We start from the raw sequence: 115,343 nt of genomic DNA, 5'->3' as shown, positions 1-115,343 counted from the left end.
AACCCCAGGCCGCTGGACGCGCCCGTGACGATAACAGTTCGTGCTGCTTTCATAGATGCTCCGCCTGTTGAGGCATTTAATGTGGACGAGGCTGCACTCTAAATGACAACCTGGCGTTGAAAAATGGTGTAGAAAGCATTTCAATTGATACTCCATGTAATGAATAAGAGTGCCATGAGCCGCTATTTCGATGACATCAACCTGGGCAGTATCGAGCTGTTCTGCCTGACCGCCGAAAGTGGCAGCTTCACGGCTGCATCCACCAAGGCAGGCGTGAGCCCGGCGGCAGTGAGCCGCTCGATCGCCCGGCTGGAGGCGCGCCTGGGCGTGGTGTTGTTTGTGCGCACCACGCGGCAAATGCGCCTGACAGAAGGCGGCCGCGCCTACTATGAGCAATGCCAGCAGGCATTGACCCAACTGATAGAGGCTGAACGGGAGATCACCGGTGCCCAGGATGCACCGTCGGGGCGGATACGCATCAGCGCCCCTACTCCCTATGCGCACTATCGGCTGCTGCCCCTGCTGCCGAGCTTCCGCCAGTGTTATCCCCACGTAAAAATCGACATTCATGTGAGCAATCGCAACATCGATTTCGTAGAGGAAGGTTTCGACCTCGCCATCAGAGGACGGCAACCGGACGACTCCGGCTTGATCGCCAGGCGTCTTGAAGACACGGAACTGTTGGTGGTTGCCACTCCCGATTACCTGAAACGCGCCGGTATACCGCAGACCCCGACAGACCTGAACGGCCATGAATGCATCCAGTTCGAAATGCCCAGCAGCGGGCGCAGGTCGCTATGGGCATTTAACATCAACGGCCAGAAGGTGGAATTGGAAACCTCGGGCAACTACACCTGCCAGAGCGACTTCCTCGCTACTGCAACCCTGGCCAAAAGCGGTGCGGGCCTGATGCAGGCGTACCGTTTTACGGTTCAGGACGAGTTGGACAGCGGCGCCCTGCAAGCGGTGCTGACCGAGTACGGCGGTACGACCAGGCCATTTTTTCTGATATTTCCGCAAAAAAGGCACCTGCCGCTGCGTGTCAGGGTGTTTATCGACTATTTGATGGAGCATCTGACGCGTTGAATATTACGTCAGGCAAGGCGGTTACTCTTCGTGCAGCCATGCTTCACACATAACTGCGATCGCTACTGAGTTCCCTATCACGATAAAACCTGGGAATGCGGCTATTAAGAGAGGGTAAATAGCTCCACTGATAATGACGATCAGACGAGGCTGGCTTGCGATGTAGCCATGCCGAAATCGCCTCGGAGGCGATCGTCAATGCAAGTTGCTGGCCTGGGCATTCATGTCTACCAGAGCCGAAGCTGAATTGGCGTCGATTAGTTCGTTTGAGCAAGAAGCTATCGGGGTCCGGGTTCGCAGAGGAATCCCTGTTCGCTGAAGCGAGTAACACTAGAACCGTATCACCCGCCTCCAAGAGGCTGCCCTCGATAGTGCATCGTTTCGCAACGAATCGCCGGGTGTTTTGCACGGGCGAGTCGTAGCGCGCGACCTCTTTCACCAGGTCTGCAACGAGCATCGGCGCAGCTTGCAAGTCTTCAAGCAGACCAGGGTTACGATTGAGCGCTACAAGGGTATTGCCGATCAGGCCCGCAGTGGCTTCGCAGGTCTGTGACAACAGGCCGATCAGGTTAGCGATCAATGCCTCATCATCTCTCCAGGCGGTGGCTTCGCAGCCGCTCCAGATATGGCTCAAGAAGCAGCTGCGTTGATCGTCCTTACTCAGCAGCGCGCTGAATAACTGGCTTAGCCCAGCGGCTGCGGAATTGGATTCACCGAGTTGAGTTTCATCGCTTAAGGGCGAAAAGCAGGCGACAAAGCTCCGTGTCAGTCGAGCTACTTCCTGAAGCCGGTTGGATGGGAGGCCTAACAAGGCCGCAACGACGCAAACCGGTAACGTGAACATCAACTCATCCGGGTCTTCGAGCGGCTTATCGAGCGTCTCGATCAAGCGTGACGCGATGGCTGCGATGCTTTGCGCCTCTACAGAGGCCAGGGCGGGTTCGATAGCCATCCTGGGGCACAGGTGCCGCGGGCCCTCGTTCATGCGCATCAACCGACCGAAAATCATGCCCGCCGCGCCCTGTGCAATGGCGGGCGGTACTGGCTCGTTCAGCGGGCGCACCCGACAGTCGGGGTGCTCCAGAATGGCTTCTACAGCGTTGGCGCTGCTAGCGATCCATAAACGCAAACCTGCATCGAATAACAGGCCTTTTTGTCGCCTGAGGCCCGAGTAATAAGCGTATGGATCAGCATGGGTCGCTGCGTCAAAAGGCGTCATTCCACAAATCCTGTTCACAAAGAACAGCTACTATCGAACATCCTTCATGGCGACGCTTCGCTCAGGAACGAAATATGGACGCTCAAAGCAATGACACCGCGATTTCTCGGGTAGCCGGCGCGATAGCCGAACCTGCGAGAACGAAAATGCTGTGTTCGTTGATGGACGGCCACGCCCGTACCAGTACCGAAATGGCCGTCATCGCCGACGTGAGTGCATCCACGGCGAGCGCGCATTTGGCAAGGCTAAAAGAGGATGGGTTGGTAAAGCTGCACACCCAAGGCAGGCATCGCTACTACAGCCTGGCTGACGCGCAAGTGGCCCAGGCTATTGAAGCTCTCATGGTGATCAGCCAAAACACAGCGACACAATATGTGTCCACGACCCCAACCCGATTGCAGTTCGCGCGCACCTGTTATGACCACATGGCAGGAACACTGGCGGTACAACTGCACGACCATTTCATGGCGTCAGGCTGGTTAACCGTTCCGGTTTCAGGTGAAGGCCTGTATCAGCTTACGACAAGCGGCGAAAAAGCCATGAGCGGTCTCGGTATCGGGATAGAAAAAGCAAGAGCCCAGCGACGCCGTTTCGCGTGCTCTTGCCTGGACTGGAGCATGCGCCGCCCACATCTTGCCGGGGCACTCGGAGCGGCTGTTCTACAGACGGCCATGAGCCGCAAGTGGGTTATCCAGGACCTCGATAGTCGAGCGCTGGCCGTGACATCCAAGGGCCGAAAGGAGCTGTCTGACCGATTCGGGATCATGCTGAGTTCGGCAAAAGGGTGCGAGTAACTCTGGGCGCTCCGCAATACCGTAGCTTGCAGCGCTGCTCATCATTTCGCAGACGCCGCCCTCTCGATCAAGCGAGCAACGGGCGCCGGGTTTGAAACCATCACCACATGGGAGGCGCCCTTCACCACTTCCACGGCTTTAGCCCCTGCTCGCTGGGCCATGAAGGCCAGTGCCTGGGGCGGAATGTTCTTGTCCTTGTCGCCGTAGATAGCCCAGCTTGGAATGTGCTTCCACGCCGGCGTGGTAAACGGCTCATTCAGCGCGGCTTCGGTGACCGGACGCTGGGTGGCGGCCATCACTGCCGCCTCAGCCGCGGGCACGTCAGCGGCGAATTGCGCGTGGAATTTGTCCTGCTGGATGTACAAATCCTTGCCACCCTCATTCAATGGCACCGGTGCCGCGAGGGTTGGCCCCAAGGTGCTGCCGGGAAACTTGCCGGCCAGGCCGGCGACGGTTTCGCCGGTGTCCGGGGCGAACGCACTCACGTAGACCAGCGCCTTGACGTTGGCCTGGTCATTAGCCGCTTCGCTGATGACGTTACCGCCGTAGGAATGCCCCACCAGCACAACGGGCGACTTGATGCTCGCGATCAGTGACGCAACGGATGCGGCATCACTTTTCACACTGCGCAGCGGGTTGGCCGCGGCGACAACGGTGTAGCCATCCTTTTCGAGGATCTTGACCACGCCGTTCCAGCTCGAGGCGTCGGCGAAGGCGCCGTGAACAAGCACGACTGTTGGCTTCTCAGTCCGCGCGAACGCGTCAGCACCGACCAACACAGAGGCAGCGACTGCCAGCGAGGCAATGATTTTCTTCATGGAGAACTCCTTGAACTTGGGGTTATGGGGCGTACCGGGTGAACACGAAATCATGGTTTTTGACGCGCGCTTGATGACAGGCAAAACACGTCTCGTGCTGAGCCTGGTCGACCGCTTTGCCGTTGATAAAACGCCCAAAGCCCCACCCACCGGTCGCCGCGTACTGCTTCGAATCCTTCACCATGACTTGAACCGTGGTGGCCGCACCGGGTATCGAGGCGGGCTCGAATTCCGGCGACTGGACGTGCTTCCACGCCAGTTTCACCAGCACCGTGCCATCGGGAAACGGCAGCGCTGAGTCCTGGTAGGCCTTGATTGCCAGATTATTGCCGACCACGGCGCGCAGTTCATCCAAGGGCGCGGCTTCCTGGGCTGGCGCGATCAGCGGCCACTGGCGATAGCCTTCGGGAATCTTCACGCCGTAGATCGGCGAAGCGTCACCGCCAGCGGAATCGCCCATTGCGACGCCCGTGAGGGTGAGCGCAAGCGCCGCAAAAGCCCCGGCCAGATGCATGAATTTCATGGTGACGCTCCCTGTCAGAGATGATCGGCGTCAATCACCGCCTGGGCGAACGCCTGCGGCGCTTCCTGAGGCAGGTTGTGGCCTATTCCACCGCTGATAAGGCGGTACTCATACTTGCCGGTGAAACGTTTTGCGTACGCTTCAGCCGGTGGATGAGGGGCGCCGTTCGCTTCGCCTTCCATCGTGATGGTCGGCACGCTGATGGAAGGGAATGCCGCCAGCTTCTTCTCGATCGCGTCGTACCTGGGCTCGCCTTTGATCAAGTCCAGGCGCCAGCGGTAATTGAACATCGACACGGCCACGTGATCCGGGTTTTGCAGGGATGCCGCGCTGCGGTCAAAGGTGGCGTCGTCGAAATTCCACTTTGGCGACGCCAGCTTCCAGATGAGCTTGGCGAAGTCATGGGTGTTTTTCTCGTAGCCCAGACGCCCGCGCTCGGTTGCGAAGTAGAACTGGTACCACCACTGCAACTCGGCGGCGGGTGGCAGTGGTGCTTTGCCCGCTTCCTGGCTGCCGATCAGGTAACCGCTGACCGCCACCAGGGCTTTCACGCGTTCCGGCCACAGTGCGGCAACGATATCGGCAGTGCGGGCGCCCCAGTCGAATCCACCCAGCACGGCTTTGTTGATCTTCAGCGCGTCCATGAAGTCGATCAGGTCGGTGGCCAGTGCAGCGGGTTGCCCATTGCGAACGGTCTTGGGCGAGAGAAAATGCGTGTCGCCATACCCACGGGCAGACGGGATCAACACCCGATAGCCCTTGCCCGCCAAAGCCGGCGCGACATCAGCGAAGGCGTTGATATCGTAGGGCCAGCCGTGCAGCAAAATAACCACCGGGCCGTCGGCGGGGCCGAGTTCCGCGTAGGAAACGTCCAGCAGACCCGCTTTCACATGCTTGAGGTCACCCAGCGAAGTGTGAGCGCCCGGCGTAATAGCGGCCACCGTGGAGGCCGGTACGTCAGCAGCGCTGGCCTGGGCAAACCCTGCCGCCACGGCGCCGAATTGCAGTACCGCTGCTGCCAGTAGCGAGGGGGCAACACCCCGCAGGCGGCCGGATTTATTCTGGTTGTTCAGCAAGGTCATCTCCATAATGTTTCTCCGTAGCGAGCCGCCGCATAACGGCCCGATGTATTGACGGGGGTTGGGTAAGTGTTACTGAGCGGTCTTCGTTACGCCGAGCTTGGCGCGCAGTGGCCGGAAGGCCTCACGCAATTCTTCGCTGAATAGTTGCGGTTGTTCCCAGGAAGCGAAGTGGCCGCCCTTGTTAACCTGGTTGTAGTAGGCCAGTGAGGGGTAAGCGCGTTGCGCCCAGCTTTTGGGGGCCTGATAGAGTTCGTGGGGGAAGACCGTGATCGCCACCGGCACCTTGATGCTTGTGGTTTTCTGCGCGGCGGCGCTGAAATTGTTGTTGTTGTTTTCCCAGTAGAAACGCGATGACGATGCGCCGACGTTCGTCAGCCAATACAGGCTGATGTCGTCCAGCATCTCGTCACGGGTTAGTACCCGTTCAGGCTGACCGTTGCTGTCGGTCCAGGCGGCGAATTTTTCGTACATCCACGCCGCCGTACCGGTGGGCGAATCGGCCAGCAGGTAGCCGATGGTCTGCGGGCGGGTCACCATCATTGCGCCGTATGCCGCGTTGCGGCCGAAGAAGGTACTCAGGGACTCAAACGCCTTGCGTTCAGGCTCGGTGAGCCCGACAGGTGCCGGGTCACCACTGTTGATCGGCTTGACCAGCTCGGGCGGAATGGTGGCCGGCATGTTCAAGTGAATGCCCAACAGACCCGGCGGATTCAGGCGACCCAGCGCATCCGATATCACCGAGCCGTGATCACCACCCTGGGAAACATAGTGGGAGTACCCGAGACGCTTCATGAGCACATCCCACGCCTTCGCGACGCGATCCGGCCCCCAGCCCAACTCAGTGGGCTTGCCGGAAAAGCCGTGTCCGGGGATCGAGGGGATGATCACGTCGAACGAATCTTCGACCTTACCGCCGTAAGCCACAGGGTCGGTCAGCGGGCCGATGGTCTTCAGGAACTCAAATTGCGAGCCCGGCCATCCGTGTGTCAGCAGCAGCGGCATTGCATTCGGGTTGCGCGAGCGGACGTGGATAAACTGAATATCCACGCCGTCGATGGTGGTGATGAATTCGGGCAGCGCATTGAGCTTCGCTTCGGCCTTGCGCCAGTCATAGCCGTTGCCCCAATACTTCACCAATGCCTGGACCTGGGCCAGCTGCACGCCTTGGGAGACGTCATTGACCGTCTCTTTGTCTGGCCAGCGGGTCGCGGCGATGCGCTGTTTCAGATCGGTCAGTTGAGCTTCATCGACATGAATTCGGTAAGGCCGAATTGATTCGGGTTGGGTCGCGGCCGAACTGGCAACTGACGCTTCGGCGGCCCAGGCACCGCCGCTGCCTGCGACCAGGGCCAAACCAAACACGCCCATCCTCAGGGGGTTTTTCCAAGGCATAACGAGATCTCCGAGCGTTAGATGAGCCATCAATTGAAGAGGGACTGCGCCTTCTCGATGGGTTCATTTAACGCCCCGCAGGTATCCGGTATGTGTCACCAACCGCCTTGAACGAATCACTGTGTATCGGGCCGGGGCACAGATACAAAACGATACAAACCCACCCAGGCGAGTCTGGTGCAAAAGTTTTACCAGCTGGAAAGCGTCACCTGGATATACTCGACGCCACCTTCTTCAACGCCGTTAAACAGGGATAAAGGTGAGTCAAGTGGAGCACGTAGATCACATCCTCATCGTCGACGATGACCGCGAGATCAGAGAGCTGGTGGGGAATTATCTTCAGAAGAATGGGCTGCGCACGACGGTAGTGGCGGACGGTCGCCAGATGCGTGCCTTTCTGGCGTCCACGCCGGTCGACTTGATTGTGATGGACATCATGATGCCCGGAGACGATGGGCTGGTGCTGTGTCGGGAACTGCGCGCAGGCAAGCACAAGGCCACGCCGATTCTGATGCTGACCGCGCGCAATGACGATACGGATCGAATCATCGGCCTGGAGATGGGCGCCGACGATTACCTGGTCAAGCCCTTTGTCGCCCGGGAGTTACTGGCGCGAATCAATGCCGTGCTCCGCCGCACCCGCATGTTGCCGCCCAACCTGATCGTCACCGAAGCAGGCCGGCTGCTCGCATTCGGCAAATGGCGGCTGGACACCACGGCTCGACACCTGCTGGACAGCGAAGGCACCATCGTGACGTTAAGTGGCGGCGAGTATCGCTTGCTGCGCGTCTTCCTCGATCACCCCCAGCGCGTGCTGAACCGCGATCAACTGCTCAATCTCACCCAGGGCCGCGACGCCGACCTCTTCGACCGTTCGATTGACTTGCTCGTCAGTCGGCTGCGCCACCGGCTGCAGGACGATGCCCGCGATCCCGCCTACATCAAGACTGTTCGCAGCGAGGGCTATGTCTTTACCTACGCGGTGCAAGTGTCAGGAGCACAGCCATGACCATGACGCGTTGGCCGCGCACGTTGGCCTCGCGGTTGACACTGATCTTCCTGGTGAGCCTGGCGGTGGCCCATGGATTGTCATTCGGGCTGCAGTTCTATGAGCGCTACCAAAGTGCCAAGATGTTGATGCTGGACAATTTCGAACAAGACCTGACCACCTCACTGGCGATACTGGAGCGGTTGCCGGCCAATGAGCGTGAGGCATGGTTGCCGCGCCTGGAACACCCCAACTACCGATACGAACTTGATGAGGGCCAGCCGGGCACGCCAATGGACATGACCAGCGCTCCCGTCTCCGTGCGCTCCATGCAAGCCACGCTGGGCCGGGACTACCCATTGAGCTTCAGCGATATTGCCGATGCGCGCCCTCATTATCAGGCCCACTTGCGCCTCAAGGACGGCAGCCCCCTGACGATTGATGTAAGACCCTTGGTGATGCCGCTATCACCGTGGTTACCGGCAGTTCTGGTTGCGCAACTGTTGCTGCTGTTCGTCTGCACCTGGCTCGCGGTACGCACGGTCATACGGCCACTGACGCGGCTTTCCCAGGCGGTAGACGGCCTGGATCCGAATGGCCAGGGCGAACCGCTCAAGGAGGAAGGGCCAATCGAAGTGGTCTACGCGGCCGTCGCCTTCAATACCCTGCAGGAGCGCATTGCGAATTACGTCAAGGAACGCATGCAGCTGTTGGCAGCGATTTCCCACGACCTGCAAACCCCGATCACACGGATGAAGCTTCGCGCGGAGTTCATGGACGATTCGATGGAAAAGGACAAGCTCTGCAACGACCTGGAGGAAATGCAGCACCTGGTCCAGGAAGGCGTGGCCTACGCGCGGAGCATGGCGGGTTCCGATGAGCCCAGCCGGCGGATTGATGTCGATTCCTTTCTGGAAAGCCTGGTCTTTGACTACCTCGATACCGGCAAGCAAGTGGCGTTAAAAGCTGACGGCGGCGCAGCCATCAATACCCGCCCCCACGCGCTTCGCAGAGTGTTGGTAAACCTCTTGGACAACGCTTTGAAGTTCGGATCAGAGGTGCAAATCATCGCGCAGCGCCAGCCGGGCGGTGGGCTGCTGATTCAAGTGCTGGACCGTGGTCCCGGCATACCTGACCACCAATTGCCCGAAGTGTTGAAACCGTTTTATCGCGTGGAGAATTCGCGAAACCGGGAAACCGGTGGTACAGGGCTGGGCCTGGCGATTTCGCAACAACTGGCACTTACCCTGCAAGGCGCCCTGCGCTTGGTTAACCGGGATGGCGGCGGTCTGTGTGTGGAGTTGACACTGCCACCGAGGCTCTCGGGTCAGCGCAATAAGTCAATACACGGTCGGCCCTAAGTAGGCGGGACGCCTCTGCATAACAGTCGGCCACGAATCCAACGTCGTCCAGTCGATGCCTTTTTCCAGTTCAAATCGACAGACAGGCCCGCGAATCAATAGCTGCGTCTGGATGGCCTGCTCAGCGGCGGCGGTATATCCCCATGGAACCGCATCCAAGTCCCGTAGTAGAGCTGCTAACAGGTCCTGATCAAGACGGTCGCCGAATCGAGCGACCAGAAAATGTTTAGCGCGGCGAAACCGAATTCCAGTGCCGACCAGTTGCTCAGCGAGGGCCGATGCACCTCGGCCCGCTACAGCAATTTCGGGGGCATGCCGCACGATCATCCCCAGCATTCCCGACAGCGTTGGCGATCTCGCCGCCACGATTTGCCGGAGGTCATCCGCCAGGTCCGAGCGTTTGAACAGGCAGGCCGCAATCAGGTCGTCGCCGATATTGAAGACGACCCGCCCAGCGAGCTCCGAAAGTGCTTTGCTTGGCCACTTGGCCGCCAGGAAAAGGCTGGCCTGCCGAAGCGACTCATAGCGTTCGTACCACCGCCCATCGTTCTTGGCCTCCACATTCAGCCAACGTGCATACCCGTCAATTAAGCCCAAGCAATAAGCGAACCCCCTGCGCTGACAACGTAAGAGCAGACCACGAACGACCCGGCTCTGCGCTATAGCGGCGACCGTCGACGACATCGGCAGGGCATGCAAGGCAACGTACTGTGACGCGTCCTCAAGTACCGCCCGATGCCGTATTAGGGTGGTGAATATCGCCTTCCATTCCAAACCGTCGAAATGTTCGGCGAAAGCGTCGACGGCTTCGTTGGCGACATACGAAAAATCGTAAGAGGCGTCGAATAGCAAACGCGTGGCGACCACAAAGCGCCATAAATGCTCGTAATCCCAGGGATCTGATCCTTGCGCATTGAGGCGGATGAACAGTGTCCAGGTGCCCAGCACTTGCTCACGCCGGATCGTCATTGCTGGGAACATCCAAGTGCGGAATCGATCCAGGAATATCTCAAACGCCAGGATCCGCGCGATTTCGCCATTGGGGCAATCAGGCGGCTCCGTCCACTCTACCGAGATCTGCCTCGGCGTGAACACGTAGCTCGCCTTGTGCGTTCCCATCGGAATCTGGATCTCGAGCAACTCTCGCTCGAAACGCAGAACCTTCGTCGAGCGACTACTAAACGTCGAGCAAAAGTGCTCGAGCGCTTGTACGCGTCTTGGTAGCCCCAGCGTATCAAGCCGTAGTCCCGCTAGAGCATATTGGTGGAGCAGATTGTGTAGAACGTGCGGATTTTCGTACCGCTGCGCGGTCTCGCGGGAAACCACAATGGCGTCAAACTCAAACTGCCAGTTACGGTCCTGTATCTCGAATGACTCAGGGATCGCCTCATCAGTCCACTGAAGCAGCCAAGTTTGAAAGCACTGAAGCACCACGACATCGCGTTCAGACCGCAATCCGATGCTCAGGAATTCGATCCAGCATTGCATCACGTTGAGGTAGCGGCGATAGCTGCTAGCGTCGCCCTCCTCCACCGCGCGCCCTAGTAGCCCTTTCAATGAGGCGTCGTACGTTTCGACCAGCGATCCTCTGATTTGCTCGGCGACGTTTTCCAGACCTGCCTCGTGCAGCGTGCCCCGGAGCGTCAAATAAGTATCGTTGAGTTGCTGAGGAAGCCTTGCCGTCGCATCGCCACCCGACACAATGCCTCTAAACAACGCTACTGACTGCCGGAATGCGTCCACCGGTTCAACGACAGTAGGATTATCGAGAGCCTGGCGCATAAGCAGGATTGCACTTGCGATCGGCAACTCCAATGAACGTGTGGATGTCATCGTGTCGGCAAACAAGCCGTCTTCAAGAGCGTGCGCTAATGCGTCGAGGTAAGAGACGGCGTCTTCCAGCACGTAAACCGGCAGTTGCGCGCACTCCGTCCTGACGAAGGATACGCTTTCAAGAACCAACACGGCGTTGTCGCGTCGAAGCGCCGTCAATTGCACAGTTGCCGAATCGAGCAGGCGGCACAACGTTTGCGGCGGTACCCAGGACGCCGCCACCTCACAGTCGAGCAGTGCCATGACGATTCGAAGGTCACCACTCGCGACCAACGTGCGTGTCACAGACGACAGCGCGTACAGTGTACGCAGTTCGCGCGGCGGCGCATCCTGTGACACTTGGACGGCACGTTGGTAGTCTCTCGCAAATTCAGTCAGTGCACAGCATTCGCCGACATACCCTGGGTGCTTTGACCGCCCGATTGCCGCGAGCAAAGAGGGTGACTCCACTACGCCATTGGCGCGGTGCATCCACCTCGCCGGCATCGGCTGTTCGCTACGTGCGAACAGCTGCTCCTTGACTTCACGCGCGACCGGCAGGCGACGCAATTGGGCGAGGACATCGATGCAGTCTCGCGTCAGCTCGCCGCCAGGTACCAGCACTTCATCGGTGAAGATAAGGGCACAGTCGTCAGGCAACACCAACTCTCGACGCAGCTCACTCTGAATTGATCGCAGCATCGTCCAGTCGCCGAGAATGCAGGCGCCGCGATCAAATACAACGCAGTCGGCTCCGGCTGGCATGCGTCGTGTGTCCATCCTGACGCAGGTAATTTCCTGCTGACGAAACATGATACCTGCGTGTTCCTCCGCACTGCCCTCGTCGACTATCACCACCGCGAGGTCGGCCTGCTCCCCTGGACCGAGCGCAAGATACCGGCGCCAAGCGCCCATAAGATCAGGTGCCACCAGTGCGCGGCCCGAGGATTGGGCACCCAGCGTTAACAAGCTTGCTTCCACGACATCGTAGCGCCCGATCAACGCTTCACGGCATACATCGGTCAACATATAACGATCGCGAAATGCATCGTCAGCATACGCCGGCCGCGCCTGCAGCAGATGCATCCGTAACACCGTCGTCTCGCGCAGATGGCGTCCGCGCCATAGCCTAAGGTCTGAGCAGGCCGGACGCAGGACCAAAGCCGTCGCCCGCGAGCCGGTATTCTGAGCGCTCGCAAAACCGAAACCAATCGTATGCGCGACGTTCATCAGTTGTGGATTTCTCGGCATGACGGTGGTCACGGATACAAAACCAAGCGTCGTCTCGAGGCCCCATTCGCAATCGATCGCTATGAAGTCAAACGTCTGCATCAGCTCGTTACAGACCGCTTCCATGTGATCAAGAACTGCCGTGTCCAGATACGGCGAATGATCGTGACCGACATCGCGGGAGACATCAATCTTCAGCAGCGGCTGCACAAAGCATGGAATTGCCCCGCCATGATCGTTACACCCCGAGAGCGCAAGCTGGCGTCGTGCATGCTCGGTCGATCCACTCATGGCCACAGCGGCAATGCACTGTATCAACGCTTGTGGCTCGGGACATATCAGGCTTTCGTAGCCGCCGGCATTGACGTGATTCGTCAGGTCCTCGTTACCTGCGCTACGCACGATCCAGGGCGCTGGGCCACAGACGTCCTCCACGCTCCGCATCAACTGCGGAAAAGCCTTCTCAAAAGCGGCCGCGTAAATCGATACCGCGTCATCCGCCTGTGCCAGGTTGCCCGGCACTGCGGTCGGCAATGGCGCGATCGGAAAGACGGGCAGGACAAGATTCCCCAGGGCTTCCATCCTCCGAATGCGCAGCAGTCGATCCATCTTGGGTGCGTGGATCGGTTCTTCTTGTGTAGGCATGGTTTAGTACTCAAAGAACATTTAAAACACTAGAGCCTTGAGGTCACTGTGCAGGCAATAGCTGGACACACTACATTGGATACCCAACCAACTAATGATTATGGTGCAAATATAAAGACTCCCACAAAAATATAGGAAATATATTACGCCGCCATCCTACATAAAATAAAACTTGCCATTCTCCAACTAGATCTCTCTGCCTAGTTAATTTAACTTTTACCAAATAGTGTTATTTTTCAAACCAAATATCATCATAAAGTGGCTACGCTCATGACTCCTTACTTCATTCGCCAACTCATCATTCACACGATCTGCAATGTTACCGGCGCGGCCCCTAAAGAGGTTACGGCCCTCGACTGGGTTGAATTGAATACACGCGACTGGGAGCAGGTCTTCAGTCGGCTCGAAGCAACGCTCGACATCCAGACCGGTATGTTGACCTCGATCGAACGATCGTTCTCCATCGAGAAGTTAATGCATATGCTGCACGCAAGGGTTACACATAACATCGTCATCTGACCGTCTTGCCATAGCACACCGCTCCGTCGCGTGCGCGGGCGCCCGGTGATCACCCCTTGTTCTTAGCCTCCGCCAGCAACTGCTGGATCACTTTTTCCTGAGTGTCATAGCCGCCTTCGCCGAAGTGGGTGTAACGGATCTTGCCTTCGGCGTCGACGAGGTAGTGTGCGGGCCAGTATTGATTGTCGAATGCGCGCCAGATCGCATAGTTATTGTCGATCGCGATCGGGTAGTTGAGGTCCAGCTTCGCTACGTTTTTGCGCACGTTGTCTATCACCCTTTCAAAGGGATACTCCGGGGTGTGCACGCCGATGACAACCAGCCCCTCCTTCTCGTATTTGCGTGCCCACTCGTTCACATACGGAATGCTGCGCTGGCAATTGATGCAGTCGAACGTCCAGAAGTCCACCAACACCACCTTGCCCCGCAAGGCCTCCTTGCTCAGTTCCGGTGAATTCAACCACTGGACGGCGCCCGACAGGGACGGCATTTCACCCTTAGCACTCAGGTCAGGTGTGGTCGCGGCCTTGACGCTGTCCACCAGGTAATCAGTGACTTTGGGCACACCGCTCAGCAGCGACTGCTCCAGCCTGGCAGCGCCCTGGGATGAAGTGCCGGCAAGCAGTTGGCTTTGTGAGCCATTGGCGATCACCCCCGCAACCACCAGCGCGGCCAGCCCTGTGCCGCGCCGCAGCCAGGCAATCACGGGCAGCGACAACTTCAACCGAGACACCAGGCCTCGGCCCGCGAAGATCAGCACGCCCAAGGAGACGGCACTGCCCAAGCCGTAGGCCAACAGCAGCAGGCTGGTGTGCGCATTCGGGCCTTGAAGCATTGCGCCGGTCAGGATGACCCCGAGGATGGGCCCCGCGCAGGGTGCCCAGAGCAAGCCGGTTGCGACCCCGATCAGCAGCGATGCGCCGGGCCCCGACAATCTGCGCGTGGCGGGATCGAGGCGATTACCCAGTGCCGTCAACGGGCGCATCAGCCCGCTGCCGACTTTGGCGGAGAGTAACGACAGGGCGAACACTACCAGCACCACCAGCGCGAGCTGGCGACCGATACCGTTGGCCGTCACCACCCAGTCACTGCTGACCACGGCGAGGCTGGACACGAGGGCAAAGGTCAGCGCCAGGCCAAGCAGTGTCCACACCACCGACGCTGGCGAGCGATTGGCACGGGCGAATAAAAACGGCACGACGGGAAGAATGCACGGGCTGAGTACCGTGACGATGCCGCCGAGAAAGGCGATCAAGAACATGGCGCTACCTGCTCAATTGGCCGAGGGGGTGTCCCTCGCTGGCGCCAATTGAATCGCCTGCAGGTATCGCGGATATGTCGGTAAAGCGGTCTATTGAATCCGCAAGTATCCGCAGGGCCTGTAGATACAGTGCGATACGGAACTGCTAGCGCCCACTCAGCACGCCATAGATCTCAGCAACCACCTGCGCCGTGGCGTCCTCGATCGATCCTTCGTTACGGCATAGCACCCAACCGTGATCGGCAACCGCTCGTTCGAAGCCCAGCGTGCAGGCCACCTGTTCTTCCAGGGAGTGCAGCACCGTACTGCCCAGCCCACGTGTTCGTGCCGCCGCCCTCGCCCATGACGTTTCAGCGTCGGTGACTACCCCTACATGCAGGTCTGGAATCTGCACACCACGCTCCATGTTCAGCTTTAGAATTTCTGCGAACGGCATCAGGCGCCGAAACGCCGCGTCAGACGGGTACCAGCGGTCAATCAGGATGATGCTGTCAGAAGGCTGTTTGGGCAGTACATGCCGGGAAATCCAGCCACGGCTGTCAGCAAACCGCTCACACACCGCCAGCTCCAGCGCCGGGCTGGGATTTCTGACGAGCTGGTTGACCAGCGCCATGGTTTCACCCCGATGGGGATCGCTCTTTTTTTCGCACAGTCGGATCACCTTTTTGCCGTCTGCCCTCAATGCTGACGTAACAGCCTCCAGCAGCGTGGTCTTGCCGGTGCCCTTGGGCCCGTCCAGCGAAATGAACAGCGGGCGAATCATTTGACCTGCTCCACGGCGGACATCGTGTTGGGGGAGTTGTTCGCGGGGCCAGTCAAGCCAGAAGGAATGCTTAACTTTTTCTGAATCACCGCGCCGTCCCATCATCAAACGAATAGCCCCTGCCCTAATGCCAGTCAGTTAAGGGCTTTTTGTAGGGAGCGAGCTTGCTCGCGAAGAACTCAGGCCCCCGCGTTTATCCAGAATGAACGCGTAGCCTGGACGTTTTTCGCGAGCAAGCTCGCTCCTACACGTAACTGACTGGCATCAGGCCTGCCCGGGTATCACTCTTAAGTGTAACGGAGGAACAGTCATGTTCGACAAACCGCACTACCTCGTCAGCTTCATCCTCGACAACCAGCCGCAGAGCCGCTCGCTCGAGTACGATGGCGATGAGCTGGACCCGCAACTGGCTCAGTCCCTGCTCAGGCAGCGCTTTGCAGAGCTCAAGGATGCGCGGTTGAGCGACGTGCAAGTGCAAAAACGCACTAAGCCGGCCGACGAAGGTCACGACATTCCGGGCCATTATCAGCAGCCGTAAATGGCCCCTGAACTCGCAGGATTCAATCGATCGGACCGATATTGATCGTGCGGTCAGCGCCCAGCCCCTCGACCTTGGCGAGGATTTCGCTGGGCGTGTCCGCGGAAAACGTCAGCACATAGCCCATGCCGCTGCCGTCTTCTTCCACCGAAGCCACCCACAACTCGACTTCATCGGCGGCCAGGCCTATGGCATTACCGATCGAACGGTTGCGCGCTTCTGAATCGGTGTCGCCCGCTGGGTAATCATTCATGGGTAAACCTCCTCGTGTCTGTGTGATCGTTGTTATCACCATAGACGCACGAGGCAGCGCAGGGTTCGTTTTCTTGTCTCACACACGCACACCCGCCGCTCGTCACCCCTACCCTGTTTTTTTTAAACTCTTGGATTTCGGCTTATCAAACTAGGTGTGGACGCTTCAACCATGACTGACAATTGGAGGACTCATGAACCACGCCACCCCGAATTTGCCATGCGCCTGCCCAGGCTGCAGTTGCCAGGTGACCGCTGCCGCACGCTATGAACGCGACGGTAAAGCCTTTTGCAGCCTGGCCTGCGCCGACCTGCACCCACGCGGTCAGGCATGCCCCAGTGCCGAATGCCATTGCGAGTCGCATGTAAAGGTGCAGGACCGCGCTGTCAGCGATAGCCAGCTTGACGAGGCCATCGAAGAAACCTTCCCGGCGAGCGATCCTATTTCACCCTGATCGTGCGATCCACATGGGGCGTTGCTTTATCAACTGAACCGAATATCCAACGCACGCAGGTAGGTTTGCAGCCCCGCGTCCTGGATCGGGATCAGGAACGCCTCGGTGTCGGATTCATTGAAGTGCGCATGCCAATACCCAGGCGGCGTCACGAACGCCAGGCCGGGCGACCAGTCGACCCTTACCGGATTGCGGATCTGCCCATCCGTGTCCAACTCGGTGCCGACCAGGGAGTAGCAGCCTGGCGGGCAGTCAATGATGAAATCCAAGGCAATCGACTGGTGCCGGTGGGGCTTTTGCACCGATCCGGCCGGCAGAATGCCGTACATCGCCCACAGTACGTGGGTAACGGTGCGCGTTTGGGGAAAGTTGCGATTGCCCAGCAGGATACTGATGCGGCTGCGGTCCTGGGCACGCGGGTCATCCGCCGCTTCGCGCAGCTTGGCGTTGGCCAGCGCTGCGGGGTACAGCGTTGGTGTGAAGCGATCTGCACTGGGTACCACCCCGAGGTAGCGCAGCAACGGTTCATCGTGCACGTAGTAAAGGCGCGCATCCGCGCTGGCACCGAAGTGCGCCGCCTGCAAACCCGGCAGCGCGATAAAGCAGCCTTCGGACCATTGGATCTCATGCTCGGCCTGCACCACGCTGCCCTCCCCGGCGATCACGTAGAACACCTGGGAGGTCGCGTTGGGTTGCACGGTCAGCGTGTCGCCACGGTTGAGTCGCATAAAGTTGGCGCACAATCCGGGACCTGTGGCCGGGCCTTCGCAGCCCAGGGCGTCGCTGAGGTCCAGCGGCACGACGCGTGAAGGGCCGCTGTCATACAGCGCGGCAGGAAAACTGTGGTAGGGAATGCGCGGTATGAGATTGGCACTGATGGGGTTGGCGGCCTTGCTGTACTCGAAGTACTCGGCGTCCACTTGGTGGGGATCGGACAATGCGCGGCTGAATTCACGGTTCATCAGGCTCACCTCAGTCTTCGGCTGGTTTGCACAGCGCCGTTGAGTGCGCTGTGGGGGTGAGTGAACTATAGGCATAGCACGCCGGCGGATGCATCCCTTGATCCGCACGGCAGTCAGGTCAAACGAGGGCAGCGGCTTAACGCCGCGCAAACTGCGAAATTTCCAGCCCCAGGCGCTCGCGTAACGTACTCCCTTCATACGCGGTCCGGTAAACACCGCGTTCCTGCAGCAACGGTATGACTTCTCGGGTAAAGCGAGTGAACTGCTCCGGGTGCCCGATGTAGATGTTGAAACCATCCACGGCGCGGGCGTGCAGCCAATCCGCCATTTTTTGCGCCACCGTGTCAGCCGTGCCGGTGAAGGCCCCTGGACGCAGTTGGCGGCCAAATTCTACGGCCTGGCGCAGGCTGAAACCCTTCTCGCGGGCCTGATCGGCGATGCGTTTGGCCGCAGTGAAAAAGCTGCTGCGCGCAGCCTCCAGGCTTTCTTGAGGAAATGGCGCATCCAGGTCGTACTGGCTGAAGTCGTGCCAGCCGAAATTACGCCCGAATTCTTTCAGCGCAAGCGCAAAACTATGGTCGACCTGATGATAATGCTGCTCGATTTCGCGGGCGTGGGCATCGGTGTCGCCCACATAGATTTCCGCGCCGGGCATGATCAATAACTGCTCCGGATCGCGCCCGCGTTGCAGCGCCCTGTCTTTGATATTCCGGTAAAACGCCTGGCCCTGCTCGATGCTGGCGGCATGGGTGAAGATGACGTCGGCGGTGGCGGCGCCCAGGTCGCGGCCTTGCTCGGAATCCCCGGCCTGGAAGATCACCGGCTGCCCCTGGGGTGAGCGCTGGATGTTCAGCGGGCCGACCACCGCAAAGTGCTCGCCTTGGTGATTCAGGCTATGCAGCTTGCTCGGATCGAGAAACTGGCCGGTGGCGCGGTCGCGCACGAAGGCGTCGTCCTCATAGGAGTTCCACAGCCCCTGCACCACCTGGACGTGTTCGGCGGCGCGGCTGTAGCGCGTGGTGTAGTCATAATGCTCATCAAGGCTGTAATTGCCGGCGGTACCGGCATCGCCGCTGGTCACCACGTTCCAGCCGGCGCGGCCTTTACTGATCAGGTCCAGGGAAGCCAGGCGCCGCGCAACGTTATACGGCGCGTTGTAGGAGGTGGTCAGCGTACCGACCAGGCCGATATGCCGCGTGCTCACGGCCAGCGCCGACAACAGCGTCAGCGGTTCCAGGCGATTGAGGTAATGGGAAGGCGAGCCTGGCGTGATGAATTGGCTGTCGACGATAAAGATCAAGTCGAACAACGCCGCCTCGGCCTGGCGCGCGATATCGATGTACCAGTCGATGTTCACGCTGGCGTCGGCCGGCAATTGCGGGTCGAGCCACAGGTTGTGGCGGCCTGGCCCACCGCAACCCATGGTCAAGGCGCCCAGTTTGAGCTGTCGTTGGGTCATGTCAGAGAGATTCCTTGGCGTATTCAGGGCTGTGCCTGGGCGACGGCGGGCTGCAAAGCCGCAGTGAATGACGGGTCGAACAGGCTGGCGGCCGGGTAAGCCTTGATCAGCCCTTCGCTGGCGAAGAAGTCCACGGTCTTTTGCGCCTCGACCGGTGCCTGGGCGGTGAGCGGTTCGACCGTGGTGCGTGCCCGGGCAAACCAGGCGCGGGCGATTTCAGCGTCGGCGCGGGTGCGTTTGGCCCATGCGTCAGCGTAGGCGTTGGTGTTGGCCGGGCTCTGGCGTGCCCAGTCACGGGCTTTTTTCAGGCGCTGGAGAAAGTCGTTGATGGGCGCGCGTTTTTCGTCGACCGCCTTGGCGTTGGCGGCGATAAAACTCTGGGCGGGAATCAACCCCTCGGCCGTCGCGAGTACCCGTGCACCTTGGCGTTCCTGCTGGGTCACATAAGGCTCCCAGGTGGCGATGACATCGACCGAGCCGCCTTCGAGCGCATGGGACGCATCCAGTGCGCTGAGGTAACGCAACTGCAGCGCGTCGCGGGCAACGCCGGCGTTATCCAGTGCGCTCAGCAGCAGTTGCTGGCTCCAGGAACCTTTCCAGATGGCTGCACGTTTGCCCGCCAGGTCCGCGAGGCTGTGGATCGGCGAATCCTGCTTGACCAGAATCGCCACGCCCGCCAGGTTTTGCCGGCTGATGGCAATCACCTTGATCGGCGCGCCCAATGCGCCCAGGAACAACACCGGCGCGTCGCCGAGCAGACCGATATCCAGGCTGCCGACGTTGAGCGCTTCGGCCACCGGCGATCCGGCCGTGAACTGCTTCCATTCAAGGGTGTAGGGAAGATCCTCAAGCACCCCCGCCGCTTCCATCGCGGCTTGGGCGTTATAGCTTTGATCGCCCACTACCAGCGTTTGCGCATGGGCGGTGAGGCAGATCAATGCGGCGGCCATGCCGGTCGCCAGTTTTGACAGGTAACGCACGTTCGTCTCCAGATGCCATGGGAGGCACGTCAAGTCGATCCGCGCGTGCGGTCTCGGCGATAGTCGTAAGGGGCATTACGATGAGGTTATAAGAAAGACATGTAAAATATTTATATTGCATAACGTAATTCACTAAAAATGCACATATTGCATTTTATTCGCGCATCGCCGCGCAAGACGCCTCTTGCGCATTCAAACGTCATCAACCCCTGCCCGTCTGCGTGGTAATCTCACGCCACCACGAATAGACATTGATCGTCACTTGACGATGACCAAAGCCAGGAAAGAACATGCCCAAGATTTCTCACTCAGCGCTGCGCCGTCACTTCCGCGAACTGCTTGCCACGCCCATTTGTGTTGAAACCGCCTCGGTTTTCGACCCCATGTCCGCCCGTATCGCGGCCGACCTGGGTTTTGAGGTGGGTATTCTCGGCGGCTCCGTCGCCTCCCTGCAGGTACTGGCGGCACCCGATTTCGCGTTGATTACCCTGAGTGAGTTCGTCGAACAGGCCACCCGCATCGGCCGCGTCGCACAGTTGCCGTTCATTGCAGACGCCGACCACGGCTACGGCAATGCCCTGAACGTGATGCGTACGGTTGAAGAGCTGGAACGCGCTGGCGTCGCGGCGCTGACCATTGAAGACACCCTGCTGCCTGCACAATTCGGGCGTAAATCCACGGACCTGATCTCCGTCGAAGAAGGCATCGGCAAGGTCAAGGCGGCTCTGGAGGCGCGTGTCGATCCTGAACTGTCGATCATCGCGCGCACCAACGCCGGCGTATTGCCCACCGAAGACGTGATTGCGCGCACCCAGGCCTATGAAAAGGCCGGCGCCGATGGCATCTGCATGGTCGGCGTCAAAGACTTCGACCACCTGGAGAAAATCGCCGAAAACCTCACAGTGCCGCTGATGCTGGTGACCTACGGCAACCCCCAACTGCACGACAGCGAGCGCCTGGCGAGCCTGGGCGTGCGCATCGTGGTGGCCGGGCATGGCGCCTACTTTGCCGCGATCAAGGCCACTTACGACAGCCTGCGCGCGCAACGGCAGTTGACCCACAGCACCTCGAACCTCAGTGCGACCGAACTGACCCACACCTATACATTGCCGGAAAGCTATGTGGCGTGGGCTGAGGAGTTCATGGACGTGAAAGAGTAAACCCCTGGTTTGCCCCTGGTGGTTTTTTCAGGGACCATGGCGCCTTTTCGTTCCTGCCAACATGAGGCGCCCATGGCCAACCACGACCTGACCTTCACACCCGACCCGGATGCCGATTCGATCTCTTCCGACGTGATCGGCTTCAACGGCATCCTGGTCTCCACCCAGATTCCAACCCGCGCCGACGGCAGCCTGGAGCTGGGCGATATCACGCTGCAAAGCGAATGCACCCTGCAAGCGCTGAAAGTCGCGCTGGAAAAAGCCGGCAGCTCCATGGACCGGGTGATGCACCTGACCATCTACCTGACCGACATGGCCGACCGCGCCGCGTTCAACGAAGTCTACAAACGCTTTTTCGCCAAGCCATGGCCGGTACGGGCGGCGGTGGGTGTTGCCGCGTTGGCTGTAGAAGGTATGCGTGTTGAAGTAATGGCAATGGCTGCCAAGGCCTGACTGGGTCAAAACTGTGGGAGGGGGCTTGCCCCCGATGAGGCCGTCTCAACAAATGCATGTGTGACTGACCCACCGCCATCAGCGGCAGGTCCATGAGCCCGACAGCCCTGTGGTAGATGCCGGTAAGACTTTTCGCAGCTACAATGCCCGCCTCGACCGTGACAAGCCTGACTAAAAAAACTATGTCCTTGCCCAAGCATCACCTGGAATTGCTCAGCCCTGCCCGCGATGTGGCCATCGCACGCGAGGCTATCCTGCATGGCGCCGACGCCATTTATATCGGCGGGCCGAGCTTCGGCGCCCGTCACAATGCCTGTAATGAGGTGAGTGATATCGCTCAACTGGTGGAATTCGCCCGCCGTTACCACGCTCGCGTCTTCACCACCATCAACACCATCCTGCATGACAACGAGCTGGAGCCGGCGCGCAAGTTGATCCACCAGCTCTACGACGCCGGTGTCGATGCCTTGATCGTGCAAGACCTGGGCGTGATGGAGCTGGATATTCCGCCCATCGAGCTGCACGCCAGCACCCAGACCGATATCCGCACCCTGGGCCGTGCCAAGTTTCTCGACCAGGCCGGTTTCTCCCAGTTGGTACTGGCGCGCGAGCTGAACCTGCAAGAGATCCGCGCCATCGCCGACGAGACCGATGCCGCCATCGAGTTCTTCATCCATGGCGCCTTATGCGTGGCGTTCTCCGGGCAGTGCAATATCTCCCACGCACAGAACGGCCGCAGCGCCAACCGTGGCGATTGCTCCCAGGCGTGTCGCCTGCCGTATACCCTCAAAGATGATCAGGGCCGCGTCGTCGCCTTTGAAAAGCACCTGCTGTCGATGAAAGACAATAACCAGAGCGCCAACATTCGCGCGTTGGTCGAAGCCGGCGTGCGTTCGTTCAAGATTGAAGGCCGCTACAAGGACATGGGCTACGTGAAGAACATCACCGCCTATTACCGCCAGCGCCTAGATGACGTGCTTGAAGACCGCCCGGACCTGGCCCGCGCGTCCAGCGGGCGTACCGCGCACTTCTTCCTGCCCGACCCGGAAAAAACCTTCCACCGTGGCAGTACCGACTACTTTGTCAGCGACCGCAAGATCGATATTGGCGCTTTCGACACCCCGACCTTCACCGGCCTGCCGGTGGGTGTGGTGGAAAAAGCCGGCAAGCGCGACTTGCAGGTGGTCACCCATGAGCCGCTGTCCAACGGCGACGGCCTCAATGTACTGGTCAAGCGTGAAGTGGTGGGGTTCCGCGCCAACATCGCCGAGCCCAAGGGCGAATTCGAGGAAGACGGCGAGAAGCGCTACCGCTACCGCGTCGAACCGAACGAAATGCCGGCGGGCCTGCACCAGCTGCGCCCGAATCACCCGTTGAACCGCAATCTGGACCATAACTGGCAACAGGCGCTGCTCAAGACCTCGGCCGAGCGTCGTATCGGCCTGGCTTGGGTGGCGCGCCTGCGTGAAGAACAGTTGCAAATCACCGCCACCAGCGAAGAAGGCATCAGCGCCAGCGTCACCCTGCCCGGCCCGTTTGGCGTGGCCAACAAGCCGGAACAGGCCCTGGACACCCTGCGCGACCTGCTGGGCCAGCTCGGTACTACCGAGTACCACGCCACCCGCATCGAGCTGGACGCGCCGCATGCGTTCTTCATTCCCAACTCGCAGCTCAAGGCGCTACGCCGTGAAGTGATCGAAGCCCTGACCGCCGCTCGCATCGCTGCGCATCCACGGGGCGCACGCAAGGCCGAGACCACGCCGCCGCCGGTGTACCCGGACGCGCACCTGTCGTTCCTGGCCAACGTCTACAACCAGAAGGCCCGCGACTTTTACCACCGTCACGGTGTGAAGCTGATCGATGCCGCCTTCGAGGCCCACGAAGAAACCGGCGAAGTACCGGTGATGATCACCAAGCACTGCCTGCGTTTCTCGTTCAACCTGTGCCCTAAACAGGCCAAGGGTGTGACGGGGGTGAAGACCAAGGTGGCGCCGATGCAGTTGATCCATGGCGATGAAGTGCTGACGCTGAAGTTCGACTGCAAACCGTGCGAAATGCACGTGGTCGGCAAGATCAAGGGGCATATCCTTGGCTTGCCGCAGCCCGGCAGCGCGGTGGAGCATTTCAATCCGGAAAACATCATTTTCCAGGGCACACACTGACCCTCTGTAGGAGCGAGCTTGCTCGCGAAAAACCTGAGAACGCCGCGTGTTAACCCGATGAGCTGCGTTATCGTTAGCGTTCTTCGCGAGCAAGCTCGCTCCTACCGAAGCTACGGGGCCACCACCAGCCCCGCTGCAACCCCGCCGCCGCCAGCAGAATCGCCGCCACGCCCAACCATTGCAGCCACCCCAGGCGATGTCCGAAGGCGATCCAGTCGACGAAAATCGCCGCAATCGGGTAGATGAACGACAAGGCGCCGGTCATCGCAGTCGGCAGCTTCTGTATCGCCCCGTACAACAACACATACATCAACCCGGTGTGCACCAGGCCGAGGGTGGCGAGTGCCGCCCAGGCATCAGTCGACGTGGGCAAGCGGTCCCAAGGCACCAGCGGCGCCAGCAACACCGCGCCGGTAGTCACCTGGATCAACGCCATCAAATGCGGCGGCACTTGCTTGAGCTGCTTGATGATCAGCGCTGCAATCGCGTACAACAACGCCGCGCCCAGGGCCAGCGCGATGCCGGTCAAATAGTCCTCGCCAGCCGGTTGTTCACCATGGGCCGTGACGATGGCCAGCATGCCCAGGAACGCCACGCTCAGCCAAGCCATCTTCTGCAGGGTGATTTTCTCACCGAGAAACAGCGCCGCCAGCATCACCAATAGAAACGGTTGCACGTTGTACACCGCCGTACTGATGGCGATTGACGCCCGCGAGTAGGATTCGAACAGCAGCAGCCAGTTGCCGACGATGGCCACACCGCTGAGTACCGCCAGCCCGAACCTGGCCCAACTGAGCAAGTCCAGCTTCAGGTAGCCGAGCCATGCGCACACCAGCAGCAGCGCCAGCGCGCCGATCACACAGCGCCAGAACACCACTTCGATCACCGATACGCCCGACACCAGCACAAACCAGCCGATGGTGCCGGAGATCAGCATGGCGGCGATCATTTCCCAGGTTCCGCGACGGACAGCTGTATCCATGATTGATGCTCCTCAAGTGAGGCTCAATTATGGCAAGCTGCCCGACAGCCGCTCCAGTGACTAAAAAAGGCCAAAACCTCAAATCACCTTTTCTTATTAGGCGAACAGCATGATTGACACCATCGACCAGCAACTGATCGCCGCCTTGATGGATGACTCGCGTCTGTCCCTCAAAGCCCTGGCAGGCATCACCGGGCTGTCTTCGCCGAGCGTCGGCGAGCGCTTGCGGCGCCTGGAGGAGCGCGGCGTGCTGACCCACTACACCGTCGATATTGATCCCAAGCATTTTGGCTACCTGCTGCAAGCCATCGTGCGCATCCGCCCCCTGCCCGGCAAGTTGCAGGAAGTGGAACGGCAGATTCAGGCAATCCCCGAATTCACCGAATGCGACAAAGTCACCGGCGAAGACTGCTTCATCGCCCGCCTGCATGTGCGCACCATGGACCACCTGGACAGCCTGCTCGACCGGATTAATGGGTATGCCGAAACCAACACTGCCATCGTCAAGAAAACCCCGGTGAAACGGCGCTTGCCGCCGCTGACTGACTGAAAGTGCACTGCACAAACATGTGGGAGGGGGCTTGCTCCCGATAGCGGAGTGTCAGTTTCAGATGCGCTGACTGACACTCCGCTATCGGGAGCAAGCCCCCTCCCACACTAGACTGCTCCAGCCGTCGATTTAATCCTGGAGCGCTTTCGCTGCAGCGAGCAACCCCCGGAATTTGCCATACCGCGCCGCCAACACCGGCTGCACCCCCTCATCAGGTACATACCGCGCCTTCACCGGCATCCCCGCCGCCAGCAAATCAGCGCCCTCCCCGATGGCCATGAACCCCAATTTCGCCGCCCCGATGCACGCGCTCAGTTCGCTGCCATGCAGGGTAAAAACCTCCCGCTGCAGAATGTTCGCCAGCAGCTGCGCCCAATACTCACTGCGCGCCCCTCCGCCGACGAGCGCGAAGGATTTGACCTCAGCCCCGGTCGACTGCACCGCGCGCCAGGCGTCGAGCAAGCCAAAACCCACGCCTTCCATCACCGCATAGCCGAGCATCGCCGGTGTGCAGTCATGGCCAAGCCCCATGAAACCGCCGCGCAGCAAGGGGTCGTTATGCGGCGTGCGCTCACCCGCCAGGTACGGCAGAAACAACGGGGTGGACAGCGGCACCGCGTGTTCGATTGGCAGTTGCGCCTGCACCTGGTCCAACAGCGTTTGTTCATCCGCCATGCCCGTCAGGCGCGTTACCCAGCGCAAGCAACTGGCGCCGGCCAGCATGGCGCCCATGGTGTACCAGCGCTCGGGCAGCGCATGGCAGAAGCTGTGCACCGCACTGGCCGGGTTGCCGGCGGCGTGCGCGGTAATCGCGACAATCGCCGCGCTGGTGCCCAGGGTGATAAACCCGTCACCGGCGTCGATAGCGCCGATCCCGACGGCCGCTACCGGGTTATCGCCGCCGCCCCCGGCGATCACCACCTGCGGCGACAAGCCCAAGCCTGCGGCTGTGACACAAGCACTGGCGGCACCGCCCTCCACCAGCCTGGGCATCTGCGCAGGCGTCAGGCCGGTCGCGTGCAGCATCGGGGTAAACCACTCACGTCGCGCCACATCCAGCCACAGGGTGCCGGCGGCGTCCGACATCTCGCTGATCCGCTCCCCGCACAGGCGCAAGCGCAGGTAATCCTTGGGCGACAGCACGCAATCAATCGCCTTGAACACCTCGGGCTCATGCTGTTGCAGCCAGAGTAGTTTCGGCGCGGTCAGCCCGGCCATCGGCAAGCTGCCGGTGATCTCGGCATAGCCGGTGCCCAGTTGTTCTGCCTGCCGAACCGCGCGGGAGTCGTCCCACAGGATTGCCGGGTACAACACGCGGTTGTCGGCCCCCAGCAATACCGCGCCGTGCATCTGCCCCGACAGGCCGATACAGGCCACGCGGGCAAACGCCTCATGGGTGCGCAGTGAGTCCAGTGCCTGCAGGCAGGCCTGCCACCAGTCTTCGGGCGCCTGCTCGGACCAGCCGCCATGGCGGCGCGACACGCTCAAGTGCACGCCCGCGCGGGCCAGCACGCTGCCGTCGAGGTCCATGAGGATGGCTTTGAGTTCGGAGGTGCCAAGGTCTATACCAAGGGAAACAGGACGGTTCATACGGGGTGGGTCCGATCAATCACAGCCACAGGAATTACGCACCTGCAGGCGTGGCGCCAGGCGCACGCTGTGCTTGGGTGCAGTGGGGGTTGCCATGCGTTGCAGCAACAGCTCGACAGCGCGGGCGCCCAGTTGCTGGACCGGCTGGGCGATCAAGGTCAGGCGTGGCACGAAAAAGTCCGCCCATTCGAAATCATCGAAGCCGACCAACGCCATTTGCCCCGGCACCTCGATCTGCGCATCACGCAGGGCGTGCATGGCGCCGAGGGTCATCAGATTATTGCCGGCCATGATGGCGGTCGGCGGTTCGGCCAGGCTCAGCAACTGCCGGGTGGCCTGGCGGGCCGGCTCGGTATTGGAGCCGCCGTTGACCAGCAATTGCGGATCGAACGCCAGCCCCGCCGCCTGCAGCGCGGCCTGGTAACCCGCCACCCGCTCATCGGTGGTGCTGAAGCCCGCACGCCCGGCGATAAAGCCGATGCGCCGGTGCCCGTGGGCGACCAGGTGCTCGATCAACGCCTGGGTGGCCTGGCTATTCTCCACCCCGACCTGATCGAACTGCTCGCTCATCATGCGATCCACCAGCACCGCAGGCAGCTCATTGGCGCGCAGGTAGTCCAGCGCCAGCGAGCCGTTCGACGGCGCCAGCACAATCCCGTCGACCCGCCGGTGATGCAGCGCGGTGACCACGCGCAATTCCTGCTCCGGGTCGTCGTGGGTGTCGACAAACAGCATCATGTAGCCGTGCCGGGCGCACTCGGTTTCAATCGCGTGCACCGTCTCGCTGAAGTAATGGTTGGACAGCGCCGAGATCGCTACGCCAATGGTGTTGGTGGTGGAACGGGCCAGCGCGCGCGCCAGGGTGTTGGGGATGTAGCCCAGCTCCCGGATCGCACGCTGTACCGCCTGCACCGTGGCCGGGCTGACCTTGCGGGTGCCGTTCAACACGTGGGACACGGTCGACGGCGACACGCCGGCCCTGCTTGCCACGTCGTCCATGGTGACCACGGCGCGCTCCCCTTGAGTCAATCAGTGCTTGCTCGACCAGCCGCTGTAGCTGCCGACGTTGTCGCGGGTGATGAGTTTGGGCGTGAGCAGGGTCACCGCTTCGGCCGGGGCCTTGTCATTGAGCAGATCATTGCCGACGTTAACCGCCGTCTGGGCCATGGCCCATGGGTCCTGGCTGGCGGAGGCCTGGATCTGCGTGTCGGTCTTGAGCGCATTCTCGATATCCGGCGCGCCGTCCACCGAGGTAATGATGATGCCGCTGCGTTTGAGCTGCTTGGCCGCCAGGTCGCTGCCGATGGCTTGCGGGTCGTTGATCGCGAACAGGCCGTCGATTTTCGGGAAGCGTGTCAGGTAACCCTGCATCGCGTTCAGGCCGCCTTCGCGCGAGCCCTTGGCGTCCTGGTCGTCGGACAGCAGCTTGATATCCGGCGCGGTGGCCAGGGCGGCCTTGCAGCCTTTGACGCGGTCGGTCACGGCGGTGACTTGCGGGCCGTTCTGGATGATCACATTGCCTTTGCCCGAGAGCTTGTCCACCAGGTACTGGCAGGCCAGCTTGCCGGCTTCGACGTTATCGGTCTGCACCGTGGCGTTCACACCCTTGGCGTCCACATCCACCGCTACCACCACAATCCCGGCGTCGCGGGCTTTCTTGATCGCCGAGGCCATGGCGGACGGGTCGACGGCATTGATCAGGATCAGGTCGACCTTGGACGAAATGAAGTTGTCGATCTGCGAGAACTGCTTGCTCAAATCATAGTCAGCCGACACCGACGTCACCTTGACGTTGGGGTTGAGTGCCTTGGCCTGCGCCGTGGCGCCGTCGGCCAGGGTCACGAAGTACGGGTTGCCCAACGAGCCCATGCTGATGCCCAGCGCCTTGAGTTCGCGGGCCTGCACGGCCTGGGACATCAGGGCAGCCAAGGCAATGACGGGGAAGATACGTTTGACGTTCATGGCGGTCTCTCTTGTGATTGTTGTAGGAGTGAACTCAGGTTCGGGCGCCGGACTGGCGATAGCGATCCAGCGCCACCGCGCCGATGATCACGATGCCCTTGATGATGTACTGCCAGATATCCGATACCCCCAGCAGCACCAGGCCATTGGTGAGCACCGCGATGATCAGTGCGCCGATCAGTGTGCCGCCGATGGTGCCGACGCCACCGGTGAAACTGGTGCCGCCGAGGATCACCGCCGCGATCGCATCCAGTTCGTAGGATTGGCCCAATTGCAAGCCATTGGCGGCGAACAGGCGCGAGGCGCTCATCACCGCGCCAAGCCCGGCCAGGGCGCCGGACATCGCGTAGACGAACAGCAGCACTTTCCACACCTTGATCCCCGACAGCCGCGCGGCTTCCGGGTTGCCGCCCACCGAGTAGATCTGCACACCCATCACCGTGCGCCGCAGAATGAACCACGACAGCGCCACCACGGCCACGGCGATGACGACCAGCCACGGCACGCCGAGGATCGAGTCGTTGCCGATAAAGGCAAACGGCAAGTCCGGGTTGAATACGGTTTTGTCATCGGCCAGCAAGCGCGCCAGGCCGCGCATGGCGGTCAGCGCGCCGAGGGTGACGATAAACGGCGGCAGGCGCATGAACGCGATCAACCCGCCGTTGACCAGGCCCAGCAACAGCCCGAAGCCGATACCGGCGGCAATCCCGAACATGCCGAACTGCGGCGACATCGACGCCTGCAGGGCGACCACCGCCGACGCCGCGAGGATCGCGCCGACGGACAGGTCGATACCCGCCGTAAGAATCACAAACGTCATGCCGGCCGCCAGCACCACATTGACCGAGGCCTGCTGCGTGATGATCGACAGGTTCTGCATCGTCAGGAAGTTTTCGCTGGCCAGGGCAAAGCCCACCAGCAGCAGCACCAGCACCGGCAACATGCCCACCGTGCGCATCAGCTCGCGTACGCGTTCAGCCTTGCCCGTCGTTGTTGTTGCGATATTCGATTCAGCCATTGACCACCACCTGATCGCCACCGGTGGCGAGGTCGATAATACGTTCCTGGGAGATGACGTGACCGGAGGCCCCGCCGACTTCAGCCACCAACTGGCCTTCGCGCATGACCAGCACACGGTCGCAGGTGCCGATGATTTCCGGCAGCTCGCTGGAGATCACCACGATGCCGACACCCGCCTGGGCCAATTGATTGATGATGCGGTAGATCTCGGATTTGGAGCCGATGTCCACGCCACGGGTGGGCTCATCCAGGATCAGCACATGGGGCTTGACCTCCAGCAGACGCGCCAGCAACACCTTTTGCTGGTTGCCACCGGAAAGCGCGCCCACATTGACCTTGCCCGACGCCACGCGGATCGACAGCGCCTTGATCGCGTCGTTGGCGCGCTGTGCGCCATGGCTGCGATCCAGCACACCGCCGGCGTGGGCATCCGGCACACAGGCGCACACATTGATGTTGTCGGCCACGCTCATGTCGAGGAACAGGCCCTGGGCCTTGCGGTCTTCGGTGAGGTACACCACGCCGGCGCGGATCGCATCGGCCGGGGTGCGCAATTGGGTCACGTGCTTGCCGACCACTTCGAGGGTGCCGCTGGTGCGTGGGTCGGCGGCGAAGATCAGTCGCGCCAGCTCCGTGCGCCCTGCCCCGACCAGCCCGGCGATGCCCAGCACTTCGCCGGCATGCAGGTCGAAGCTGCAGTGGCGCACGCGTTTGCCGTCGGCCATGTCACGCACGCGCATCACCACGTTGCCAGGGTTATAGGCGGCGTGTTCTTTCTTGTAGAAGCCGGAGAGATCGCGGCCGACCATCATTTTCACCAGCACTTCGGCCGACAACGCATCGCGGCTCAGTTCGCCGATGTACTGGCCGTCGCGCAGCACCGAGACCCGGTCCGACAACTCGTAGATCTCGGCCATGCGGTGGCTGATGTAGATGATCGCCAGGCCCTGGCCGCGCAGTTGTTTGATCAGCGCAAACAGGCGGTCGGTCTCGCGGGAGGACAGCGGCGTGGTCGGCTCGTCCATCACCAGGATCCGGGCGTGGGCATGCAGGGCGCGGGCGATTTCCACCAGTTGGCGCTCGGCAATCGACAGGCTGCTGACCGGCGTCGAGGGTTTGAACTCGGCGCCCAGGCGTTGCAACACCTCGACGCAGCCGTCCTGCATGCCCTTGCGGTCGATGGTCCAGCCACGCCGCAGCTCGCGGCCCAGGTAGATGTTCTCGGCCACGCTCAGGTTCGGGCACAGGCTCAGTTCCTGATAGATCACGGCGATGCCGAGGGCTTTTGCGGTAGCAGGCGTGAAGGTAGCGACGGGCTGGCCATCGATGCGGATTTCGCCGCCGGGGTCGGCCTGATAGGCGCCGGAGAGGATTTTCATCAGCGTGGATTTGCCGGCGCCGTTCTCCCCCATCAAGGCGTGGATTTCCCCGGGGTAGACCTTCAGGCCGACGCTTTTGAGCACGCGCAAACCGTTGAAGGTTTTGCTGATGCCCTGCATCTCAAGCAAGGGTTCAAGGCTCATGGATGAGCTCCTGGATTTATTGTTTTTGTTGTCGAGTGGTGCCGACTCTAGTCCAGATACATTTGCTTACGCAAGCGCTTGCGTGCGCATTTATTTGCTTGATGAAACGTTTCACCCAGCCAAAAATACGCGAAGCCTTGCCGCGCCGGCTTTTACGCGTCAAATGGATGGCGTAGCCATCAAAACGCCATGATTTCTGCTATTGTCCCAGGAACGCATCTCCTGCGCGTCGCGTTCGCGCGATCGTCAATGAGCATGCTCCACGCCATCGTGTTTTGCCGATGGCAGGCCTGAAGTTCACGGAATGCTTGGCAATGGACACCCCTCTACCCGACCCGCCCCAATCACGCGCTGAAAAGATCGTTGAGTTCAAACGCCAGAAAACCTTGCTCAAGACCGGTGCGCTGCAGGATGCGATCTTCAACAGCGCGTATTTCTCCAGCATCGCCACTGACGAAAAAGGCGTGATCCAGATTTTCAACGTCGGCGCCGAACGCATGCTCGGTTACGCCGCTGCCGATGTGCTCAACCGCATCACCCCCGCCGACATCTCCGACCCTGCCGAACTGATCACCCGCGCCGCTGCCCTCAGCCTGGAACTCGACACGCCGATCACACCGGGTTTCGAAGCCCTGGTGTTCAAGGCTTCCCGCGGCATCGAAGACATTTACGAACTGACCTATATCCGCAAGGACGGCAGTCGCCTGTCGGCCATGGTTTCGGTGACCGCCTTGCGCAACCGTCATGACACCATCATCGGCTACCTGCTGATCGGCACCGACAACACCGCACGCAAGCAGGAGGAAGCCGAACGCAAAGGCTTCGAGCGCGCGCTGGAAGAAAAGAACCTGGAGCTGGAGCATGCCAGCCACATGAAGTCCGAGTTCCTTGCGACCATGTCCCACGAGTTGCGCACGCCGCTGAACGCGGTGATCGGCTTTTCCGAGGCGCTCAAGGATGGCCTGGTGGGCGATATGAGCGAAGTGCAGCGCGAATACATCGGCGATATTTTCACCAGCGGGCAGCATTTGCTGTCGCTGATCAACGACATTCTCGACCTGTCCAAGGTCGAGGCTGGGATGATGGACCTGGAGCTGGAGGCCGTGGCGCTCGATGGGTTGCTGGCCAACAGCTTGCTGATCGTGCGGGAAAAGGCCGCGCTGCAGCGCATCGAGTTGAAACTCGAATGCGCGACGGATTTCGGCGTGCTGGCCCTGGACCTGCGTAAGACCAAGCAGATCATCTACAACCTGCTGGCCAATGCGGTGAAGTTCAGTGAACACGGCGGCCGCGTGACCCTGGCGGTGCGCGAAGTCAGCCGCGCCCAGGTCGGCCAGGTGCCGGGGGACTGGCCGGCCCATGGCTTCGCCCTGCAGCCCAGCGCGCACCAGCGGTTTCTGGAACTGAGCGTGAGCGACGCCGGCATCGGTATCGCCGAAGACGACATGAGCAAGCTGTTCAAGGCCTTCAGCCAGATCGACAGCAGCCTGGCGCGCAAGTTTGAAGGCACGGGCCTGGGGCTGGCGATGGTCAAGCAACTGACCGACCTGCACGGCGGCAGCGTCGCTGTGGCCAGTCGCGTGGGCCTGGGCGCGCGCTTCGTAGTGTGGCTGCCATTGCATCGTGCTCCGGAGGCGTCATGGCCGACATCCTGATCGTCGAAGACAACGAGGCCAACATGCGCCTGGCCCGCCTGCTGCTGATCAACGCCGGGCACACGGTGCTGTGGGCCGCCGATGCCGAAATCGGCCTGACCCTGGCCCGGGAAAAACAACCGGCCCTGATCCTGATGGACATCCAACTGCCGGGCATGGACGGCCTGGCCGCCACGTCCCTGCTCAAGCAAGACCCCATTACCGCCCATATCCCGGTGATCGCCCTGACCGCGATGGCGATGAAGGAGGACCGCGAAAAAACCCGCCTGGCCGGTTGCGATGCCTACATCATCAAGCCGCTGCGCTACAAAGAGCTGTACCAGGTCATCGACAGCTTGCTGCAAAAGACTATCAACCCCCTCACATGAGCCCTCTCCATGGCCAGCCAACCCGCCACGCTGTTGATCGTTGACGACGAACCCCAGGTTCGCAAGCTGCTGGAAACCCTGCTGCAGCATGAGGGCTACCAGACCCTGAGCGCCGCCAGCGGTGAAGAAGCCCTGCTGTTGGTGGCGCAACAGCCGCCGGACCTGATCCTGCTGGACATCATGATGCCGGGCATGGACGGCTACGAAGTGGCCAGCCACTTGAAGGGTGATGAAACCACGGCCAGCATCCCGATCATCATGCTCTCGGCCCTGAGCGAGTCCAGCGCCCGCGTCAGTGGCCTGGAAACCGGCGCCGAGGAGTTCCTCAGCAAGCCGGTGGAGCGCGTCGAGTTATGGCTGCGGGTGCGCAACCTGCTGCGGCTCAAGGCCCGTGGCGACCAGTTGAAAAACCATAGCCTGTTGCTCGAGCAGCAACTGCAGCGGCAAACCGATCAGACCACCGGCATGAGCGTGCACGACCTGGCGCGCCAGGACCTGGAAAAGGACTTGCGCCTGGCGGTTGAGCAACAGGATTTCACCCTGCACTACCAGCCCAAGATCGAGTTGGCCGGTGGCCAGATATGCGCCCTGGAAGCCTTGCTGCGCTGGGAGCGCCCAGGCTATGGGCCGGTGTCTCCGGCGGTGTTCATTCCCATACTGGAGAGCATGGGCTTGATCGTGATTGTCGGGCGCTGGGTGATCGACAGCGTGTGCCGACAGATCGCGACCTGGCAACGCGGCGTTATCGGCGCTGTGGAGGTGTCAGTGAATGTCTCGGGGCATCAATTGATCGAAGGCGACCTGATTGCCGATATCGCCCATACCCTGGCCAGGACCGGGGTTCAGGCCCATTACCTGGAGGTCGAACTGACCGAAAGCTCGCTGATGGAGAACACCCAACGCACCATCGCCAGCCTGCAGCGCCTGCGCGCCATGGGCGTGAAAATCTCCATCGATGACTTCGGCACCGGCTATTCAAGCCTGGCGTATCTGCGCCGTTTCCCCATCGACACCTTGAAGATCGACATCGCGTTCATCCGCGAAGTCACCTCCAACCCACAGGATGCGGCCATCACCCGCACCATCATCGAACTGGCCCACAGCCTGAACCTGCGGGTGGTGGCCGAAGGCGTGGAAACCCAGGATCAGCTGGCGTTTTTGAAGGAGGCCGGGTGTGACCAGATCCAGGGCTACCTGTTCAGCCGACCGTTGCCGGCTTCCACCCTGGAGCGCCTGCTGCTGGAGCGCCTGGCCCCCGCGCCTTGATCGCTGACTCCGGCGCTCTTGATACTGCGGCCAGCAAGCGTCAAACCACATTGAACCTGTATCCGGCCATGCCTCTCCAACCTGCATAGACCACGGCCGGATGCACGCTTGATGACGTTTATTTTATGGATGGCCGTACTCGGGGCTATTTTGCTGATACTGGCCCTCACCTCCTCCTATCTGCGCTGGATGCCGGTGACCACCTCGGCGGTGTGCCTGTTGCTGGGGGTCGCCATCGGCCCACTGGGTGCGGACCTGCTGCACCTGGACATCAAGGGCTCGGCCCGCTGGATGGAGCACCTGACCGAAGTCGCGGTGCTGTTTTCACTGTTCGTCAGCGGCTTGAAACTGCGCCTGCCCCTCAAGCATCGCACCTGGCGTATCGCCTTCGGCATGGCCGGGCCGGTGATGCTGTTGACCATCCTCGGCGTGTGCCTGGCGTTGCACTATCTGTTGGGGTTGTCATGGGGTGCGTCATTGCTGGTCGGCGCGATGCTCGCCCCGACCGACCCGGTGCTGGCCGGCCTGGTCCAGGTCAACAATGCCCAGGACGATGACCCGTTGCGTTTCGGCTTGTCCGGTGAAGCCGGGCTGAACGATGGCACGGCCTTTCCCTTTGTGATTTTCGCGCTGCTGTTCATGCAGCACGGCGGCTTCGACGGTGACTGGCTGGGTGGCTGGGTACTGAAGAATCTGCTGTGGGCGGTGCCGGCCGGCTTGTTGATTGGCTATTGGATGGGCCGGGGCATCGGGCGTGTGACCTTGCGCATGCGCATCGCCAATGCCGACAGCACCCTGTCGCCCAACGATTACCTGACCCTGGCCCTGATTGCCTTGGCCTACGTGGCGGCGCAAGCCGTGGGTGGCTATGGCTTCCTGGCGGTGTTCGCTGCCGGGCTGGGGTTGCGCCAGGCCGAATTCAAATCCAGCGGCAAAGCGCAGACACCGTCCGAGCACCTGGCCCGCCCCGTGGTCGGGCATCTGGAAGTGGCGCCGGAAAAAGCCTTGCACGGCGATGTCAGCGCGCTGGAAGACACGCAAATTGCCGCCGGGGTCATGATGGGCGACATGCTGGCGTTCGGCGGGCTGGTGGAGCGTTCGATGGAAGTGTTCCTGGTGACGGTGCTGGGGATCGTGCTGGCCAGTCATTGGGATTGGCGCGCCCTGCCGATAGCGGCGTTGTTGTTCTGTGTGATCCGGCCGCTGAGCGTATTGGCGATGCCCTGGGGGCGCCTGATCGATCTTCGCCAACGCGGCTTGATGGGCTGGTTCGGCATTCGCGGGATCGGCAGTATCTTCTACCTGTTCTATGCCCTCAATCACGGCCTGATCGGCACCAGCAGCGCGGTAGCCGTGGACCTCACGGTATCGGTGATCGCCTTGAGCATTGTCGTGCATGGCCTGAGCACTCAGCCGATGCTGGCGTGGTACGAGCGCCGCAGCCAAGCGATGGGAAAATGAAGAGACGCCGATTGGAAATAAACGGATAACTCTGTATTGACAAACGCTGGAACCGATGAAGTTCGAGAGTTACTCAGGGGTAAACCAAGCAAATCTACGCCTTGGAACCATCCTGCCCCCTGAGATGACAGCACACATGACTCCCACTTTGAGCCGCATCGCTTCGTACGTCCCGCGCACGGACATCCCATCCGAGCCCCTCTCTCGCCCCAAACGTGAAACCCCCGCGCTGGAAACAGCTGATAAGTCGCGTGTCGCGGGCGATCGCGAGTTGGCCAACGAGTATGGGTTTGCAATGCTACGCGCGGCCAAGGCCGGTACGGATGTGCGTATCAACGCGATTGACCCACACTCCACCTTCGGCCAGTGGCGCGAGCAGTTGAAAAACACCCTTCAGTTACCCGACGTTGTTCAGTGGGCTCAAGACAAAGGGATCGACGTTTCGTCGCTGATACTCAACACGCAGTCAGGGCAAGTTTCCTTCAAGCTCAAGCGCCACCTTGACCCCCAACAGAAACTGCACACGGTTGGTCCAGAAGACCGGCAATGGGCCGCTATCCGTGGGCCTATCCTTCACGCCGCACAGGTTATCTGCGCCGGGTATCCTGATACAGCCTTCATGCCTCAGGAGGTTCTTCAGGATGTGCAAATTCCGGGATCGATAATCGCGCGTTTTTACCAGGAACAGCCGCCGGCGCTGACGGCGAGTGACCTGCGTACACAGGCGCACGGCATTCTGCGCAACTCAAGCTTCAAGACCCTTGATGCTGGCACCGACGCTGGCTTGATCGAATCCCGCAGCGAAGACGCGCTCCTGCACCAGCAAGCGTTAGTGGGCGATATCCTCATCCGCAATCAGGTCGTCTTCGAACTAAAGGAGCTGTCGCCCTTGCCCAAGGACGGCTTCGAACACCCCGATGATCTTGAAAACCAGTTGAAGCGCAAGAAACTCTCCCTGCCTGCTCATAACACCTATCCCTCCACCTATCCCTCCACCTACCCCGCCGCCGACCATCAACCAGCGAACACCATCAGTGTGTTTGACTATCTGCGGGATCATGGCTTGGACATCCCCAGCAATCACAACGAGCTGGAAAACCTGACCACAGCACTTTCCACACTGCCTCCCTACTCGCCCCCCAATGGCAACCTAGGCGGGGCGCTGGCGTGGCCCGTGCCGCTTGATACGCAAAGCCAGCAGCAGCTCAAGGCAGACATCGGCGCAGGCAAGTTCGGCAACATCAATGTGAGCCCCTTCAAGAATGTCCTGGAATATCTGCTCGACGGCAGGAGGGTCACGGCTGCCGACCTCAACGATCCACGCAAGTTGATCGATACCTTGATCGAAGCCCCTAAAAGCAAGGCCCTGGGAGAGGCGATTCAGGCTGCATTCGAAGCGCGGGAAATCAAGGGCAGCGCCAACGATTGGTTGCTCGCCGCCATGGGCCTGGAGAAAAACACAGAGAACGGCGATGGACTGACCATTGAAGGCTATCGACTGGTCAGCGCTGAAAACACCAACAAAACCGCCTCAACAGTCGTCAAGGCATTGGCCGATCATCTGCTCGCCAGCGACAGGGCTTCGTCCCCCGAAACCGCCGCCATTCAAGCACACCTTTTGCTGACCAGCAGAGCGCCGGAATTCTTGATCAAGGATATTCCGAAGGAGGTCACCATCGGCACTCACGCGTGGGTCAGTTTCGCCACCGCTGTTTCGCGCATCGAAGCAAAAGCGCCAGGCTCGACGGCAGGCATGACCTTTGCGCAAGTCATGCTTGAAACCAGCATCGCACCGATCAGTGAACAAGAGCGCCACATTGAATATGCCGCCCAGAATGACGCGCTCAAGGATTGGGCCATCGCCAACGGGAGAAAACCTCCGCTCACCCCCCTTGTAATGGGCGAAGTGCGCAAAACGTTCAGTACGATGATCAACGAACTGAGGGAGGCTAGCGAAACATCACTCGGCAACCTGCCAACGGCCAAAGAAATAGCACTGGCGCAATTAAAAAAAGCGCTGCCGGACATGGACCCCAAACTGTTCGAGAAAAAATGCATCACCATAGACCCTCCCCATAAACGGTTCCCCGGGCCTTACTCGATACTGGACGCCTACATCGATGGCCGACCGCTTTTCTGGACGCCCAACCGGGAGGAGTTCTGGTCGGAAGAAGCACGCAACTTCAAAAATCTTTTCGTATCCAGGGAAAACGAGGAGCGACCAGATTCACGGCCAGCAGCCTGGGTATCCTCATCAAAAGAGTTCGACCTTGACAAGGTGACTCAAACGCTGAAAACCCTGCCACGCCCCAGAGAGCTGTTCGAGCCGCAATACGCTGAGTTCTCAAGCGCCTTGAAGAAGATCAAGTCCGCACAGTTCAAACAGATGATCGCCAAACTTCCGCTGGAAGACCGCGAGAACCTGGCGTTCATCAAACTGCCCGTTCGCAAGCACATCAGGTATTACCGAGACGATCATCCCAGGGTCGTGGAAGAAGGCGTACTGCTGTTCGACACCGAGCGCAACGGCAAGAAAATGACCTACGCGATTGATCGGATCAAGGGCACCGTGACTCGGCGGCCCGATCAGACTTACGTCGAATACCCACCTAGAAATGGCACTATTCCGCAATTGGGCCAAAGGTACGACACCGTCAAACCTGAGGGTTCGCAACCGCCAGCACTGCCCGACGGGAAAACAGCCGGGCACGGTGCGCCTGACAGTTTCAACAGCGCCAGTACCCAATACATCATCGACACGCTGTTTGCGGACATGAACTTGCCCGAGGTAGAGCGTTACGCCCGAGGGGCGACAACCTTTGATACCCAAGTACCCCTGCATAAGACCATTGAAGCAATCGTGGTGGGGCTGATTCCCTTCAAGTCGAGCATCGAGAACTTGATCGCGGGCAACATCAAGGAAGGTGCCGTCGAACTGGCTATTGATATCTTTGGTTTCGTGGTGGGCTTCGGCGGTGCGGTCAAAGGCCTGAGCGCCCTGGCGAGGGGGGCATCGACGCTCGCAAAAGCAGGTCAGGTCGTCAGAATCATCGGCCGAGCAGCACTCGGCGCGCTGAACCCGTTGGACGGGGTTGGTGATCTAGCGCGAGGTGCCCTGCATCTTGGAAAAAAAGCCGTCAACGCAAGCTATAAGGGTATTAACCACCTGCGCAATCACCACCGCAGCGTCGACCTGCTGCAATTGGCCAAAAGGCCCGATATCGCCGAAGGCACCTACAAGTTGGCCGGTAACGGCAATGAAATTCCTGCCCTGGCCAAATTCGACGAAGGCACGCAAAGGTGGTTTGCGTTTGACCCGCGTACGCAACAGGCCTATGGCAAGTCCCTCGAGCAGTTCAGTGTTGGCCCACGGGGGGGATTGGACGCGATCGGCAGCAACGACGTGATAACGACCGTCAGCCAGCGCCATGGCTTGGCAGCCGCCGGCACATTCAAGGTCGGACAGAAGAGCGTTGAAGGCAACGTTGTGATGTTTCAGGGCAATTGGCATCAATACGACCCGCTGAAAAAACAACCTATCGGCCCTCCATTGAAAGACTTCACCCCCAGTCGGGTAGCGGCCAGTGGCGAAGTACGGGTCGCGGATGCCGATTTGCTGGGGTATCAAGCCAACTACATCGAACCGCGAGAGCTTTCGAGCAAAGGCCTGCAGGGCAACGTGTATCAAGGCCGCAGTAAAAAGGAATATGTGAAGGTCGATGGAGCGCTGTATGAATCCAAAGTCAAGGACGGCCAGCGATTCATCCTCCACCCCACAGGCAAGGGCCCTGACATACCGGTCAAGGATCTCGGCATTTCCGGGTGGGAGCCTCGTTCCAGGTCTGTCGGTCTGCTGGGGGGCGCGAAGGAATTTCATACACCATGGCAATTGGGCGATAACACGTATGTCGTGCCGATGGACGGAATCAAGGTGGTGGAAAACGCTGCCCCGCCTTTCAGGATCAACGTCAAGGGCGCCGACCACGCCGTCGACTTTGACAGTACACACGGCGCCTGGCGAGGTGTCTCTTCAAGCCTGGACGCTCCCTATTTCTGGCGAAATCCTAAAGGAGCGTGGCAGCAAGGCAACATTAATGACTTTCTTCGCGCTAAAAAGGCAGACGCTCATCACTACCAATTCGTCGATGTTTCGGCGATCCCGAAAGTCCCGAAAGAGGTCACCCCCTTACCCCAGAGCTTGCATTATTTTTGGGCCGGCCAGGACCTCCCCGCCCATTTGGCCGACAACCTGGCTAAAAACAGCCGACGTGCGCCCGGATACACCTCAGTCATCCATGTTGACGCCGATACCCCTGAAATTTTTGAAAAGATAAAAACCACCCTGAAAGACAAAGCCCCCGGCGTGACGGTCAAGAACTTTCGGGAGGATGCCCTCTACACACAGTTGAAAACTGATGAAATGTACAATTATTTCCGTCAAGGACAAGGTAAAAACCTGGCGGCCACTTCGGATATCGCGCGTTATCAAATCATGCACAAGCATGGTGGGGTTTACCTGGACACCGATGACCTCATCCAGACCAACGTCGATTCCGGCGCGTTAATGGCGGGGGCCAATGATGTCCTGCTCGGTCACCCGGTGGTGCATCGGTCCACCGACTTCAAACCTTTCTATAACAACAGTAACTTTGCCACCCAGCCTGGCAACCCGTTGATGAAAGAAGTCATCACTGAAATGCACAAGCGCTTTGCCGCGAACAAACCCTATTTTGTGAACAACCGCCCGGTGGCCCGGCAGTCTATCAACGGTGGTGCATTTACCTCTGATCTCGACGAATACGGGAAAAAACTATTCGAAACGACGGGCCCTACCCTGCTCAACGACACACTCAAGGCAAAACGACCCGATATGTATGAGCTGGGACTGGAAGGGTTCTCAAAAGATACGAATGTCGTGGACGGAGAACTGGTCTCGTCTGGGCCGGTCGTCAACAACGAAGAGAGAGCCCTGGACTTATATCGAGAACGGGGTATTAAGCCGCCCCTGCTGCTGCGCCTTCATATCAGTAAAATGCGCGAGCATTATTTCCCGCTTCGCCATAAATTCAACGTGAAACCAGGGGCCGACCATTCCTGGAAGACTGGCTGATCGCCCCTCGTTCAACCTCTACCCGTCCGGACGGATCAGTCCTGCTCCTCGGTGTTGCCGACGTCCGCCGCTTCATCCAGGTCGTTGAGCGGCACTTCAGCATCGTCCATCAACGAGCCTGGGTCTTCATTTCCAGGATCGTTGAGTTCTTCGTCCAGTTCTTTTGACATGACCATCTCCTCTAACCGCCTTGGGTATCGATATCAGCATCGGTTTCAGGCTTGGGCTCGAGCGGCTCAGGCTTGAAGTCTGGACTGTAGTCGTTTTCCTTGGCCTCTGGGTCGCTTGCCGGCTTTGGGTCTTTGGGGGCATCGGCGCCAGTGCTGGGGGCCGGCTCGCCGCCGTCGATCACTGGGTCGTTGCGGTTACTGGTTTGAGGATCGTTGTTAGTCGTCATGGCACACCTCTTTACAGGCCTGTGGGGCATCTGTACCCCGTAATGCTAAGGCGCCGCGTTACGGGATGAAGTTCAGTCCGATTGCTCAGTGCAATGGGTTGTCGACCTGGATGTAGAAGGCATAGATGCCCAATACCAGCCAGAACCCCATGAATAACCAAGGCGCGCGCATGGAAAACAGCAGCGATTTGCGATAGCCCTTGTGGGTCGACTCCATTTCGGAAAACAACGGCGAGTCATCGTAGGCCATGCCCATCACCGGTTCACTGCGCAGCAGCTCGCTTTGCTTGTAGTGCCAGTGATCGATGATCTCGTAGGCGGCGCGTATGCCCGGCCAGGCGTTGAGTGAGCTGAGGATCCCCAGCGCGGCGAGAATGGCCGGCACCAGCAGGGTGAACAGCTTGCCCCACTCCGGGTTGAGATTGCCCATCCCGGAGACGAAGGCAATGACCAGGAATGACTGGGCGGTGAGGTAGGCGTCGGTGCGGTTGGCCAGGATGCTGGTTTCGTACTGGATCTCGCGACGATAGAAGTCGAGACGGTCCTTGGGCGAACCGAAGATCTTGGCGTTGTGCTCGCTGTGGTCGGTCAGCGCCGCTTCCGGGGAGTTGGGCGAAATGATTCTAGGCACGACGGGGGCTCCACAAGGTTTCAAGGCTTATTAGAAGAAGCGCGTCAGGGGGAAGTTCAAGTTTGTCGTGCACCAAATTGAGGCGCCGTGGTGAGGGCCGCCTCGCAGCCAGCGGCGGCAAACGCCCACGCCACGGGATAATCACCGTGCCTCAGCGGTTCCGGCACACGCCTTGCTTAAACCATTCATCTGCCCACATTCAGGAGCATTCGTTACCCCCCGACCCAGAGCCGACCCCATAAGAAAGTAAGGACCAGGCCCGTTGGCACCCTCGACCACGGGCTCATAAAAATGCGTTTAAAAGCGGCAGTGCCCCCCGCGCTCCCCTCGGCACTGACAAGGTACTGGAATGGCTCGATCTTTCTTTGACGAAATGAATGACGCGCAAGGCGTTTGCCGCGCGCACTACCAGGATTTCTCCCGCTGGCTGGCCAACACGCCGCCGGAACTGCTGGCCCAGCGACGCCGCGAAGCCGATTTGCTGTTCCACCGCGCCGGGATCACCTTCACCCTCTATGGCGACGAACAGGACACCGAGCGCCTGATCCCCTTCGATATCATCCCCCGCAGCATCCCCGCCAGCGAATGGAGCGTGATCGAGCGCGGCTGCATCCAGCGGGTCAACGCGCTGAACATGTTCCTCGCCGACATCTACCACGACCAGCGCATCATCAAGGCCGGAATCATCCCGGCCGACCAGGTGCTGGGCAACGAGGGCTATCAGCAGGCAATGGTCGGCCTCGACCTGCACCGGGGCATCTATTCGCATATTTCCGGGGTGGACCTGGTGCGCGACGGCGACGGCACCTACTACGTGCTTGAAGACAACCTGCGCACCCCCAGCGGCGTGAGCTACATGCTCGAAGACCGCAAGATGATGATGCGCCTGTTCCCGGAAGTGTTCGCCAAGCAGCGCATTGCGCCGGTGGACCACTACCCCAACCTGCTGCTCAAGACCCTGAAAAGTTCGAGCCGCCTGGACAACCCCAACGTGGTGGTACTGACGCCGGGCCGCTTCAACAGCGCGTTTTTCGAACACGCCTTCCTTGCCCGGGAGATGGGCGTGGAGCTGGTGGAAGGCGCCGACCTGTTCGTCCACGACCTCAAGGTGTTCATGCGCACCACCGACGGCCCCAAGGCAGTGGACGTGATTTACCGGCGCATTGACGACGCGTTCCTCGACCCCGAGGCGTTCAATCCCGACTCGATGCTCGGCGTGCCCGGCCTGGTCGCGGCGTATTGCGCCGGCAACGTGGTGCTGGCCAACGCCATCGGCACCGGCGTGGCGGATGACAAGTCGATCTACCCCTATGTCCCGGCCATGATCCGGTTCTATCTGGATGAAGAGCCGGTGCTGCAAAACGTGCCGACCTTCCAGTGCCGCAAACCAGAGGAGCTGTCCCATGTGCTGGCCAACCTTGAGCACCTGGTGGTCAAGGAAACCCAGGGCTCCGGCGGCTACGGCATGCTGGTCGGCCCGGCGTCCAGCGCCGCCGAGATCGAGGACTTCCGCCAGCGCATCAAGGCCCGGCCCCACGCCTACATTGCACAGCCGACCCTGAGCCTGTCGACCTGCCCGACCTTTGTCGAAAACGGCATCGCGCCACGGCATATCGACCTGCGCCCCTTTGTGCTGTCGGGCAAGGAAACGCGCCTGGTGCCCGGTGGCCTGACGCGCGTGGCGTTGCGTGAAGGCTCGCTGATCGTCAACTCGTCGCAAGGCGGCGGAACCAAGGACACCTGGGTGGTGGAGGGCTGAGTATGTTGAGTAGAACCGCCGCAGACTTGTACTGGATGTCCCGCTACCTGGAACGCGCCGAGAACCTGGCGCGCATGCTGGAAGTCAGCTATTCGCTGTCGTTGATGCCCCAGGCCGGGCGCAGCGATGGGCTGGACGAACTGGCGATGTCACTGCTCAGCAGCGGCACCCTGGACAGTTACCTGGAGCGCCACACGCAACTGGACGCCGAACGCATGCTGCATTTCTTCGCCCTGGATGAAGAAAACCCGGCGAGCATCTACAACTGCCTGCGCGCCGCCCGGAGCAATGCCCATGCGGTGCGCGGACGCATCACCGCCGACATGTGGGAAAACCTCAACGCCACCTGGCTGGAAATGCGCAGCATCGCCGCCGGCGGCCTGGCGCGACACGGCATCAGCCACTTCTGTGACTGGGTCAAGCAACGCTCGCACCTGTTTCGCGGCGCCACCTCCGGCACCATCATGCGCAATGACGCCTATCGATTCATTCGCCTGGGCACCTTTGTCGAGCGCGCGGATAACACCCTGCGCCTGCTGGATGCGCGTTATGAGATGTTTGGTGAAGAGTCCGAGGAAGTCAGCGACCTGTCGGCACGCGGTTATTACCAGTGGAGCGCCCTGCTGCGCGCGTTATCGTCGTTCGAGGCGTATACCGAGTTGTACCCGAACGCCTTGAATGCACGCTCGGTGTCGGAGTTGCTGCTGCTGCGCAGTGATGTGCCGCGCTCGCTGCATGCGTGCATCGAGGAACTGAGCCATATCCTCGCCGACCTGCCCGGCAGCTACGGGCGCACGGCGCAGCGCCTCGCGGCGGAGTTCGAGGCGCGGCTCAGGTACACGGGCATCGATGAGATCCTGGAAGACGGGCTGCACACACGGCTGACGGACTTTATCGACAGCGTGCGCGAGTTGGCGCGGTCGATACAAAGCTCGTATCTGGAAGTGGTCTAAGCGCACCCCAGATCAAAACTGTGGGAGGGGGCTTGCTCCCGATGGCGGTGTATCAGCCAGCCTATTTGTAGCTGACCCACCGCTATCGGGAGCAAGCCCCCTCCCACATGGACCGCAGTCCACCTGTCAGCTATCAATCGACCACCACCTGGGCAACAACTGCCGCACCCGCGCCTCGCCAAAGCGGTCATCGATCAACATCACCACCCCGCGGTCGTGCTGGCTGCGGATCACCCTCCCCGCCGCCTGCACGACTTTCTGGATACCGGGGTACAAATAGGTGTAGTCATACCCCGCGCCGAAGATCGCGCCCATGCGAATCTTCATCTGTTCATTCACCGGGTTGAGCTGCGGCAAGCCCAAGGTGGCGATAAACGCCCCGATCAGGCGCGCACCGGGCAAATCGATGCCTTCGCCAAACGCGCCGCCCAGCACCGCGAAGCCGATGCCCTGGCTGTGCTGGGTGAACTGGTCCAGAAAAGCCTGGCGCTGCGCCTCGGCCATGCCCCGCGACTGCAACCACAGCGCGATCTGCGGATGACGCTCGGCCATCAACTGCGCCACCTGTTGCAGGTAATCGAAGCTTGAGAAAAACGCCAGGTAGTTGCCGGGTTGCTCGGCAAATTGCCGGGCGATCAAGGCCACAATGGGTTCCAGCGACGCCTGGCGATGCACAAAGCGCGTGGAGATCCGCTCGACGATACTCACCCGCAATTGCTCGGCCTGGAACGGCGATTCGACGTCGATCCAGGCGGTATCCGTCGGCAGCCCGAGCAGGTCGGCGTAATAGTGGCGTGGGCTCAGGGTTGCGGAAAACAGCACGCTGCTGCGCGCGGCGGTCAACCTGGGCCGGATGAATTCGGCCGGCACCACGTTGCGCAGGCACAGGGTCGAGCTGCTGCGCTTGCCGCTGAACGTGCGCTTGCTGATGTCGAAGATGAAGTGCTCATTGAACAGCTCGGCCACCTTGGCAAATTGCAGCGCTTCGAAGTAGAAGGCTTGCAGGTCGCCATTCAGGGCTTCGGGATGCTCGTTGAAGTAATCGCCCATGGCGCTGGCGCACAGGCTCAGGGCCTGGAGCAGCTTGTCGGGTTTGGCCGCGTAGGCCTGATACGCCGCGAGCTGGTCCTTGTGCAAGGCGTTCCACTCACGGTTCAGGCGCTGCAAGGGCTTTTTCAGCACCTCGGGCGCACTTTCGCGCAGGGTCTTGAGGCTGTACTGATCGAGGCTCGCGCTGTACATCGAACGCGCGCGCTCGACCAAGTTATGGGCTTCGTCCACCAGCACTGCGACGCGCCATTGGTTGAGCTGGGCCAAGCCGAAGAGCATCGCGCCAAAATCGAAATAGTAGTTGTAGTCAGCAACCACAACGTCGGTCCAGCGCGCCATTTCCTGGCTCAGGTAATACGGGCACACATCGTGGGCCAGCGCCACTTCGCGCAGATTACGTTGATCAAGCAGGCGAACCCCGGACGCCGCCTGGCGCGCGGCGGGCAAGCGGTCGTAAAAGCCCTTGGCCAGCGGGCACGAATCGCCGTGGCAGGCTTTATCCGGGTGCTCGCACGCCTTGTCCCGCGCCACCAGTTCCAGCACCCGCAAAGGCAAGTCGGGGCTGCTGTCGTACAGCACTTGGGCGGCATCCAGCGCCAGCTTGCGACCGGGGGTTTTGGCGGTGAGAAAAAACACCGTGTCCAGTTGCTGTGGTGCCAGGGCCTTGAGCATCGGAAACAGCGTACCGACGGTCTTGCCGATGCCGGTAGGCGCCTGGGCCATCAGGCAGCGGCCGGTACTCACCGCCTTGTACACCGATTCGGCCAGCGCGCGTTGGCCGCTGCGAAACTCGGCATGGGGAAACGCCAGGCTCTGCGCGGCGCGGTTGCGCGCTTCACGGTGCTGCATCTGCTGGTGGGCCCAGCGCAGAAACAGCGCGCATTGCTGGTTGAAGAAGTGTTCGAGGTCGGGCGCGGCAAAGCGTTGCTTGAGCAGGGTTTCGCCCTCGCCGACGATATCGAAGTACACCAGCGCCAGCTCGATCTCATCAAGCCCCAGCTTCTGGCACATCAACCAGCCGTAGACCTTGACCTGGGCCCAATGCAGTTGCCGATGGTTGGCCGGCTGGGCCTGGAGGTCACCGCGATAGGTTTTTACTTCTTCGAGGCGATTGCTGTCCGGGTCATAGCCGTCCGCCCTGCCGCGTACCTTGAGTTGCTGATACTCGCCTTCGAGCGCCACTTCGTTCTGATAGTGGGCACTGCGCCGCGACGCCACCGTGCGATGGCCGACGATGCCTTCCTGGGCGCTGGGCGATGGGGTAAAGCGCAAGTCCAGGTCTCCGACCTTGGCCGTGAACTCACACAACGCCCGCACCGCGACGCTATAGCTCAAGCGGACTCTGCCCAGCGCACATAACAGACCGTGACCGGCATCTGGTACTCACCGCAGAATTCCAGCCAGCGCAGCTGGTTGTCCTGCAGGCGGTCGCCAGGGCCTTTGACCTCGATCATGCGGTAGGTTTTTTGCGCCGGCCAGAACTGGATCAAGTCGGGCATCCCGGTGCGGTTGGCGCGGATGTCCAGCAGTAGCCGCTCGAACCAGTAGCGCAAATGTTCGGCAGGCAGGCACGTCAGGGCTTGTTCCAGCAGCTCTTCGCTGAGCAGGTTCCAGAACACAAAGGGCGATTGAATTCCCCATTTGTCCACGTAGCGTTGGCGGATGGTGGTTTTGTAGCGCTCGTCGCGCAATTGCTCGAAACACGCGCTGAACAAGGCGGCGCGGCGTTGTTGGAAGTCTTCGCTGTGCAGGTCGGCCGGCCCGCGCTGGAACGGGTGGAAAAACGCGCCTGGCAGCGGCGCGAAAATCACGTCCCAGCACAGCAGGCCGAACAGCGAATTGATCAGGCCATTTTCCACATAATGCACCGGCGCGTCCGGCTCGCTCAGATGGGCCTGCACGCAATATTCCACCGACATCAGCGGCTCGGGCAATGCCAAGGCGAGGTCCAGGCGCGTGAGGGCCCGCGGCTTGGCCTTCGCCACCTTCGGCTCACCCAGCTTGCGCCGCAGGCGCGGCAGTACGCGCAGCAGATGTTGCTGCTCGGCGGCGCTTTCCGGTGCCTGTTGCGCGGCGACGGCCAACGCCAGGGCGGGCGCATAAGCCTCCTGACGTTCCAATACGCGGATCAATCGCGCGCGCGCGCCGGGATAGCTGCAGCCGCGATAGATCTGCTCGGCCAAGCCCAGTTCAGCGCTGCGTTCACAGCATTGGCCGATCTGGAACAGCAACTTGGCGCGGCGTTTTTCCAGCCAGGGGTTGTCGGTGTGCAAGCTGGCGATGTGGGCCAACACCGTTTCCAGCGCCTCACCCGCCTCAAACGCTTGCTGGCACTGGTGCAGGAACACACAGCCCTCCACGTCGGCGCGGCTGCGCAATCCACGAGACTCGGCGCAGAACGGCACCTTCTCATAGGTGTAAATGCCCAGGTCCGCCAGCACGAACTCCGACCAGTCCTGGTAGAGGTTGCCGAAAAACATCAGGCGCAGGCGGTCGCACAGCTCCATCATGGTAAGGCTGTAGAGCACGTCCTGCAGTTCGGGGCACCAACGGGCAAAGCTGCGGCGTTCACTGAACCGCGAAGCCAATGGCGCCAGCCAGTCGGATTTCCTGGCGCTGGGCTGGTCGATCCAGGGCTTGAAGGCCATGAGCAGTTCGCCTTTTTGCAGCAAGCCGAACAGTTCATCAAAGCCCAACAGGCATTGATCATCGACCCAACCGCTCGCCAGCAGTGGCTGCATGGCCGCATGGGGGCAGCCGATTTCCAGGTAATTGAGCTTTGCTCCACGAAAATGCACACCCTTGCGCATGACCATGCGTACCAATAACGCCTGTGACGCTTGCGGCAACCTGTCGAATTGCTGAATGAACTGCAATTCGTCCGGGTCGAGCAAATCGGCGTAGCGCTGCTGCAACCCAATCAGCACTTGGCGGAAGTTGTGCAAGTAATACAAGGGGTCTTCGAGGGGGTGGGCCATGGCGCAGAGTAATCAACTACTGGTTATGCATACAGAGTGCCGTTGCAAACGCATTGTTGCAATCGGTAATAGATAAATGGCGCCTGCAACTTTTTGCAAAAAAGCGATCAGATGTGGGAGCTGATCGCGTAACATTTATGCCCCGCAGCCAGACGCTGCGGGGCTTTTCAAGGTAAAGGTAAGGGTAATGAACATGAAGAATTTGGGTCTGCCGCTGGTTGCACTCACTTTTCTGGTATTGGCCGGTTGCTCAACGCAAACCGTGGTGACGTTGCAAAACGGCACACAGTATTTGACCAAGGACACACCCAACGCCAAAACCGCCGACGGCTTCTATGAGTTCACCGATATCGCCGGCAAGCGCATCCGTATCAAGGCTGCTGATGTGGCGACGGTGCGCGAGGAAAAATAATCTCAGGCTGGCCTATACCAAATGTGGGAGGGGGCTTGCCCCCGATTGCGGTGTATCAGCCTGCTTATATGTAGCTGACCCACCGCTATCGGGAGCAAGCCCCCTCCCACAGTTTTGACCGCATTCCAATAGTTAGCCGATCACAATCCCCTCCCCCGACAAACTGCTCACACCCACCAGTGTCACCGAGTCGGCGCCGAAGCTGATCACCGTATCGCCGCCCACCACCTTGGCGTGGTCACGATAATCCGTGCTGCCCCCTACCCCGTCGAACACCAGCTTATCCGTCGCCTGATAGCCAATCACCCGGTCATTGCCAAACTGCCCGCTGAACAGAAAGGTGTTATGCCCGCTGCTGTCGCGAATCGTGTCGTTACCTTTGCCACCCTCGACAAAGTCCGCGCTCTTGCCGCCCTGGATCAGGTCGTTGCCGTGGCTGCCGATAATGAACGTATTGCCCTGGTGCGCTTCGGCATTACGGTTGAGGTCTTGCACCCAGGTGGTGGCCCGCGCCGGGTCGGACAGGTTGGCGACAATCACCGTGGAGTCGCGGGTCATCTGCTCGTAGAAGCCAGAGTCGAGGATGCGCGTCATGCCGTCGCCATAGCCGGTGGGCAAGTGCGATACCCAGGTCGGCAGGTTGAGGATGGAAAACGGCAGCGCGTTCCATAGCGTCGACGCGTAGTGGTCGTTGAAGCTGACGATATTATCGGTACTGGACGCGTGGGGCTTGTCGTGCACGCCAAACGACGACAGGTTGGAGGAGTAGCCATCCAGCGCACGGAATACCGGGTCATTTTCGTAGCCCACGTTCAGCACCTTGTCACCGGCACTCTGGGTCGGCGAGGCATAGGCCACGTAGTTGGAATCCTTGTAAAAGCTCGACCATTTGCTGTCGCTCAAGTCGGCCATGCTGTTGACCGCCAGTCCACCGAGGCTGTGGCCGCTGACCACCACGTCGTGGCCGCTCAGGCCGTGGGCACCGGCATACTCGGCGACGTTCTTGAGCAGGCCGCCGAAGGCTTCGCCGGCGTAGTTTTTCGCATAGTCCTTGGGGCCGAGGGCAGCAAGCAGGTCGCTGACCAGGTCGCCGATGGAATCGGTGATCAAGTTTTCACGCGGCCCGGACGTACCGCGAAAACCGATACCGATCTCCAGCAACGTGCCCGCGTCATCGTACTTGCCCAGCACCTCGACCTGTGCGGTGGTGTAGCCGGGCTTCTCGCCGAAAAAGGTACCCCGCGCATCGACCTTGCCGGTGTAGCCGAGGGTGCTGGCGCTGATGGGCGTCCAGCCGGCCTGTTGCACCGCCTCTAACGCGGCTTTTTCCGAATCGGGGTTCCAGGGCAGGCCGGGAATCACCCCCTGGGAATCGGTGCTACCCAGCAAGGCCCCGACCAGCGTGGCCGGCAGGCCCAAGCCCAGGCCATTGTGCTGATACCCCACGGCGAAGCCGTTATCCAGGTTGTGGTAGGAATACAACGTGATCGCCATCGCATCGGCGAACAACGCTTTGGAGCCCTCGGTCCCGAGGTTTTTGTAGTCAAAGATACCCATGGCACTGCCTCTCTGTTGTTGGATTTGTAGAGAAAGCCAAAAAACCTGTTATCCGTTACCGACTGTAGGAGCGAGCTTGCTCGCGAAAAACTAAAAGGCGCCGCGTTTTTTCAGGTAGAGCGCGTCATCGTTGACGATCTTCGCGAGCAAGCTCGCTCCTACAGTGGTTTTTAAAGCCTTAGAACGCCCAGTCCAGGCTCAAACCGACGCCGTGCACCTTCTCCTTGCTGGCCAGCAAACCGTTGTAATCGAAGTTCACCCGCGCATCCTTGCTCAACGCCAGGCTCACCCGCGCACCGACCAGCGCCGCATCACGCACCATCGGCGCGCTTTCCACCGCGAACGAAGGGCCACCCGAGGCAAACGCCAGGTGCTGTTCGGAGTCGGTACTGCTCAGGTTGTGCTGCCAGCCCAGGGTGCCGGACACTTCCAGTTGCTGGTGATCGTTGACGTTGAAGGTTTTCAAGGCGCGCACACCCAGGGTGCTCAGCACCAGGTCGCGGCTGTCGTCGCCGCTTTTCAGCGCGGCGGCATCGCCCTTCTCGGTGAACCCATCGGTGTCCAGGTGCACGTAGGCCAGGTTGGCGAACGGCTCCAAGGCCAGTGGTTGCAGGTTGACGCGGTACGCCGCCTCGGTGAACACCTGGGTGCTGTGGGCATCGACCTTGGCTTTCTGCTTGCCGCTGACGTCACCGTATTGCAGGTCACGCTTCACATCGGCGCGGTGCCAGCTGTAGGTGGCGCCGCCGCTCAGGCGCCAGGCGCCGATTTCATGACCGGCATACGCGCCGAAGTGGTAGCTGTCGACCGACGCACGGCTATGGGTATCGCTGCCCATGTTCAACGAAGTATCGCTGTAGCCCGCCACCAGCCCGATGCGTGTCGCGTCGTCGAGGGCACCGTCGACACCGGCCAGCATGCCGCCGATAGACGTGGTGTAGCCCGCCGTGTCGTTGCGGCTGTCGGTCTTGCCCCATGCGCCCAGTGCCTTGACCCACACGTTGCCACGGCTGTCGATGGCCTGGCTGGTCGCGCCCATTTCACCGTTGCGCAGGCGCTCGCCGACCGCTTCGCGTACGTAGCGGCTGTCATTGACCAACGCCGTTTCCAACGCCGGATAGACTTCGCCGCTCAGTTGCTGGAACGCGCCTTGTGCCGACGCCGCGGTCGGTGCGAGCAGCAAGCTTTCATACACCCCATTGCCCGCGCCCAATTGCTCGGCGGCGGAGGCGACGGCGCGTTGGTTCGGCGTAGCGGCAACACTGGCGAAGCTGTTGGTGCGTGCCACGTCCAGCTGCACACCATTGGCCGCGTAGTTCAAGGTGCCGCCGATGAACAGGTAGTCAGGCAGTACCGCACCGAAGTTGCCAGTGACGCCACCTGCGGCTTGCAGAATGTTGTACTGGCGGCCGATCAGGCTTTGCGCCTGGGTCGCGCTCAACAGGGTCGGGCTGTTTTCCAGGGCCAGGGTCACGGTGCCGCCGTTCAGCGTCGCGGTGCCGCCGGCAACGATACGGTCGCTGCTGGTGGGCGACAATTCCACCGCGTAAGTCGAGCCCGGCTCGAAAGTGACATTGCCCGCCACGTTCAGCGTGCCGATGGAGTTGCCAGGCGCCACGGTGCCGCCGCTGTTTGCGCTCAGCGAGCCGATGCGCCCGGAGCCACCGACGATGCCGCTCTGGCTGACGGTCACGTCGGAGGTAACCGAGCCGTTGACCGCCAACAAGCCTTGGTTAACCAGGCTCGGGCCGCTGTAGGTGTTGGCGCCGGTCAGCACCAGGGTGCCAATGCCCTGCTTGGTCAGGCCGCCATGCCCGGCGATGTCGTTGCTCCATACATCCAGCCCGCAATGCACGTCGTTGCACACGCGCTGGGTCGGTTTGCCGGCATCCACCACCGCGCCGATGCCCGGCAGGTCCGCGACGAACTGGCCAGTGCCATAGGCGCCGTCGATGCGAAACTCAGCCGGAATATCCTCGGCGGTAATGAACATCCCCGGGCCATTGACTGCCTTGCCCAGGTTGATCATGCCCCAGCCGTACAGCGAGTCGATGCCCGGCGCGCCGAGGTCGGTGGCGGTGGTCTTGAGCAGCGTGGAGATCTGGTCGCCACTCATGTACGGGAAGCGCTCCATCAGCACCGCCGCACTGCCGGCCACGTGGGGCGCGGCCATGGAGGTGCCGTTGAAGTTGGCGTAGTCGGTGGTGAGGTTGTCCAGGTTGGTGCCGTTGATGATCGAACTGAAAATCTTGGTGCCCGGTGCCGACACACAGAAACTCGCCGCATAGCCGCAGCGCGAAGAGAAGGTGCTGATCACGTACGGGTTGGCGCTGGTGGTGTCCGGGTTCTGCTGCAGGGCCGCCACCGACAGCCAGTTCGGCGCAATGTCCGGCACGAAATACGCCAGGCCCGAAATGGCATCCGGGTTGTTGCGGTTGTAGTCGTTACCGGCGGCAAAGATGGTCAGCACACCGCTGCGGGCGGCGTCGATCGCACCTTGGTAAGCACCGCCGGCAATCGTGCCGAGAATCGGCCGAATGGTGTTGAACTGCGCCTGGGCTTCATTGACCGTGAAGTTCGGAAAGGCGGGATCGCGGCCGCCCTTGGCGTACTGATCACCGATGCCGATGCCCCAGCTGTTGTTGATGATCCGCGCGCCGCTGGCGACCAGCGCGTCCCAACCAGCTTTGTACACCGCACCATCGTTGCCCAGGATGATCCCGTCTTCCGGGCCTGGGTCACCGTTTTCGGCGCTGATGATCTGCGCGTCGAACGCCACGCCGTGCATCGGCCCGCCGTCGCGGTTACCGGCGGCAATCCCGCCGACGTGAGTACCGTGGTTGCCCAGCTTGCCGTTGGAGCCCAGGGACGGCGTGCCGTCATAGCGAAACGCATCACCGGCCTTTACCGGGATATACGGGTCGGTGTATTGGCGGATACCCTCGGTGACGATCGTCACCACTTTGTTGGGGCTGGCGAATTCCGGGTGCTGGGCATACACCGGCTGGTCGAAGATGCCCAGCTTGACGCCCTTGCCGGTGTAGCCCGCCGCATACGCGGTGTCGGCATGCACCGCGCCCAGGCCCCAATCGGCCTTGAACTCATTGCTGCGCCAACTGGCGGCGTCGCCCAGCTTGCCGGTTTCCACATAGGGTGCGGCCTGGGCGGTCCCCAGGCTTGCCAGGCAACACAACAACGCGCCGTATGGCACGCTGCTCAAGGCCTTGAGCGGATAGCCCGGGCCTGTGGGGATGGCGGTAGTTAACCCTGACTTGCGTTTTTTCACGGTGACCTTCCTTAGTTTTCTTGTTGCCAGTATGTGAACCACTTCCAATGTGGGAGGGGGCTTGCTCCCGATGGCGATGTATCAGTCGGCACAACGGGCGTCTGACACGCCGCCATCGGGAGCAAGCCCCCTCCCACAGTTGAACTGCGGTGTTTCCCCTAGAACTGCCAGTTCAGGCTCAGCCCCACGCCCTGGGTTTTCTCGCGTCCACCCAATTGGCCGTTGTAATCCAGGTTGACCCGCGTCGACGGGCTCAACGCCAGGCTCGCCTGCACGCCCACCAGGGCCGCATCGCGCAGCAACGGCGCGCTGCGCACGGCGAATGAAGGGCCACCTGCGACAAACGCCAGGTGCTCTTCGGATTCGACGGCGGTGAGGCTGTGTTGCCAGCCCAGGGAACCCGACAGCTCAAGCTGCTGATGGTCGTTCAACGCCAGGGTTTTCAACGCCCTCAGGCCCAGGGTGCCGAGCACCGCATCACGTCGATCACTGCCACGTTCCAGGGCCGCTGCGGCGCCTTTTTCGTGGAACGACTCACTGTCCAGGTGCACGTAGGCCAGGTTGGCAAACGGCTCCAGTGCCAGCGGCTGCAGGTGAATGCGGTAGGCGGCTTCGGTGAACAGCTGTGCGGTGCGCGCATCCAGCTTGGTTTTTTGCTTGCCGCTGACCTCGCCGTATTGCAGGTCACGTTTCACATCGCCGCGATGCCAGCTGTAGGCACCGCCGACGCTCACCCGCCAGGCGCCCAGCTCGCGCCCGGCATAGGCGCCGAAGTGGTAGCTGTCGATAGACGCCGATGAGTGCGTGCCGCTGCCCAGGCCCAAGGAGCTGTCGCTGTAGCCGGCGACCACGCCGATGCGGGTCTGTTCGTCGAGCGCGCCGTCGACCCCGGCCAGCAAGCCGCCGATGGAGGTGGTGGCGCCCGCCGTTTCACTGCGAGTGTCCGACTTGCCCCAGGCGCCCAGGGCCTTGAGCCACAGGTTGCTTTCACCGGCCACCGGCACATGGCGCAGACGTTCGCCTACCGCGTCGCGCAATTGACGGCTGTCGTTGATCAACATCGCGTCCACGGCGGGATAGATTTCACCGGACAGTTGCTGCAAGCCCTGCTGCGCCGTGGCAACCGAGTCCGACTGCAGCAGGCTTTCATACACCGGGTTGCCGGCGCCGAGTTGCTCGGCGGCCGTGGCGACGGCGCGCTGGTTACGGGTGGCGCCGACGCTGGCAAAGCTGGCGTCATTGCGCCCGACCGCCAGTTGCACGCCGTTGGCGGCATAGTCGAGGGTGCCGCCGAGGAACAGGTAGTTCGGCAGCACTTGGCCGAACTGGCCCTGGATACCGCCGGCCGCTTCAAGGATCGAGTATTGGCGACCGATCAGGCTCTGGGCCTGGCTCTGGCTCAATAACGTCGGGCTATTTTCCAGGGCCAGGGTCACCGTACCGCCGCCGAGCACGGCCTTGCCGCCGGCGACGATGCGGTCGCTGCTGGTCGGGGTCAGTTCGACCGCATAGGTAGAACCTGCGCCCAGGTTCACATCCCCCGCCACCTGCAACGTGCCCACTGAATTGCCCGGCGCGACACGCCCGCCGTTGTTGACCGACAGCGCGCCGATACGTCCGGAACCGCCCAAGGTGGCGCTGTTATTGACGGTGACGGCCGAGGTCAACGAGCCGTTCACGGCCAGCAGGCCGCCGTTGACGGTGGTCGCGCCGCGATAGGTGCTGTCGCCGCTGAGCACCAGGCTACCCGCGCCGGATTTGATCAGGCTGCCTTCGTACACGCGATTCGCTGCGGCTTGATCGCGCGCGTTGCCAATGGCGTAGTCGGTCTGGTCCTGCTGGCTGGCCGTGGCACCCACGCCGTTTTGCCAGCCCTTATCGAGCAGGGTCTGCTGCCAGGCGCTGTGCTCGGCGCGGTCTTCTGCCTGACGCTGGAGCAATGCCTGGTCAGAAATACCATTGCTCCACACATCGCCCTGCCCGGCTGCCAGGTTCACGTCCATCGCACCGAGCAGCTGCCCCGGCCCGTGCATCGCCCGGCCCAGGTCCGGCACACCCCAGCCGACGATGGCGTTGGGCGCCTGGGTGATCGAGCCGTCGAGCTGCGTGGCGGTGGTCAACAGCACCTGCAGCGCCTGCTCGTTGGTCATGTAGGGATAGCGTTCCATCACCAGCGCCAACGCGCCCGTGGCATGGGGCGCCGACATCGAGGTGCCGGATTTCACGCCATAACCGCCGTCCGGGATGGTGCTGTTGATCAGCGCGCCTGGCGTGGAAATACACCAGTATTTGGCGATACCGCACTTGTTGTACTTCTGGTTGTTGGCCTTATCCAGCCCCGACACCGCCAGCCAGTGGCCTTCCAGTTCCGGCTGAAAGTAGGGCAACGCCGAGCGCACGCTGGCGTTCGCGTAACCGCTGTTGCCGGCGCTGAACACGTTGATCACGCCGGCCTTGGCCACATCCGCCGCCGCATCCAGCCAGGTGCCGCGGTTGTAGTGCTGGGCGTAGGCCGCGTGCAGGTCGTCCAGGGTCTGGTAGCTGACGTCCTTGGGCTGGCTGCCCCAGCTGTTGTTGATGGCGCGCACGCCGGAATCCACCAGAGCGGTGTACACCGCCTTGAAATACTTGGGGTCCGGGGTGGGGCCGAACAGGAAGCTGTCGTTGGCGTTGGTGTTGCCGACATACACCTGCGCGTTATACGCCACGCCGTGCATGCCCACGCCGTCGCGGGCCGCGCCCATGGTGCCGGTGACGTGGGTGCCGTGGGAGTCGTTGTTCGGGTTGAGCGCGCCGGTGGTGTTGAAGGCGCTGCCGTCGACGTAGGTGCCGCTGGCGGTGACCGGGTGGAAACGGTCCTTGGCCGCTTCGGGGTGATTGGTATCGAAACCCGAGTCCAGCGCACCGATTTTCACGCCATTGCCGCTGATTCCGGCGGCATAGGCTTCATCCGCCTTCATGCGCCCAAGGCCCCAGTCGCTCTGGTACTCGGCGGAACGCCAGCTGGCGGGATCACCCGGCTGGCCGGTTTCGGCGTATTGCGCCTGTGCCGCAACGGACAACAGCAGCAATGAGCCTGCGGTGAAAGGTTTGAAACGTGGTGAATCCGTGATCATCCGTACACTCCTGTTTATTGTTATTCACACGCCTACAGTTTTCTCTCCGGGCCGAAGGCTTCATCCACCTTGGCCAGGTCGGTGTCACGCAAGTTGCCCGCGTAGTAGTGCAATTTGGTCCAGGCCATCAGGTAGTCGTACCGCGCCTGGGCGAGGTCGCGGCGGGTGCTGTAGAGCTGCTGCTCGGCATTCAATGCGTCGAGGTTGACCCGCTCGCCGCCGAGGATGCTGTGCTTGGTCGACACCACCAGTGCCTCGGCGGAGGTCAGGGCTTTTTGATAGGCGCGCAGCTTGCTCACCCCCGACAGGCACGCGCTGAACTGGCGACGCAGTTCGATCAGGGTTTCGCGGGTCTTGCCTTCCAGTTCGTACTCGGCCTGTTCCATGGCGCGGCTGGCCTGACGCGTGGACGCCGAGATGCCGCCGCCGGCATACAGCGGCACGCTGACTTCGACGCCGATGGTGTTGGTGTCGTAGCGCTGGTTGTAAGTGTTGCCGCTGTCGGACTCCTGCTTGCGCGAACTGGCGTACGCAGTGACCTTGGGCAAATGCCCGGCGCGGTTGCGCTCCACTTCATAGCGCGCCACTTCCAGGGCCTGGCGCTGGGAGGCGAGTGTCGGGTTGTTGCTGATTGCCAATTCATGCCAGGTGTCGTAGTTGGCTGGGGTCAGGGTGAAAGCGGCAAAGCCCTGGTTCAGCGGTGCCAGGTCGTTGATGTTGACGCTTTGCACGCCAATCAACGCGCCCAACTCGCGCAGGGACGCATCCTGCTCATCCAGGGCCTGGATCTCTTCGGCGGTGGCCAGCTCATAACGCGATTCCGCTTCGAGAATATCGGTGCGGGTGCCCTCGCCTTGCTGGAACAGGTGCTGGTTCTGTTGGAACTGTTGCTCGAAGGCTTTCTTCTTGGCACGGGCGATGTCGATCTGGTCCTGGGCGAACAGCGCCTGGGTGTAGTAGCTCAACACCCGCACCAGCAACGCCTGGCTCTTGTCGCGGAAGCTTTCATCGGCAAACAGCGCCTGGGCCACGCCCTTGCGGTAGTTGGCATAGGCTTCGTAGTCGAACAGCGGCTGTTGCAGGCTGAAGGTGGAACCGTAGCTGTTGTAGTTGCGGTCGTCGCGATAGCTGCCACCACGGCCATCGGGCAAGTGCGCCTCGGAGTTGTTGCGGCCCTTGTTGTAGTTGTACGACAGCCGGGGCAACAAGCCGGCGCGCCCGATGGTGCGGTTTTCCAGGCCGGCGTCGCGCTCCTTGATCGCGCCGAGGAACACCGGGTCATTGCGCAGGGCTTGCTCGTACACATCGAACGGGCCCATGGCGGCGTGCGCGCTGGCACAGCTGAACAGCAAGGCGATGAACACAGGTTTCATGCTCATTCCTCGGTCAACGCGGAGCCGGCGCGGTCGAGCAGCGGCTTGAACAGGTAATTGAGCAACGAGCGCTCGCCGGTGCGCACGAACATCTCGGCGGGCATGCCAGGCTTGATCACCAGGCCGTGGAGTTTTTCCAGCGCCGCCTCGCTGACCGTGGTGCGCAACACGTAATAGGGGGCGCCGGTCTTTTCATCGAGCATCTGGTCGGCGGAAATCAGGCTCACCTCCCCCGGCACCCGTGGGGTGCGGCTCTGGTTGAAGGCGGTGAAGAGGATGTCCACTGGCAGGTGCGTGCCGACCTTGTCCACCAGGTGCACCGGCAAGTGCCCTTCCACTTCCAGGCGCGTGCCTTGGGGCACGATCTCCAGCAGGGTTTCACCAGCCCGCACCACGGCGCCTTCGGTGTGCACACCAAGGTTGACCGCGACGCCATCGGCCGGCGCGTTGATTTCGCTGTGCTGCAGGTCGAACCCGGCGGAGGTCAGTTGCTGCTCCAGGGTCAGGCTGCGCAGTTGCGCATCGGCCAGTTGGCTGCGCACTTCCTTCTGATATTCCTCGCTGTGCTGCTGCAATTTGAGGCGCGACTCGACAATGCCCTGCTCGACGCGGCCAGTCTCGCCGGCGTTTTGCGCCAGGTCCTGCTGCACCTGGGACAACTGGCGCTGATAGTCCATCAGCCGGTTGCGCGGGATGTAGCCGTTGTCGGCCAGGGGTTGCAGGTTGCTCAGTTGCTCACGCAGGGATTGCGCCTGGGCGCTCAGGTCGCTGCGGGCGCGGCGCATGCCGCCCAATTGCGAGGTGGCGCCGTCGATGCTTGCACGGATGCCGGCCTGCTCACGGGCAAAGGCTTCGCGCCGACTGCTGAACAGTTGGCGTTGGCCTTCGAGCACCAGCGCCAGGGCCGGGTCGGGGTTGGCGCTCAGTTCGGCCGGAAAGCGCACGCCCGGCAGGTTGTCACGTTCGCTCTGCCAGCGCGCGGCGCTGGCCCAGGCCATGCGGTACTGGGCTTGCAGCGACTGCACGTCGGCCTGGTGCTGGGTCTGGTCGAGGCGAAACAGCGGCTGGCCTTGCTTCACGGCCTCGCCTTCGCGCACCAGAATCCGGCTGACCACGCCGGGGCTGAGGGTTTGCACGGCCTTGCGCTTGCCCGACACCACCACCGTGCCCTGCACCGGAATGCCTTGGTCCAGCGGCGCCAGGCTGGCCCAGAGGAAAAAACCGCCGGCGCCGACCACGGTCAGCAGCCAGCCCATGCGGACGAAGAAACGTGCGTCGTGTTGTTCTAAAGTGATGCTGCTCATGCGCCTGGATTCCTTCCGGCCTGATACTGGCGACTAAAGCTGACGCCGGGTTTTTCCTTCGGTGCTTCCTGCTGCCCGGACAACGCGCGCAGCACTTCCTGGCTGGGTCCGAAGGCCTGCAATTGACCTTCGTTGAGGATCAGCAACTTGTCAGCCTGGGCCAATGCGGAGGAACGGTGCGTCACCAGCACCACGCTGCTGCCCTGAGCCTTCATCTGCACGATGGCGCTGGCCAGCGCGGCTTCGCCGACGGTGTCGAGGTTTGAGTTGGGCTCATCCAGCACGATCAGCCGCGGGCCGCCATACAGTGCGCGGGCCAGGGCCACGCGTTGCTTCTGCCCGCCGGACAGGCCGCCGCCGTTGTCGCCCAGCAGGGTGTCGTAGCCCTGGGGCAGGCGCAGGATCAACTCGTGCACCCCGGCCTGTTGCGCCGCCTTCACCACAAGCTCAGGGTCGGCCTGGCGAAAGCGCGCGATGTTGTCGGCGATGCTGCCGCTGAACAGTTCGATGTCCTGGGGCAAGTAGCCAATATGCGGGCCGAGGTCGTCGCGGTCCCAGCGGTGAATATCCGCGCCGTCCAGGCGCACGGTGCCGGCCAGCGTCGGCCACACGCCTACCAGCACGCGGGCCAGGGTGGATTTACCGGAACCCGAGGCGCCGAGCACACCGAGCACTTCACCGGCGCCGAGGTTGAAGTTGACGTGGTGCAGGGTCGCCAGGCGCCGACCCGGCGGGCCGGCGCTGACCTGTTCGAAGCTGACCTGGCCGTTGGGCGCCGGCAAGGCCATCTGCTCGGCCTGCGGTGGGAATTCGCGCAGCAGCTCGTCGAGACGCTGGTAGGCCAACTTGGCCGAACTCCACTGCTTCCACACCGCGATCAACTGGTCGATGGGGCTGAGTACCCGGCCCATCAGGATGGAACCGGCGATCATCATCCCGGCGGTCATATCGCCCTTGATCACCAGCAGCGCACCAAGGCCCAACACCAAGGATTGCAGGCAAAGGCGCAGGGATTTGCTCAGGGAGGTGATCACCGAACCGGTGTCGCTGGCCTTGTTCTGCAAGCCGAGGAACTGTGAATGCACCGCGAACCAGCGCTGGCGCAGCGCGCCGAGCATGCCCATGGCCTGGATGGTTTCGGCATTGTGCAAATGGCTGGTGGCCAACTGAGTCGACTGTTGGGAATAACCGCTGGCTTCGCCCAGGGGCTTTTTGGTCAGGTATTCGTTGAGGCAGGCCAGTGCAATCAACAGCACCGCGCCAGCCGTGGCCAACACGCCGAGCCACAGGTTGAACAGGAAAATCACGAACAGGTAGATGGGAAACCACGGCGCATCGAAAAATGCGAATAACGCGGGCCCGGTGATGAACTGGCGAATATGGGTCAAGTCGCCCAAGGACTGCCCGGCGTGTCCCTGGCCGCGTTGCAGGTTGCGTTCGAATGCGGCTTTGTACACGCGCAAGTTGAACCGCCGCTCCAACTGGGCGCCGATGCGGATCACGATAAAACTGCGGATAACTTCCAGCAGGCCTATAAACGCAAAGAACCCCACGACCATCAACGTCAACATCACCAGGGTGGTTTCATTCTGGGAGGACAGCACGCGGTCGTACACTTGCAGCATGTAGATCGATGGCACCAGCATCAACAGGTTAATCAGCGCGGTAAAACAGCCAACGCTGATCAAGATGCTCTTGTATTCACCCAGCGCCTTGAACAAGGGTGCAACGGTATGGGGCTTGGCCATATCTTCTTATCTTCCATGAAGCCAAAGTACGCGCACTAGTTGCCCTACCCCTGAATAGCAGGCGGCCAACTAACAAATGAAGTTATAAGCTTATAACCTGAAACCAAGGTGTACGTTGCAGCACCACGACGGCTCCAGATTTAGTGCGGGCCTGATATTCACCCTCCTTCTGGCGATTCAAGTGCGTAATGCCACTGCCTTCGGCATTCATCAGCCAGATACCGTCCGGCGTCGGCGACCACGTCAGCGGTTTATCGCCCAGCCATTGTGCGACACACGCCACATCGCCCCCCAGGCTGTTGGACTGCTCGAGCAGGTCCAGCGCGCACACCTGGTCACCCTGGTGCAACTGCCAATGCCCCGCCAACTGCGCGGTGCTGGGTAAAACAAGACTGCTCGCCATTGCATGGGCTCCTGCCGACACGATCAAAAGGGTCAACCACTTGGAAAAACGCTGCATCGTTTGGCTCCATCCTGGAACGCGGCGCCGGAGCGCCGCGCTTTACATCACGCCACGATGTCGCTGGCAGCCGCCTGGCCAACGGTGGTGACGAGGAAATCCGCCACGCCGTGCCCGGAGAAGTCAACGGCCAACGTACCCAGGTTAGTACCCGAGGCGTAGGACAGCACCGCGTCGCCGGCATGCCCGGTAAACGCGTTGACGAAGCTCACGCCCGCGCCTTTGGTGATACCGGACAGGTCGATCTTGTCGGAACCTGAGGTGAAGTCAAAGATCTTGTCCGCCGCCCCTGGCTTGGAATCGGACACGGCACCGAACACAAAGGTGTCGCTGCCGGCGCCGCCCCACAGTTGGTCCGCACCGCCGCCACCGTAGATGAGGTCGTTGCCAGCCCCGCCCTTGATGAGGTTGGCGGCCTGGTTACCAATGATCAGGTCGTTGCCCGCGCCACCGAAGGCGTTCTCGACCGTCACGCCCTTGGCGATGGAAACGTTGCCCACCAAGCCGCCGACGTCGGAGAACGAGGTGGCATTGAGGTTGATCTTCTGGTTTTGCGTGAAGCCGGAGAAGTCCAGGGTGTCATTGCCACCACCGTCCCATACCGAGAACACCAGCTTGTCGGCGTTGGACGTGGCGCTGAGGAAATCGCGCCCGGTGTTGGAGTTGAAACCGTAGGTGGTGTCACCGGCGCGGGTATTGAGGTTGGCACCGTAGAGCTTCTGGATCGCGGCGATATCGTCGATCAGCGGACCGGAAGCGTAAGCCTCCACTCCGCCTTTGCTGAAGTTCTGGTTGGTGTTGCTCTCGCTCCAGTAACTCATGACGCTATAGCCACGCGTGTCCTGTCCATAGGTCGCGTCGTTATAGGTCGGGTTGCCATTCCCGGCGTTGTAGTCGCCAGGGTGAGCCAGGCCCAGGGTGTGGCCGATTTCGTGGGTCAGGGTCTGCCGGCCATAGTTGTTCAGGTCCGGGGTTTTGTTCGGCGTGTAGCTGTTGTTGGTCAGGTACCACGAGGTGCCGTCGTAGCCTGCACCGGTGCCGGGCAGGTAGGCGAAAGCCGCCGCGCCATCCTGGCCGCCGCTGTAGTTGCCGAAGGTCATGTGTGCATCACCGCCGGAAGCCTTTTCGGTAAAGGTCACGTTGGCAACATCCGACCAGGATTGCATGGCCAATGCGGCCTGCGCTTTCTGCTGGGCGTTAAATTGGCTGAAGCCCGAGATGCCATGTTTGTTCATGGTGCTCGAGGAAGCCGAGGTGAGGAAGGTGTAGGTCAGATCGATCTTGCCGTTGCCATCAAAGTCCCGGTACGCGGCGCCGTCCCGCAGCAGCTGGGTCGCTGCCTGGTCCACACTGTAGGACGGTTTGCCGTTGACCGTCAGGTTGCCGCCACGGTCATACAAATGGCTGAAGCTATCGATTTGCGAGTAAGCAGTGCTGGCTTGCGCGGCAGATACAATAGCCTTGTCTTTTACTTTTGACATAAACGTACTTCCTTGTTTGCAAGTGCATCAGTCTTTGTTCGATAGGAACCTCGCGGGCGAGGATAGTCCTATCACTCACCTCTTTTGAAGGCGTAAGAAAACTGACACAATTTGAAATCTTTCGTCTACACATATTTCAGCAGCGAAAAGCTGACCCGCAGGCAACTTGGAGAAGTCGCGCGCCGCGTTTGTTGGGGACGGTTGTATTTGAACGACCAAATAGCCCACAGTGATATTTAAATATTAAATACTCATAAGCCACTCTAGTTGAGCGCCGTATTTAATGGATCCAATATATTGTCACGGTGTCATTAGCGGCATTAAAGAGCCACTATTTGTAAGTAATAGACTCCGCTGTCCCCTTTTACTGGGACATACGCTCGGTGTTTATCCACTCATCGGGGCATGACCTGACACCCCTCAGGTTTGGGACATGATCCAGGTCAATGCCAGCTCAAGAACCGCCGAACGGGCCTGAAAAAGTCGCGCCGTACTTGCGAACGAATGCTATTTTGAGTGTTCGACGCCATGGCTGTTGAAGGTCCTGGCCCCTGCCGCGAGCTAAAGGAAGCGCTCAATGAACAAGGTAGGCAACATGAACAAAGTGACATTCCCCAACGCCTGTCAACTGATGCGCTGGCATTTTCATCCGATGGGCTTCGAAGGGAGCATGGACGCCCCCGGCAGCATGGTTGCCCGCCTGTTCGACCGGGCCAGCGGCGAGACGCTGATCGCGATCGCCGGCATTCCCTGCGCTACGGTGATGAACGCCGCCGACGTGGAGCGCATCATTGAGGCGGTGGAGGCTGAGCTTGAGAGTTTTGTGCCGCCTCTGTCGTTACAGGCCTGATTGATTGCCGTAGACCGATGAGATCCAACTGTGGGAGGGGCTTGCCCCCGATAGCGTTGGGTCAGCCACTGAAAGGTCGAATGGCACACCGCCATCGGGGGGCAAGCCCCCTCCCACATTAACCGCGCTGATCGTCGAAAAACACTTTTTTGCCGTCCACCCGTTCCGACGCCTTCGGCACATTCACCGCCTGGCCTTCCGCCTTTTCCACATACCAATAACAGTGGCTGACCGCGCGAGTGATGCCGACATAGGCCAGGCGCAGCACTTCGTCTTTTTGAGCGTTGTCGTACGCCTCGCTGTCGCCGTCCCTGCCCAGGCCCGCCATGCGGTAGACCTGGTTCTTGTAAGGCGAGCTGGTCAGGTGTTGGCAGTCCCCGAGTAGAAACACCGCATCCGCCTGCAAGCCCTTGGCGCTGTGGTAGGTCAGCTGTTTCAGCCTGCGCGCCTGCGGTGGCAAACTCGAATCCAGATTAACTACAGCCTGAATATGCTCTTGTATCAACAGCTTATCGCTGCTTTTTCGATACAGCATTAATACTGTATCGCCCCGCTGATAGTGCTCGATCAACTGCCGGGCCAACGCCGCGTCGTCGCGCTCCAGCACCACCACGGGCACCAAGGGCCTGGGCTCGCCAGCGGCCTTCGCCTTCTTGCCGGGAATGGCCGGGGCACTGCGCACGATGTGCTCGGCAGCGTCGATGATGTGTTGGTGGCTACGGTAATTCTCACTCAGCATGACGCGGGTGGTGCTCGGCGAGGTGAACTCCTTGTTGAATTCCATGAAGTACTTGGGCGAGCTACCGCGCCAGCCATAGATGGACTGCCAGTCATCCCCTACGCACAGCAACGATGAACGCTGCGCTCCGCGACCCACGTGCATGGCCGGGCCACGGCTGCGGATTTCACCCAGGCTGGCGCGGATCCACGAGACGATCTGCGGCGACACGTCCTGGAACTCGTCGATCATCAGGTGCGACATCGGCCGCAGCAGTGCATCGCTGAGCAGCTTGAGGTTCTCCGGGGTGTTTTCGCCAAACAACGAAAACATGCGGTTATAGGTCATGATCGGCGGCGATTGCTCAAGCAAGTGATCTTCCAGAGCCTTCCAGAAAATACCCAGGGCCTCGAAGAACAAGCGGTCCGGATCGTCTTTGGCGAAGCTCATCCGGCCGACGGCGGTGGGCACATCCAACCCGAGGTTCTCGATAAAGCCGGCGGCCATGACGAAGCTGTCGAGGAGCGGCGCCGAGGCAAGCTCGCCCTTGACCTTGTAATCAAACCCGGGCCCGGCCGTGGCATCGCCCGCCAGGCAACTTAACAATCGCTTTGAATATTCATAGCTTTCTATCCATATCAATGGCTTACGGCAGAAAGCTTGAAACAGCGTGCGCTTTACCGCCCACTCTGCGCGCACGGACAGCTTGGCATTCGGCCGGCTGATCAGGGGGTTTTCCCGCGAATCGAAGCCCAGCACTACCCAGGCGTCCAGTTCAGGGATATAGCCATGGCAATGAAACTGCGCGCCATTGATCTCAAACGTTTGCCGGCTAGGTTCGATGCCCTTGATGGGCCAAGCGCCAGCACGAAACCACAGGTCCTCGATGACATCACAGAGCTCTTCATCACGCTTGGCCGCCAATTCCGTGACCGCCACGCGCTTCTGCACATCGGGAAGATCACGCTCCAGTTCCTTGAGCTGCAGCCCATGGCGTGCCAGCGGTGCGATCAACTCGCGAAAACGCGCATGGCGGCCGTGCAAGCGGTGGTAACACGCGTTCATCTGCTGGCGCTGGGCGTCGTTGATGCGCAGGTCGAACGGGTTACTGTCGGCATCCTCGAACCCGGCGCTGAGGTTCTCGAAGGCTTGCAGTCGCTCAAAGCCCGGCAGGCTGCGCACCATCGGCAAGATGCGTGAGTGAAAGGTGCGCACCACCGCCTGGGCCTCTTTATGGTCAAGGGGTTGGCCCCATAAGCTGAGAATGTGCATGAGTTTTTGGATGAAGTCTTTGCGCGATTCGCGAGTAAACGTCACCACGGTCATCGAACTCAACTCGAAGCCCAGGTAATGGGTGAGCAGCAGGATGCGCAGCACCAGAGAGGTCGACTTACCCGCGCCGGCACCGGCAATCACCGAAGTGGACGGCGTGTCGCTGAAGATCATCTTCCACTGCGCCGCACTGGGCTGGGCGTGCGCCGGCAGCAAACGTGCAACGTCGGCCTTGATGCGCTTTTTTATGTCAGCCGTGAGCGGCAATCGCCAGTCGTCGAACAGGCTGTCATCAATGCCTGGCGCGCGGGGTTCATCCGACCGGAAATCGCGGATCAGCAGGACTTGCCGGCCCTCCTCCAACCCGTCCGCCTTGCCCTCGCGGTAACCATATTCCACCCCGGCTTCATGCCCGCTGCGAAAACCGTCGGCCTGGCCATGCAACCACGAAAACCGGTGCTGAGCGCGCAAACGCGTGAGGCCATGGCCGAACAGGCGCGCGGCAAGCCGTTTGAGTAGCGGCATTTCAGCCAGGGGGCGCAGTTCAGGGGGCAGATCAGGCTGTGGGTGCGGCACGCGGACTCCTGCGATGAGCTAGGTTTTTACAGTGCGCCATGGTCGCCGGAATTGCCGCTCAGTTCCAGCCAAATGCTTTGATCTCATGCGGTTAGGCGATGAAGTGAAAGTTGATACCTGAGATAAACATCAAATAAACAGATAGGAATCAGGCATTTTTTACGCTTTTTATCGATCATCCACTGATGGACCATAGGGCTATCCACAGGAGACGATCATGCTTGAACTTCGACCCTTCAACACCCTGGGCGGCGCCCACCATGGCTGGCTCGACGCCCATCATCACTTTTCATTTGCCGAATACCATGACCCCGAGCGTATGCACTGGGGCAACCTGCGGGTGTGGAACGACGACATCATTGCGCCGGGCAGCGGCTTCCCGCAGCACGCACACCGCGACATGGAAATCATCACCTACGTGCGAGAAGGCGCGGTCAGTCATGCCGATAACCTGGGCAACAAGGGCCGTACTGAGGCTGGCGACGTACAGGTGATGAGCGCTGGCACCGGGATCGCTCACAGCGAATACAACCTGGAAGCCACGCCGACCAAGATCTTCCAGATCTGGATCATCCCGAATGAGGCCGGCTTGCCGCCCTCCTGGGGCGCCAGGCCGTTTCCACAGGGTGCGCGCGAAGGTTTCGTGACCCTGGCCAGCGGCAAGGCCGGAGACACGCAAAGCCTGCGCATTCGTGCCGATGCACGCCTGGTGGCGGCCAATCTGAAGGCCGGGGAAAGTGCCGAGTATCGGCTGGACAGCGGCCGCCGGGCGTACCTGGTGCCGGCAACGGGGACGATTGAAGTCAACGGCTTGCGTGCGCAGGCTCGAGACGGGGTGGCGGTTGCGGATGAGCAGGTGCTGCGGGTGACGGCGATTGAAGACAGCGAGATTGTGTTGGTCGACTTAGCCTGACCTCAAGCCATGTTGGCCTAATGTGGGAGGGGGCAAGCCCCCTCCCACAATTGATCTCAGGGTGTCAGTTACTGGGAGATCGCTCCATCTACCAGTACCTGAGCCTCTTCCACCAGTTGCTTGAGGTGATCTTCGCCGATAAAGCTCTCGGCATAGATCTTGTAGATGTCCTCGGTGCCCGATGGACGGGCGGCGAACCAGCCGTTTTCGGTCATCACTTTCAAGCCGCCGATCGCCTGGTTGTTACCCGGCGCATGGCTGAGGATCTGCTGGATGCTTTCGCCGGCCAATTGCGTGGACGTCACCTGCTCCGGCGACAGTTTGCCCAGCAGAGCTTTTTGCGCTGGCGTGGCTTTGGCATCGACGCGGATGGCAAAGGGTTCGCCGAGGGCGTCGGTCAGGCCGCGATAGATCTGACTCGGGTCCTGGCCTTTGCGCGAGGTCATTTCGGCCGCAAGCAAAGCCGGGATCAGGCCGTCCTTATCGGTGCTCCAGACCGTACCGTCCTTGCGCAGGAACGAAGCTCCGGCGCTTTCTTCGCCACCAAACCCCAGCGAACCGTCAAACAAACCGTCAGCAAACCATTTGAAGCCCACCGGCACTTCGTACAAACGCCGACCGATGCGTGCGGCGACGCGATCGATCAGGCCACTGCTGACCACGGTTTTGCCCACCGCCGCATCGGCGCGCCAGTCAGGACGGTTCTGGAACAGGTAATCGATGGACACCGCCAGGTAGTTATTCGGCGCCAACAGCCCGCCGGACGGGGTCACGATACCGTGACGGTCGTGGTCCGGGTCGCAGGCAAACGCCACATCGAAGCGCTCCTTGAGGCCGATCAGGCCCTGCATGGCGTAGCTGGAAGACGGGTCCATGCGGATCTGGCCGTCCCAGTCGACGCTCATGAAGCGGAAAGTAGCGTCGACTTCGGTGTTGACCACCTCCAGGTTCAGCCGGTAGTGCTCGGCAATCGCCGACCAGTAGCGCACCCCTGCTCCGCCCAGCGGGTCGACGCCCAGGCGCAGGCCGGCGCTGCGGATGGCGTCCATGTCGATCACATTGATCAGGTCGGCCACGTAGCTGTTGAGGTAATCATGCCGGTGCGTGGTATCGGCCTTCAGCGCCTCGGCGTGGATGATGCGCTTGACCCCGGCGAGCTTGTTGGCCAGCAGCTCGTTGGCCTTGGCTTCGATCCACTTGGTGACATGGGTGTCGGCCGGGCCACCGTTAGGCGGGTTGTACTTGTAGCCGCCACTTTGCGGCGGGTTGTGGGACGGCGTGATGACGATACCGTCCGCCAGCCCGCTGGTGCGGCCACGGTTGTAGCAGATGATCGCGTGGGAAATTGCCGGCGTGGGTGTGTATTCGTCGCCCTCGGCGAGCATTACGTGCACGCCATTGGCGGCGAGCACTTCCAGCGCGCTGGCGCCGGCCGGCGTCGACAGCGCGTGGGTGTCCAGGCCGACAAACAACGGGCCGTCGATGCCCTGGGCCTGGCGGTACAGGCAGATGGCCTGGCTGATCGCGAGCACATGCCATTCGTTGAAGCTCAGCTCGAACGAGCTGCCACGGTGCCCGGAGGTACCAAAGGCCACGCGCTGGGTGGAGATCGCTGCATCAGGCTGGCCGGTGTAATAGGCCGTGACCAGTCGCGGGATGTCCACCAGCAACTGGGCTGGCGCCGGCTTGCCCGCAAAAGGACTGATAGTCATGCATAAACCTCGAGAAAAATAAGGATTCGGAAAAATGACAGTTTACGGTGACTTGGACTACGGCGCGACGGTATCGATCCAACAACTAATACAGAAATTTCATACGCGTCAAATCTGCGCCTGCTGCAGTGCCTCGGCCAATGCGTCCAAGGCGATGTCCAGGTTCGGATGCCCGCTGAACGCATGCCCCAGGCGCATATGCTGGTGATGCAAACCGCTGAGACTGAACAGCTCGCCAGGGGCGATCACCACCTGCTGCGTGACCATGCGCTGGAACACATGGCGCATGTCCACTGCCGCCGTAGACTGCAGCCAGAAACTCGCGCCGGCGCCGGGCATTTGATAGCTCACCCGGCCCTCCAGACGTGCATCCAGGCGCAGGCCCATGGCCTGTGCCTGCTCACGCAGGCGCTGGCGTAACGTCTGCACATGCTGGTCATACCGTCCGCTTTCGTACAAGCGGGCAATGGCGCGCTGACGAATCGACGACAGCCGGAATGCACGCAATAAAAACTGACGCTGCAGCTCGTGACTCAGCTGGCGCGACAGTACAAAACCAAACGGTGCTTCCGGGCCAAGGATCTTCTCGAACGAGGAGAACACTATCAGCCGTTCAGGGTCGACCAGGTGCCGCAGGGGTACGGAGGACGGTGCGAAGCTCAGTTCGCCAAAGGTGTCATTTTCCAGCAGCCAGCAGCCGAATCGGTCCAGCAACTGCGCCACCTGCAAGCGCTCCTGAACCGACAGCACGCTGCCCGACGGCATGCTCACCGCCGATGACAGCACCACCAGGTGCACCGGCTCGTGGCTGAGCAGGTGTTCAAAGGTGCTCAGATCAAAGCGGCCGTCGGCGAGCCAGGGCAGTTCGATTACCCGCACGCCGGCCCCCTGCAACAGGCGCAAGACCAGGTAATCGCAGGGTGATTCGGCCACCACCACGCTGCCCTTGAGGCCCAGGGCGTCAATCAGGATCTCCAGGACGCCACGCACGTCGGCGCCGATATACACCTCATCCGCCTGCCAGCAGCGCGTGGGCGATGAGGTATAACGTGCCGCCAGCGCCGCGCGCAGCTCCCAGACGCCGCAGGGTTGCGAGTGGGTTTGCAGGTGGTGCGGATAGCGGCGGATCAGTTGGCGCTCCAGTGAAAGCAACGCACCATCGAGTGAGCCCAGCAGCGCCGGTTCGTCGCCACTGAGTACCACCATGCCAGGCCGCCGCGCTGCCGCGTAAAGGCGCTCAAGCAAGTCCCCACTCGTGGCCATTGGCGCGTTGGCGGCCACCGGCCAGGCAAAGTAGCCGGACTTGGCCACCGAGTAGATCCGTCCTTCCTTTTCCAATATCGAGTAGGCGTACTGGATCGTCGAGATCGACACCTTCAAGCGGGTCGACAACTGCCGCAGGGACGGCAGCTTTACCGGTTTTTCCAGGCTGACTTCGTTGATCAGGTTGATCATGTAGCGATACACCGCCTGGTAGGCAAAATCCGCTTGCCGCTCCCCGCGCAGTTTCATGAGCGCCCGCCCGGGTTCGCACGCACAGGCACGCGGCTAACGCCCCGACACTTGCGCAATCTGCGCCTGCGCCCCACGCCGTTTGCGCGCCTGGGTACCACGGCCCGCCTGCTGAGGACGCTTGCGGTACAGGTTTTGTAACAGAGGCAATGGCAGGCCGCTGGTATCAATCAGCCACTGCTGCAGCATCTCTGCGGCGGGCTTGCCCTGCAGCGCCTTGTGCAACTCGGGAAGCCCCACCAGCATGCCGGGGTGGCATTGGCGCAGGTAACCCTCGAGGCGCTCGCCATGATGGATGAAGGGCGAGAACAACAGGCAAGTCAACTGGCCCTCGTCCAGGCCGAAGAACTCCTGGGCATAGGTCGTCGACAATATGCGCCCATCGTGGCCGCCCAATGCGTCGATCAAGGTGTCTGGAATGTGTCGACGGCTCATCGCGTCCCTCGCCTGCCGCACAAAAGCCTCGACGCCTTCGCCGTAGGACAGCTCACGCAGGCATTGGGCCTGCAACCCGTGCAGATGCGCCATGAGCAACGGGTTGGGATAGTCAGGATGACTGAAGTGAAAGTCGAACGGGTCCGGTTTGTGGGCCAGGAACTCGGTGAGCAGCGGTGACGAGGCAACGTCGACCTCGTCGAGCAGGTCGGCAACGCCGATATAAGCCACATGGCGGTGCCCGCCACGCCCCGGGCTCTGGGCCTCCACGTATTGCTCGCCGTAGAGGTCACGGTAGCAACCGGTACTCCATTCTTCCATGCGCGCAAACAGAATGTTGAGCGACGCGGGCCGGCGCGGCGGGACAGCGACACCCGCAGCCAGGGCCGAACGCTTCAGCCAGGCCAGGTATTGGCTTTGCTTGCGCGCAGAGTCGCCGCTGACCAGCGCATGCACGCCGCCGTTCCACGTGCTCACACGCTGGTAGAAATCCCCCAGGGCCAGGTAAGTGTCAGTGCACAGCGTGGCACGCACGTCCCCGGACGTCAGATGCCCGATCATCAGCCGGTCGCGTTGGTTGACCTCACGGCCGGCGCTGGAAGCGGGCCGCTGATGATTGAAAGGCTGCACCTCCTGATTTTCCACCATCAGCACCTCCACCCGCGGGTCATCGTGAAAAAACAGCGCGCTATAGCCCTCATTCAGCCTGCCCAGTGTGGCCTGGGTCATCCCTGCATGCCGCAGCGTCGCCACGCGCAGGTGAAAGGTCTTGGGCGTACGGCCGGCGATGCTCAACTGCGCCGCACGCAGCAGCGCCAACGTATAACTGCTGACTTCGCCGCCGCCGTGGGCGATCAATACTTTATAGTTACCCACATGTTCCATGCCGCCTGCCGCCACCACGATTCGCTGGATCAACAATTGAAGTGCAGTCCGTTCGGCGCGCGTGAAGTGCCCCATCAAACGTTGCAGAACTTGCTGATAAACATAGTTCATGGCTTGTTCGTGAATTGCGCTCATTGTTCTACTACCTGAGTTGAAATATCAGTTTCAAGCAACTCTGCGACGTCGTTGCCTGACCCATTACATCTGTAGGTCTGTCTTGCGCGGCAGGGCATAAGAATGATTAAACATTAGCAGCCTGCAACAAAATTACCGGAGCGGACACCTGAGTCGCGGGCAACCCATCCCACAGACAGACGCGCTAACCCGCAGTCGCGTGTGCTCAAGTGGCAGCTCCTAGGAATGTTCCGACACTACCCTACAGCGCGTTAACTAATTAATTAGCGAAACCTCCGACAAATAATAAATCACCCACTTAATCTGGCTTCTTGCAAGAAGAAGGGATGTTTCGAACGTTTTTTTCGACGCGCAAGGTAACGCCTCGTTAGTTTGCTGATGCAAGACAGTAATGTCGGGCAGCTGATCATTGCTCAATCCTTGAGATGATGGTTAAGCCGCAATTATCGGCACTCAACTAATGATTAATAGATACAGAACCGCGCAGGAAAGCAGTTCAGATGATCTGCGGCGCGAACTTCAGTGACGCCCACACAACAGCGCCGCGCTGGATTTCAGGGCGGCATAAGGGCCAAAGGTATTGTTTGCAGGGCGCAACGCCCTCGGAGTGGCTCAACCCGTTCGTGGGTCAAGCCATGACAGATGGCGCATCTGCTGCATCCGCGCAGACGCTGGAGTATTCATTTGCGAATACTCCTACAGCTCAAACAGCTTCAACCTGCAACGCAACTCGTTCGCGGCACGGGCATTCGTCCATATAGCGGTGGGCTTCGACGAATTGACTGAACGGAAACACCGTGGTTTTCAACGGCACCAGTACCCGGTCGGCAGTCAGTTGGTTGATATCCCGCAAGGCGCGCTGCAACGCAACCTGGTCCTGAATGATGCCCAACTCCGGCTTGCCGGTGAAGTTGCCGATGCAATGCACGAAAAACTGAATATTCTTCTGGAACGCGGCGCAGGCCGGGAAAGGTGTCTGGTTACCGCCTTGCAGGCCATACAACACCAGGCTGCCACGCGGCGCCAGCACATCACCGAGCAGCGACATCTGCGGCCCGCCAAGGCCGTCGAACACCACATCGACGCCACGGTCACCCGTGATTTTGTTGATTTGCATGAGCAGGTCCTGCTCTTCGGTGACGATGACCTTTTCCGCCCCCAACGACAGCAGGTATTCACGCTCCGCGCTGTCTTTGGTCGCGGCAATCACCCGTACCCCCAAGGCTTTGCCCAACTGCACGAACGAAGGCCCGGCGCAGTGGCTGGCATCGGTTACCAACGCAAATTGCCCAGGCTTGACCCGCGCCAAGTCCATGTAGGCAAAGTAGGCAATCAGCAGCGGCGTGTAGTGCACGCTCGCTTCAATGGGGCTCAAGACATCCGGGTAACGGGTCAGGGCCGAACGGGGCAGGACGATCTGCTCGCCATACACCGGGTAATCGTTAGGGCTTTCGGCAGGAAAACTGGCGACCTTGTCGCCCACCGCCAAGTCATCCACGCCGTCGCCCAGGGCGACAACCACGCCGGCCATTTCATGACCCAGGCCAGACGGCAGGCGTGCATGGGACGACGCCAGGTTCTGGCGCCACAAAACGTCGTACCAGCTGATACCAATCGCGTCGACACGCACCTGCACTTCGCCCGGTGCGGGCTGCGCGGTTGCATGCTCTTCGCATTTGAGCACCTCGGCCGGACCAAACTTGTGAAAACGAATCGTGCGGGACATCGCAAACCTCGTCAAAGTAACCTCTAATGCCATGAACTCTATCTGGGCTTTCCCGCTAAGACCACCGGTCGCCATTAATAGTCGACATGTCTGTCATTGATTCCGCATGTGAGGCATAGACCTCAGCTATCGTAGGAAAACTCAATTATCTTGTGCAGAGTACCAGCCTTTCCCCGTAAGATTCATGCCGGTCATGCTTCTGAACGGAACCTTGGAGGTTCTGGATATGGCCGCTCTCGTCAAGTTCGCTGACTCTTCCAGGACACAAGATGAACCGTAACGACCTGCGTCGTGTCGACCTTAACCTCTTGATCGTATTCGAAACCTTGATGCACGAGCGCAGCGTGACCCGCGCCGCCGAGAAACTGTTTCTCGGCCAGCCGGCCATCAGCGCGGCCTTGTCACGTCTGCGCGGGCTGTTTGACGACCCGCTGTTCGTACGCACCGGGCGCAGCATGGAACCAACGGCCCGCGCCGTGGAAATCTTCGCCCTGCTCTCCCCGGCCCTGGACTCGATTTCCACCGCCGTCAGCCGCGCCGCCGAATTCGATCCAGCTACCAGCACTGCGGTATTCCGTATCGGCCTGTCCGATGACGTGGAATTCGCCCTGCTGCCGCAATTGCTCAAACGCCTGCGCGCCGAAGCCCCCGGCATCGTACTGGTGGTGCGTCGCGTCAACTACATCCTGATGCCCGGCTTGCTGGCCTCCGGCGAAATCTCCATCGGCGTCAGCTACACCGCCGACCTGCCGGCCAATGCCAAGCGCAAGGTCCTGCGCCGCAGCCTGCCGAAACTGCTGCGCGCCGACAGCGTACCCGGCCCATTGAGTCTGGACGACTTCTGTGCCCGCCCACATGCGTTGGTCTCGTTTGCCGGTGACCTGAGCGGGTTCATCGACGAAGAGCTGGAAAAGCTCGATCGCAAACGCCACGTCGTGCTGGCCGTGCCGCAGTTCAATGGGCTGGGCACGTTACTGGCAGGCACCGATATCCTCGCCACCGTACCGGATTACGCGGCAGAGGCGCTGACCTCGGCGGGTGGTTTGCGAGCCGAAGACCCGCCGCTGCCGGTGCGTTCGTTTGAGCTGCACATGGCGTGGCGTGGGTCGCAGGATAATGATCCGGGGGAGCGGTGGTTGCGGTCGCGGATTCAGATGTTTTTTGGGGACCCCGATAGCTTGTAATGGAATTCCACTAAAGTCAGAAAAAAACCATTATTAACATAAGCTTACGGTGAAATTTAATTCAGTCACGTCCGTCCAGTCCCACTGGACTCCAGAGCCCGCGGGGGCAAGATTTTCCTTCTCTGGGCAGGCTGGCACAGCGCGTAATCCATTTTCCCGCTGTTCATCACTGACTCAGCGAAGCATCAAGGGGGATATCCAGGGTAAACGTGGCGCCTTGTCCGGCGCCGTCGCTGTGTACAGTCAAGCGGCCACCCATTTCCTGCGCAGCCAGTGCACAGCTGTGCAGGCCGAAGCCGTGACCCTCTTTGCGTGTGGTGAAGCCATGCGAAAAGATCCGCGCCAGGTGCTCTGGCGTAATCCCGCTGCCGTTGTCGGTCACCGAAATACGCAGCCCTGATGAGTCAACGAGGACGGCATCGAGCGTGACGCATGGGCTGCGATCGGCCACGCCTTCCACCGCGTGCTTGGCATTGCTGATCAGGTTCACCAGAATCAGCAGCACACGGTGACGGTCCAGCGCGAGCAGAGGCACATCGGCAATTTCCTTGACCACCGTCACCCCCTGGCGCTCCAGCGAGCCGGCGCTCATGCGCAAGGCATCATCGATTAACGCGGTGACCGACACTGTCTCCACGACACTGACAGCAACGGCATAGGACTGCTGGGCAGCGACAATGGTTTTGATGTGGTCAATGCCCTTGGTGAGTTGCCCGAGCTCTTCGACAATGCCTTTTTGCTCTGCCGTCACCACCTGCGCCAGCTTGAGCAGGTAGTCGGGCAGCATCTTGCCTTTGGGGTCCTGGGTAAGAAAATCGCTCAGGTCGTTGACGTGTTCGTTCATCAGTTGAGCGACCTTGCCCAGGCCATGGACTTTGGATGCGCGCAACTGGTTGCTGACCAGGTCTGCCGAGACGTTCACGCTGTTGAGGACGTTGCCGACGTTGTGCAGCACAGCCGTGGCGATTTCGGCCATGCCCGCCTGGCGGGATTTGGCATGCAGTTCGCTTTGCACCTGGCTCATGCGCAGCGCCGCGCGAACGCGAGCCTTGAGCTCCAGCGGCGAGAAGGGTTTGGCGATGTAGTCATCGGCGCCACTTTCCAGCCCTGAAACGCAGGCGTCACCGCCGCCGCGGGCGGTCACCAGGATCACGGGCAAATGGGCAAAACCGGTGCTGGCCTTGATTCTGGCGGTCAGGCCGAAGCCGTCGAGCAGCGGCATCATCACATCCGAAACGACGACATCGATCGGTCGACGCTGCAGGAGCGCCCAGGCCTGCTCTCCATCCGTTGCGGTGGCGACACTGTAGTCGTCGTGCAAAAGCTCGGTGAGATAGCTGAGCATTTCCGGGCTGTCGTCTACCACCAGCACTCTGGACCGCGAGGCATGTTCCGGGGGCTGCTCCTCGCCTGCGTCTGGCGTTGGAGAGCCCTGGTGGCCGTCGTCAAAACGCAGGTGGCGCTGCTCGGTTGAGCTTGTTGTGCTCAGTGACGGCTGCTCGTACAGAGGGCCGCCTTCGGTCGCTACCCTGTCTTGCTCAGCCCCCAGCGGAAGTCGAACAAAGAAACACGAGCCCCGTCCGGGCTCGCTGTTGACGCCGACTTCGCCGCCCATCAGTTCGACCAGATCCTTGACCAGGGCCAGGCCGATGCCTGTGCCGCTGTAGTGGCGCGTGGCGGAATTATCGATCTGGGAAAAGCGCTGGAACAGCAGCGGCAGTTTGTCGGGCGCGATGCCAATCCCCGAGTCGTGCACCGCCAGTTCAAATCGCTCGCCATCGATCGGCGTCACTGCCAGGTGCACCTTGCCGCCAGCAGGCGTGAACTTGATGGCATTGCTCACCAGGTTGAGCAGGATCTTCTCGAAGTGACGGGGGTCCAGGAACACGCTGCCGAGCGCGGGATCGATGCTGCAGGTCAAGGTGCAACCCTTGCCCTCGGCCACCATGGCGGCATCCTCGGCCAGCACCCCCACCGCTTTGTTCAAATCAACCGACGTTGGACACAACTCAAACTTGCCCGCTTCAGCCTTGGAGAAATCGAGGATATCGTTCACCCGGTTCATCAGGCGCAGCGCATTGCGTTGGGCGCGCTCGATCTGCACGCGCCAATCCACGGGCGGGGTGGCCGCCGCCGAGAGCTGCTCCAGGGGCGCGAGAATGAGGGTCAGGGGGGTGCGCAATTCGTGGCTGACCGTGGCCACGAAATCGCTCTTCGCCTGGTTGGCCGTCTCGGCCTGGTTGCGCGCCTGGATAAGTTCGACGGCTTGCGCTTCCAGCACTTCGGTCTGTTGGTGCAGCGTATCGGTGCGTTCGGCGACCATTCTCTCCAAAGAGGCCTGGACTTGCTGTCGTTCGGTTTCGGCCTCGGCCTCCAGCACCCGGATGCGCAGGGCATTTTCCTGGAACACCCGAACGGCGCGGGTCATGATGCCAATCTCGTCGCCGCGTCCGACGCTGGCGATCTCGGCGTGCAGGTCGCCGGCCGCAAGCCGACGCATGACCGAGGCCAGCGCCACGATGGGCTGCGCGACAAATCGCGACGTGCTCCAGGCAATGGCGCCGGCCAGCAGGATGGCGACGGTAACCGCAATGATCGTCGCAAGCATGCCGCGATCATTGTGGACCAGGGCGTCGGAGCGCGCTTGACCCGCGAAGCGCGCAACCAACAGGCCGGCGCTGCGGGCCTCGTTGCGAACCTGGTCGCGCGCGTCGCTCAAGGCGTTGCTCGCCTGATGGAACCTGGCGAATGCCGCCCGGTAGCCGGCAATCTGCTCGTTGACAGTCAGCGGCGTAGCCGTGCCTTGCAGCCCCACGGAGGAAGGAAGCACCCGAGAGAGACGGAGTAGCTCGTCCAGGAGGGTGCCGACGGCGCCGGCGATCTCGGCCGACGGTGACAGACGAAACGACAGGGTCTGCGCTTCCAGGGTCGCCACACGCTCGGCGAAACGCTTGGATAACGCCGCCGCATTGTGCAGCAAACCGGTGGCTGCCTGAATGTCGCTGGCGTCATGGGCAACGTCCCCATCCACATCACTCAACAGCGCCTCGAGGCGCCCGGCCACATCCCCCACGGCGGAGAGATGCCGCAAAACTTCCTCTGCGCGCAGCCTGGGTGCCTCGCCAAGACGCTCTATCGCCACACCGGCAGCCGCGAGCGCCGCGGCCAACTGGTCGAGGACCTCGCTCTCCTGCGGCGTCCCCATCACCTCGCGCAACTGTTCGACCACGGGCTGGAGTGCCGCGCAGGCATTACGCACCGCAGTGGCGGCGGCCCCGTCACCGGTCACCAGCATCCTGGCCACGTTGGCGGTGATGAGCCGTTCGCCGTTGCGCAGGACATCGAGGATGCGGTGGGCACTTTCGATGTTGCTCACCCGCGCCTGGTGCTCAACGGCGCGAGCGTCGACCGCCTTCAACCCAGCGGCGATGCCCTGTTCGACGAGAGTCGTCGCCTCTCGCATGCGGCCGTAATGGGCGGTCATGTTCTCCGTTTCGCCATCCATGGTCAGGCTCGCCGTGCGCAAGGCGGCGATCGCGGCGGCGAGCCGCTCCAGACTGCCCTTGAGCGATTCCGCCTCGGCCACCGGAATGGCGGTGAGGCCAGCGATAGCCGTCGCCACCCTGCCCTCGGCCTGGGACAAGCTTTCCTGATCGCGGGTGGCAATGAAGTTTTCCACCCGCCCGGTGGCCGCGTTGACCGACGCCAGAATTTCTGCGGAATGACTGGCCGAGTCCACCGCGCGCACCATGCCTCGCAGGCCGTAGAGGTTCACCAGAGACACCGTCAACATCAGGAACACCAGAGCGGCGACCGCCAAGCCAATTTTGACGGCAATGGGCCGATCGCTGATGGGTTTGAATATCAACATGGCGCCCCGCAGCCGCGCCCCCCGCCCGCCACTACTTCGCAACTTCCGGCAAAGGCGCCGGCGGCGCCGTATGGTTGGCGGCCGCGTCGATCATCGCCGCAACGGAAGCCTGGCTGTAGAGCGGGTTAGCGGCGCCGCCCACCGGCATGCTGGCGAGCCAGGCGTCGAGGTCTTTCGCATCGATACGCACCAGCGGTACTTCGACGAACTTCGGCACCTGCTTGCCCGCCAACACCTGCTGGGCCACCCAGAACCCCACCTGGGAGACACTTGGAGAAGCGGAAACGGAGACGGTCTCGTAGCCGTTGGCATCGCGCTCCTGTTGCCACAGGGTGAGTTCGTCCTGACGATTCCCCATCACGATGATCGGCAAAGGACGCCCCGCCGCCCTGAACGCCATGGCCGCGCCATAACCGTCGCCTCCCTGGGTAGCAACGGCATCAATGCTAGGTAGCGATGGCAACGCCAGCGCCACCTCCTTGCGTGCGACAGACTCCGTCCAGTTGCCGTACACGGTCTTGGCGAACCTCAGGCCCGGATAGTCACTGGCGGCCTTGCGAATGCCGTCGCTGATATTTTTATCGGTGGCATCGCCGGCAATGCCGCGGATTTCCAGCAGTGTCCCTTTGCCCTTGAGGCGCTCGGCAATGTAATCCATTTCCACGCGGCCCATGGCGGACCAGTTGTAGTCCACCGTATAGACACAGGGTTCGGTGACCAGGCTGGCCATGACCACCACCACGATGCCGGCGTTGCAAGCATCGCGGATCACCCCATTGAGGGCCGTATCGGACGCGGCCAGGATGACGATGGCGTTGACGCCGTTGACGATCATCTCCTGGATATGGGCCGCTTGTTCCGAGGCCGAGTTATTGGCGCTGACCACCGGAGCCGCGCCGATCAAACCCTCTTTTTGCGCCTGGAGCGCAATCTCCTGCCAGTTGCGCACCATCAGCTTGCGAAAATCACTGCCCGCATAGGAGTTGCTGAAGGCAATGCCATAGCTTGCGGTAGGGCCGCCGGCGATACCACCGTCAGCGGCCTGGACCGGATTGGCGGCAATCATCATTAGTCCACCCAGGCAGCCGGCGAAGCGCCACATGATTGTGTGGATCGGTTGAGCCTTCATGCCGTCCTCCATCGCGCCCGGGATTGACCCACAGTCATCCCTCTACACCTGCCGACAGCCTGTCGATGAAGCCATTTCAGTAGGCCGGACTGCTCGTTCGGCCAGTGCAACAATAGAACCGGGTATGAAGAACCAGACATGTACAGACTCCTTTCCTTGGCGGACGACAACTGAAGCCAGCACATGGCCTGAGGTGGGGATGAGCATAGTCTCAACAGACCTGCTGCGCGCGAAATCGAGCTGACTGCCCCCATGGACTGGACGAGCGCTCGGAGACCTAGCGATAACCCCGCGCCTGAACATCGAACAACTCGGCATAGCGCCCACCCGCAGCCATCAGCTGGTGATGGCTGCCCTCCTCCAGGATTCGTCCGCCGTCCAGCACGATGATGTGGTCGGCATTGCGCACGCTGGAGAATCGATGGGAAATCAGCAACGTCATGCGGCCCTTGGCGTGTTCGCGAAAGTGCTCGAACACCGCCGCCTCGGCGCCGGCGTCCAGCGCGGCCGTGGGCTCGTCAAGAATCAGCAGGTCCGCCTCCTGGCGCATATACGCGCGTGACAACGCGACTTTCTGCCATTGCCCACCCGACAACTCCTGGCCGCCAAGCCAGCGCCCTAACTGTGTGCCGTAGGTTTTGCTCAGGCGCTCGATGAATTCGGCGGCCACCCCCTGGGTTGCGGCAGTGCGCCAGCGCGCCTCGTCGTTCAGCGCATCGACGTCACCCACTCCAAGGTTCTCGCCCACGGTCATCTGGTAGCGGATGTAATCCTGGAAAATCACCCCAGTGCGCTGGCGCAGTGTCTGTTCATCCCAGTCTTGCAAGTCGCTGCCATCCAGCAGAATGCGCCCCTCGTGCGGGGTGTAAAGGCGCGTGAGCAGTTTGATCAGGCTGGTTTTGCCCGAGCCATTCTCGCCCACCAGGGCCAGGCTTTGCCCCGGCGCCAGGTGCAGGTTGATGTCAGTCAATGCCGGCCGCTCAGCGCCCGGGTAACTGAACCCCACGTGCTCGCAGCGCAGACCGTCGCCGGGACGCGCGCCCTGGGTAAGCCGGCCACTCGGCACGACCACAGGGGTTAGCAGGTACTCATAAAGGTCCGACAGAAACAGACTGTCGTCATACAGGCCGGCAATCGCGCTGAGGCTGGCGGTGATCGCGCTTTGCCCCTGCTTGAACAGCACGATGTACATGGTCATCTGTCCCAGGCTGGTCTGGCCGCGCACGGTGTCCAGCACCACCCAGGCGTAAGCCACATAAAACGCCGCGGTGCCCAGCAGGCCCAGGGCAAAGCCCCAGGCATCCCGGCGCACCGTCAATTGGCGGTCTTCGGTGTACAAGCGCCGGGCGTTGTCGCGGTAGCGCTTGAGGAACAGCGGCGCCAGGCCGAACAGCTTGACCTCTTTGGCATGGGTCTCGTGGGACAGCAGCGATTCCAGGTAATTCTGCTGACGGGTCTCGGGCGCGCGCCGGTGGAACAGGCGAAACGCATTGCCCGAAAAATGCGTCTCGGCGAAGAACACCGGTAAGGCGCCGACCACCAGAATCACCAGTGCCCACGGCGAAAAGTGCACTAACAGCACGGCAAAGCTGATCAGCGAGATCAGGTTCTGCACCAGCCCCAGGCCCTTGGTGACCAGGCTCAGCGGCCGTGTCGACGCGCCCTGGCGCACGCGTACCAGCTTGTCGTGGAACTCGGCGTCTTCAAATTGCAGGAGTGAGAGGGTCTGGGCTTTCTCCAGAATCATCAGGTTGACCTTCACCCCCAACTGCACCCGCAGCAACGATTGCTGCATTGACAACGCGCGCTGGGCGGCGGCCAGCAGCGCCAACACGCCCGCCTCGGCCAGCACGTATTGCATCACTGGCCACACGGGCGCCTGGCTGCCGGCTGCGTGAATCTGCATCGCGTGCACCACGCCATTGACAATACGTTGGCCGATCCAGGCCGCCAGCGCAGGCAACAGACCGGCAACGATGGTTGCCAGCAGCAGGCCTATGAATAAGGACCGCGATGTCCCCCACACCAGCTTCAGCGCCCTGCGCGCCTGGATGGAAAACGCGCTCAATCGATTGAACAGCACCATCAATAGTATGGACTCCGTGTGGGGGCTGGGGTGAGACGGGTGGATTATGACAGGCGATGACGTCGCGCACATCCAACGGCCAGATAATAAAAATAGATGATCTTATTAAGTTGAAAGATAACATTATCTAATAATTAGCTTATTCCAAAAAAGACTTTCCCCGCATTTTTTTATAGAGATATCTTCACTTCACAGACCGACCCCATGCCTGGCGGAGGACGTACTCCCGACATGGATCTCTCTCGATATGCCAGATATTTCTCTCGCAGCGCCGCTGAAAAAATTCCACCTGTCGCTGTTGACCAGCTCGCTGCTGCTGGCGGCGGTGCCCGCCTGCGCCGAGGAGGCCAAGCTCGGCACGGTAACCGTGATTTCCACCGGTTTGCGCGGCCAGGAGCGCACGGTCGCCGACAGCCCGGCACCCATTGATGTGATCAACAGCGAGCAGTTGCTCAAGACCGGCCGCGCCGAGTTGTCCGAGGCGATTGCCAAGCTGCTGCCCTCCTTCAACTTCGGTACCAATATCGCTGGCTACAACTCGGTGACCCGCCCGCTGAGCAACCGCAGCCTCGGCCCGGCCTACACCCTGGTGCTGGTCAACGGCAAACGGCGCCACAACGGCGCTACCGGCCAGCGCGGCTCGATCGACAACAGCGGCGCGAATGCCGTGGACATCGACCTGATCCCGGTCAGCTCGGTCGACCATATCGAAGTACTCAAGGACAGCGCCGCGGCCCAGTACGGCTCGGATGCGGTGGCTGGGGTGATCAACATCATCCTCAAGTCCGCCAACAACGGCGGCCACCTGGAGACCAGCTATGGGCAGTTGTATTCCGGCCAGGGCGAAACCATCAAGGTCGCCGGCGACCAGGGTTTCAAGCTCGGCGATGGCGGCTTCTTCCACCTCTCGGCCGATGCGCGCAAACGCGGCGAAGCCTCCTGGAACGACAAGGCCGACAGCAGCGTACGTGCGTTCAACGATCCGGCCAAGGAAGCGGCATGGGACCGGGTGGCAATCAAGAACGGCGACCCCGACCTCAAGGCCTTCAACCTGGCCTACAACGCCGAGCTGGCGCTGGAAGACCTGACCCTTTATTCGTTCTCCACCTACGGCGAGCGCGACGCCGAAGCGGCCAACTATCTGCGCCTGCCCACCGGCCGCGCGGCGGTGCCCGAGGTGTTCCCCGACGGTTACTTCCCGCTGAACAACATCAAGGACCGCGACTACCAGTTGCTGTTTGGCGGCAAGGGCCAAGTGGCGGAGTGGAACTGGGACCTGAGCACCACCTACGGGCGCAACAATGTGCACCACTCCAGCGACCTGAATATCAACCCGTCCCTGGGCACCGCCTCGCCGACCCAATTCGACAACCTGGCGACCTTTCGCTTCGAGCAATGGGTCAACAACCTCGACGTCACCCGCCGTTACGACAGCCTGTTCAACCTCACGTCGCCGGTGCAGGTGTCGGCCGGCCTGGAGCATCGCTGGGAGCATTTCAGCACCTTCGCCGGCGACCCAGAGGCCTACATCACCGGCACCTACCCGGCGGCATCGGGCGCGCAGGCCGCGGTGACCATTCGCCCCGAAGATGAGGTCAGCCTGATCCGCAACAACTACGCCGGCTACCTGGACCTGGGCTTTGACCTCACCGAGCGCTGGTTCCTCGATGTGGCCGGGCGGGTCGAACATTACGACGATGACTCGGGCAACACCTTCGGTTTCAAGGTGAACTCGCGCTACGAGCTGACCGACAGCGTGGCGGTGCGCGGCACCGTCGGCACTGGTTTTCGTGCGCCGTCGCTGACCCAGATCGGCTACACCGTGGCGGACAACCGCGTGGCCACCGACGTCAACGGCAACGTGGTTCCGGCAGTCACCCGCCTGACCCCGTCGGGCAGCAACCTGGCCAAGGCGCTGGGTGGCGATGACCTGAAACCGGAGAAGTCGCGCAACCTCGGCCTGGGCCTCACCTGGCAACCCGCGCCGCGCACCAGCATCACCGCCGACGCCTACCTGATCGACATCGACGACCGCATCGCCCTGACCAGCAATATCTATGACCAGGGCAATGGCGCAGTGAACGCGATCCTCGCCGCCCAGGGCGTGCCCACCGGCACCTGGGTCAACTATTACACCAACGCCTTCGACACCCGCACCCGTGGCCTGGATGTGGTTGCCGACCACACCACGCCGCTGGATGCCTGGGGCGACGTGCGCTGGAGTCTGGGCTTGAACTGGAACAAGACCACCATCGAAGGCGCCCGCGACACCCCGGCCGCACTGAACGGTTCCGGCGTGACCCTGGTGGGCCGCGACCGCGAGGGTGACCTCACGCAGGCGTCGCCCAAGACCAAGTGGATCCTCGGCGCGAACTGGAAGGCCCGGGACCTCGCGGTCAACCTGCAAACCGCCCGCTACGGCGCGGTCAAGACCCTGGCGGTCAACCCCACCGGGGACCGCAGCTTCGGCGCCAAATGGATCACCGACCTCGACGTCAGCTACACCTTCGTCGACAGCATCACCGTCAGCATCGGCGGCACCAACATCTTCGACGTGCGCCCCGACCGGCACGCCGTCTACAGCAACCTGGGCCTGGCGCCTTACGGCAACCCGCCGTTCTATCCGGGCGGCGGCTACTGGTACACAAAGCTGGCCTACGACTTCTGATTCACATCGCTAAACGAGGGCACCCCATTGAACACCTCCAACTTGATGAGCCGTCTGCTGGCCCCCTGCGCCCTGGCGATCAGCCTGGCCGCCTGCTCGCCTTCGGGTGACCAGGCGCAAGCGAACAAAACCCTGAATATTGCATTTTTTGGCGACAACACCACCCTGGTCAGCGTCGACCCGTTCCAGGTCTACTGGCTGGAACACCGCGTGCTGCTGCGCAATGTCGCCGAGTCGCTCACCGACCAGGACCCGGCCACCGGCAAGATCATCCCCTGGCTGGCCAAGAGCTGGGAGATCAGTGACGACGCGTTGACCTACACCTTTCACCTGCGCGACAACGTGACGTTCAGCAACGGCGAGCGCTTCGACGCAAAAGCGGTGAAAACCGCGTTCGACAGCGACAAGGCCCTGGCCACCGAGCTGCCGGCGACCTTCGGCGCAACCTACCTGGCGGGTTATGACCACGCCGAAGTGGTCGACGACTTCACCGTCAAGCTGGTACTGGCCAAACCCAACGCGGGCTTTTTACAAGCCACCTCGACCACCAACCTGGCAATTCTCGCGCCCGCGTCCTATGCACTCACGGTCAAGGAGCGCTCGCTGGGCAAGATCATCGGCACCGGGCCGTTCGTGCTGACCAGCTATACGCCGGAAGTCGGCGCGCACCTGACCAAACGCAAGGGTTACGCGTGGCCCTCGGCGAATATGAAGAACCCGGGTGAGGCACACCTGGACGCCGTCGACATCAGCTACATCCCCGAAGAAAGCGTGCGCAACGGCCTGTTCCTGCAGGGCAAGGCCGACATCCTGTGGCCACGCAACCCGTTTTCGGAAGTCGACCTGAAGCTGTTCCAGTCCAAGGGCGCGACCATCCAGAGCCGCTCGCTGCCGGGCCCGGCGCTGAACCTGTACCCCAACACTCGTGGCGAACGCATTCTCGCCGATCAACACGTGCGCCTGGCCGTGCAGAAGTCCATCGACCGCAAGAGCTACGCCAGCACCGTGTATAACGCCGAGTTCCCGGTGGTGGACGGCATCTTCGACGTGACCACGCCTTACTTCAAAAGCCAGGGCAGCAAGCTCGGCTACGACCCGGCTGCTGCCGAAAAACTGTTGGATCAAGCCGGCTGGGCCAAGGGCGCGGACGGTTACCGCAGCAAAAACGGCAAGCGCCTGAGCCTGAGCTACAACATCAGCCCGGCCGAAACCGCGGGTGACGTGCTGATCCAGGACCAACTGCGCAAGGTCGGCATCGAGTTGAAACTCAGCGTGGTGACCCGCGCCGAATGGGTGGCCAACAACTCTGCCGGTAACTACGACCTGACCATCAACTACATGACCCGCGCCGACCCGATCATCCTGCAAACCATCCTCGACCCGCGCAGCGCCAACAGTTCCACCGTGGCCACTAACACCTACGAACCGGCCACCCTGGAAAAAGCCAAGGGCTTGTTCGATGCCGGCATTACGGCCACCCAAGGCGCACAACGTGCCGCCGCCTATGGCGACCTGCAGGACCTGCTGATCGACGAAAGCTCGGCGTTCCCGGTGTACGAACGCGTGTGGCAGGCTGCAACGTCGCCCAAGGTGAAGAACTTTCGCTGGACCGCCGAGGGCTTCGCGCTGCTGGGTGATATCGAGATCGGCACGCCATGAGCCGCTACCTGATCGGCCGCGTCGGCCAGGCCCTGCTGGTGCTGTGGGGGGCCTATAGCATCACCTACTTCATCCTCTATCTGCTGCCGGGCGACACGCTGTCAATCATGCTCAGCGCCTCGGGCATGGAGGCCGATTCGCTGTCGGTGGCCGACCTCGCCAAGGCACGCGCCTATTACGGCCTGGACAAGGGCCTCTTCGAGCAATATGCCGACCTGCTACTGGGCACCTTGCACGGAGATTTCGGCCAGTCCCTGTCGCTGAACCGCCCGGTCGCCGAGTTGCTCGCCGAGCGCCTGCCGCAAACCCTGTCCCTGGCCGGCCTGGCGATTGTGTTGTCGCTGGTCGGCGGTGTCGGCCTGGCCTACCTGACCGCCTATATCCGCTGGCAACCGCTGAAAAAAGCCCTGGCGCGCCTGCCATCCCTGGGGTTTTCGGTGCCGGTGTTCTGGATGGGCCTGTTGCTGATCCAGGTGTTCGCCTTCGGCCTCGGCTGGTTCCCCGCCACCGGCAGCCGGGGCTTTGAAAGCCTGGTACTGCCGGCGATCACCCTGGCGATTCCAAGTGCGGCGGTGTATGCCCAAGTACTGCAGCGCAGCTTCCAGGGCGTGTGGCAGGAGTCGTATATCGTCACCGCCTACGCCAAGGGCCTGAGCCGTGGCCAGGTGCAGGCGCGCCATGGGTTTCGCAACGCGGCGCTGCCGATTCTCACACTGATCGGCCTGCAGGTGGGCAACACGGTGTCCGGTGCGGTGCTGGTGGAAACCATCTTCGCCCGCTCCGGCATCGGCCGCCTGGCCCAGGAGGCCGTGCTGCGCCAGGACATCCCGGTGGTGCTGGCGATTGTCACGGTGTCGGCGGCAGCCTTTGTGCTGGTCAATCTGCTGGTGGACTTGCTGTACCCGTGGCTCGACCCGCGCATCTCCCACACGCCAAAGGTGTCCTAGACCATGACTATCCTTGAGCAAAACCTCGGCCTTACGCCCCCACTCTGGCAACGCCGCACCCGCCGACAACGTGCCACGGCGGCGGTAATGCCCTTGCTACGGCGGCCGGGTTTCAGCCTGGCGGTGTTGATTGTGGTGTTTTCATTGCTGGCCGCCGTGGCGCCGCAGTGGTTGACCAGCTTCGACCCCTATGCCACCGCACCTGCGGTCAAACTCACAGCGCCGAACCTGAGCCACTGGTTCGGCACCGACGAGCTGGGCCGCGACCTGTACACCCGAGTGGTCTACGGCTCCAGGCTGTCGGTGCTGGCGGCCTTGCTGGCGGTGGGGATCGCATTGTCGGGCGGGCTTGGGCTGGGCATTCTGTCTGGCTTTGCCGGTGGGCGTATTGATGCGGTGATCATGCGGTTTGTCGACGTGTTGCTCGCCCTGCCCGGCTTGCTGCTGGCCCTGGCGATTGTCACCGCCATCGGCTTCGGCACGGTGCCGGTGGCTATCGCCGTGGGCGTCGGGATTATCCCCGGATTCGCCCGCACCACCCGCGCCGAAGTGCTGCGGGTCAAGACCTTGCCGTACGTGGAAGCCGCACGCCTGGGCGGCGCCAGCTGGGGCCGCACCTTGCTGCGGCACATCCTGCCCAACGCGTGGGGCCCAGTGGCGGTACTGGCGACCCTGGATTTCGGTGCAGCCATCCTCGCCACCGCCGGCCTGAGTTTTCTCGGTTTCGGCGCCGCGCCTCCGGCCGCCGAATGGGGCACGCTGATCGCCAACGGTCGGCACTTTCTGATCACTGCCCCCTGGGTGTCGTTGCTGCCCGGCCTGTTCCTGGTCGCGGTGGTGTTCAGCCTCAACCACATTGCTCGCACGTTCGAGGAGGTTCAGCGATGAATGCTTTAGTGGATGTTCGCCAGCTTAGTGTCAGCTACCGGCACGGCAACCTGGCGGTAAACCAGCTGTCACTGACCATCGCCCAAGGCGAGACGCTGGCGATTGTCGGCGAGTCCGGCTCGGGTAAAACCACCCTGGCCAACGCGATTCTCGGCCTGTTGCCGGACAGCGCAACCATCAGCGCCGGCGAGCTGTGGGTGGACGGCAACAACCTCACCCACGCCGGCGAACGCCAGAGACGCGGCCTGCGCGGGCGCACCATCGGCCTGGTGCCCCAGGACCCGATGGTCAGCCTCAACCCGACCCTGCGCATTGGCCAGCAGATTGCCGAGGCGCTGATCCTGGCCAAGGGCAAGCGCTACCCCGGCGTCGATGCCGATATCGTCGAGCTGCTGCAACAAGTCGGTATCGACAAGCCGGTACTGCGCGCGCGCCAGTACCCGCATGAACTCTCCGGCGGCATGCGCCAGCGCGTGCTGATCGCCATCGCCCTGGCCGGCAACCCACGCTTGATCATCGCCGACGAGCCGACCAGTGCTCTGGACGTCACCGTGCAGCGCAAGATCCTCGACCACCTGCAACGGCTGGTCAGTGAGCGCGGGATTTCGTTGCTGATCATCACCCATGACCTTGGCGTGGCGCTGGATCGCGCCGACCGCGTCCTGGTGATGCAACAGGGGCAAGTGGTGGAGCAAGGGGCACCCCGGCAGATTCTCGGCGCGCCGCTGCATGACTACACCCGCGCCTTGATCGCAGCCGCGCCGGCGTTCGCCAAGCGCCGCCCGCCACTGGCCCGACCGAACCCGACGCTGCCGCCGATCCTGCAACTGCAAAACGTTGGCAAGACGTTCGCGCTGCCCAAGGTCAAGGGCGAAGACGCGACCTTTGTGGCGCTGCAGGACCTGAGCCTGCAGGTCTACCCCGGGCAGACCCTGGCGATTGTCGGCGAGTCCGGCTCAGGCAAAAGCACCGCGTTGCGCATCGCCCTCGGCCTGGAAAAACCCAGCCGCGGGCGGGTGTGGTTCGAGCAACAGGACGTCACCGACCTCAGCTGGCGCGACTTCCGCCCGCTGCGCCAGCGCCTGCAACTGGTGCAACAAAACCCGTTTGCGGCGCTGGACCCACGCTTCACCGTGTTCGACAGCATCGTCGAACCGCTGGTGTCGTTCGGCTTGCTCAAGGGCCCGGCCCTGGAACAGGCCGCGCGCGAGTTGATCAGTCGCGTGCATATGCCGGTGAATTTCCTCGATCGGCTGCCGCGCGAGCTTTCCGGCGGCCAGTGCCAACGTGTCGCCATCGCCCGCGCCCTGGCGCTCAAGCCGGATCTATTGCTATTGGATGAACCGGTCAGCGCCCTCGACGTGTCCGTGCAGGCGCACATCCTTGAACTGCTGCAAGAGCTGCAACGGGACATGGGCATCGCCTACGTGCTGGTGTCCCACGACTTGTCGGTGGTGGCTAACTTCGCCCATGAAGTGCTGGTGTTACGCAATGGCCGGGTAATTGAACAGGGCTCGGTGGAGCGCATCTTCAACCGCCCGACCAGCGATTACACCCGTGAGCTGATTGGCGCCATCCCGGGCCAGCACGCTGCCGCGAGCGCTGCCTGAGCGGCGCTTTACTCGGCAGCACAGTCACGCGCCGTGATGCCCTTCTCCTGGGCATACGTGCGAGGTTTTGCCCCAGTGTGGTGCCGCCCGCACACGAGGCACCTGTGATGTACATCCGCATTTTTTCCTCCGTGAATATAAGCCGATTTTGAGGTCGGCCAGATATCGCATACCTCGCCTCATCGCCGCCCCCAACGTTCGCAAAACCCTCAAAGCATCCGTTCAATGGCAGAATCCCCTCAACTTGATCGTTTTGGAGACCAGCATGCTTCGTGTATTTGAACGAAGACTCGACCCCTTCCCGCCTGACGAAGTGCCACCGCCGCCCGCGGGCCTGGCTCGGTTCCTATGGGCCTGCACGCGCGGCGCTCGCGGTTACATCCTGGCGCTGGCGCTGCTGAGTGCCGGTGTGTCGATCTACGAAGCGTGGCTGTTTTCGTTTCTGGGGCAAATCGTCGATCTGCTCTCGACCTGGCAGGCCGGCGGTGAAGCGGCGGCGCAGGAAAGCCGCGTGTTGTGGGGCATGGGCATTGTCATGGTGACCAGCGTCGGCCTGGTGGCGTTGCGCACGATGGTGCAGCATCAGGTATTGGCGATCAACTTGCCGTTGCGGCTGCGCTGGGATTTCCATCGCCTGATGCTGCGACAAAGCCTCGCGTTTTTTTCCGATGAATTCTCCGGCCGCGTCACCACCAAGGTCATGCAGACTGCGCTGGCCGTGCGCGACGTGCTGTTCACAATGATCGAGATCCTGCCGGGGATCGGCGTGTATTTCATCGCGATCATCGCGCTGGCCGGCGGCTTCGCGCTGAAGCTGATCCTGCCCTTCATGGCCTGGTTCGTGTTGTTCGGCTTGGCCATGTGGTATTTCGTGCCGCGTCTGGGCAAAGTCGGCCAGGAGCAGGCCAACGCACGGTCGATGATGACCGGGCGAATTTCGGACGCTTACACCAACATCACCACGGTGAAACTGTTTTCCCACTCCAATCGCGAAGCGCATTTCGCGCGTGCGGCGATGGAGGATTTCAAGCAAACCGGTTTCCGCCAGATGCGCCTGGTCAGCCAGTTCGAGATCGTCAATCAGGCACTGGTAGTGGCGTTGATCATGTCGGCGGGCGGTTATGCGTTGTGGCTCTGGCATGACGGTGCGGTCGGCGCGGGCGCCGTGGCGGCGATCACTGCGATGGCGTTGCGGATCAACGGCATGTCGAACTGGATCATGTGGCAAATGACTTCGCTGTTCGAAAGCATCGGCACCGCCCAGGATGGCATGGCGACGCTGACCCTCGGCACCAAAGTGCAGGACGCGCCGGATGCGGGCACGCTGCAGACCTCCGGCGGCGCGGTGACTTTCAACAATGTCAGCTTCAACTACAACGGCGAGCGCCAAGTGCTCAGCGGCCTCAACCTGAACATCCGTCCTGGCGAAAAAATCGGCCTGGTCGGACGCTCCGGTGCGGGTAAATCCACGCTGATCAACCTGCTGCTGCGTTTCTATGACGTCGACAGCGGCGAGATTTGCATCGACGGCCAAAACATCGCAAAAGTGACGCAAGACAGCCTGCGCGCCTCAATCGGCATGGTCACGCAGGATACGTCCCTGCTGCACCGTTCGATCCGCGACAACATTGCCTACGGCCGACCCGACGCGACCGACGAACAAATCCGCAGCGCCGCCGCCAATGCGCAGGCCGACGAGTTCATCAGCCAACTCAGCGACCGCCAAGGTCATAGCGGCTACGACACCTTGGTCGGTGAGCGCGGCATCAAGTTGTCGGGCGGCCAACGCCAGCGCGTGGCAATTGCCCGGGTCATGCTCAAAAACGCCCCGATCCTGCTGCTCGACGAAGCCACCAGCGCGCTGGACTCGGAAGTCGAAGTCGCGATCCAGGAAAGCCTCGATGAGATGATGCAAGGCAAAACCGTCATCGCCATCGCCCATCGACTGTCGACGATTGCCGCCATGGACCGGCTCATCGTGATGGATGACGGGCGCATTATTGAACAGGGCACCCACAGTGAACTGCTGGCGAAGAATGGCGTTTATGCGCGGCTTTGGCAGCACCAGAGCGGTGGTTTTCTGGGCGAGGACAAAGGTGTGATTGAGGCGTTGGATCAGGTGTGAACGGTGGAGTGCGGCGAGCGATGCCGTCCACTGAGCATCGATCCAGTTAGAAAACTGCTCCTTCGATATGGTGGACCTTCGGTTCTTCAGAAAAATAGTCCTCCAGGCCCAGCATGAACATCTGATGGTCATCACTCGCCTCGAAGCCCGGCGAGTGATCTTCAAGTGAAGCCCAGCGCACTATCAGGTTGAAATGCTCGGGGGTTTCGATTCCTTGCGCGAGCAAGTGGCCGCCGTAACCCTTCGCGCGGGTGAGCAACGGCGCGACCTCGGCGAAGGCACTTTTGAAGTGTTCAATACGTTCTTTGTGTACGGGAAGCAGAGCAATTTCATAAATCATGGCATTTCCTCTGATACGACTTAGACGGCTGAAAATAGGCGCTCAGGAAATAAGCGATGGCTCAACTGCAATCGCGATTTTGCCTTGGAGGCCGTTCTCGGGACTTTCCAACCGAGCATGGGCCAGGCCGATATCGGCCAGCGAATAGACCGCGCCAACGTGTGGGCGCAACTGACCGCGAGCCACCAACGTGCTCAGCTCATCAAGCTTGCCGCGGTTTTGTCGGGTGAAGACGAAGTGATAACTGGCGTTCTTGCCCCAGGCCTGAACGAGGTTTTGCGGCTGCGCGATGTCGACAATCGAGACCACGCGGCCCAGTTGAGCCAGCGCATCCGGGCTGCGCGACAGGGTGTCGCCGCCTATGGTGTCGAACACCACATCCACACCCTGGCCGCCGGTTTCGCGCAGGATGGCGTCGACGTAATCTTCCTTTTTGTAGTCGATGAGCACATCGGCACCCATGCTACGGGCGAACTCAAAGTTTGCTTCGCGCACGGTGGTGAAGACCCGCGCGCCAATGGCTTTTGCGACCTGGATCGCTACATGACCCACGCCTCCCGCGCCGCCGTGTATCAGAATGCTTTCCCCTACCCTGAGCGCCGCTCGCACGGTCAGTGCTTCCCACACCGTGCCGCCAACCAGAGTCAGACTTGCCGCCTCAAGATGGCTCAGCGATGGCGGTTTGTGGCCGATGATGCTTTCGGCCGCAACGTGGTACTCGGCATAACTGCCTGGCCCGTCGAATATTTGCGGGGTGTACCAGACTTCGTCCCCCGGAGCGAAGCCCGTCACCCCCGGCCCGACTTCTTCGACAACGCCCGAAACGTCATGTCCGGTAATCGCCGGCAGTGGCACCAGGTCAGCGTAATCGCCGCGCCGAACCTGAAAATCCAAGGGGTTGATGGAGGTTGCGTGTACCCGCACCAAGACCTGTCCCACACCCGGCACTGGCTTGGGTACGTCGCAGAGTTCGAACGATTCCGGGCCGCCAAATGATTTGAGTACCATCGCTTTCATTTTGAAATCCTCGTATCGACAAAAAGGAATATCGAGATATCTCGATATCATGCAGTAAAAAATTACAGATCTTTCCCGATCAACTCGGCAAGGGCACTGATAGTTGCTTCATTGCGTTTGTAGTACGTCCACTGGCCGATGCGCCTGACTTCGACCAGGCCCACTCGTTGCAGGGTTGCCAGATAACCCGACACCGTAGACTGCGACAGCCCGATACCTTCCTGGATACTGCTGACGCAGACACCCACCGTGAAAACGTCACCCTCATCCTGCGCAGGGAAATTGTTCACGGGGTCCTTCAAGCCTTTCAGAATTTGAAGGCGTACCGGATTTGAGAGTGCTTTGAATATTTCGAGTAAGTCCATAGCTCGGATGATATCGAGATTTTCCGATATATCAATACCCGATTTCCCTTCGCGACCGACGGCTCACATTCTGCTGAACAGACCTCTCCAGTTGCTGCGAGAGGAGATGAAGGCTCGCAATGTCTGTGGCCAGACATAGATCAACCAGCTCTTCATCCCCCACTCAGATCACCCGGCGGTGGCTGGCACTGGCGCATTGAGCAACTGCTGCTCCCACAGATACGCAATACCGCTACCGGCAGCATGCTGCAGCAGCACATCGGTCAGCGCACCGGCGGTTTCCTCCCGAGCCCAGTCACGTTGCCACTCTGCAGCGAGAGCGAGCCAAGTCATCATGTTCGCGCCCGCCGCAATCATGCGCTGGATCGCCACTCGATGGGCCTCGACCGAAACCGCGCCGGATGCGTCAGTGATCACCGTTACATCCCAACCTTCGCCGAGTGCCTGGATCACCGGCATGGCGACGCAGACTTCGGTCCACAGACCCGCGATAACCAGTTGCTTGCGGCCCGTCGCTTTTACCGCGTCCACCACCTTCTGGTCTTCCCAGGTGTTGATCAGCGTCCGATCAATCACCTCTTGGCCGGGAAAAACATCGAGGATTTGCGGAAAGATGAAACCGCCCCGCTCGGCGATCACGCTGGTCAAGATGGTGGGCACGTTGAACGCCTTGGCTGCCTTCGCCAACGCCGTCGCATTGTTGACCACCATTTGCGGCTCATGGCTGTTCAGATTAGTGAGCTGGAAAGGCTGGTGGTCGATCAGAACGAGTACCGAATCTTCAGGACGAAGAAGCGATGTAAGGCCGTTACGAAAAGTCATTAATAGATCCCGTGTTGTCGTTATGAATTGGATTGGTAATGAGCGGCATACGCCAGCGCCGACGCTGCCTGCGAACAACACTGTGCTGTTTCGATGCTTAATCCGGTAGTGTTGCCAAGTGTTTGGCTGTGTCGCGAAATGAGGAACACCGTTTGGATATCGAAGAGCTTCAGACATTCGTAGAGGTTGCTGACGCGGGGGGCGTTTCGCCTGCCGCAGCCCGGCTGGGCGTGTCCAAGTCAATCGTCAGTCGCAGGTTGGCGCGATTGGAAGCACAGCTTGGCGTGCAGTTGCTGACACGCTCGACTCGCGGCGCGGCGCTGACCGAGGCCGGCGCGACCTTTCGCGATTATGCAGCGAGGGTCTGCTCAGAAATGGAGTCAGCCAGGGAAGCGATCCTGCCTGCCGGAGCGCTGCAGGGTCGTTTACGAGTGGCCGCGCCGCTTTCTTTTGGCCCGACTCACTTCGCCCCCGTACTGGCGGAAATGGCCGTGCGGCACCCGCAACTTCAGATCCAGACCTGCTACAGCGACCGCTTCGTTGACCTCATCGCCGAAGGTTACGACTGCGCGATCCGCGTCGGCTACCTTCAGGATTCCAACCTGATCGCAAGACGCATCGGCCCGATCAACGGCAAGCTGGTCGCGAGTCCGGGCTATATCAAGGCTTATGGTTCACCCGAGAAACCTGAGGAGATAGCCGCCCATCAAGCCCTGATGCAAAGCACCGAAGCTTGGCAATTCATGGATGGCGACAAGATCGTCGCCATTCGCCCGCAAGGACGCTTCAAGGCCGACAACGGCATCGCGCTAGTCGCCGCCGCAGTCGCCGGACTCGGGGTCGCGTACCTGCCCGATTGCCTAACGTATGACAGCCTGGCATCCGGCGCACTGGTGCCGATCATGACGCGTTATCCACCACCGCCAGCGGGTGCTTACTTAGTCCGCCCGGCCGGTCAGCATCCTGCGCAGAAGATCCGGGTCTTTGCGCAATTGTTGATCGAGTATTTCGGGGAATCTCCGTATTTTGCAGGAGATGTTGCTGTTTGATTGGGGGAGGTGTTTGAGTGAGTGGCTGCCTGCTGTGCTGAGCGCTTGTTGTTGACCAAGATAGGCCCTGATGGATGCCTGGGTGCGAATGTTGCGATTAATGGGCATCCGGACGCCATCGCAGCCCTGGCCCCGGTTTATGAACGGGAGATCATCTTTCGTGTGCTCCAGGGCCCCCATGGCTGGATGCTGCGGGAAACCATAACTCACTTTAAATGCACTACGAGTTCAACCAGAATCCTCCAGGTCGATCACATCAGGATCCATCATGTCTGCAACCACAACCGTTACCGCCGCTGAAAACCGACAAAGCATACTCATCGTCGTAGGTTCGGTGTTCCTGTTGTCGGTGTCAGACGCTCTTATCAAGGCCACCAGCGCCGAGACATCGATGTGGCAGCTCTACGTGATTCGTTCGGTACTGGCCATTGGCATGCTCGTCGCCTTGTTGATGTACCGCCGCGGCACATCGCAGCAACGGCCGCTTTCCCCTTTTTGGATAGGCGCAAGAAGCCTGCTGCTTGCCTTGATGTGGATCGCCTTTTACAGCGCACTGCCCTTCATCAGCTTGACCATAGCCGCATTGGCAATCTATACGACACCTTTGTTTATCGCTTTACTCTCGGCAGTCACCTTGGACGAGCATGTCACACCGCGCAAATGGGTGGCCATTCTGGTGGGGTTCGCCGGGGTGCTGGTCACGCTCGCGCCCAGCCAGGCTGACTTCAACCTATGGACACTGCTACCCGTGCTCGCTGCGATTTTATACGCCCTCGCAGCGGTCGTGACCAAGGGCAAGTGCGCCAATGAGGCGCCCATGCACCTGGCCCTGGCGCTGAACATCGTCCTGTTGTTGATGGGAATGGTCGGCAGCATTGTCGTCGCACAGACTGGCCCTCACCTGCCGGCCAACGAGGGCCTGCGATTTCTGGTGGGCGACTGGTCGCCCATGGCGATCAGCGACTGGGGCGTGATGGTGGTGCTGGCGATTCTGATGGTACTGGTCAGTACCGGCATCGCCCGGGCCTATCAAATCGGCGAGACCTCGATCATCGGCGCATTCGATTACACCTACCTGATCTTCGCGATTGCCTGGGGGGCGTTGCTGTTCAATGAAGTGCTCAATGGCCGGACCGCGGTCGGTCTGGCCCTTATCCTGATTTCAGGCTTCATCCTGCTGAAAAAGCCCACTGCTGCGCGCTGAACGCTTCACATGCACAGGCCTTAACAAGGAGCTGTTTATGCTGGCAGTCGCATTACTCGCTGCGGACATACTGATAAATCTCGTTTACTCATGAAGACGCAAAGCACGCCAGCGCCCCTGGCCCCTGGTAAAGGACTGACCATCAGGCACTCTGGTGCCATCAAACCTGAGGGTAGCGTTTAAACAGCTCGGTGGCTTCCCAGCGTGCCGCATGTGCCTGCAAGGCTGGGAAAGCAGCCGCCCTGACCACATCAGCGACCATCAACTGTATGAACGACCAGGCGACGGCGCTGGTGATGTCAACCTGATCCGGCCGATCTGACACAACCGATTGCCGTCCCGACAATTGCGTATCCCATGCGCGACAAGCCGCCAACAACTGCGCGGTTACCCGCTCCAGCCAGGGCTGGTGGCGTTTTTCCTCTGGTCGCAGCCGGTATTCATAGACTATCTGCACTGCCTTTTCGCAGGCAGCCAATGCCAGCCCCAAGGTCCGCAGCGAATCCGCCAGAGGCACGGCCTGGTGTGGCATCAATTTTCGCTCAGCCGGGCTCAGCGCCTCGAAGTAGTCGATGATCAGCGTCGAATCCATCAACACGCTGCCGTTATCCAGCACCAAACTAGGTGCCTTCACCACTGGGTTGATCGCAGCGAATGCTTCGAAGTCGCTGAATACCGAAAGTGCGGCGTGCTCGAACGAGACCCCCATCGCCTCCAGCGAAATAGCCACCCGTCGAACATAGGGGGAATCCAGCATGCCTATCAATTTCATCAGGTGATCTCCCTTTGTAATGGGGTCAATACTATTACCGTGCTCGCCCCTTGCACAGACTCACATCGCCCGTCACTCGAACTGCTGACGATTCTCCGGAGTAATCAACTGGAACGGCACCCAGATGATCGGTGTATCCAGCTTTTCGCCACGCGCCAGGCGGACAGCCGCGTCAACGGCTCCACTCGCCTGCCCCACGGCATCCTGGAACACACTGACAGCCATCTTTCCATCCGCCATGAGCTTGAGCCCATCCGACGTACCGTCGATGCCGCCTACCCAGTAATCCTTGGCCTGCTTGCCGGCCTTCTCCAGGCCCATGATCGCGCCGATCGCCATTTCGTCGTTATTGGCGGCGACAATCGAAAAATCGACGCCCTGCTTCACCCAGTCCATGACCACCGTGGCGGCCTGGCTACGCTCCCAGTTGGCGACTTTTTTCTGCACGACTTTCATGTCCGGGTACTTGGCGACGACTTTTTCGACGTCCTCGGTACGCATCGATGAGGACGCATTGGCGGGGTCGCCGACCAGAATCACCACGTTGCCCTTGTAGCCAGCCCGGCGTGCCAACTCTTCCATCTGCAACGTGCCTGACTCCAGTTCATTGGAGCCGACAAACGCAGCGCGCGCGGTGAGCTTTTCGGGCGAGGGATTGCGGTTGACGAAGACCAGGGGAATATTCGCTTCGCTGGCCAACTGCATCATCTGCGGCGTGCTTGTGCCGTCGACCACGGCCACGATGATCGCGTCGACTTTGGAATGGATCAGGTTGCGAAACTGCCGCAGCTGCAATTCGGAATTGTCCTGCCCATTCTCCATGAAAATATCGATATCCATCGCCGCCGCCTTTTGCTGAACGCCATTGCGCAGCAACGCCTGGAAATTATCGTCGTATTTGGCCATGGCCACGCCCACCAGCGGCGTAGCGGCCTGGGCCAGGCCTGTGGTTAACAGCGCCGACCCCAGGAAACATCTGAACCATGCTTTCATTTTCTAGCTCCCGAGGATCAAACGCTGAATTGATGAAGCAGTTCACGCTGCACTTTGGCCATGGCCGACAAACGTTGACTGCTGCTGGCCGATTGCTCGGCACCTTCGGCCGTCTGCTGCGCCGAATCATTGATCTGGATGACCATCCGGCTGGTTTCCGCCACGGTGGCGCTCTGCTGCTCGGTGGCCGCAGCAATCTGGATGTTCATGTCGCGAATCGTGCCGACCGCCTCGCTCATCGAGTGCAGCAATTCACCGGCTCCCGAGGCCAGCGTCACGCATTGGCCCGACTGCACCTGGCTCTCGTTCATCACCTGGACCACGGAATGAATTTTTTCCTGCATCCGTCCGATCATTTCCTGGATTTCGCTGGTAGAGGTCTGGGTACGACTTGCCAGGGAGCGCACTTCATCAGCGACGACGGCAAAACCTCGACCTTGTTCGCCCGCACGCGCGGCTTCGATAGCCGCGTTGAGTGCGAGCAGGTTGGTCTGTTCGGCGATGGTACGAATGGCAACCACAATGCCTTCGATATTGTGGCCGTACTTCTGCAGTTCGTCGGTAACCTCGGTGGCTTTGTTTACCTGCTCGGCCTGAAGGCGAATGTTGACGATGGTCTCGGCCACACGCTCCTGCACTTGATCGGTGAGGTCACTGGTGTCGTCCACCGCCTTGCGGGTGTCTTGCGCGCGCCGTGCGACTTCTTCCACGGTACTTTCCATCTCAGTCATGGCCGAGGCCGCCGACTGCAACCTGTCTTTTTGCTCATCCACTACGCGAGTGGTCTGCTCGCTGCTCAAGGCATTGTTGTCCGCCGTGGTCGCCAGGGCATCGGCGGAGCTGATCAGCTCACGAAAGGTTTTGCGCAGGGCGATGGTCAGTTCATTCAGGTAACCGCCCAGCTCCCCGAACTCGTCCTTGCGCGAGACATCGAAACTGACGCGCATATCGCCGGCCGTCAGTTGCTTGAGCACCTCGCGAAACGCCGCCAGGGGACGACGCAGGCTGAAGGCGACCCAAATGCCGATCAGCACGGCGGCCAGCACCGCCAGTACACAGGCGATCAACACCAGGCTGCGGCTGGTGCCGATGGTGGCGTTGGCATCGTCCCGGGCGTGATTGGCGACCTCAAGGGCCTGGCTGCCAAATTCGCCAATCTTGCCCAGGGTGGATTGCAGGGCAACTTCTACCGCCGTGCGTTGCTGCACAACCTGCGCGCTCAATTTTGCCTCGGTGAGGTAGGCATGGAACACGCCGTCGGCGCCGGTCAGATCGGTGAGTAGACGATTGACCATCACGGCGGCAATCCGCCCGCCTCTGGGGTCAACGGCCAACAGCGCCTGAAGGCGCGTGCTGATGACCTCGTCCTGCAGGTTCAGCACGCGTTGCAAGGTGTCGATGGCTGGCGTCGCCGCATGCGCGGCCAGCCCGTCATAAGATTTATTGACTTCCAACAGCAGTTTTTCAGCCGCCGCCACCTGTTGTGCGTCGCCGGCACTGCGGGCCCGAGCAATGTAATCGCGCAGGTAACCCGCCAACTGCGAACCCTGGGCGCTGCTGTAACCTTGCAGCACTCGCGTCAACGCGAGTTGCTGCACATGCTCACGGTGCGAGGCCATCAGGGTTTGCGCCTGGTCGGCGTAGGCCGTCACTAACTGGCGCTGCTGGGCGAGGCCAGCCTTCAGCTCGTCGCGGTCGACCACATAGACCGCCGTGCTGTCGAGCAAGCGATTGAACTGGGTAATGCTGTCGGTGAACGCTTGCTTGCCGGCGTCGATCTGTTTGACATCGGTGCTGATCAACATGGCCAGCAACGCCTGGTTGGCGCGCAGGATATGCACGTACAACTCACTGGCCGCACGACTCAACGGTGCCGATTGGCTCGTGATGATGCCCAGACGCTCGCTTATAGAATGCGTGCTTTGATAGCTGACCCCTGCCATGGTCAGCAGCAACAGCACAAGCACCGCAAAGCCCCCGATAACCCGCTGTAAAATGGTCATGGTTAACCCCGTTAGGTTTTTATTGTTGTGGAGCTGGTGTGAAGCGTCGGCGTACTTCGAGGGAGACTGCTCGGAGCGCTAAGGTCTGCATCGGCCGCGCAGCCGGGAACTTGAAAGGAGAAAGCGACTGAGCGGCGTTTTCAAGATCGACCTTTGCGGGCTGGGCGTGGCCGCCCTACCCGACTTCATTCAACACTCCTTGATCCGGTTCCAAAGTTGAGCAACCTGCTCGGCACTGTCGGCTTTGACTCGGGCCAAATCGACGGGATAGTCGACACCCGGGTTTTCGACAAACCGCGTCGCCGTAAATTGTCCGTTGCTGGCGCGCAGGACATAGCCGGAATCCTCGCATTGCTGGGAGGCCAGAAATACCACCCCAGGCGCAACCCATTCGGGCTTGAGGTTTTCCGGTTCGCCGACAACACCCCACATACGCGTCTTGGCCACGGGCGATACCGCATTAACCAGGATGCCCACCTGCGCGCCTTCCATGCTCAACGCATTCATGACGCCCAATTGCGCCATCTTGCCGGCGGCATATGCCACCAGGCCCGTTTGTGCATACTGCTGGTACATCGCACGGTCGGATGACGTCAGTACCACTCGTGCGGCAGAGGACTGCTTGAGATGTTTCCAGGCATGTTTGCATAACCACACAGGTGTATAGATATTGATATCCAACGCCCGGCCGATGAACGTCGCGTCGGCTTCTTCGATGGGTTGATAACCGACCCAACCGGCGTTGTGAATCAAGATATCAAGTTGGCCAAACGCCTCGATGGCCGCTGCCACCAATTGCTCGCAACCCTGTTCGCTGGACAGGTCGCCATGATGCCCTACCACGTTGAAGCCCTTGTCCCTGAGGGTCTTGGCAGCCTCCATGGCAATCGAACCATCGCCTCCCGCGCCCAGCTTATCTGCGCCGACATCACTGATCACCACATTGGCGCCCAGCGTGGCCAACGCCTGTGCGTAACTAAAACCCAGCCCTCGGCCAGCGCCCGTTATAACCGCAGTCTTTCCTGTAAAGTTCATTGGCTATTTCCCCTTGAGTTGCCACCTCACCTTAACAAGGTGTGTCCGCGCTGTTTAATACTAACGGCGGCGCAAGTTGATACTTGGCGCCTATCAATCAGTTCAAATGAAGGAACAGACGAAATGATCGAAACCCGCCTGCTACGCCAATTCATCGCCGTGGCTGAAGAACTGCATTTCCACAAGGCTGCTATTCGCCTGCACATGGCCCAGCCCCCGTTGAGCCAAGCCATCAATCGCCTCGAAGACAAACTGGGGTTCAGTCTCTTCACCCGCAATAAACGCGGGGTCAAACTGACCCCGGCCGGCGGTGCGTTCCTGAACACGGCCTATAGCACCCTCAAAGAGCTGGAGTTGGGCACCGAACACGCACGCCAGGTGTCCGAGGGCATTGCTGGCAAACTCACGGTGACGGCGGTGTCCATCGCCTACTACGAGTCACTGCTCAGTACCCTGCGCCAGTTCCGCGAGACCTACCCCAAAGTCCAGTTGATCATCAAGGAGATGCCCTCTTCCAGCCAGGCCAAGGCCATTCTGTCGGGAGAAGCGGATATTGCCTTCATGCGCAAGTTGCCGATCTCGGCGGAAAACGTCGAGTCACGCCTGTTGCTGGACGAAGAGATCGTGATGGCGCTGCCCGCCCATCACCCGAAGGCAAAGGAAGGTCAGATCGACTTGAGGGATTTCGCCGGGGAAGACTTCGTATTCACGCCCGAAGCCCTGGGCACCGGCTATCACGGTCAGCTGATCGCGTTGTGTGAAGCCGCCGGTTTTTATCCCAAGGTGGTGCAGGAGGCCGCGCAGATCCATACCTTGATCGGCTTGGTGGCCTGCGGTTTCGGCGTTGCCCTGGTGCCTGAGTCGATTGCCAACTCAATCATGCGCGACAAGGTCCTGTTCCGCCGGATCTACCCCGTGACCGCTTCCCCCAACCCGGCCATCGGCCTGTACATGAGCTGGAACACCCACAACGAATCACCGTTGATGGACAGCTTCATTTCCATGCTCGACTTCAACGCAGCCCCCCAGGTCGTCTCGCCGATTGCCTGAATAGGGATGGGCAGCGTTCCTACCTGGCCCCACTCGCTATCCGCTAAAAGCTTGACACGAACTGTAGTGATCACTATAGAATGCGCGAGATATGTATCGATCGATACATAAATGACCCGTCTAGCCAATGGGCATGCCGTGGGCGGGATTTGCGCGGGCATTACTCGCCCGGCTGGCCATCTCACGCCTTGCGCGCAACGCGATCATTCAAACAGGAGTCACGCCGTGAGCAACCCAACCTACGTCCAGGAATACAACGCCATTGTCGCCGTACTGAACCAGTACAACGAAGGTGGCAAACAGGCGAAAAGCAGCATCATGAAACCAGCCTTCAGCGAGCAGGCGACGATCTTTGGCGTAGACGCCGAGAACAAACTGACCGGCGGCCCGATTCAGGGTCTGTTCGACATCATCTACAGCGCGTTTCGCCCCTCCCCCGAGGCTCAGGGCGCCATCGTCAACGTCGATATCGTTGGGACGGCTGCCAGTGCGCGCGTCGATACCAATGACATCTCCGGTTTCTGCTTTACCGACTTTTTCAACCTGCTGAAGGTGGAAGGCCAATGGACGGTCGTCAGCAAGATCTATCACACCCACGTAGCGCCTTAAGCCACACGCCTCCTTCACCACGGCGCGTTGGCGCCATAAACGTTTACAGGATTTGGATCATGAGCAAGAACATCAAAGCGGTACCCACTGCTGAATACAACGCCGTTATCGCCGTCGCCCAGCACTACGTGGACAGCCTGCGTATCGGCAGTGCCGAGGGCCTGGAGCAGGCATTCCACAAAGACGCGGTGATGTACGGTTTCACCAATGGCCAACTGCTGGGCGGCCCGATCAACAACCTGTTCGACTTTGTCCGCACCCACGGCACGGCGCCGGATATCACTACCCGTCTGGACGTGCTGGCGATAACGCCGACCACCGCCGTGGTTCGTGTCGACATGGAAAACGACGCGATTGGCGCCGATTACAACGACTACCTGACGCTGATCAAAATCGACGGCACCTGGAAGGTGATCGCCAAGGTCTATCACCAATTCGAAGGCTGATCAGGGCGGCCATCAGTGCGAGCCCCAGCGCCGTGGCATGGCCGTCGATGTACACATTACGATGTATTAAAGGTATCAAATCATGGCAACAGTTGAATATCGCGCCCTCATTGACGGCGGCGCCGACCGCGTATGGGATGTGCTCAAGCATTTCGGACAGATCAGCCAATGGCACCCGGCAATTGCCGAAAGCATTATCGAAAACGGCCAGCCTGACGGCCTGGTGGGCTGCATCCGCCGGCTGACCTTACAAGACGGCGCAGTCTTGCGTGAAAAACTGTTGTCGGTGGACGAGCCTGACCTGCAGTTCTCGTACCGTTTTGTAGAGTCGCCATTGCCCGTCGACAATTACGTGGCTACCGTACGGTTGATCCCCCTGACGGGTGAAGACATTACAGTGGTCCTGTGGAGCGCAACCTTCGACACGCGTGAGCCAGATCCCCAGGGCGAGTTGACCGCGGCGATCGAATCACTGATTGTCGGCGGCCATCAAAGCCTTCAGGTCTACCTGAACAAAACGGCCAGCGGGTAAATGAGCACAGCCTCGGTCCAGTGATGGATGCGGGGCCTATTATTGGAGTTGCGATGGACGAGCATATTGCCGCCGTGCCACTTGAAAAAGCCTACAGGCTGATCAATCACGGCCCGACCACCCTGGTATCCGCTCAACATGCGGGGGTGACGAATGTGATGGCCGCCGCATGGGCCTGCGCGCTGGATTTTTCGCCGCCAAAAGTGACAGTGGTGTTGGACAAGATCACCAAGACACGCGAGTTGGTCGAGCGCAGTGGCGTTTTCGTGATTCAGGTGCCCACCGTGGCACAACTCAAACTGACAAAAAACGTCGGCAGTGCGAGCCTTTTCGATACGCACGACAAACTGGCACAAAGTGATGTGGAGTTGTTCGACATCCCCGGCCAAGACCTGCCGTTCGTTTCAGGCTGCTCGGCCTGGCTGGCCTGCAAACTGCTGCCCGAGCCCCACAACCAGACGACCTATGATTTGTTCATCGGCGAGGTGGTTGGCGCATGGGCAGACACTCGCGTCTTCAAGGATGGGCACTGGCATTTTGAGACCGCCCCAGCGGACTTTCGTAGCCTGCACTACATCGCTGGCGGGCAGTTTTATGCGATCGGCGAGGCGCTGAACGTCGATGCAGAACAAGACACATGATGCCCACTTGGCCAGCCTCGCATTGAAATCAGCGCAATCGGCCTGGGCACCGCAGCACCCAGGCACGCCGCATCCTGTGCGTGCCTGGGCGTGGTCATGCGGTCAGGTCATGCTTACCAATCCTGACGGGTTGGCGAGATGATCAGGTCGTTGACGGTGACGTTTTCAGGCTGGTTCAAGGCGTAGAGCACGGCTCGGCCTATGTCGTCAGGCGAGATCGCGATCTTGTTCAGTTCCTGGGCGGCCTTGCGCCCCGCTGGATCGGTCACTTTGTCTGCCCAACCCGTGTTGATCACACCGGGGCTGATGGTGTTGACACGAATGCCATGATGCACGCCCAGTTCCTTGCGCATCGACTCAGTCATGGCCTGCACGAAAAATTTAGTGGCACTGTAAATGCCGGCAGCCGGCCCGACCTGGTGACCGGCCACCGAATCCATGTTGAGGATCTGGCCCGACTTCTGTTTCAACATGAACGGCAGCACAGCGGCGATTCCGTGCAAGTAGCCTTTGATGTTCACGTTGATCATCTTTTCCCAGTCATCAACGGCCAGGTCTACCCAGTTGGAAAACAACATCAGGCCGGCGTTGTTGATCAGGATATCGACTGAACCGAAAGCGTCCTGGGCGAACTGGGCCAGCGCCTTCATATCCTCCGGGTTGGTGACGTCGCTGACGCGCCCTACCGCTTCACCACCGTTGGCTTTCAACTCGCTGACGATCGCGTCCAGACCTTGCTGGTCCAGCGCGGCGGCAACAATGCGGGCGCCTTGGGCAGACAGCGCTCGAGCCGATGCGGCACCCAGGCCAGACGATGCGCCGGTGATGATCGCAGTCTTGTTTTGCACGTAGTTCATGGAGTTCCTCTTGGACAATGACTGCCCGCACGTGTCGGGCAGTGTTTGGGTTATCGCAGGTGTTCAGGCGCGATCAGTAGTTGCCGACAGGCCAGTCGGTGTAGCCCTTGGCGCCGCCGCCGTAGTAGGACTCGCGCGGTGCAATGGTGAGTTCAGCGCCACGGCGCAGGCGCTCGACCAGGTCGGGGTTGGAAATGAACAAGCGACCAAACGCGACTGCGTCGATCCTGCCTTCGGCACGGCGCTCGATTGCCATTTCCAGGTCGTAGTTGTTGTTGCCGATAAAGGCGCCTTTGAACTGCGCGCTCAGGGCGTCCATGTCCACGCCCGCAGGCACTTCACGCGAGGTGGCGGTAGCGCCTTCGACGAAGTGCAAGTACGCGAGATCGAATGCGTTGAGTTGCTGGATCAGATAGCCGTACATCGCCATCACGTTGCTGTCGGGCGGCGTGTTGCCGGCGTCGGGGGTGACAGGCGACAAGCGGATGCCGACACGCTCATTGCCCCAGATATTGATGATCGCTTCGGTCACTTCCAGCGTCAGCCGAGCGCGGTTTTCGATCGAACCGCCGTATTGGTCGGTGCGGTGGTTAGTTGAATCGCGCAGGAATTGGTCCAGCAGGTAGCTGTTGGCGGAGTGCACTTCCACACCGTCAAAACCGGCACGCTTGGCGTTCTCGGCCGCACGTTTGTACTGCTCGATGATCCCGGGGATTTCATCGGTTTCAAGTGCGCGCGGCATCGAAACCGGGACAAAACCGTTGACGGTGTAGGTATCGCCTTGAGCCTTGATCGCGGAAGGCGCCACCGGTGCAGCACCGTCCGGCTGCAACTCGACGCTGGAAAAACGCCCCACGTGCCAGAGTTGGCTGACGATCTTGCCGCCAGCGGCATGCACGGCATCAGTGACTTTCTTCCAGCCGGCAACCTGCTCGTCGCTCCAGATACCCGGTGTTGCCGCATAACCACGGCCTTGAGCGGAGATATTGGTGGCTTCGGCAACGATCAAGCCTGCCGTGGCGCGCTGGGCGTAATACTCGGCGTGCAACTCGTTGGGAATACCGTCTTCGGCGTAGCGGCTGCGCGTAACCGGCGCCATTACGATGCGATTGGCGAGTTCAATTGCGCCAAAGCGGGTGGGTGTGAACAAGTCAGTGCGGTGACTGTTATCTGTCATGGTAAACCTCAATTAAATAGACCGGTCGTCTAGTAAGTTGCTAAAAAATGGCTACGACAGGAGTCGCTTCGCCATGGTCAGGGATTCTTCAAAAGCGTCAGGGCGCTTGTTGATCTTCATCATTAACGAGGCACCGAGCCAAATTTGATAAAGCGCTTGCGCGAGCGTCGCGTTGGAGAGGGTGGAGCTGATCGAGCCATCGACATGGCCTTGCTCGATGCAGCGCTCAAGCCGAGCGTTGATTGCTTGAGTACCTTTATCGAGCACCAGGCGCATGCCTTCGGAAAGGTCACAGACCTCGGCGCCCAGTTTCACGACGAGGCATTTGTCCGTCGGTGAATCGGAGCATTGGGTGTGCGCCCAATAGTGGAAATACTCGAGCAATCGTTCAGCCGCCGGCCGGGTACCTCCCAGGAGGGTGTCGACCGCAGCCAAGTAGTCGCAAAAGTACTGTTCCAGCAGCGCTTGGCCAAATTCATCCTTGGATTTGAAATAGTGGTAGAACGAGCCTTTCGGCACCTCGGCGGCGGCCACCACTTCAGCCAGTCCCACGCTGGTATAGCCTTTATGGGTCATTAACACCCTGGCGACATCCAGAATGTGTTGGCGGGTTGTGGCGTGTTGTTTTTTCATAATGACGCCACTCTAGTAAAAAATAGACCGGTCGTCTAGTAACTCCTGGAATGAATTGCCCCTTACGTGACCAACGGTCTCATGCAGCGCTGGCTCTTAAATGGCCGGACGGTGACCGTCGAAAACTGAGGCTGACCGTTCAAGACCCGTTGTTGCAGGCACGCTGCTGCACTCGCGCGGAGCCACGAAGCCAGGCCATTTTGTGTATCATCCACGTTGAAAACAGCTTTCCCGACGCCAGCGTCTGGCGTTACGCCTTAAGGTAGCCAGCCCCATGTCCGATTCCATTTCACCCTCTGTTCCTCGCAGCAAGGGACGCCCGCGCGCATTCGACCGCGATCAGGCGCTGCTTCGCGCGTTGGCGGTGTTCTGGAAGCGCGGGTATGAGCCCGCGTCGGTGACCGAGTTGTGCTCAGCGATGGGCATCAATCCACCCAGCCTGTATGCGGCGTTTGGCAACAAGGCCAAGTTGTTTCTGGAAGCCGTTGCCCACTATGAAACGACCTTCTGGGACGCGACGTGGGAGCGGATGGGCAGTGAGCCGGACATCGTGTGCGCCATCCGCGAATTCTTTCATACCTCTGCGTCCATTTTGACCGAGCCTCTAGCGCCCTGCGGCTGCATGGTGGTACTGGCGGCCGTGAACGTGTCGGAAGATGCTGGCGAGGTCACCGCCGCCCTCAAAGCGTTGCGCCAGGAAGGCCGCGACTACCTGCAACAGCGCCTGGATTGCGCGGTTGAGGCTGGGCAGCTCAAACCGCAGACCAACACCCGCATACTCGCTGCCGCATTGAATACCCTCCTTGAAGGCATGTCGTTGCAGGCTCATGATGCGGCCAGCCGCGAAGACCTGCAGGGCATCGCCGCGACCGCGGTGGCCATGCTCGCCCCTTCCCTCGCCGAATCGCGATAACGCCAACTGACCATGGGGCGCCATCAGAGCGCCTTGTATCGTTCAACCGGTAGAGGTCACGACACCAAGCGCCGACTCATTTCAAGCGCCGCATCGAACGGTGCGTGCGTTCGATTGACCTTGACCAACAAAGAGGCGCCCAACCACATCTGATAAAGCGCCTCTGCCAATACAGGCGCCTCAGTCAGAGCGGTGATAGACCCATCGGCCTTGCCTTGCTCAACGCAGCGGGTGATCCGCTCAACGATCAGCGCCGTGCCCTTTTCGAGAACCGCGCGCATATTTTCGGAGAGGTCACACACTTCTGCACCTAATTTGACCACCAGGCATTTCTGGTCAGTGTGATCAAAGGCCTGTGTCTCGGCCCAATACCGTAGGTAACCCAGCAAGCGCTCTGCCCCGTTGCCATCCCTGGCCATCTCCACATCGACCCGCGAGAGGTACTCCTGGAAGTACTCTTCCAGCAATGCCTGGCCAAACTCGTCCTTGGAGCGGAAATAGTGATAGAAGGAGCCTTTGGGCACACCGGCGGCGGCAAGCAATTCGGTCAAGCCGACGGCCGTATAACCCTTTTGGGTCATGAGCGATCTGGCAACATCGATGATGTGCTGACGCATGTCTTGGAGAGGTTTCTTCATGCGGCGCATGCTATCAAAAAACGCTCGGCGATCACATGAGCAGGCGTGGGTTGCACAGCGCTTACCCCCATCGGCATAACGGCCCGCAGAATACAAAATAAATAGATGTATTGTCCGTAAAAACACAATTATTATTTGCCCATGATTAAAGAACTGAAAACATTTATCGCCGTGGCGAGAGAAGGCACCTTTGCGGCTGCTGGCAGCAAGATAGGGCTCACCCAAGCCGCCGTCAGCGCGCAAATGCAACGCCTGGAGGCGGAGCTCGGCGTTGAGCTGTTTGACCGCAAAGGACGCTCAGCCCACCTCAACCGAGTGGGCCAACAGGTGTTGTTGCAGGGCCAGGACCTGGTTCGCCAGTTCAAGAACCTGGGCACCGCCACCGTGGGGCTGCCCGCCAGCGTCCTGGTGACGATTGGCGCGATTGCCTCCGTGCAGCGCTCATTCCTGCCGGAAGCACTTGCGCCGTTTCATCAACAATTTTCGGAGTGCAGGACGCGAGTCATTCCGGGCCTCTCCATGGAACTGGTCAACCAGGTGGATGCCGGCGAGATCGACATGGCCGCGATCATCCGCCCGCCCTTCTCACTGCAAAGTGACTTGCGCTGGACAACCCTGGCGCGTGAACCGTATCGCCTCATTGTCCCGGCCGATATGCCCGGTGACGACTGGTCGGAGCTGGTCTCGACCCAGCCATTCATCCGTTATGACCGGTCGTCCTTCGGCGGCCGACAGGTTGACCGATTCTTGCGACAAACCCATGTCGCTTTGCGTGAAGTGTGCGAGCTCGATGAGCTGGATGCGATCATCAAGCTGGTAGCAAACGGCGTCGGCGTGGCGTTGGTGCCAGAGACGGCCACCCAGCAAGGCTGGCCGGCAGGGGTACGCGCCATAGACCTGAAACAACGCACTTTCCATCGCGATATCGGCCTTGTACATCGTGCCCGCCGCGGGCTCACCGAACCGGTGAAAGTATTGGTCCAACTGATTACCGAGCAGGTTCTGAAAAAGCCCTGACGCATGAAAGAATCAATACTTCTTATCGGTTTATCAGCCAAAAAAAGAGCCCTCGACGCGTTTAACGTGGAAGGCTCTTGTGTGTCACTGATTAAGCGTTCTGCTCGCCCCCTACCGCGCTTTTTCGCTCCAGCGGCGCTTTCTCCCACTTGGCGATGACCAGGGGCGCAATTGCGTTACACAGCACGTTCAAGGTGGTGGTGCCGCTGTCGATGATCCGGAAGATCCCGGCAATCAATGCGACCCCTTCCAGAGGCAGCCCGGCAGACGCCAAGGTGGCCGACAGAATGATGATGGCAAACCCAGGCACACCCGCTGCGCCCTTCGACGTCAACACCATCGTCACCACCAGCAGAATCTGCTGAGTCAACGACAGGTCGATGCCATAGAGTTGGGCAATGAAGATCGTCGCCACCCCGAGGAAGATCGAAGCACCGTCCAGGTTAAACGCATAGCCCACCGGCACCACGAAGCTGACGATGCGCCGAGGCACACCATAGGCTTCCAGCTTGGTCATCAACTGCGGCATGACCGCCGCAGAGGCTGCACTGGAGAAGGCCAGGATCAGCTCATCGCGAAAGTACTTGATCAACTTGAAAACGTTTTCGCCGATCAGGTAGCAAACACCACCCAGCATCACCAAGGCGAAGGTAATCAGCGACAGATACACCACGCCGATCAGCTTGAGCAACGGTAGCAACGAGGCAAATCCGAAGGTCGCCACCGTGGCGCCGATCATGCCGAATACGCCAATCGGTGCGTAGGCCATGACAAACGATACGACTTTGAACATGGCGTCGGAGAAGCCCTGCATCAACGCAACAACCGGTGCGCTCTTTTCTTTAGGCAATGTATTCAACGCCATGCCCAGCAGCACGGCAAAGAACAGCACCGACAGCAACTTCGCTTCCGACATCGCGACAATCACGTTATCCGGCACGATGTTTTGCAGGATGATCAGCGCGCCTTTCGACGGCTCCATATGCACGGCTGCCGCATTGTGGGCGATACCCGCGATTTCGGTGCCTTTACCCGGCTCGAACAGGTTGGCGAAGCACAAGCCGAGCACGATGGCGAGGCTGGTGATTGCAAAGAAGTAGATCAACGACTTTGCGCCCATGCGCCCAAACGATTTGTTATCACCGCCCCCGGCAATACCGAGGATCATGCAGCAGAAAACAATCGGCACGACGACCATCTTCATCATCTTGATGAAGATATCACCGAGCGGTTTAAGGATCTCGGTACTGACCCACACTTGATTTTCCGGGTGGGTATTGAAATACCAACCCACGAGCACGCCAAGCAACAGCCCGGCAACGATTTGCCAAACTAAGGGAATACGTTTCATGTCTAGCCTTTTTGTTGGAATGAAAGGACTGCTTGAGGGCAGTAGCTAGATTCATGAGCTTCCAGCTCATTTAAGTGCCCTTGGCGCACTCCTCGAAGTGCGCCAGGTTTTCTATTATTTGGCGAAGAGCTGGCTCATATCCTTGAACGCCTTGAACTCCAGCGCGTTGCCGCACGGGTCGAACAGGAACATGGTGGCCTGCTCGCCGACCTGGCCTTTGAAGCGAATGTAGGGTTCGATCACAAACTTGGTTGCGCGCACTTTCAGGCGCTCTGCCAGGGCTTCCCATTGCGCCCACTCCAGGATGATGCCGAAGTGCGGAACCGGTACGTCGTGGCCGTCTACCGGATTGCTGTGCACGCTTTCCTGCGAAGCAGTCTTTGGGTGTTCGTGGATGACCAACTGATGGCCGTAGAAATCGAAGTCGACCCACTGGTCGCTGGAGCGACCTTCGGAAAGGCCGAACACTTCACCGTAAAAGTGACGTGTGGCGGCCAGGTCATACACAGGGATTGCGAGGTGGAAAGGAGAAAGACTCATCAGGACTCCGATAACAATTTTTATTGGTTTGTGGTGCCGGACACCGCACGCGTTGCCCAGCGGTTTTTTAAGGTGGGTTTATGCTAAAGCGCTGCCTACCTTAAAAAAATCAATATATTTTTTTCACAAACACAATTTTATTTTGTTAATCGAGTACTGCATCCGACGTCTTTCTACTGCTGCCCGCCTGCACCCTAACCATCGGCTGACCGCACTGTTCATGCACCAACAGTGCTTGGACAGCTTGTACTGAATCAACACACGCCAATCCCTAGGCACGCTACCTATCCAATTGAAATACAAACATTTATTCCTCTGGCATGGCGCATGCAATCACCTGTGCTCCTACCCCGAAGGATGCATTCATGCCCCAGACATTGCCCCAGGCGCTGTTGCGTCAAGCCCACATCCGCGGGTCGGCGATCGCCTTGCGCTACAAGCGCCTGGGCATCTGGCATGAGCGCAGCTGGAGCGAGGTGGCTCGCGAGGTCAGCCAGCTCGCCGCTGCCTTGCATCAGCGCAGCTTGGGGCGTGACGATGACCTGTTGATCATCAGCCAGGCGCGTCCCGAAGCGTTGTTGCTGGCGCTGGCGGCGCAATGGTTGGGCGCCAGCGTCACACTGCTCGACCCGGAGCGCGACAACCAGGCGTTGTTGAACGTGCTGCGGCCGCGCTTCGTGGTCGTGCAAGACCTGGACACGTTGCAACAACTGCGTGAGCGCGACGTGGTGGTGTTCCTCGACGGGCGTGGCCTGAGCCAGTACCCGGACGCCGGCTTGATCGACTATGCCGACTTGCGTCCCGATGCCCCGCCCCCCGCCCACACGCCGCAACCCGACGCCACGGCCTTCGTCTTTCATGCCGAGACCACCCTGCGCCTGACCCATGCGCAGTTGCTCGTGGGCGCCCGTGCGCTGGTCGACCGGGAACACCTCGGCGCCGACGACGAGGCCCTGGCCGCACGCGTGTTTGCCGCCAGCGGGCAAGCACGCTACCTGCTTGCGCCCTGGCTGCATGCCGGCTTTGGGCTGAACTTTCCGGAGGCCCTGGCCACCCGCGACACCGACCGTCGCGAACTGGGCCCGACCCTGGTGCTGGGCACCCGCGAATCCTATGCACGCCTGGAGCAGTGGGTGCGTGAACGCCTGCCGCTGCCGGGAACGTTCAGCCATCGCGTGTACCGCTGGGGCATGCAGCCGAGCCGATCCCCCCTACGCCGCTGGCTGGGGCACTGGCTGGTCCGTCGGCCACTGCTGGATGTACTGGGGATGAGCCGCCTGCGCGTGCCTTTGTTGGTCGGGCCAGCGTTGAATCCGGACAGTGCGGCGTTCTTCGGTGCCCTGGGCATCCGTCCCGGCCATTGGCAAGAACCCGCTTCCCGCCACGAACCCAGCGACCACTTGCTGCCTCAATCTGCCTGACGAGCCTTCCATGCGCACACCCACTGAAGCGGTATTACTGCGGCTCGATGACATCTCTCTGTCGTTCAAAGGCATCAAGGCCATCACCTCCATCAGCTTCGAGGTCAAGGCCGGCGACATCTGCGGCCTGATCGGCCCTAACGGCGCGGGTAAAAGCTCGTTGCTGAATGTAATCAATGGGGTCTACCACCCCCAAAGCGGCAGCATCCAGTACGCAGGCCAGACCCGCAAACGCATGCGTTCGCACCAGGCGGCCGAAGGCGGCATTGCGCGGACCTTCCAGAATATCGCGCTGTTCAAGGGCATGAGCGTGCTCGATAACGTGCTCACCGGGCGCAACCTCAAGCGCCGCAGCAGTTGGATCGAGCAAATGCTGCGCCTGGGCCGGGCACCGCGTGAGGACGACGCGCACCGCCTGCAAGCGGAAAAGGTGATTGCCTTTCTACAGATCCATCCCTGGCGCCATGTGCTGGTCGGCACCCTGCCCTATGGCCTGCAAAAACGTGTCGAACTGGCCCGCGCCCTCGCCGCCGAACCCACCCTGCTGTTGCTGGATGAGCCCATGGCCGGCATGAACGCCCAGGAGAAGGCGCAGATGAGCCAGTTCATCCGCGACATCAACCGCGAGTTCGGCACCACCGTGGTGTTGATCGAACACGACATCGGCGTGGTCATGGGCCTGTGCGACCACGTGGTGGTGCTCGACTACGGTCGCAAGATCGGCGACGGCACCCCGCAACAGGTGCGCGCCAACCCCGATGTGATCGCCGCCTACCTGGGTACCTGAGCATGGAATTTTTCTTCGAAGTGCTGATCGGCGGGCTGCTGGCGGGTGTGATGTATGCCCTGGTGGCGATTGGTTTTGTGCTGATCTACAAGGCCTCCGGCGTGTTCAATTTTGCCCAGGGCGCCATGGTGCTGTTTGCCGCGCTGACATTTGTCAGCCTGTTGGAGCGAGGCTTCCCGTTCGCCTGGGCGTTCCTGGTCACCCTGGCGAGCATGGTGGTGCTGGCGCTGCTGATTGAAAAAGTCGTGCTGCGCCCGTTGGTCAACCGGCCACCGATCATCCTGTTCATGGCCACCCTTGGGCTCTCCTACATGATCGAAGGGT

The 115,343-nt window shown here is 60.8% G+C and carries 94 protein-coding genes and 5 pseudogenes (2 of these 99 running past the window's edge); 42 read left to right on the top strand and 57 right to left on the bottom strand.

Annotation, left to right across the window (positions count from 1 at the left end; genetic code table 11):
- On the bottom strand, positions 1-53 hold the beginning of the coding sequence (locus tag C4J86_RS13250) for an SDR family NAD(P)-dependent oxidoreductase (RefSeq protein WP_124370725.1). Its footprint begins 688 nt before the window's first position; only the first 53 of its 741 coding nucleotides appear in the window; the start codon lies at positions 51-53; its stop codon lies beyond the left edge, outside the window.
- A gap of 121 nt (positions 54-174) precedes the next feature.
- Here C4J86_RS13250 and C4J86_RS13245 point away from each other — a divergent pair, with 121 nt between their 5' ends.
- A complete protein-coding gene (locus C4J86_RS13245) occupies positions 175-1,086 on the top strand; it encodes a LysR family transcriptional regulator (protein ID WP_124370724.1) in 912 nt (303 codons plus the stop codon).
- Positions 1,087-1,129: 43 nt separating this feature from the next.
- On the opposite strand, the gene C4J86_RS13240 is transcribed toward C4J86_RS13245, so the two are convergent.
- Positions 1,130-2,305 (bottom strand): cytochrome P450, encoded by a 1,176-nt coding sequence (locus C4J86_RS13240; protein ID WP_164487772.1) that lies wholly within the window; start codon positions 2,303-2,305, stop codon positions 1,130-1,132.
- A gap of 74 nt (positions 2,306-2,379) precedes the next feature.
- Between C4J86_RS13240 and C4J86_RS13235 the strand changes: the two genes are divergently transcribed.
- Positions 2,380-3,099 (top strand): helix-turn-helix transcriptional regulator, encoded by a 720-nt coding sequence (locus C4J86_RS13235; RefSeq protein WP_124370723.1) that lies wholly within the window; start codon positions 2,380-2,382, stop codon positions 3,097-3,099.
- Positions 3,100-3,140: 41 nt separating this feature from the next.
- Here C4J86_RS13235 and C4J86_RS13230 read toward each other — a convergent pair whose 3' ends face one another.
- The 4 genes from C4J86_RS13230 to C4J86_RS13215 all read right to left on the bottom strand — a co-directional run bounded on the left by C4J86_RS13230 (position 3,141) and on the right by C4J86_RS13215 (position 6,914).
- Complete coding sequence (locus tag C4J86_RS13230; RefSeq protein ID WP_124370722.1) at positions 3,141-3,917, bottom strand: alpha/beta fold hydrolase; 777 nt, start codon at positions 3,915-3,917, stop codon at positions 3,141-3,143.
- 22 nt (positions 3,918-3,939) lie between these two features.
- On the bottom strand, positions 3,940-4,440 hold the full coding sequence (locus C4J86_RS13225) for a cytochrome P460 family protein (protein WP_124370721.1): 501 nt from the start codon (positions 4,438-4,440) through the stop codon (positions 3,940-3,942).
- A 14-nt stretch (positions 4,441-4,454) separates the two neighbouring features.
- Positions 4,455-5,528 (bottom strand): alpha/beta fold hydrolase, encoded by a 1,074-nt coding sequence (locus tag C4J86_RS13220; protein ID WP_124370720.1) that lies wholly within the window; start codon positions 5,526-5,528, stop codon positions 4,455-4,457.
- A gap of 63 nt (positions 5,529-5,591) precedes the next feature.
- Entirely contained in the window at positions 5,592-6,914 is a 1,323-nt protein-coding gene (locus tag C4J86_RS13215) for an epoxide hydrolase family protein (protein WP_256681698.1), read from the bottom strand.
- A gap of 268 nt (positions 6,915-7,182) precedes the next feature.
- Here C4J86_RS13215 and C4J86_RS13210 point away from each other — a divergent pair, with 268 nt between their 5' ends.
- Entirely contained in the window at positions 7,183-7,923 is a 741-nt protein-coding gene (locus tag C4J86_RS13210) for a response regulator (RefSeq protein ID WP_124370718.1), read from the top strand.
- Positions 7,920-9,263 carry a HAMP domain-containing sensor histidine kinase gene (locus tag C4J86_RS13205; RefSeq protein WP_124370717.1) on the top strand — a complete coding sequence of 448 codons (1,344 nt, stop codon included), beginning with the start codon at positions 7,920-7,922 and terminating at the stop codon, positions 9,261-9,263. The genes C4J86_RS13210 and C4J86_RS13205 overlap by 4 nt, the downstream gene beginning before the upstream one ends.
- Here C4J86_RS13205 and C4J86_RS13200 read toward each other — a convergent pair.
- The gene (locus C4J86_RS13200) at positions 9,243-12,950 is read right to left on the bottom strand and encodes a hypothetical protein (RefSeq protein ID WP_124370716.1); all 3,708 of its coding nucleotides are present in this window, start codon (positions 12,948-12,950) and stop codon (positions 9,243-9,245) included. The two genes, C4J86_RS13205 and C4J86_RS13200, sit on opposite strands and share 21 nt — an antisense overlap.
- A gap of 270 nt (positions 12,951-13,220) precedes the next feature.
- Between C4J86_RS13200 and C4J86_RS13195 the strand changes: the two genes are divergently transcribed.
- Positions 13,221-13,469 carry a DUF6137 domain-containing protein gene (locus C4J86_RS13195; RefSeq protein WP_124370715.1) on the top strand — a complete coding sequence of 83 codons (249 nt, stop codon included), beginning with the start codon at positions 13,221-13,223 and terminating at the stop codon, positions 13,467-13,469.
- A 49-nt stretch (positions 13,470-13,518) separates the two neighbouring features.
- Here the strand turns inward: C4J86_RS13195 and C4J86_RS13190 are convergent, their stop codons facing one another.
- Positions 13,519-14,730 carry a cytochrome c biogenesis protein DipZ gene (locus tag C4J86_RS13190; protein WP_124370714.1) on the bottom strand — a complete coding sequence of 404 codons (1,212 nt, stop codon included), beginning with the start codon at positions 14,728-14,730 and terminating at the stop codon, positions 13,519-13,521.
- 145 nt (positions 14,731-14,875) lie between these two features.
- Positions 14,876-15,493, bottom strand: a complete 618-nt coding sequence (locus C4J86_RS13185; protein ID WP_124370713.1) for a dTMP kinase — start codon at positions 15,491-15,493, stop codon at positions 14,876-14,878.
- Between the two features lie 310 nt (positions 15,494-15,803).
- On the opposite strand from C4J86_RS13185, the gene C4J86_RS13180 reads away from it, so the two are divergent.
- The gene (locus tag C4J86_RS13180; RefSeq protein ID WP_124367059.1) at positions 15,804-16,031 is read left to right on the top strand and encodes a hypothetical protein; all 228 of its coding nucleotides are present in this window, start codon (positions 15,804-15,806) and stop codon (positions 16,029-16,031) included.
- A 22-nt stretch (positions 16,032-16,053) separates the two neighbouring features.
- Here C4J86_RS13180 and C4J86_RS13175 read toward each other — a convergent pair whose 3' ends face one another.
- On the bottom strand, positions 16,054-16,284 hold the full coding sequence (locus tag C4J86_RS13175) for a DUF317 domain-containing protein (RefSeq protein WP_124362868.1): 231 nt from the start codon (positions 16,282-16,284) through the stop codon (positions 16,054-16,056).
- Between the two features lie 193 nt (positions 16,285-16,477).
- On the opposite strand from C4J86_RS13175, the gene C4J86_RS13170 reads away from it, so the two are divergent.
- Positions 16,478-16,738 carry a metallothionein gene (locus C4J86_RS13170; RefSeq protein ID WP_177413159.1) on the top strand — a complete coding sequence of 87 codons (261 nt, stop codon included), beginning with the start codon at positions 16,478-16,480 and terminating at the stop codon, positions 16,736-16,738.
- Positions 16,739-16,767: 29 nt separating this feature from the next.
- Here the strand turns inward: C4J86_RS13170 and C4J86_RS13165 are convergent, their stop codons facing one another.
- The 3 genes from C4J86_RS13165 to C4J86_RS13155 all read right to left on the bottom strand — a co-directional run bounded on the left by C4J86_RS13165 (position 16,768) and on the right by C4J86_RS13155 (position 20,139).
- Positions 16,768-17,700 (bottom strand): cupin, encoded by a 933-nt coding sequence (locus C4J86_RS13165; protein ID WP_124370712.1) that lies wholly within the window; start codon positions 17,698-17,700, stop codon positions 16,768-16,770.
- Positions 17,701-17,836: 136 nt separating this feature from the next.
- Positions 17,837-19,159: an LLM class flavin-dependent oxidoreductase gene (locus tag C4J86_RS13160; RefSeq protein ID WP_124370711.1), complete on the bottom strand. Its 1,323-nt coding sequence runs from the start codon at positions 19,157-19,159 to the stop codon at positions 17,837-17,839.
- Positions 19,160-19,182: 23 nt separating this feature from the next.
- A complete protein-coding gene (locus C4J86_RS13155) occupies positions 19,183-20,139 on the bottom strand; it encodes an ABC transporter substrate-binding protein (protein WP_124370710.1) in 957 nt (318 codons plus the stop codon).
- 290 nt (positions 20,140-20,429) lie between these two features.
- On the opposite strand from C4J86_RS13155, the gene C4J86_RS13150 reads away from it, so the two are divergent.
- The 3 genes from C4J86_RS13150 (at position 20,430) to C4J86_RS13140 (ending at position 23,914) form a co-directional block, all read left to right on the top strand.
- Entirely contained in the window at positions 20,430-21,299 is an 870-nt protein-coding gene (locus tag C4J86_RS13150; protein ID WP_124362864.1) for an oxaloacetate decarboxylase, read from the top strand.
- 72 nt (positions 21,300-21,371) lie between these two features.
- On the top strand, positions 21,372-21,752 hold the full coding sequence (locus C4J86_RS13145; protein ID WP_124370709.1) for a RidA family protein: 381 nt from the start codon (positions 21,372-21,374) through the stop codon (positions 21,750-21,752).
- Positions 21,753-21,934: 182 nt separating this feature from the next.
- Positions 21,935-23,914, top strand: a complete 1,980-nt coding sequence (locus C4J86_RS13140; protein WP_124370708.1) for a U32 family peptidase — start codon at positions 21,935-21,937, stop codon at positions 23,912-23,914.
- 73 nt (positions 23,915-23,987) lie between these two features.
- Here the strand turns inward: C4J86_RS13140 and C4J86_RS13135 are convergent, their stop codons facing one another.
- Complete coding sequence (locus C4J86_RS13135) at positions 23,988-24,896, bottom strand: DMT family transporter (protein WP_124370707.1); 909 nt, start codon at positions 24,894-24,896, stop codon at positions 23,988-23,990.
- Positions 24,897-25,005: 109 nt separating this feature from the next.
- On the opposite strand from C4J86_RS13135, the gene C4J86_RS13130 reads away from it, so the two are divergent.
- Entirely contained in the window at positions 25,006-25,446 is a 441-nt protein-coding gene (locus C4J86_RS13130) for an Lrp/AsnC family transcriptional regulator (protein WP_124362860.1), read from the top strand.
- 129 nt (positions 25,447-25,575) lie between these two features.
- Here the strand turns inward: C4J86_RS13130 and xylB are convergent, their stop codons facing one another.
- From xylB to C4J86_RS13105, 5 genes are read right to left on the bottom strand one after another with little or no spacing between them, the layout of a single operon-like run.
- Positions 25,576-27,036 (bottom strand): xylulokinase, encoded by a 1,461-nt coding sequence (gene xylB / locus C4J86_RS13125; RefSeq protein WP_124370706.1) that lies wholly within the window; start codon positions 27,034-27,036, stop codon positions 25,576-25,578.
- A gap of 15 nt (positions 27,037-27,051) precedes the next feature.
- Complete coding sequence (locus tag C4J86_RS13120; protein WP_124370705.1) at positions 27,052-28,044, bottom strand: LacI family DNA-binding transcriptional regulator; 993 nt, start codon at positions 28,042-28,044, stop codon at positions 27,052-27,054.
- 21 nt (positions 28,045-28,065) lie between these two features.
- Positions 28,066-28,998, bottom strand: a complete 933-nt coding sequence (locus C4J86_RS13115; RefSeq protein ID WP_124370704.1) for an ABC transporter substrate-binding protein — start codon at positions 28,996-28,998, stop codon at positions 28,066-28,068.
- Positions 28,999-29,032: 34 nt separating this feature from the next.
- The gene (locus tag C4J86_RS13110) at positions 29,033-30,016 is read right to left on the bottom strand and encodes a ribose ABC transporter permease (RefSeq protein WP_124367048.1); all 984 of its coding nucleotides are present in this window, start codon (positions 30,014-30,016) and stop codon (positions 29,033-29,035) included.
- Positions 30,009-31,541 (bottom strand): sugar ABC transporter ATP-binding protein, encoded by a 1,533-nt coding sequence (locus tag C4J86_RS13105; protein WP_124370703.1) that lies wholly within the window; start codon positions 31,539-31,541, stop codon positions 30,009-30,011. The genes C4J86_RS13110 and C4J86_RS13105 overlap by 8 nt, the downstream gene beginning before the upstream one ends.
- Between C4J86_RS13105 and C4J86_RS13100 the strand changes: the two genes are divergently transcribed.
- The 6 genes from C4J86_RS13100 (at position 31,540) to C4J86_RS13075 (ending at position 41,401) form a co-directional block, all read left to right on the top strand.
- Positions 31,540-31,734, top strand: a complete 195-nt coding sequence (locus tag C4J86_RS13100) for a hypothetical protein (protein WP_124370702.1) — start codon at positions 31,540-31,542, stop codon at positions 31,732-31,734. The genes C4J86_RS13105 and C4J86_RS13100 overlap by 2 nt on opposite strands.
- Positions 31,735-31,855: 121 nt before the next feature.
- Entirely contained in the window at positions 31,856-33,196 is a 1,341-nt protein-coding gene (locus C4J86_RS13095; RefSeq protein ID WP_124362854.1) for a HAMP domain-containing sensor histidine kinase, read from the top strand.
- Complete coding sequence (locus C4J86_RS13090) at positions 33,181-33,564, top strand: response regulator (protein ID WP_124362853.1); 384 nt, start codon at positions 33,181-33,183, stop codon at positions 33,562-33,564. Before C4J86_RS13095 ends, C4J86_RS13090 begins: the two co-directional genes overlap by 16 nt.
- Positions 33,565-33,573: 9 nt before the next feature.
- Positions 33,574-34,830, top strand: coding sequence for an EAL domain-containing response regulator (locus C4J86_RS13085; RefSeq protein WP_124370701.1), 1,257 nt, complete (start codon positions 33,574-33,576; stop codon positions 34,828-34,830).
- Positions 34,831-34,941: 111 nt separating this feature from the next.
- On the top strand, positions 34,942-36,291 hold the full coding sequence (locus tag C4J86_RS13080; RefSeq protein ID WP_124367043.1) for a sodium:proton antiporter: 1,350 nt from the start codon (positions 34,942-34,944) through the stop codon (positions 36,289-36,291).
- Positions 36,292-36,427: 136 nt separating this feature from the next.
- Positions 36,428-41,401, top strand: coding sequence for a glycosyltransferase family 32 protein (locus tag C4J86_RS13075; RefSeq protein WP_124370700.1), 4,974 nt, complete (start codon positions 36,428-36,430; stop codon positions 41,399-41,401).
- A gap of 35 nt (positions 41,402-41,436) precedes the next feature.
- Here C4J86_RS13075 and C4J86_RS27055 read toward each other — a convergent pair whose 3' ends face one another.
- From C4J86_RS27055 to C4J86_RS13065, 3 genes are all read right to left on the bottom strand, one after another.
- Positions 41,437-41,571 carry a hypothetical protein gene (locus tag C4J86_RS27055; RefSeq protein WP_256658857.1) on the bottom strand — a complete coding sequence of 45 codons (135 nt, stop codon included), beginning with the start codon at positions 41,569-41,571 and terminating at the stop codon, positions 41,437-41,439.
- 11 nt (positions 41,572-41,582) lie between these two features.
- The gene (locus C4J86_RS13070; RefSeq protein ID WP_124370699.1) at positions 41,583-41,798 is read right to left on the bottom strand and encodes a hypothetical protein; all 216 of its coding nucleotides are present in this window, start codon (positions 41,796-41,798) and stop codon (positions 41,583-41,585) included.
- 85 nt (positions 41,799-41,883) lie between these two features.
- The gene (locus C4J86_RS13065; protein ID WP_124367040.1) at positions 41,884-42,429 is read right to left on the bottom strand and encodes a hypothetical protein; all 546 of its coding nucleotides are present in this window, start codon (positions 42,427-42,429) and stop codon (positions 41,884-41,886) included.
- Positions 42,430-42,778: 349 nt separating this feature from the next.
- On the opposite strand from C4J86_RS13065, the gene C4J86_RS13060 reads away from it, so the two are divergent.
- The gene (locus C4J86_RS13060) at positions 42,779-44,188 is read left to right on the top strand and encodes a circularly permuted type 2 ATP-grasp protein (protein WP_124362848.1); all 1,410 of its coding nucleotides are present in this window, start codon (positions 42,779-42,781) and stop codon (positions 44,186-44,188) included.
- Positions 44,189-44,190: 2 nt separating this feature from the next.
- Entirely contained in the window at positions 44,191-45,141 is a 951-nt protein-coding gene (locus tag C4J86_RS13055) for an alpha-E domain-containing protein (protein WP_124362847.1), read from the top strand.
- Between the two features lie 126 nt (positions 45,142-45,267).
- On the opposite strand, the gene C4J86_RS13050 is transcribed toward C4J86_RS13055, so the two are convergent.
- Positions 45,268-47,526: an ATP-dependent DNA helicase gene (locus tag C4J86_RS13050; protein WP_124370698.1), complete on the bottom strand. Its 2,259-nt coding sequence runs from the start codon at positions 47,524-47,526 to the stop codon at positions 45,268-45,270.
- Positions 47,523-49,169 (bottom strand): VRR-NUC domain-containing protein, encoded by a 1,647-nt coding sequence (locus C4J86_RS13045; RefSeq protein ID WP_124370697.1) that lies wholly within the window; start codon positions 49,167-49,169, stop codon positions 47,523-47,525. The genes C4J86_RS13050 and C4J86_RS13045 overlap by 4 nt, the downstream gene beginning before the upstream one ends.
- 187 nt (positions 49,170-49,356) lie before the next feature.
- Here C4J86_RS13045 and C4J86_RS13040 point away from each other — a divergent pair, with 187 nt between their 5' ends.
- Positions 49,357-49,581: a YgdI/YgdR family lipoprotein gene (locus tag C4J86_RS13040; protein ID WP_124370696.1), complete on the top strand. Its 225-nt coding sequence runs from the start codon at positions 49,357-49,359 to the stop codon at positions 49,579-49,581.
- Positions 49,582-49,713: 132 nt separating this feature from the next.
- On the opposite strand, the gene C4J86_RS13035 is transcribed toward C4J86_RS13040, so the two are convergent.
- The 8 genes from C4J86_RS13035 to C4J86_RS13000 form a co-directional block, all read right to left on the bottom strand.
- Positions 49,714-51,138 (bottom strand): lipase, encoded by a 1,425-nt coding sequence (locus tag C4J86_RS13035; protein ID WP_124370695.1) that lies wholly within the window; start codon positions 51,136-51,138, stop codon positions 49,714-49,716.
- Positions 51,139-51,316: 178 nt separating this feature from the next.
- Positions 51,317-54,424: an autotransporter serine protease gene (locus tag C4J86_RS13030; RefSeq protein ID WP_124370694.1), complete on the bottom strand. Its 3,108-nt coding sequence runs from the start codon at positions 54,422-54,424 to the stop codon at positions 51,317-51,319.
- A gap of 158 nt (positions 54,425-54,582) precedes the next feature.
- Complete coding sequence (locus tag C4J86_RS13025; protein WP_124370693.1) at positions 54,583-57,540, bottom strand: autotransporter serine protease; 2,958 nt, start codon at positions 57,538-57,540, stop codon at positions 54,583-54,585.
- 32 nt (positions 57,541-57,572) lie between these two features.
- Entirely contained in the window at positions 57,573-58,913 is a 1,341-nt protein-coding gene (locus tag C4J86_RS13020) for a TolC family outer membrane protein (protein ID WP_124370692.1), read from the bottom strand.
- A 2-nt stretch (positions 58,914-58,915) separates the two neighbouring features.
- Complete coding sequence (locus C4J86_RS13015) at positions 58,916-60,217, bottom strand: HlyD family type I secretion periplasmic adaptor subunit (protein ID WP_124370691.1); 1,302 nt, start codon at positions 60,215-60,217, stop codon at positions 58,916-58,918.
- The gene (locus C4J86_RS13010) at positions 60,214-61,965 is read right to left on the bottom strand and encodes a type I secretion system permease/ATPase (protein ID WP_124370690.1); all 1,752 of its coding nucleotides are present in this window, start codon (positions 61,963-61,965) and stop codon (positions 60,214-60,216) included. Before C4J86_RS13010 ends, C4J86_RS13015 begins: the two co-directional genes overlap by 4 nt.
- 82 nt (positions 61,966-62,047) lie before the next feature.
- On the bottom strand, positions 62,048-62,425 hold the full coding sequence (locus tag C4J86_RS13005) for a protease inhibitor Inh/omp19 family protein (protein WP_124370689.1): 378 nt from the start codon (positions 62,423-62,425) through the stop codon (positions 62,048-62,050).
- A gap of 47 nt (positions 62,426-62,472) precedes the next feature.
- On the bottom strand, positions 62,473-63,906 hold the full coding sequence (locus C4J86_RS13000) for a serralysin family metalloprotease (RefSeq protein WP_124370688.1): 1,434 nt from the start codon (positions 63,904-63,906) through the stop codon (positions 62,473-62,475).
- A 577-nt stretch (positions 63,907-64,483) separates the two neighbouring features.
- Between C4J86_RS13000 and C4J86_RS12995 the strand changes: the two genes are divergently transcribed.
- A complete protein-coding gene (locus tag C4J86_RS12995; protein ID WP_124370687.1) occupies positions 64,484-64,756 on the top strand; it encodes a DUF1652 domain-containing protein in 273 nt (90 codons plus the stop codon).
- A gap of 118 nt (positions 64,757-64,874) precedes the next feature.
- Here the strand turns inward: C4J86_RS12995 and C4J86_RS12990 are convergent, their stop codons facing one another.
- Positions 64,875-67,322, bottom strand: coding sequence for a UvrD-helicase domain-containing protein (locus C4J86_RS12990; RefSeq protein ID WP_124370686.1), 2,448 nt, complete (start codon positions 67,320-67,322; stop codon positions 64,875-64,877).
- 217 nt (positions 67,323-67,539) lie between these two features.
- On the opposite strand from C4J86_RS12990, the gene C4J86_RS12985 reads away from it, so the two are divergent.
- Complete coding sequence (locus C4J86_RS12985; protein WP_124370685.1) at positions 67,540-68,235, top strand: pirin family protein; 696 nt, start codon at positions 67,540-67,542, stop codon at positions 68,233-68,235.
- A gap of 68 nt (positions 68,236-68,303) precedes the next feature.
- On the opposite strand, the gene pgm is transcribed toward C4J86_RS12985, so the two are convergent.
- The 4 genes from pgm to C4J86_RS12965 all read right to left on the bottom strand — a co-directional run bounded on the left by pgm (position 68,304) and on the right by C4J86_RS12965 (position 74,640).
- Entirely contained in the window at positions 68,304-69,947 is a 1,644-nt protein-coding gene (pgm, locus tag C4J86_RS12980) for a phosphoglucomutase (alpha-D-glucose-1,6-bisphosphate-dependent) (RefSeq protein WP_124370684.1), read from the bottom strand.
- A gap of 108 nt (positions 69,948-70,055) precedes the next feature.
- The gene (locus tag C4J86_RS12975) at positions 70,056-71,459 is read right to left on the bottom strand and encodes a PLP-dependent aminotransferase family protein (protein WP_124370683.1); all 1,404 of its coding nucleotides are present in this window, start codon (positions 71,457-71,459) and stop codon (positions 70,056-70,058) included.
- A gap of 36 nt (positions 71,460-71,495) precedes the next feature.
- Positions 71,496-72,914 (bottom strand): hypothetical protein, encoded by a 1,419-nt coding sequence (locus tag C4J86_RS12970; RefSeq protein WP_124370682.1) that lies wholly within the window; start codon positions 72,912-72,914, stop codon positions 71,496-71,498.
- 703 nt (positions 72,915-73,617) lie between these two features.
- Positions 73,618-74,640 carry a zinc-dependent alcohol dehydrogenase family protein gene (locus tag C4J86_RS12965; RefSeq protein ID WP_124362828.1) on the bottom strand — a complete coding sequence of 341 codons (1,023 nt, stop codon included), beginning with the start codon at positions 74,638-74,640 and terminating at the stop codon, positions 73,618-73,620.
- A gap of 269 nt (positions 74,641-74,909) precedes the next feature.
- Here C4J86_RS12965 and C4J86_RS12960 point away from each other — a divergent pair, with 269 nt between their 5' ends.
- Positions 74,910-75,824 carry a LysR family transcriptional regulator gene (locus tag C4J86_RS12960; RefSeq protein ID WP_124367023.1) on the top strand — a complete coding sequence of 305 codons (915 nt, stop codon included), beginning with the start codon at positions 74,910-74,912 and terminating at the stop codon, positions 75,822-75,824.
- A 166-nt stretch (positions 75,825-75,990) separates the two neighbouring features.
- Here the strand turns inward: C4J86_RS12960 and C4J86_RS27390 are convergent.
- The 5 genes and pseudogenes from C4J86_RS27390 to C4J86_RS12945 all read right to left on the bottom strand — a co-directional run.
- A pseudogene (locus C4J86_RS27390) lies at positions 75,991-76,329 on the bottom strand (ATP-binding protein); the annotation flags it as partial.
- Positions 76,330-76,847: 518 nt separating this feature from the next.
- Positions 76,848-77,136, bottom strand: a pseudogene (locus C4J86_RS27385) (response regulator transcription factor); the annotation flags it as partial.
- A gap of 246 nt (positions 77,137-77,382) precedes the next feature.
- A pseudogene (locus C4J86_RS27380) lies at positions 77,383-78,432 on the bottom strand (sensor histidine kinase); the annotation flags it as partial.
- A gap of 1,294 nt (positions 78,433-79,726) precedes the next feature.
- Complete coding sequence (locus C4J86_RS12950; protein ID WP_124370680.1) at positions 79,727-80,824, bottom strand: ABC transporter substrate-binding protein; 1,098 nt, start codon at positions 80,822-80,824, stop codon at positions 79,727-79,729.
- A 277-nt stretch (positions 80,825-81,101) separates the two neighbouring features.
- The gene (locus C4J86_RS12945; protein WP_124370679.1) at positions 81,102-82,910 is read right to left on the bottom strand and encodes an ABC transporter ATP-binding protein; all 1,809 of its coding nucleotides are present in this window, start codon (positions 82,908-82,910) and stop codon (positions 81,102-81,104) included.
- Between the two features lie 247 nt (positions 82,911-83,157).
- Between C4J86_RS12945 and C4J86_RS12940 the strand changes: the two genes are divergently transcribed.
- The 6 genes from C4J86_RS12940 (at position 83,158) to C4J86_RS12910 (ending at position 92,807) form a co-directional block, all read left to right on the top strand.
- The gene (locus tag C4J86_RS12940; protein WP_124370678.1) at positions 83,158-85,578 is read left to right on the top strand and encodes a TonB-dependent siderophore receptor; all 2,421 of its coding nucleotides are present in this window, start codon (positions 83,158-83,160) and stop codon (positions 85,576-85,578) included.
- Between the two features lie 45 nt (positions 85,579-85,623).
- Positions 85,624-87,237 (top strand): ABC transporter substrate-binding protein, encoded by a 1,614-nt coding sequence (locus C4J86_RS12935; RefSeq protein WP_124372425.1) that lies wholly within the window; start codon positions 85,624-85,626, stop codon positions 87,235-87,237.
- Positions 87,234-88,184: an ABC transporter permease gene (locus C4J86_RS12930; protein WP_124370677.1), complete on the top strand. Its 951-nt coding sequence runs from the start codon at positions 87,234-87,236 to the stop codon at positions 88,182-88,184. Before C4J86_RS12935 ends, C4J86_RS12930 begins: the two co-directional genes overlap by 4 nt.
- A 3-nt stretch (positions 88,185-88,187) precedes the next feature.
- Positions 88,188-89,072 (top strand): ABC transporter permease, encoded by an 885-nt coding sequence (locus C4J86_RS12925; RefSeq protein ID WP_124370676.1) that lies wholly within the window; start codon positions 88,188-88,190, stop codon positions 89,070-89,072.
- Positions 89,069-90,682, top strand: a complete 1,614-nt coding sequence (locus C4J86_RS12920; protein WP_124370675.1) for an ABC transporter ATP-binding protein — start codon at positions 89,069-89,071, stop codon at positions 90,680-90,682. Before C4J86_RS12925 ends, C4J86_RS12920 begins: the two co-directional genes overlap by 4 nt.
- Positions 90,683-90,947: 265 nt before the next feature.
- A complete protein-coding gene (locus C4J86_RS12910) occupies positions 90,948-92,807 on the top strand; it encodes an ABC transporter ATP-binding protein (protein ID WP_124370673.1) in 1,860 nt (619 codons plus the stop codon).
- 46 nt (positions 92,808-92,853) lie between these two features.
- Here C4J86_RS12910 and C4J86_RS12905 read toward each other — a convergent pair whose 3' ends face one another.
- The 4 genes from C4J86_RS12905 to C4J86_RS12890 all read right to left on the bottom strand — a co-directional run bounded on the left by C4J86_RS12905 (position 92,854) and on the right by C4J86_RS12890 (position 95,351).
- Positions 92,854-93,147 carry an antibiotic biosynthesis monooxygenase gene (locus tag C4J86_RS12905; RefSeq protein WP_124370672.1) on the bottom strand — a complete coding sequence of 98 codons (294 nt, stop codon included), beginning with the start codon at positions 93,145-93,147 and terminating at the stop codon, positions 92,854-92,856.
- Positions 93,148-93,189: 42 nt separating this feature from the next.
- Positions 93,190-94,164: a zinc-dependent alcohol dehydrogenase family protein gene (locus C4J86_RS12900; RefSeq protein ID WP_124370671.1), complete on the bottom strand. Its 975-nt coding sequence runs from the start codon at positions 94,162-94,164 to the stop codon at positions 93,190-93,192.
- 62 nt (positions 94,165-94,226) lie between these two features.
- Positions 94,227-94,529, bottom strand: coding sequence for a helix-turn-helix transcriptional regulator (locus tag C4J86_RS12895; RefSeq protein ID WP_101209484.1), 303 nt, complete (start codon positions 94,527-94,529; stop codon positions 94,227-94,229).
- 168 nt (positions 94,530-94,697) lie between these two features.
- Complete coding sequence (locus tag C4J86_RS12890) at positions 94,698-95,351, bottom strand: hydrolase (protein ID WP_124370670.1); 654 nt, start codon at positions 95,349-95,351, stop codon at positions 94,698-94,700.
- Positions 95,352-95,503: 152 nt separating this feature from the next.
- Between C4J86_RS12890 and C4J86_RS12885 the strand changes: the two genes are divergently transcribed.
- The 3 genes and pseudogenes from C4J86_RS12885 (at position 95,504) to C4J86_RS12875 (ending at position 97,604) form a co-directional block, all read left to right on the top strand.
- Complete coding sequence (locus tag C4J86_RS12885; RefSeq protein ID WP_124370669.1) at positions 95,504-96,400, top strand: LysR family transcriptional regulator; 897 nt, start codon at positions 95,504-95,506, stop codon at positions 96,398-96,400.
- 67 nt (positions 96,401-96,467) lie between these two features.
- Positions 96,468-96,598 (top strand): annotated as a pseudogene (locus tag C4J86_RS12880) (AraC family transcriptional regulator N-terminal domain-containing protein); the annotation flags it as partial.
- 70 nt (positions 96,599-96,668) lie between these two features.
- Positions 96,669-97,604, top strand: coding sequence for a DMT family transporter (locus tag C4J86_RS12875; protein WP_124370668.1), 936 nt, complete (start codon positions 96,669-96,671; stop codon positions 97,602-97,604).
- 160 nt (positions 97,605-97,764) lie between these two features.
- Here C4J86_RS12875 and C4J86_RS12870 read toward each other — a convergent pair whose 3' ends face one another.
- The 5 genes and pseudogenes from C4J86_RS12870 to C4J86_RS12855 all read right to left on the bottom strand — a co-directional run bounded on the left by C4J86_RS12870 (position 97,765) and on the right by C4J86_RS12855 (position 102,407).
- Complete coding sequence (locus C4J86_RS12870) at positions 97,765-98,376, bottom strand: glutathione S-transferase family protein (RefSeq protein WP_124370667.1); 612 nt, start codon at positions 98,374-98,376, stop codon at positions 97,765-97,767.
- A gap of 72 nt (positions 98,377-98,448) precedes the next feature.
- Positions 98,449-99,369, bottom strand: coding sequence for a substrate-binding domain-containing protein (locus C4J86_RS12865; protein ID WP_124370666.1), 921 nt, complete (start codon positions 99,367-99,369; stop codon positions 98,449-98,451).
- Between the two features lie 17 nt (positions 99,370-99,386).
- On the bottom strand, positions 99,387-100,142 hold the full coding sequence (locus C4J86_RS27375; RefSeq protein ID WP_372237501.1) for a methyl-accepting chemotaxis protein: 756 nt from the start codon (positions 100,140-100,142) through the stop codon (positions 99,387-99,389).
- 102 nt (positions 100,143-100,244) lie between these two features.
- Positions 100,245-100,664 (bottom strand): annotated as a pseudogene (locus C4J86_RS27370) (HAMP domain-containing protein); the annotation flags it as partial.
- An 897-nt stretch (positions 100,665-101,561) separates the two neighbouring features.
- Positions 101,562-102,407, bottom strand: a complete 846-nt coding sequence (locus tag C4J86_RS12855; RefSeq protein ID WP_124370664.1) for an SDR family NAD(P)-dependent oxidoreductase — start codon at positions 102,405-102,407, stop codon at positions 101,562-101,564.
- A gap of 123 nt (positions 102,408-102,530) precedes the next feature.
- Between C4J86_RS12855 and C4J86_RS12850 the strand changes: the two genes are divergently transcribed.
- The 5 genes from C4J86_RS12850 to C4J86_RS12830 all read left to right on the top strand — a co-directional run bounded on the left by C4J86_RS12850 (position 102,531) and on the right by C4J86_RS12830 (position 105,685).
- Complete coding sequence (locus C4J86_RS12850) at positions 102,531-103,457, top strand: LysR family transcriptional regulator (RefSeq protein ID WP_124370663.1); 927 nt, start codon at positions 102,531-102,533, stop codon at positions 103,455-103,457.
- 225 nt (positions 103,458-103,682) lie between these two features.
- A complete protein-coding gene (locus tag C4J86_RS12845; protein ID WP_124370662.1) occupies positions 103,683-104,066 on the top strand; it encodes a nuclear transport factor 2 family protein in 384 nt (127 codons plus the stop codon).
- A 59-nt stretch (positions 104,067-104,125) separates the two neighbouring features.
- Positions 104,126-104,512, top strand: a complete 387-nt coding sequence (locus C4J86_RS12840; protein ID WP_124370661.1) for a nuclear transport factor 2 family protein — start codon at positions 104,126-104,128, stop codon at positions 104,510-104,512.
- Positions 104,513-104,594: 82 nt separating this feature from the next.
- Positions 104,595-105,044 carry an SRPBCC family protein gene (locus tag C4J86_RS12835; protein WP_124366995.1) on the top strand — a complete coding sequence of 150 codons (450 nt, stop codon included), beginning with the start codon at positions 104,595-104,597 and terminating at the stop codon, positions 105,042-105,044.
- A 53-nt stretch (positions 105,045-105,097) separates the two neighbouring features.
- A complete protein-coding gene (locus C4J86_RS12830; RefSeq protein WP_124370660.1) occupies positions 105,098-105,685 on the top strand; it encodes a flavin reductase family protein in 588 nt (195 codons plus the stop codon).
- A 113-nt stretch (positions 105,686-105,798) separates the two neighbouring features.
- Here the strand turns inward: C4J86_RS12830 and C4J86_RS12825 are convergent, their stop codons facing one another.
- The 3 genes from C4J86_RS12825 to C4J86_RS12815 all read right to left on the bottom strand — a co-directional run bounded on the left by C4J86_RS12825 (position 105,799) and on the right by C4J86_RS12815 (position 108,352).
- The gene (locus C4J86_RS12825) at positions 105,799-106,542 is read right to left on the bottom strand and encodes an SDR family oxidoreductase (RefSeq protein WP_124366993.1); all 744 of its coding nucleotides are present in this window, start codon (positions 106,540-106,542) and stop codon (positions 105,799-105,801) included.
- A 73-nt stretch (positions 106,543-106,615) separates the two neighbouring features.
- On the bottom strand, positions 106,616-107,719 hold the full coding sequence (locus C4J86_RS12820) for an alkene reductase (protein WP_124370659.1): 1,104 nt from the start codon (positions 107,717-107,719) through the stop codon (positions 106,616-106,618).
- A 51-nt stretch (positions 107,720-107,770) separates the two neighbouring features.
- Positions 107,771-108,352, bottom strand: coding sequence for a TetR/AcrR family transcriptional regulator (locus C4J86_RS12815; RefSeq protein WP_124370658.1), 582 nt, complete (start codon positions 108,350-108,352; stop codon positions 107,771-107,773).
- A gap of 274 nt (positions 108,353-108,626) precedes the next feature.
- Here C4J86_RS12815 and C4J86_RS12810 point away from each other — a divergent pair, with 274 nt between their 5' ends.
- Positions 108,627-109,265 (top strand): TetR/AcrR family transcriptional regulator, encoded by a 639-nt coding sequence (locus C4J86_RS12810; RefSeq protein ID WP_124370657.1) that lies wholly within the window; start codon positions 108,627-108,629, stop codon positions 109,263-109,265.
- 56 nt (positions 109,266-109,321) lie between these two features.
- Here C4J86_RS12810 and C4J86_RS12805 read toward each other — a convergent pair whose 3' ends face one another.
- Complete coding sequence (locus tag C4J86_RS12805; RefSeq protein ID WP_164487771.1) at positions 109,322-109,903, bottom strand: TetR/AcrR family transcriptional regulator; 582 nt, start codon at positions 109,901-109,903, stop codon at positions 109,322-109,324.
- 141 nt (positions 109,904-110,044) lie between these two features.
- Here C4J86_RS12805 and C4J86_RS12800 point away from each other — a divergent pair, with 141 nt between their 5' ends.
- Positions 110,045-110,920 (top strand): LysR family transcriptional regulator, encoded by an 876-nt coding sequence (locus C4J86_RS12800; RefSeq protein ID WP_124370656.1) that lies wholly within the window; start codon positions 110,045-110,047, stop codon positions 110,918-110,920.
- A gap of 91 nt (positions 110,921-111,011) precedes the next feature.
- On the opposite strand, the gene C4J86_RS12795 is transcribed toward C4J86_RS12800, so the two are convergent.
- Positions 111,012-112,271: a cation:dicarboxylate symporter family transporter gene (locus tag C4J86_RS12795; RefSeq protein ID WP_124370655.1), complete on the bottom strand. Its 1,260-nt coding sequence runs from the start codon at positions 112,269-112,271 to the stop codon at positions 111,012-111,014.
- A 114-nt stretch (positions 112,272-112,385) separates the two neighbouring features.
- On the bottom strand, positions 112,386-112,811 hold the full coding sequence (locus C4J86_RS12790; RefSeq protein WP_124370654.1) for a VOC family protein: 426 nt from the start codon (positions 112,809-112,811) through the stop codon (positions 112,386-112,388).
- 365 nt (positions 112,812-113,176) lie between these two features.
- Here C4J86_RS12790 and C4J86_RS12785 point away from each other — a divergent pair, with 365 nt between their 5' ends.
- The 3 genes in view from C4J86_RS12785 to C4J86_RS12775 are tightly spaced (at most 10 nt apart) and all read left to right on the top strand, a layout consistent with a single transcriptional unit that may run on beyond the window.
- Entirely contained in the window at positions 113,177-114,232 is a 1,056-nt protein-coding gene (locus C4J86_RS12785) for an AMP-binding protein (protein ID WP_124370653.1), read from the top strand.
- A gap of 10 nt (positions 114,233-114,242) precedes the next feature.
- On the top strand, positions 114,243-115,019 hold the full coding sequence (locus tag C4J86_RS12780) for an ABC transporter ATP-binding protein (RefSeq protein ID WP_124370652.1): 777 nt from the start codon (positions 114,243-114,245) through the stop codon (positions 115,017-115,019).
- A 2-nt stretch (positions 115,020-115,021) separates the two neighbouring features.
- Positions 115,022-115,343: the 5' portion of a branched-chain amino acid ABC transporter permease gene (locus C4J86_RS12775; RefSeq protein ID WP_124370651.1), read on the top strand. It continues 560 nt past the right edge of the window; 322 of the gene's 882 nt are visible here — the first part of the coding sequence; the start codon lies at positions 115,022-115,024; its stop codon lies off the right edge, out of view.

The sequence above is a fragment of the Pseudomonas sp. R2-7-07 genome (assembly GCF_003852355.1).
In the GTDB taxonomy this organism is placed as follows: domain Bacteria; phylum Pseudomonadota; class Gammaproteobacteria; order Pseudomonadales; family Pseudomonadaceae; genus Aquipseudomonas.
The sequence above is the reverse complement of the archived record's forward strand: the minus strand, read 5'-3'. Positions and strand labels throughout refer to the sequence as shown.

What these genes read in the sequence shown, in the direction of transcription:
- C4J86_RS13245 (WP_124370724.1), top strand. Translation starts at nt 175, where the DNA reads ATGAGCCGCTATTTCGATGACATCAACCTGGGCAGTATCGAGCTGTTC.
- C4J86_RS13240 (WP_164487772.1), bottom strand. Translation starts at nt 2,305, where the DNA reads ATGACGCCTTTTGACGCAGCGACCCATGCTGATCCATACGCTTATTAC.
- C4J86_RS13235 (WP_124370723.1), top strand. Translation starts at nt 2,380, where the DNA reads ATGGACGCTCAAAGCAATGACACCGCGATTTCTCGGGTAGCCGGCGCG.
- C4J86_RS13230 (WP_124370722.1), bottom strand. Translation starts at nt 3,917, where the DNA reads ATGAAGAAAATCATTGCCTCGCTGGCAGTCGCTGCCTCTGTGTTGGTC.
- C4J86_RS13225 (WP_124370721.1), bottom strand. Translation starts at nt 4,440, where the DNA reads ATGAAATTCATGCATCTGGCCGGGGCTTTTGCGGCGCTTGCGCTCACC.
- C4J86_RS13220 (WP_124370720.1), bottom strand. Translation starts at nt 5,528, where the DNA reads ATGGAGATGACCTTGCTGAACAACCAGAATAAATCCGGCCGCCTGCGG.
- C4J86_RS13215 (WP_256681698.1), bottom strand. Translation starts at nt 6,914, where the DNA reads ATGCCTTGGAAAAACCCCCTGAGGATGGGCGTGTTTGGTTTGGCCCTG.
- C4J86_RS13205 (WP_124370717.1), top strand. Translation starts at nt 7,920, where the DNA reads ATGACCATGACGCGTTGGCCGCGCACGTTGGCCTCGCGGTTGACACTG.
- C4J86_RS13200 (WP_124370716.1), bottom strand. Translation starts at nt 12,950, where the DNA reads ATGCCTACACAAGAAGAACCGATCCACGCACCCAAGATGGATCGACTG.
- C4J86_RS13195 (WP_124370715.1), top strand. Translation starts at nt 13,221, where the DNA reads ATGACTCCTTACTTCATTCGCCAACTCATCATTCACACGATCTGCAAT.
- C4J86_RS13190 (WP_124370714.1), bottom strand. Translation starts at nt 14,730, where the DNA reads ATGTTCTTGATCGCCTTTCTCGGCGGCATCGTCACGGTACTCAGCCCG.
- C4J86_RS13185 (WP_124370713.1), bottom strand. Translation starts at nt 15,493, where the DNA reads ATGATTCGCCCGCTGTTCATTTCGCTGGACGGGCCCAAGGGCACCGGC.
- C4J86_RS13180 (WP_124367059.1), top strand. Translation starts at nt 15,804, where the DNA reads ATGTTCGACAAACCGCACTACCTCGTCAGCTTCATCCTCGACAACCAG.
- C4J86_RS13175 (WP_124362868.1), bottom strand. Translation starts at nt 16,284, where the DNA reads ATGAATGATTACCCAGCGGGCGACACCGATTCAGAAGCGCGCAACCGT.
- C4J86_RS13170 (WP_177413159.1), top strand. Translation starts at nt 16,478, where the DNA reads ATGAACCACGCCACCCCGAATTTGCCATGCGCCTGCCCAGGCTGCAGT.
- C4J86_RS13165 (WP_124370712.1), bottom strand. Translation starts at nt 17,700, where the DNA reads ATGAACCGTGAATTCAGCCGCGCATTGTCCGATCCCCACCAAGTGGAC.
- C4J86_RS13160 (WP_124370711.1), bottom strand. Translation starts at nt 19,159, where the DNA reads ATGACCCAACGACAGCTCAAACTGGGCGCCTTGACCATGGGTTGCGGT.
- C4J86_RS13150 (WP_124362864.1), top strand. Translation starts at nt 20,430, where the DNA reads ATGCCCAAGATTTCTCACTCAGCGCTGCGCCGTCACTTCCGCGAACTG.
- C4J86_RS13145 (WP_124370709.1), top strand. Translation starts at nt 21,372, where the DNA reads ATGGCCAACCACGACCTGACCTTCACACCCGACCCGGATGCCGATTCG.
- C4J86_RS13140 (WP_124370708.1), top strand. Translation starts at nt 21,935, where the DNA reads ATGTCCTTGCCCAAGCATCACCTGGAATTGCTCAGCCCTGCCCGCGAT.
- C4J86_RS13135 (WP_124370707.1), bottom strand. Translation starts at nt 24,896, where the DNA reads ATGGATACAGCTGTCCGTCGCGGAACCTGGGAAATGATCGCCGCCATG.
- C4J86_RS13130 (WP_124362860.1), top strand. Translation starts at nt 25,006, where the DNA reads ATGATTGACACCATCGACCAGCAACTGATCGCCGCCTTGATGGATGAC.
- xylB (WP_124370706.1), bottom strand. Translation starts at nt 27,036, where the DNA reads ATGAACCGTCCTGTTTCCCTTGGTATAGACCTTGGCACCTCCGAACTC.
- C4J86_RS13115 (WP_124370704.1), bottom strand. Translation starts at nt 28,998, where the DNA reads ATGAACGTCAAACGTATCTTCCCCGTCATTGCCTTGGCTGCCCTGATG.
- C4J86_RS13110 (WP_124367048.1), bottom strand. Translation starts at nt 30,016, where the DNA reads ATGGCTGAATCGAATATCGCAACAACAACGACGGGCAAGGCTGAACGC.
- C4J86_RS13100 (WP_124370702.1), top strand. Translation starts at nt 31,540, where the DNA reads ATGGATGAGCTCCTGGATTTATTGTTTTTGTTGTCGAGTGGTGCCGAC.
- C4J86_RS13105 (WP_124370703.1), bottom strand. Translation starts at nt 31,541, where the DNA reads ATGAGCCTTGAACCCTTGCTTGAGATGCAGGGCATCAGCAAAACCTTC.
- C4J86_RS13095 (WP_124362854.1), top strand. Translation starts at nt 31,856, where the DNA reads ATGGACACCCCTCTACCCGACCCGCCCCAATCACGCGCTGAAAAGATC.
- C4J86_RS13090 (WP_124362853.1), top strand. Translation starts at nt 33,181, where the DNA reads ATGGCCGACATCCTGATCGTCGAAGACAACGAGGCCAACATGCGCCTG.
- C4J86_RS13085 (WP_124370701.1), top strand. Translation starts at nt 33,574, where the DNA reads ATGGCCAGCCAACCCGCCACGCTGTTGATCGTTGACGACGAACCCCAG.
- C4J86_RS13080 (WP_124367043.1), top strand. Translation starts at nt 34,942, where the DNA reads ATGACGTTTATTTTATGGATGGCCGTACTCGGGGCTATTTTGCTGATA.
- C4J86_RS13075 (WP_124370700.1), top strand. Translation starts at nt 36,428, where the DNA reads ATGACTCCCACTTTGAGCCGCATCGCTTCGTACGTCCCGCGCACGGAC.
- C4J86_RS27055 (WP_256658857.1), bottom strand. Translation starts at nt 41,571, where the DNA reads ATGTCAAAAGAACTGGACGAAGAACTCAACGATCCTGGAAATGAAGAC.
- C4J86_RS13070 (WP_124370699.1), bottom strand. Translation starts at nt 41,798, where the DNA reads ATGACGACTAACAACGATCCTCAAACCAGTAACCGCAACGACCCAGTG.
- C4J86_RS13060 (WP_124362848.1), top strand. Translation starts at nt 42,779, where the DNA reads ATGGCTCGATCTTTCTTTGACGAAATGAATGACGCGCAAGGCGTTTGC.
- C4J86_RS13055 (WP_124362847.1), top strand. Translation starts at nt 44,191, where the DNA reads ATGTTGAGTAGAACCGCCGCAGACTTGTACTGGATGTCCCGCTACCTG.
- C4J86_RS13045 (WP_124370697.1), bottom strand. Translation starts at nt 49,169, where the DNA reads ATGGCCCACCCCCTCGAAGACCCCTTGTATTACTTGCACAACTTCCGC.
- C4J86_RS13040 (WP_124370696.1), top strand. Translation starts at nt 49,357, where the DNA reads ATGAACATGAAGAATTTGGGTCTGCCGCTGGTTGCACTCACTTTTCTG.
- C4J86_RS13035 (WP_124370695.1), bottom strand. Translation starts at nt 51,138, where the DNA reads ATGGGTATCTTTGACTACAAAAACCTCGGGACCGAGGGCTCCAAAGCG.
- C4J86_RS13025 (WP_124370693.1), bottom strand. Translation starts at nt 57,540, where the DNA reads ATGATCACGGATTCACCACGTTTCAAACCTTTCACCGCAGGCTCATTG.
- C4J86_RS13020 (WP_124370692.1), bottom strand. Translation starts at nt 58,913, where the DNA reads ATGAAACCTGTGTTCATCGCCTTGCTGTTCAGCTGTGCCAGCGCGCAC.
- C4J86_RS13015 (WP_124370691.1), bottom strand. Translation starts at nt 60,217, where the DNA reads ATGAGCAGCATCACTTTAGAACAACACGACGCACGTTTCTTCGTCCGC.
- C4J86_RS13010 (WP_124370690.1), bottom strand. Translation starts at nt 61,965, where the DNA reads ATGGCCAAGCCCCATACCGTTGCACCCTTGTTCAAGGCGCTGGGTGAA.
- C4J86_RS13005 (WP_124370689.1), bottom strand. Translation starts at nt 62,425, where the DNA reads ATGCAGCGTTTTTCCAAGTGGTTGACCCTTTTGATCGTGTCGGCAGGA.
- C4J86_RS13000 (WP_124370688.1), bottom strand. Translation starts at nt 63,906, where the DNA reads ATGTCAAAAGTAAAAGACAAGGCTATTGTATCTGCCGCGCAAGCCAGC.
- C4J86_RS12995 (WP_124370687.1), top strand. Translation starts at nt 64,484, where the DNA reads ATGAACAAGGTAGGCAACATGAACAAAGTGACATTCCCCAACGCCTGT.
- C4J86_RS12985 (WP_124370685.1), top strand. Translation starts at nt 67,540, where the DNA reads ATGCTTGAACTTCGACCCTTCAACACCCTGGGCGGCGCCCACCATGGC.
- pgm (WP_124370684.1), bottom strand. Translation starts at nt 69,947, where the DNA reads ATGACTATCAGTCCTTTTGCGGGCAAGCCGGCGCCAGCCCAGTTGCTG.
- C4J86_RS12975 (WP_124370683.1), bottom strand. Translation starts at nt 71,459, where the DNA reads ATGAAACTGCGCGGGGAGCGGCAAGCGGATTTTGCCTACCAGGCGGTG.
- C4J86_RS12970 (WP_124370682.1), bottom strand. Translation starts at nt 72,914, where the DNA reads ATGAGCGCAATTCACGAACAAGCCATGAACTATGTTTATCAGCAAGTT.
- C4J86_RS12965 (WP_124362828.1), bottom strand. Translation starts at nt 74,640, where the DNA reads ATGTCCCGCACGATTCGTTTTCACAAGTTTGGTCCGGCCGAGGTGCTC.
- C4J86_RS12960 (WP_124367023.1), top strand. Translation starts at nt 74,910, where the DNA reads ATGAACCGTAACGACCTGCGTCGTGTCGACCTTAACCTCTTGATCGTA.
- C4J86_RS12950 (WP_124370680.1), bottom strand. Translation starts at nt 80,824, where the DNA reads ATGAAGGCTCAACCGATCCACACAATCATGTGGCGCTTCGCCGGCTGC.
- C4J86_RS12945 (WP_124370679.1), bottom strand. Translation starts at nt 82,910, where the DNA reads ATGGTGCTGTTCAATCGATTGAGCGCGTTTTCCATCCAGGCGCGCAGG.
- C4J86_RS12940 (WP_124370678.1), top strand. Translation starts at nt 83,158, where the DNA reads ATGCCAGATATTTCTCTCGCAGCGCCGCTGAAAAAATTCCACCTGTCG.
- C4J86_RS12935 (WP_124372425.1), top strand. Translation starts at nt 85,624, where the DNA reads ATGAGCCGTCTGCTGGCCCCCTGCGCCCTGGCGATCAGCCTGGCCGCC.
- C4J86_RS12930 (WP_124370677.1), top strand. Translation starts at nt 87,234, where the DNA reads ATGAGCCGCTACCTGATCGGCCGCGTCGGCCAGGCCCTGCTGGTGCTG.
- C4J86_RS12925 (WP_124370676.1), top strand. Translation starts at nt 88,188, where the DNA reads ATGACTATCCTTGAGCAAAACCTCGGCCTTACGCCCCCACTCTGGCAA.
- C4J86_RS12920 (WP_124370675.1), top strand. Translation starts at nt 89,069, where the DNA reads ATGAATGCTTTAGTGGATGTTCGCCAGCTTAGTGTCAGCTACCGGCAC.
- C4J86_RS12910 (WP_124370673.1), top strand. Translation starts at nt 90,948, where the DNA reads ATGCTTCGTGTATTTGAACGAAGACTCGACCCCTTCCCGCCTGACGAA.
- C4J86_RS12905 (WP_124370672.1), bottom strand. Translation starts at nt 93,147, where the DNA reads ATGATTTATGAAATTGCTCTGCTTCCCGTACACAAAGAACGTATTGAA.
- C4J86_RS12900 (WP_124370671.1), bottom strand. Translation starts at nt 94,164, where the DNA reads ATGAAAGCGATGGTACTCAAATCATTTGGCGGCCCGGAATCGTTCGAA.
- C4J86_RS12895 (WP_101209484.1), bottom strand. Translation starts at nt 94,529, where the DNA reads ATGGACTTACTCGAAATATTCAAAGCACTCTCAAATCCGGTACGCCTT.
- C4J86_RS12890 (WP_124370670.1), bottom strand. Translation starts at nt 95,351, where the DNA reads ATGACTTTTCGTAACGGCCTTACATCGCTTCTTCGTCCTGAAGATTCG.
- C4J86_RS12875 (WP_124370668.1), top strand. Translation starts at nt 96,669, where the DNA reads ATGTCTGCAACCACAACCGTTACCGCCGCTGAAAACCGACAAAGCATA.
- C4J86_RS12870 (WP_124370667.1), bottom strand. Translation starts at nt 98,376, where the DNA reads ATGAAATTGATAGGCATGCTGGATTCCCCCTATGTTCGACGGGTGGCT.
- C4J86_RS12865 (WP_124370666.1), bottom strand. Translation starts at nt 99,369, where the DNA reads ATGAAAGCATGGTTCAGATGTTTCCTGGGGTCGGCGCTGTTAACCACA.
- C4J86_RS12855 (WP_124370664.1), bottom strand. Translation starts at nt 102,407, where the DNA reads ATGAACTTTACAGGAAAGACTGCGGTTATAACGGGCGCTGGCCGAGGG.
- C4J86_RS12850 (WP_124370663.1), top strand. Translation starts at nt 102,531, where the DNA reads ATGATCGAAACCCGCCTGCTACGCCAATTCATCGCCGTGGCTGAAGAA.
- C4J86_RS12840 (WP_124370661.1), top strand. Translation starts at nt 104,126, where the DNA reads ATGAGCAAGAACATCAAAGCGGTACCCACTGCTGAATACAACGCCGTT.
- C4J86_RS12835 (WP_124366995.1), top strand. Translation starts at nt 104,595, where the DNA reads ATGGCAACAGTTGAATATCGCGCCCTCATTGACGGCGGCGCCGACCGC.
- C4J86_RS12830 (WP_124370660.1), top strand. Translation starts at nt 105,098, where the DNA reads ATGGACGAGCATATTGCCGCCGTGCCACTTGAAAAAGCCTACAGGCTG.
- C4J86_RS12825 (WP_124366993.1), bottom strand. Translation starts at nt 106,542, where the DNA reads ATGAACTACGTGCAAAACAAGACTGCGATCATCACCGGCGCATCGTCT.
- C4J86_RS12820 (WP_124370659.1), bottom strand. Translation starts at nt 107,719, where the DNA reads ATGACAGATAACAGTCACCGCACTGACTTGTTCACACCCACCCGCTTT.
- C4J86_RS12815 (WP_124370658.1), bottom strand. Translation starts at nt 108,352, where the DNA reads ATGAAAAAACAACACGCCACAACCCGCCAACACATTCTGGATGTCGCC.
- C4J86_RS12810 (WP_124370657.1), top strand. Translation starts at nt 108,627, where the DNA reads ATGTCCGATTCCATTTCACCCTCTGTTCCTCGCAGCAAGGGACGCCCG.
- C4J86_RS12805 (WP_164487771.1), bottom strand. Translation starts at nt 109,903, where the DNA reads ATGAAGAAACCTCTCCAAGACATGCGTCAGCACATCATCGATGTTGCC.
- C4J86_RS12800 (WP_124370656.1), top strand. Translation starts at nt 110,045, where the DNA reads ATGATTAAAGAACTGAAAACATTTATCGCCGTGGCGAGAGAAGGCACC.
- C4J86_RS12795 (WP_124370655.1), bottom strand. Translation starts at nt 112,271, where the DNA reads ATGAAACGTATTCCCTTAGTTTGGCAAATCGTTGCCGGGCTGTTGCTT.
- C4J86_RS12790 (WP_124370654.1), bottom strand. Translation starts at nt 112,811, where the DNA reads ATGAGTCTTTCTCCTTTCCACCTCGCAATCCCTGTGTATGACCTGGCC.
- C4J86_RS12785 (WP_124370653.1), top strand. Translation starts at nt 113,177, where the DNA reads ATGCCCCAGACATTGCCCCAGGCGCTGTTGCGTCAAGCCCACATCCGC.
- C4J86_RS12780 (WP_124370652.1), top strand. Translation starts at nt 114,243, where the DNA reads ATGCGCACACCCACTGAAGCGGTATTACTGCGGCTCGATGACATCTCT.